102 protein-coding genes, 3 tRNA genes and 1 pseudogene (1 of these 106 cut by a window edge) are annotated in these 113,280 nt (G+C 72.2%); 69 read left to right on the plus strand and 37 right to left on the minus strand.

Features of this window, described 5'->3' with window-relative positions; genetic code table 11:
- Both ACFY1S_RS03560 and ACFY1S_RS03565 read left to right on the plus strand, forming a co-directional pair.
- A protein-coding gene (locus tag ACFY1S_RS03560) for a M14 family metallopeptidase (RefSeq protein WP_387112496.1) crosses the window boundary here: on the plus strand, positions 1–403 show its 3' end. Its footprint begins 2,081 nt before the window's first position; the window shows 403 of its 2,484 coding nt (coding positions 2,082–2,484); its start codon lies beyond the left edge, outside the window; it ends in the stop codon at positions 401–403.
- Between the two features lie 225 nt (positions 404–628).
- Positions 629–1,762: an aromatic acid exporter family protein gene (locus tag ACFY1S_RS03565; protein WP_387112499.1), complete on the plus strand. Its 1,134-nt coding sequence runs from the start codon at positions 629–631 to the stop codon at positions 1,760–1,762.
- Between the two features lie 48 nt (positions 1,763–1,810).
- Here the strand turns inward: ACFY1S_RS03565 and ACFY1S_RS03570 are convergent, their stop codons facing one another.
- Positions 1,811–3,490 (minus strand): Na+/H+ antiporter, encoded by a 1,680-nt coding sequence (locus ACFY1S_RS03570; RefSeq protein WP_387112503.1) that lies wholly within the window; start codon positions 3,488–3,490, stop codon positions 1,811–1,813.
- Between the two features lie 237 nt (positions 3,491–3,727).
- Positions 3,728–3,877 (minus strand): hypothetical protein, encoded by a 150-nt coding sequence (locus ACFY1S_RS03575; RefSeq protein WP_354818367.1) that lies wholly within the window; start codon positions 3,875–3,877, stop codon positions 3,728–3,730.
- On the opposite strand from ACFY1S_RS03575, the gene ACFY1S_RS03580 reads away from it, so the two are divergent.
- From ACFY1S_RS03580 to ACFY1S_RS03595, 4 genes are all read left to right on the plus strand, one after another.
- Complete coding sequence (locus ACFY1S_RS03580) at positions 3,876–6,860, plus strand: glycoside hydrolase family 3 C-terminal domain-containing protein (protein WP_387112507.1); 2,985 nt, start codon at positions 3,876–3,878, stop codon at positions 6,858–6,860. The genes ACFY1S_RS03575 and ACFY1S_RS03580 overlap by 2 nt on opposite strands.
- A 248-nt stretch (positions 6,861–7,108) precedes the next feature.
- Positions 7,109–9,808: a ricin-type beta-trefoil lectin domain protein gene (locus tag ACFY1S_RS03585; protein ID WP_387112510.1), complete on the plus strand. Its 2,700-nt coding sequence runs from the start codon at positions 7,109–7,111 to the stop codon at positions 9,806–9,808.
- A 22-nt stretch (positions 9,809–9,830) separates the two neighbouring features.
- Complete coding sequence (locus ACFY1S_RS03590; protein ID WP_387112512.1) at positions 9,831–10,244, plus strand: hypothetical protein; 414 nt, start codon at positions 9,831–9,833, stop codon at positions 10,242–10,244.
- Positions 10,244–12,898, plus strand: a complete 2,655-nt coding sequence (locus ACFY1S_RS03595) for a DUF4132 domain-containing protein (protein WP_387112515.1) — start codon at positions 10,244–10,246, stop codon at positions 12,896–12,898. Before ACFY1S_RS03590 ends, ACFY1S_RS03595 begins: the two co-directional genes overlap by 1 nt.
- A gap of 60 nt (positions 12,899–12,958) precedes the next feature.
- Here ACFY1S_RS03595 and ACFY1S_RS03600 read toward each other — a convergent pair whose 3' ends face one another.
- A complete protein-coding gene (locus ACFY1S_RS03600) occupies positions 12,959–13,714 on the minus strand; it encodes a hypothetical protein (RefSeq protein ID WP_387112518.1) in 756 nt (251 codons plus the stop codon).
- Positions 13,715–13,824: 110 nt separating this feature from the next.
- On the opposite strand from ACFY1S_RS03600, the gene ACFY1S_RS03605 reads away from it, so the two are divergent.
- Positions 13,825–14,211, plus strand: coding sequence for a hypothetical protein (locus ACFY1S_RS03605; RefSeq protein WP_387112520.1), 387 nt, complete (start codon positions 13,825–13,827; stop codon positions 14,209–14,211).
- A gap of 11 nt (positions 14,212–14,222) precedes the next feature.
- A complete protein-coding gene (locus tag ACFY1S_RS03610) occupies positions 14,223–14,378 on the plus strand; it encodes a hypothetical protein (protein ID WP_387112523.1) in 156 nt (51 codons plus the stop codon).
- Positions 14,379–14,391: 13 nt separating this feature from the next.
- Here the strand turns inward: ACFY1S_RS03610 and ACFY1S_RS03615 are convergent, their stop codons facing one another.
- A complete protein-coding gene (locus ACFY1S_RS03615; RefSeq protein WP_387112526.1) occupies positions 14,392–15,411 on the minus strand; it encodes an aldo/keto reductase in 1,020 nt (339 codons plus the stop codon).
- Between the two features lie 98 nt (positions 15,412–15,509).
- Between ACFY1S_RS03615 and ACFY1S_RS03620 the strand changes: the two genes are divergently transcribed.
- From ACFY1S_RS03620 to ACFY1S_RS03640, 5 genes and pseudogenes are all read left to right on the plus strand, one after another.
- Positions 15,510–15,977 carry a helix-turn-helix transcriptional regulator gene (locus ACFY1S_RS03620; protein ID WP_387112529.1) on the plus strand — a complete coding sequence of 156 codons (468 nt, stop codon included), beginning with the start codon at positions 15,510–15,512 and terminating at the stop codon, positions 15,975–15,977.
- 5 nt (positions 15,978–15,982) lie between these two features.
- A complete protein-coding gene (locus tag ACFY1S_RS03625; protein WP_387112531.1) occupies positions 15,983–16,393 on the plus strand; it encodes a VOC family protein in 411 nt (136 codons plus the stop codon).
- A 35-nt stretch (positions 16,394–16,428) separates the two neighbouring features.
- Complete coding sequence (locus ACFY1S_RS03630) at positions 16,429–18,801, plus strand: ATP-binding cassette domain-containing protein (RefSeq protein WP_387112534.1); 2,373 nt, start codon at positions 16,429–16,431, stop codon at positions 18,799–18,801.
- A pseudogene (locus tag ACFY1S_RS03635) lies at positions 18,802–19,381 on the plus strand (glycoside hydrolase family 15 protein); the annotation flags it as partial.
- Between the two features lie 8 nt (positions 19,382–19,389).
- A complete protein-coding gene (locus tag ACFY1S_RS03640; protein ID WP_387112537.1) occupies positions 19,390–19,545 on the plus strand; it encodes a glycoside hydrolase family 15 protein in 156 nt (51 codons plus the stop codon).
- Here ACFY1S_RS03640 and ACFY1S_RS03645 read toward each other — a convergent pair.
- Positions 19,542–20,369, minus strand: coding sequence for a DUF72 domain-containing protein (locus ACFY1S_RS03645; RefSeq protein WP_387114272.1), 828 nt, complete (start codon positions 20,367–20,369; stop codon positions 19,542–19,544). The genes ACFY1S_RS03640 and ACFY1S_RS03645 overlap by 4 nt on opposite strands.
- A gap of 121 nt (positions 20,370–20,490) precedes the next feature.
- Between ACFY1S_RS03645 and ACFY1S_RS03650 the strand changes: the two genes are divergently transcribed.
- Both ACFY1S_RS03650 and ACFY1S_RS03655 read left to right on the plus strand, forming a co-directional pair.
- Positions 20,491–21,507: a glycosyltransferase gene (locus ACFY1S_RS03650; RefSeq protein WP_387112540.1), complete on the plus strand. Its 1,017-nt coding sequence runs from the start codon at positions 20,491–20,493 to the stop codon at positions 21,505–21,507.
- 68 nt (positions 21,508–21,575) lie between these two features.
- Positions 21,576–22,304 (plus strand): Clp protease N-terminal domain-containing protein, encoded by a 729-nt coding sequence (locus ACFY1S_RS03655; RefSeq protein WP_387112543.1) that lies wholly within the window; start codon positions 21,576–21,578, stop codon positions 22,302–22,304.
- 10 nt (positions 22,305–22,314) lie between these two features.
- Here ACFY1S_RS03655 and ACFY1S_RS03660 read toward each other — a convergent pair whose 3' ends face one another.
- A complete protein-coding gene (locus ACFY1S_RS03660; protein WP_387112546.1) occupies positions 22,315–22,833 on the minus strand; it encodes a hypothetical protein in 519 nt (172 codons plus the stop codon).
- Positions 22,834–23,302: 469 nt separating this feature from the next.
- Between ACFY1S_RS03660 and ACFY1S_RS03665 the strand changes: the two genes are divergently transcribed.
- Together ACFY1S_RS03665 and ACFY1S_RS03670 are read left to right on the plus strand one after the other, a co-directional pair.
- The gene (locus ACFY1S_RS03665) at positions 23,303–23,782 is read left to right on the plus strand and encodes a DUF4396 domain-containing protein (protein ID WP_387112549.1); all 480 of its coding nucleotides are present in this window, start codon (positions 23,303–23,305) and stop codon (positions 23,780–23,782) included.
- 91 nt (positions 23,783–23,873) lie between these two features.
- The gene (locus ACFY1S_RS03670; protein WP_387112552.1) at positions 23,874–24,536 is read left to right on the plus strand and encodes a GNAT family N-acetyltransferase; all 663 of its coding nucleotides are present in this window, start codon (positions 23,874–23,876) and stop codon (positions 24,534–24,536) included.
- 221 nt (positions 24,537–24,757) lie between these two features.
- Here ACFY1S_RS03670 and ACFY1S_RS03675 read toward each other — a convergent pair whose 3' ends face one another.
- From ACFY1S_RS03675 to ACFY1S_RS03690, 4 genes are all read right to left on the minus strand, one after another.
- The gene (locus ACFY1S_RS03675; protein ID WP_387112555.1) at positions 24,758–25,456 is read right to left on the minus strand and encodes a TetR family transcriptional regulator; all 699 of its coding nucleotides are present in this window, start codon (positions 25,454–25,456) and stop codon (positions 24,758–24,760) included.
- On the minus strand, positions 25,419–25,913 hold the full coding sequence (locus ACFY1S_RS03680; RefSeq protein ID WP_387112558.1) for a thiol-disulfide oxidoreductase DCC family protein: 495 nt from the start codon (positions 25,911–25,913) through the stop codon (positions 25,419–25,421). The genes ACFY1S_RS03675 and ACFY1S_RS03680 overlap by 38 nt, the downstream gene beginning before the upstream one ends.
- Positions 25,910–26,407, minus strand: coding sequence for a hypothetical protein (locus tag ACFY1S_RS03685; protein ID WP_387112561.1), 498 nt, complete (start codon positions 26,405–26,407; stop codon positions 25,910–25,912). The genes ACFY1S_RS03680 and ACFY1S_RS03685 overlap by 4 nt, the downstream gene beginning before the upstream one ends.
- A 90-nt stretch (positions 26,408–26,497) precedes the next feature.
- Positions 26,498–27,952, minus strand: coding sequence for a glycoside hydrolase family 3 N-terminal domain-containing protein (locus ACFY1S_RS03690; RefSeq protein WP_387112563.1), 1,455 nt, complete (start codon positions 27,950–27,952; stop codon positions 26,498–26,500).
- Between the two features lie 167 nt (positions 27,953–28,119).
- Here ACFY1S_RS03690 and ACFY1S_RS03695 point away from each other — a divergent pair, with 167 nt between their 5' ends.
- A complete protein-coding gene (locus ACFY1S_RS03695) occupies positions 28,120–29,295 on the plus strand; it encodes an ROK family protein (RefSeq protein ID WP_387112565.1) in 1,176 nt (391 codons plus the stop codon).
- Between the two features lie 115 nt (positions 29,296–29,410).
- On the opposite strand, the gene ACFY1S_RS03700 is transcribed toward ACFY1S_RS03695, so the two are convergent.
- Positions 29,411–30,427 carry an ABC transporter permease subunit gene (locus tag ACFY1S_RS03700; RefSeq protein WP_387112567.1) on the minus strand — a complete coding sequence of 339 codons (1,017 nt, stop codon included), beginning with the start codon at positions 30,425–30,427 and terminating at the stop codon, positions 29,411–29,413.
- Positions 30,424–31,431, minus strand: a complete 1,008-nt coding sequence (locus ACFY1S_RS03705) for an ABC transporter ATP-binding protein (protein ID WP_387112569.1) — start codon at positions 31,429–31,431, stop codon at positions 30,424–30,426. The genes ACFY1S_RS03700 and ACFY1S_RS03705 overlap by 4 nt, the downstream gene beginning before the upstream one ends.
- A 131-nt stretch (positions 31,432–31,562) precedes the next feature.
- Here ACFY1S_RS03705 and ACFY1S_RS03710 point away from each other — a divergent pair, with 131 nt between their 5' ends.
- A complete protein-coding gene (locus ACFY1S_RS03710; protein WP_387112571.1) occupies positions 31,563–32,405 on the plus strand; it encodes an ABC transporter ATP-binding protein in 843 nt (280 codons plus the stop codon).
- An 18-nt stretch (positions 32,406–32,423) separates the two neighbouring features.
- Positions 32,424–33,320: a ribokinase gene (locus ACFY1S_RS03715; protein ID WP_387112573.1), complete on the plus strand. Its 897-nt coding sequence runs from the start codon at positions 32,424–32,426 to the stop codon at positions 33,318–33,320.
- Positions 33,321–33,332: 12 nt separating this feature from the next.
- Here ACFY1S_RS03715 and ACFY1S_RS03720 read toward each other — a convergent pair whose 3' ends face one another.
- Positions 33,333–34,061: a hypothetical protein gene (locus ACFY1S_RS03720; RefSeq protein ID WP_387112575.1), complete on the minus strand. Its 729-nt coding sequence runs from the start codon at positions 34,059–34,061 to the stop codon at positions 33,333–33,335.
- A gap of 81 nt (positions 34,062–34,142) precedes the next feature.
- On the opposite strand from ACFY1S_RS03720, the gene ACFY1S_RS03725 reads away from it, so the two are divergent.
- A complete protein-coding gene (locus tag ACFY1S_RS03725; RefSeq protein WP_387112577.1) occupies positions 34,143–35,702 on the plus strand; it encodes a dienelactone hydrolase family protein in 1,560 nt (519 codons plus the stop codon).
- 4 nt (positions 35,703–35,706) lie between these two features.
- On the opposite strand, the gene ACFY1S_RS03730 is transcribed toward ACFY1S_RS03725, so the two are convergent.
- Positions 35,707–36,189, minus strand: coding sequence for a DUF6232 family protein (locus tag ACFY1S_RS03730; protein WP_387112579.1), 483 nt, complete (start codon positions 36,187–36,189; stop codon positions 35,707–35,709).
- A gap of 87 nt (positions 36,190–36,276) precedes the next feature.
- Positions 36,277–36,756, minus strand: a complete 480-nt coding sequence (locus tag ACFY1S_RS03735) for a DUF6232 family protein (protein WP_387112581.1) — start codon at positions 36,754–36,756, stop codon at positions 36,277–36,279.
- A gap of 98 nt (positions 36,757–36,854) precedes the next feature.
- On the opposite strand from ACFY1S_RS03735, the gene ACFY1S_RS03740 reads away from it, so the two are divergent.
- Together ACFY1S_RS03740 and ACFY1S_RS03745 are read left to right on the plus strand one after the other, a co-directional pair.
- The gene (locus tag ACFY1S_RS03740; protein WP_387112583.1) at positions 36,855–37,628 is read left to right on the plus strand and encodes an enoyl-CoA hydratase-related protein; all 774 of its coding nucleotides are present in this window, start codon (positions 36,855–36,857) and stop codon (positions 37,626–37,628) included.
- A gap of 82 nt (positions 37,629–37,710) precedes the next feature.
- Positions 37,711–39,333, plus strand: a complete 1,623-nt coding sequence (locus ACFY1S_RS03745) for an acetolactate synthase (protein WP_387112585.1) — start codon at positions 37,711–37,713, stop codon at positions 39,331–39,333.
- 48 nt (positions 39,334–39,381) lie between these two features.
- Here ACFY1S_RS03745 and ACFY1S_RS03750 read toward each other — a convergent pair whose 3' ends face one another.
- The 3 genes from ACFY1S_RS03750 to ACFY1S_RS03760 are packed head-to-tail and all read right to left on the minus strand — an operon-like array spanning position 39,382 to position 40,520.
- Positions 39,382–39,798, minus strand: a complete 417-nt coding sequence (locus ACFY1S_RS03750) for a PLD nuclease N-terminal domain-containing protein (protein ID WP_387112587.1) — start codon at positions 39,796–39,798, stop codon at positions 39,382–39,384.
- Between the two features lie 27 nt (positions 39,799–39,825).
- Positions 39,826–40,131, minus strand: coding sequence for a DUF202 domain-containing protein (locus tag ACFY1S_RS03755; protein WP_387112589.1), 306 nt, complete (start codon positions 40,129–40,131; stop codon positions 39,826–39,828).
- Positions 40,128–40,520: a YidH family protein gene (locus ACFY1S_RS03760; protein WP_387112591.1), complete on the minus strand. Its 393-nt coding sequence runs from the start codon at positions 40,518–40,520 to the stop codon at positions 40,128–40,130. The genes ACFY1S_RS03755 and ACFY1S_RS03760 overlap by 4 nt, the downstream gene beginning before the upstream one ends.
- A gap of 41 nt (positions 40,521–40,561) precedes the next feature.
- Between ACFY1S_RS03760 and ACFY1S_RS03765 the strand changes: the two genes are divergently transcribed.
- The 4 genes from ACFY1S_RS03765 (at position 40,562) to ACFY1S_RS03780 (ending at position 43,711) form a co-directional block, all read left to right on the plus strand.
- Positions 40,562–41,359 (plus strand): GNAT family N-acetyltransferase, encoded by a 798-nt coding sequence (locus ACFY1S_RS03765; protein ID WP_387112593.1) that lies wholly within the window; start codon positions 40,562–40,564, stop codon positions 41,357–41,359.
- Positions 41,356–41,769, plus strand: a complete 414-nt coding sequence (locus tag ACFY1S_RS03770; protein WP_387112595.1) for a hypothetical protein — start codon at positions 41,356–41,358, stop codon at positions 41,767–41,769. Before ACFY1S_RS03765 ends, ACFY1S_RS03770 begins: the two co-directional genes overlap by 4 nt.
- 188 nt (positions 41,770–41,957) lie before the next feature.
- Positions 41,958–42,737 carry an electron transfer flavoprotein subunit beta/FixA family protein gene (locus tag ACFY1S_RS03775; protein ID WP_387112597.1) on the plus strand — a complete coding sequence of 260 codons (780 nt, stop codon included), beginning with the start codon at positions 41,958–41,960 and terminating at the stop codon, positions 42,735–42,737.
- A 14-nt stretch (positions 42,738–42,751) separates the two neighbouring features.
- Positions 42,752–43,711: an electron transfer flavoprotein subunit alpha/FixB family protein gene (locus tag ACFY1S_RS03780; RefSeq protein ID WP_387112599.1), complete on the plus strand. Its 960-nt coding sequence runs from the start codon at positions 42,752–42,754 to the stop codon at positions 43,709–43,711.
- 100 nt (positions 43,712–43,811) lie between these two features.
- Here ACFY1S_RS03780 and ACFY1S_RS03785 read toward each other — a convergent pair whose 3' ends face one another.
- Entirely contained in the window at positions 43,812–44,609 is a 798-nt protein-coding gene (locus ACFY1S_RS03785) for an anti-sigma factor (protein ID WP_387112601.1), read from the minus strand.
- Positions 44,563–45,165: an RNA polymerase sigma factor gene (locus ACFY1S_RS03790; protein WP_387112603.1), complete on the minus strand. Its 603-nt coding sequence runs from the start codon at positions 45,163–45,165 to the stop codon at positions 44,563–44,565. The genes ACFY1S_RS03785 and ACFY1S_RS03790 overlap by 47 nt, the downstream gene beginning before the upstream one ends.
- A 230-nt stretch (positions 45,166–45,395) precedes the next feature.
- Between ACFY1S_RS03790 and ACFY1S_RS03795 the strand changes: the two genes are divergently transcribed.
- The 7 genes from ACFY1S_RS03795 to ACFY1S_RS03825 all read left to right on the plus strand — a co-directional run bounded on the left by ACFY1S_RS03795 (position 45,396) and on the right by ACFY1S_RS03825 (position 51,863).
- Positions 45,396–46,226 carry a DUF4397 domain-containing protein gene (locus ACFY1S_RS03795; RefSeq protein ID WP_387112605.1) on the plus strand — a complete coding sequence of 277 codons (831 nt, stop codon included), beginning with the start codon at positions 45,396–45,398 and terminating at the stop codon, positions 46,224–46,226.
- Entirely contained in the window at positions 46,223–46,888 is a 666-nt protein-coding gene (locus ACFY1S_RS03800; protein WP_387112607.1) for a class F sortase, read from the plus strand. The genes ACFY1S_RS03795 and ACFY1S_RS03800 overlap by 4 nt, the downstream gene beginning before the upstream one ends.
- 107 nt (positions 46,889–46,995) lie before the next feature.
- On the plus strand, positions 46,996–48,171 hold the full coding sequence (locus ACFY1S_RS03805) for a cysteine desulfurase family protein (protein WP_364367106.1): 1,176 nt from the start codon (positions 46,996–46,998) through the stop codon (positions 48,169–48,171).
- A gap of 121 nt (positions 48,172–48,292) precedes the next feature.
- A complete protein-coding gene (gene mnmA, locus ACFY1S_RS03810; RefSeq protein ID WP_387112609.1) occupies positions 48,293–49,366 on the plus strand; it encodes a tRNA 2-thiouridine(34) synthase MnmA in 1,074 nt (357 codons plus the stop codon).
- 49 nt (positions 49,367–49,415) lie between these two features.
- Positions 49,416–50,420, plus strand: a complete 1,005-nt coding sequence (locus ACFY1S_RS03815; RefSeq protein WP_387112611.1) for a methionine synthase — start codon at positions 49,416–49,418, stop codon at positions 50,418–50,420.
- 37 nt (positions 50,421–50,457) lie between these two features.
- The gene (locus tag ACFY1S_RS03820; RefSeq protein WP_387112613.1) at positions 50,458–50,823 is read left to right on the plus strand and encodes a VOC family protein; all 366 of its coding nucleotides are present in this window, start codon (positions 50,458–50,460) and stop codon (positions 50,821–50,823) included.
- Positions 50,824–50,852: 29 nt separating this feature from the next.
- A complete protein-coding gene (locus ACFY1S_RS03825) occupies positions 50,853–51,863 on the plus strand; it encodes an ADP-ribosylglycohydrolase family protein (RefSeq protein WP_387112615.1) in 1,011 nt (336 codons plus the stop codon).
- Positions 51,864–51,873: 10 nt separating this feature from the next.
- On the opposite strand, the gene ACFY1S_RS03830 is transcribed toward ACFY1S_RS03825, so the two are convergent.
- Entirely contained in the window at positions 51,874–52,422 is a 549-nt protein-coding gene (locus ACFY1S_RS03830) for a type II toxin-antitoxin system PemK/MazF family toxin (protein WP_387112617.1), read from the minus strand.
- Between the two features lie 204 nt (positions 52,423–52,626).
- On the opposite strand from ACFY1S_RS03830, the gene ligA reads away from it, so the two are divergent.
- The 6 genes from ligA to ACFY1S_RS03860 all read left to right on the plus strand — a co-directional run bounded on the left by ligA (position 52,627) and on the right by ACFY1S_RS03860 (position 63,427).
- The gene (ligA, locus tag ACFY1S_RS03835) at positions 52,627–54,762 is read left to right on the plus strand and encodes an NAD-dependent DNA ligase LigA (RefSeq protein ID WP_387112619.1); all 2,136 of its coding nucleotides are present in this window, start codon (positions 52,627–52,629) and stop codon (positions 54,760–54,762) included.
- 156 nt (positions 54,763–54,918) lie between these two features.
- On the plus strand, positions 54,919–57,531 hold the full coding sequence (locus tag ACFY1S_RS03840; protein WP_387112621.1) for a putative bifunctional diguanylate cyclase/phosphodiesterase: 2,613 nt from the start codon (positions 54,919–54,921) through the stop codon (positions 57,529–57,531).
- A gap of 135 nt (positions 57,532–57,666) precedes the next feature.
- The gene (gene gatC / locus ACFY1S_RS03845; protein WP_139586470.1) at positions 57,667–57,972 is read left to right on the plus strand and encodes an Asp-tRNA(Asn)/Glu-tRNA(Gln) amidotransferase subunit GatC; all 306 of its coding nucleotides are present in this window, start codon (positions 57,667–57,669) and stop codon (positions 57,970–57,972) included.
- On the plus strand, positions 57,969–59,444 hold the full coding sequence (gene gatA, locus ACFY1S_RS03850; RefSeq protein ID WP_387112623.1) for an Asp-tRNA(Asn)/Glu-tRNA(Gln) amidotransferase subunit GatA: 1,476 nt from the start codon (positions 57,969–57,971) through the stop codon (positions 59,442–59,444). The genes gatC and gatA overlap by 4 nt, the downstream gene beginning before the upstream one ends.
- A gap of 13 nt (positions 59,445–59,457) precedes the next feature.
- Positions 59,458–60,957 (plus strand): Asp-tRNA(Asn)/Glu-tRNA(Gln) amidotransferase subunit GatB, encoded by a 1,500-nt coding sequence (gene gatB, locus ACFY1S_RS03855; protein WP_364367078.1) that lies wholly within the window; start codon positions 59,458–59,460, stop codon positions 60,955–60,957.
- Between the two features lie 112 nt (positions 60,958–61,069).
- Positions 61,070–63,427: a pyruvate dehydrogenase gene (locus tag ACFY1S_RS03860; protein WP_387112626.1), complete on the plus strand. Its 2,358-nt coding sequence runs from the start codon at positions 61,070–61,072 to the stop codon at positions 63,425–63,427.
- 26 nt (positions 63,428–63,453) lie between these two features.
- Here the strand turns inward: ACFY1S_RS03860 and ACFY1S_RS03865 are convergent, their stop codons facing one another.
- The 3 genes from ACFY1S_RS03865 to ACFY1S_RS03875 all read right to left on the minus strand — a co-directional run bounded on the left by ACFY1S_RS03865 (position 63,454) and on the right by ACFY1S_RS03875 (position 68,138).
- A complete protein-coding gene (locus ACFY1S_RS03865; protein WP_387112628.1) occupies positions 63,454–65,016 on the minus strand; it encodes a metallophosphoesterase in 1,563 nt (520 codons plus the stop codon).
- Between the two features lie 61 nt (positions 65,017–65,077).
- Entirely contained in the window at positions 65,078–66,250 is a 1,173-nt protein-coding gene (locus tag ACFY1S_RS03870) for a PQQ-dependent sugar dehydrogenase (protein ID WP_387112630.1), read from the minus strand.
- Between the two features lie 70 nt (positions 66,251–66,320).
- Positions 66,321–68,138, minus strand: coding sequence for a SpoIIE family protein phosphatase (locus tag ACFY1S_RS03875; protein WP_387112632.1), 1,818 nt, complete (start codon positions 68,136–68,138; stop codon positions 66,321–66,323).
- 186 nt (positions 68,139–68,324) lie between these two features.
- On the opposite strand from ACFY1S_RS03875, the gene ACFY1S_RS03880 reads away from it, so the two are divergent.
- Positions 68,325–69,251 carry a 2-hydroxyacid dehydrogenase gene (locus ACFY1S_RS03880; RefSeq protein ID WP_387112634.1) on the plus strand — a complete coding sequence of 309 codons (927 nt, stop codon included), beginning with the start codon at positions 68,325–68,327 and terminating at the stop codon, positions 69,249–69,251.
- Here ACFY1S_RS03880 and ACFY1S_RS03885 read toward each other — a convergent pair.
- Positions 69,245–69,637, minus strand: a complete 393-nt coding sequence (locus ACFY1S_RS03885; RefSeq protein ID WP_364367060.1) for a PH domain-containing protein — start codon at positions 69,635–69,637, stop codon at positions 69,245–69,247. The genes ACFY1S_RS03880 and ACFY1S_RS03885 overlap by 7 nt on opposite strands.
- 279 nt (positions 69,638–69,916) lie before the next feature.
- Between ACFY1S_RS03885 and ACFY1S_RS03890 the strand changes: the two genes are divergently transcribed.
- Entirely contained in the window at positions 69,917–72,247 is a 2,331-nt protein-coding gene (locus ACFY1S_RS03890; RefSeq protein ID WP_387112636.1) for an EAL domain-containing protein, read from the plus strand.
- Between the two features lie 21 nt (positions 72,248–72,268).
- Here ACFY1S_RS03890 and ACFY1S_RS03895 read toward each other — a convergent pair whose 3' ends face one another.
- Positions 72,269–73,288 (minus strand): LacI family DNA-binding transcriptional regulator, encoded by a 1,020-nt coding sequence (locus tag ACFY1S_RS03895; RefSeq protein WP_387112638.1) that lies wholly within the window; start codon positions 73,286–73,288, stop codon positions 72,269–72,271.
- Between the two features lie 115 nt (positions 73,289–73,403).
- Between ACFY1S_RS03895 and ACFY1S_RS03900 the strand changes: the two genes are divergently transcribed.
- The 3 genes from ACFY1S_RS03900 (at position 73,404) to ACFY1S_RS03910 (ending at position 77,971) form a co-directional block, all read left to right on the plus strand.
- Complete coding sequence (locus ACFY1S_RS03900) at positions 73,404–75,848, plus strand: glycoside hydrolase family 2 protein (protein ID WP_387112640.1); 2,445 nt, start codon at positions 73,404–73,406, stop codon at positions 75,846–75,848.
- Positions 75,849–75,944: 96 nt separating this feature from the next.
- The gene (locus ACFY1S_RS03905; RefSeq protein ID WP_387112642.1) at positions 75,945–76,283 is read left to right on the plus strand and encodes an ArsR/SmtB family transcription factor; all 339 of its coding nucleotides are present in this window, start codon (positions 75,945–75,947) and stop codon (positions 76,281–76,283) included.
- A complete protein-coding gene (locus ACFY1S_RS03910; protein ID WP_387112644.1) occupies positions 76,280–77,971 on the plus strand; it encodes a SulP family inorganic anion transporter in 1,692 nt (563 codons plus the stop codon). The genes ACFY1S_RS03905 and ACFY1S_RS03910 overlap by 4 nt, the downstream gene beginning before the upstream one ends.
- A gap of 19 nt (positions 77,972–77,990) precedes the next feature.
- Here the strand turns inward: ACFY1S_RS03910 and ACFY1S_RS03915 are convergent, their stop codons facing one another.
- Both ACFY1S_RS03915 and ilvD read right to left on the minus strand, forming a co-directional pair.
- Complete coding sequence (locus ACFY1S_RS03915) at positions 77,991–78,731, minus strand: hypothetical protein (protein WP_387112646.1); 741 nt, start codon at positions 78,729–78,731, stop codon at positions 77,991–77,993.
- A gap of 48 nt (positions 78,732–78,779) precedes the next feature.
- Entirely contained in the window at positions 78,780–80,627 is a 1,848-nt protein-coding gene (ilvD, locus tag ACFY1S_RS03920; protein WP_387112648.1) for a dihydroxy-acid dehydratase, read from the minus strand.
- 129 nt (positions 80,628–80,756) lie between these two features.
- Between ilvD and ACFY1S_RS03925 the strand changes: the two genes are divergently transcribed.
- The 5 genes from ACFY1S_RS03925 to serA all read left to right on the plus strand — a co-directional run bounded on the left by ACFY1S_RS03925 (position 80,757) and on the right by serA (position 88,877).
- Positions 80,757–83,111, plus strand: coding sequence for a putative bifunctional diguanylate cyclase/phosphodiesterase (locus ACFY1S_RS03925; RefSeq protein WP_387114275.1), 2,355 nt, complete (start codon positions 80,757–80,759; stop codon positions 83,109–83,111).
- Between the two features lie 185 nt (positions 83,112–83,296).
- The gene (locus tag ACFY1S_RS03930; protein ID WP_387112650.1) at positions 83,297–85,180 is read left to right on the plus strand and encodes an acetolactate synthase large subunit; all 1,884 of its coding nucleotides are present in this window, start codon (positions 83,297–83,299) and stop codon (positions 85,178–85,180) included.
- The gene (gene ilvN, locus ACFY1S_RS03935) at positions 85,180–85,695 is read left to right on the plus strand and encodes an acetolactate synthase small subunit (protein ID WP_364367036.1); all 516 of its coding nucleotides are present in this window, start codon (positions 85,180–85,182) and stop codon (positions 85,693–85,695) included. Before ACFY1S_RS03930 ends, ilvN begins: the two co-directional genes overlap by 1 nt.
- 89 nt (positions 85,696–85,784) lie before the next feature.
- On the plus strand, positions 85,785–86,798 hold the full coding sequence (gene ilvC, locus ACFY1S_RS03940; RefSeq protein WP_387112652.1) for a ketol-acid reductoisomerase: 1,014 nt from the start codon (positions 85,785–85,787) through the stop codon (positions 86,796–86,798).
- A gap of 480 nt (positions 86,799–87,278) precedes the next feature.
- A complete protein-coding gene (serA, locus tag ACFY1S_RS03945; RefSeq protein WP_387112654.1) occupies positions 87,279–88,877 on the plus strand; it encodes a phosphoglycerate dehydrogenase in 1,599 nt (532 codons plus the stop codon).
- An 82-nt stretch (positions 88,878–88,959) separates the two neighbouring features.
- On the opposite strand, the gene ACFY1S_RS03950 is transcribed toward serA, so the two are convergent.
- Together ACFY1S_RS03950 and ACFY1S_RS03955 are read right to left on the minus strand one after the other, a co-directional pair.
- Positions 88,960–89,316 carry a hypothetical protein gene (locus ACFY1S_RS03950; protein ID WP_139586497.1) on the minus strand — a complete coding sequence of 119 codons (357 nt, stop codon included), beginning with the start codon at positions 89,314–89,316 and terminating at the stop codon, positions 88,960–88,962.
- 379 nt (positions 89,317–89,695) lie between these two features.
- Positions 89,696–90,538 (minus strand): FAD:protein FMN transferase, encoded by an 843-nt coding sequence (locus tag ACFY1S_RS03955; protein ID WP_387112657.1) that lies wholly within the window; start codon positions 90,536–90,538, stop codon positions 89,696–89,698.
- Between the two features lie 222 nt (positions 90,539–90,760).
- Between ACFY1S_RS03955 and ACFY1S_RS03960 the strand changes: the two genes are divergently transcribed.
- Both ACFY1S_RS03960 and ACFY1S_RS03965 read left to right on the plus strand, forming a co-directional pair.
- Entirely contained in the window at positions 90,761–91,792 is a 1,032-nt protein-coding gene (locus ACFY1S_RS03960; RefSeq protein ID WP_387112659.1) for a 3-isopropylmalate dehydrogenase, read from the plus strand.
- Between the two features lie 162 nt (positions 91,793–91,954).
- A complete protein-coding gene (locus ACFY1S_RS03965) occupies positions 91,955–93,052 on the plus strand; it encodes a branched-chain amino acid aminotransferase (RefSeq protein ID WP_387112661.1) in 1,098 nt (365 codons plus the stop codon).
- A gap of 52 nt (positions 93,053–93,104) precedes the next feature.
- Here the strand turns inward: ACFY1S_RS03965 and ACFY1S_RS03970 are convergent, their stop codons facing one another.
- The 3 genes from ACFY1S_RS03970 to ACFY1S_RS03980 all read right to left on the minus strand — a co-directional run bounded on the left by ACFY1S_RS03970 (position 93,105) and on the right by ACFY1S_RS03980 (position 95,079).
- Positions 93,105–93,851 carry a tyrosine-protein phosphatase gene (locus tag ACFY1S_RS03970; protein WP_387112663.1) on the minus strand — a complete coding sequence of 249 codons (747 nt, stop codon included), beginning with the start codon at positions 93,849–93,851 and terminating at the stop codon, positions 93,105–93,107.
- 54 nt (positions 93,852–93,905) lie between these two features.
- Positions 93,906–94,364, minus strand: coding sequence for a PRC-barrel domain containing protein (locus tag ACFY1S_RS03975; RefSeq protein ID WP_364367016.1), 459 nt, complete (start codon positions 94,362–94,364; stop codon positions 93,906–93,908).
- Positions 94,365–94,491: 127 nt separating this feature from the next.
- Positions 94,492–95,079, minus strand: coding sequence for a carboxymuconolactone decarboxylase family protein (locus ACFY1S_RS03980; protein WP_387112665.1), 588 nt, complete (start codon positions 95,077–95,079; stop codon positions 94,492–94,494).
- Positions 95,080–95,344: 265 nt separating this feature from the next.
- Between ACFY1S_RS03980 and cimA the strand changes: the two genes are divergently transcribed.
- A complete protein-coding gene (cimA, locus tag ACFY1S_RS03985; RefSeq protein WP_387112667.1) occupies positions 95,345–96,928 on the plus strand; it encodes a citramalate synthase in 1,584 nt (527 codons plus the stop codon).
- A 37-nt stretch (positions 96,929–96,965) separates the two neighbouring features.
- Here the strand turns inward: cimA and ACFY1S_RS03990 are convergent, their stop codons facing one another.
- Entirely contained in the window at positions 96,966–97,958 is a 993-nt protein-coding gene (locus ACFY1S_RS03990) for an endonuclease/exonuclease/phosphatase family protein (RefSeq protein WP_387114278.1), read from the minus strand.
- Between the two features lie 307 nt (positions 97,959–98,265).
- On the opposite strand from ACFY1S_RS03990, the gene ACFY1S_RS03995 reads away from it, so the two are divergent.
- The 9 genes from ACFY1S_RS03995 (at position 98,266) to ACFY1S_RS04035 (ending at position 105,558) form a co-directional block, all read left to right on the plus strand.
- Positions 98,266–98,769: a hypothetical protein gene (locus tag ACFY1S_RS03995; protein ID WP_364367008.1), complete on the plus strand. Its 504-nt coding sequence runs from the start codon at positions 98,266–98,268 to the stop codon at positions 98,767–98,769.
- Positions 98,770–99,021: 252 nt separating this feature from the next.
- Positions 99,022–100,071, plus strand: coding sequence for a MoxR family ATPase (locus tag ACFY1S_RS04000; RefSeq protein WP_364367006.1), 1,050 nt, complete (start codon positions 99,022–99,024; stop codon positions 100,069–100,071).
- Positions 100,068–101,066 (plus strand): DUF58 domain-containing protein, encoded by a 999-nt coding sequence (locus ACFY1S_RS04005; protein WP_387112670.1) that lies wholly within the window; start codon positions 100,068–100,070, stop codon positions 101,064–101,066. Before ACFY1S_RS04000 ends, ACFY1S_RS04005 begins: the two co-directional genes overlap by 4 nt.
- Positions 101,063–102,022, plus strand: coding sequence for a VWA domain-containing protein (locus tag ACFY1S_RS04010; protein WP_387112672.1), 960 nt, complete (start codon positions 101,063–101,065; stop codon positions 102,020–102,022). Before ACFY1S_RS04005 ends, ACFY1S_RS04010 begins: the two co-directional genes overlap by 4 nt.
- A 38-nt stretch (positions 102,023–102,060) precedes the next feature.
- The gene (locus tag ACFY1S_RS04015) at positions 102,061–102,921 is read left to right on the plus strand and encodes a S1C family serine protease (RefSeq protein WP_387112674.1); all 861 of its coding nucleotides are present in this window, start codon (positions 102,061–102,063) and stop codon (positions 102,919–102,921) included.
- A 99-nt stretch (positions 102,922–103,020) separates the two neighbouring features.
- Complete coding sequence (locus ACFY1S_RS04020; RefSeq protein WP_387112676.1) at positions 103,021–103,317, plus strand: hypothetical protein; 297 nt, start codon at positions 103,021–103,023, stop codon at positions 103,315–103,317.
- Between the two features lie 34 nt (positions 103,318–103,351).
- Positions 103,352–103,777, plus strand: coding sequence for an alternative ribosome rescue aminoacyl-tRNA hydrolase ArfB (gene arfB, locus ACFY1S_RS04025; RefSeq protein ID WP_364366994.1), 426 nt, complete (start codon positions 103,352–103,354; stop codon positions 103,775–103,777).
- A 112-nt stretch (positions 103,778–103,889) separates the two neighbouring features.
- Positions 103,890–104,888: an aldo/keto reductase gene (locus ACFY1S_RS04030; RefSeq protein WP_387112678.1), complete on the plus strand. Its 999-nt coding sequence runs from the start codon at positions 103,890–103,892 to the stop codon at positions 104,886–104,888.
- Between the two features lie 73 nt (positions 104,889–104,961).
- Entirely contained in the window at positions 104,962–105,558 is a 597-nt protein-coding gene (locus tag ACFY1S_RS04035) for a TetR family transcriptional regulator (protein ID WP_387112680.1), read from the plus strand.
- Between the two features lie 15 nt (positions 105,559–105,573).
- Here the strand turns inward: ACFY1S_RS04035 and ACFY1S_RS04040 are convergent, their stop codons facing one another.
- On the minus strand, positions 105,574–106,440 hold the full coding sequence (locus ACFY1S_RS04040) for a 3-methyladenine DNA glycosylase (RefSeq protein ID WP_387112682.1): 867 nt from the start codon (positions 106,438–106,440) through the stop codon (positions 105,574–105,576).
- Positions 106,441–106,474: 34 nt separating this feature from the next.
- The gene (locus tag ACFY1S_RS04045; RefSeq protein WP_387112684.1) at positions 106,475–107,824 is read right to left on the minus strand and encodes a hypothetical protein; all 1,350 of its coding nucleotides are present in this window, start codon (positions 107,822–107,824) and stop codon (positions 106,475–106,477) included.
- A 174-nt stretch (positions 107,825–107,998) separates the two neighbouring features.
- On the opposite strand from ACFY1S_RS04045, the gene ACFY1S_RS04050 reads away from it, so the two are divergent.
- The 4 genes from ACFY1S_RS04050 (at position 107,999) to ACFY1S_RS04065 (ending at position 109,415) form a co-directional block, all read left to right on the plus strand.
- A complete protein-coding gene (locus tag ACFY1S_RS04050) occupies positions 107,999–108,802 on the plus strand; it encodes a fumarylacetoacetate hydrolase family protein (RefSeq protein WP_139585571.1) in 804 nt (267 codons plus the stop codon).
- A 108-nt stretch (positions 108,803–108,910) separates the two neighbouring features.
- Positions 108,911–108,982, plus strand: a tRNA-Gln gene (locus ACFY1S_RS04055).
- 135 nt (positions 108,983–109,117) lie between these two features.
- Positions 109,118–109,190: transfer RNA gene (locus ACFY1S_RS04060), tRNA-Glu, on the plus strand.
- Positions 109,191–109,342: 152 nt separating this feature from the next.
- A tRNA-Glu gene (locus ACFY1S_RS04065) sits at positions 109,343–109,415 on the plus strand.
- Positions 109,416–109,592: 177 nt separating this feature from the next.
- Here ACFY1S_RS04065 and ACFY1S_RS04070 read toward each other — a convergent pair.
- Positions 109,593–110,279: an IclR family transcriptional regulator gene (locus ACFY1S_RS04070; protein ID WP_110562481.1), complete on the minus strand. Its 687-nt coding sequence runs from the start codon at positions 110,277–110,279 to the stop codon at positions 109,593–109,595.
- A gap of 49 nt (positions 110,280–110,328) precedes the next feature.
- On the opposite strand from ACFY1S_RS04070, the gene leuC reads away from it, so the two are divergent.
- The 3 genes from leuC to ACFY1S_RS04085 all read left to right on the plus strand — a co-directional run bounded on the left by leuC (position 110,329) and on the right by ACFY1S_RS04085 (position 113,197).
- Positions 110,329–111,774: a 3-isopropylmalate dehydratase large subunit gene (gene leuC / locus ACFY1S_RS04075; RefSeq protein WP_387112687.1), complete on the plus strand. Its 1,446-nt coding sequence runs from the start codon at positions 110,329–110,331 to the stop codon at positions 111,772–111,774.
- 12 nt (positions 111,775–111,786) lie between these two features.
- A complete protein-coding gene (gene leuD, locus ACFY1S_RS04080; RefSeq protein ID WP_364366976.1) occupies positions 111,787–112,374 on the plus strand; it encodes a 3-isopropylmalate dehydratase small subunit in 588 nt (195 codons plus the stop codon).
- A 172-nt stretch (positions 112,375–112,546) separates the two neighbouring features.
- Positions 112,547–113,197 (plus strand): HU family DNA-binding protein, encoded by a 651-nt coding sequence (locus tag ACFY1S_RS04085; RefSeq protein WP_387112689.1) that lies wholly within the window; start codon positions 112,547–112,549, stop codon positions 113,195–113,197.
- Positions 113,198–113,280 lie beyond the last annotated feature (83 nt).

Raw genomic sequence — 113,280 nt, forward strand, 5'->3', positions numbered from 1 at the left:
CCCCGAGCTGGTAAGCGGTCATGCCGAGACGATGGAGTACGCCAACGGGATCATGGAGATGTTCCGGGTCGCGGCGGACTGGGGCCGGGACCGGAAGGACCCGACGTCCGAGCTCGTTCCCGGCGCGGGGAAGTACCGCGGGCCGGTAGACGTGCGCTTCGAGACGAGCGAGCCGGCCACCATCTACTACACGACCGACGGCAGCCGTCCCACGCTCCAGTCGCCCCGTTATGCGGCTACCGAGTTCCGGGAGCCGGGGCAGGTGTTCCACGTGACCGAGACGACGACGTTCAAGTGGTTCTCGGTGGACAGCGCCGGCAACATCGAGAAGAACTACGACCCGACGAAGAACGACAGGCGCAACAACTACCGTACGGCGACGATCAGGATCGCCAAGCTGTAGAGCCCGTCCCGTGATCGTTGCCTCGCCGGTGCAGGTCACCGCACCGGCGAGGCAACTGTCGTGCGGGCCCCCAACCGGGCCGGCCCGCTGGGGGCGCCCGCGCACCGCCGGGATAGGTCCGTGTCTGGCGGGTATGCGGCGCGCATGCCCGCGAGCGAGGAGCCGGCAGACGACGTGGGCCCGGCACCACGAGGGCGGTTTCGTGCTTTCTGGGCATCTCTGCACGTGCGGGAACGGTCGGAGCGCACGCTGCGCATCCGCGCCTGGCGGCTGCGCCTGTTCGGCCTGCTCGCCGTGCAGGCCGGCGTCGCGGCGGCGATCACCTGGTTCGTGTCGCGTCACTTCCTGCACAATCCCAGCCCGGTCCTGGCACCCACCACTGCGGTAGGCATCGTCGCGGCCTCGATGGGGTCACGCGTGCGGCGCACCGTCGAGCTGCTGGCCGGTATCACCCTCGGGCTCGCCGCCGGTGACCTGCTCATGCCGTTCTTCGGCGTTGGACCCTGGCAGACCGGCGTCGTCGTCGTGCTGGCGATCATCGTCGCCGTCCTGCTCAAGGGAGGTGGTTCCCTGCTCGTCCAGGCCGGCGGCACCGCGGTGCTCATCGCCACCCTGGAGCCGCCCGTGCGCGAACTGTCCATCCCCCGCTTCGTCGACGCCGCACTCGGTGGGCTGATCGGGATCGCTGTCGGTCTGTTGTTGGTGCCCATCCACCCGCAACGGACGCTGCAGCGTCTGGCGGGGCCGCTCGTCGAGCGGGCGGTGGCCGCCCTGACCGACCTCGCCAGGGCACTGCGTGCCCGCGATCTTGGCAAGGTCGAGGGGAGCCTGAACACCATGCGGGACCTCGGCCCTCAGCTCACCGCGCTGGACGAAGGGCTCAGCGCCGCCGAGGAGGTGGTGCGACTGGCGCCCCTCCGCTGGCGCGAACGGCCCTCCCTGGCCTTCCACGCGGCGTACATCAGGCATTTGGAACGCAGCCTGCACAGCTGCCGATCCATGGCACGACGACTCACGAAGGCCCTCAGGGACGACGAACCGATACCTGGGGAGTTTCCCACAGCCATCGACCTGCTCGCCAACAGCGCTTGGGCCCTGCGGTGCTCGATCTGCTCGCACAACGAGCCGCGAGATCCGCGCGAGCAGCTCCTGGCGGCGGTCGATCTGGTCGGACGGGCGCAGGGCAAAGCTGCGCGGGACCCGACCCGCCCGCACACCCACCGTCTGGGCTACTCGGGGATGATCGCCGCTGGTGAGCTGCGTCTGGCCGCCCAGGACCTGCTCAGCGCCAGCGGGATGGACGCCGACAAGGCGGCCGCGGCGGTCAGGCGGGCGGGGGAGCCCGACCGTCACGACTGAGCGGCGCCTGTGCCCGAGCAGCCGGAGTGGCGGCGCGGCGCCGCGCGGTCAGCTGGACGCGCGCCTGGGGAGCAGCAGCTCCTCATGATCGAGTTCGCGTTCCAGGACGCGGAATTCCTCGTCGGGCAGCCGGCCCGAGTCGCGCCAGCGCACGAGTTCCTCCCGCTGGGCGTCGATTGCCGTCCGGCGGACCCGCAGCGCCGTCTCGTACTGCGGTGAGGTCGGTATCTCGGACGAGCCGCTCTGTTCGAGCAGGTCGAGCCGCCCGCGGTAGCGCGCCAGGCGGGCCAGCAGCTGCGTACGTGTGGTGTTGACGGCCACCGCGCTGTCCGGTTCCCCGGCGGCGACCTCGTCCAGGCGGGCCAGGGCGGCCTCGACAGCCGCCGAGCGGGCCTCGTTGCGGACGCGGGCCTGGTCGGTCTCGTTGGCGCGTAGGCCGAGCCTGCGCACGAGCGGCGCGAACGTCAGGCCCTGCCCGACGAGTGTCACGAGGACGACCACGAAGGTGCAGAACAGAAGCAGGTCCCGGTCGGGGAAGGGCGCGCCGCTGTTGGTTGTCAACGGCAGGGTGAAGATCGCGGCCAGGCTGATGACCCCACGGGTGCCCGACCAGCTCAACGCGGTCACCTCGCGCAGGGACAGTCGCTGGGCGTTGCGGTCGGCGCGGGCGACCTGCCGGGCGCTGGCGGGCTCATCGGGCTCGTCGGGGTCGGAGATGCCGCCCAAGCGGCTGTGCAGCGACCGCGGGAGGGACTGGGTCAGCACCAGCCAGGCCGGGCGCAGCAGCAGCACCACGCCGACCGACACCGCGACGGCGATGACGATCGTCGACGTCTCGTACTGGCGCAGACCCTTCACGACCTCGGGGAGCTGCTGGCCGATCAGCAGGAAGACGAAGCCTTCGAGCAGGAAGTCGACGAGCCGCCACACCGCGCTGGTCTGCAACCGGGCGGCGCCGGACCCGAGCTGGGGCGTCTGGTGGCCGACGATCAGGCCGGCGATCACCACGGCGAGCACCCCGGAGACGTGCAGTTCCTCGCCCAGCAGGTAGGCCACGAACGGTGTGGCGAGCGAGATGGCGTTCGACAGCAACGGGTCGGTGGTGAGGGGTCGGGCCAGCCGTACCAGCCAGGCGACTGCCGCTCCCACCGCGACCCCGCCGACCGCCGCCAGCACGAACTGGGCGACGGCGGAGGGGAACGAGAATTCGCCGCCCACGGCGGCGGCCACCGCGACGCTGAGCATCGTGAGGGCGGTGGCGTCGTTCAGCAGCCCCTCGCCCTGGATGATCGTGACCATTTTCGGCGGCAGGTTGACCCGGCGACCCACCGCGAGGGCGGCCACCGGGTCGGGCGGGGCGATGGCGGCGCCGACCGCGATCCCGGCGGCAAGTGTCGCGCCGGCGACGAACAGGTGGAACCCGATGCCGACGAGGACGCCTGTGAGAAGCACGAGCAGCACGGACAGGCTGACCACGATGCGCAGGTTGCGGCGGATGTCCAGCAGCGAGGAGTCCAGTGCGGCGCTGTAGAGCAACGGCGGCAGCACGACCATGAGCACGAGGTCGGGATCCAGCCCGATGTTCGGGCCGGGGAGCAGCGCGTACGCGATGCCGATGAGCGGCAGCAGTGCCGCCGCCGGCAGTCCGGTGCGGGCAGCGACCCACCGCACGGCGACGACGACCGCGACGGCGGCGAGCACGAACAGCAACATCGAGTGGGTGCTCACCTGGTGACGTCCCCCTGGAGCGGCGCGAGCGGAATGGACTGCGGGGCCGCGACGCGGCGGCCGGCCGTACCCGTGACACCTGTCGGTGCCGCGAGGACAGCACGGTACGCAGCGGTAACAAGCCTACCCGGGTGATCAACCGGACCGCCCGGTCGACGGCCGGGCGGGATCGTCCCGGCCCGGATCCGTCGGCGGCCACTGGTGCGGTTCATCGGCCCGCATCTATAGTTGCCGAAATCACCAGATCATGGCCGTGGTCCCTGCGGCCGGATCGTCGAAGCGCTTCGACGATCCGTCGTCCAGGCCCGTCAGCCGGGTGTCGAGCCTGGCCACGCCGGTCTCGGCGTCCCCGTGACGTCGGTCGTACGACATGAGGAGAAACCGCATGCGCAACAGGCGACTTCGGCGCGGAATCACCGCGCTCGCGCTCGCACTGCTGGCCCTGCCTGCCGTTCCCGGCACGGCGCTCGCCGAACCCACCTACCCCTTTCGAGATCCCCACCTGCCGGTGAACGCCCGGGTCGACGACCTGATGGGGCGGCTCACGCTGGACGAGAAGATCTCCTGGCTGCACCAGTACCAGCCGGCCATCCCCCGGCTGGGCATCGGCCTGTTCAAGACCGGCACCGAGGCCCTGCACGGGGTTGCCTGGTCGACCGACATCGACGACAACGGGGCCGTCGTCAAGGCCCGCGGCACCTCGTTTCCCCAGCCGGTGGGCATGGCGAGCACCTGGGACACCGACCTGATCAACCGGGTCGGCTCGGCCGTCGGCGACGAGGCGCGCGGCTACCACGCGCAGAACCCGCGGGTCTGGGGCCTCAACCTCTGGGCGCCTGTGGTCAACCTGCTCCGCGATCCCCGCTGGGGTCGCAACGAGGAGGGCTACTCCGAGGACCCGCTGCTCACCGCGGCCATCTCCACTGCCTACGGCTCGGGGATGACAGGCGGTGACCCGGACCACCTCAAGAGCGCACCCACCCTGAAGCACTACCTGGCCTACAACAACGAGGTCCGGCGTGACGTGACCTCGTCCAACGTGCCCCCTCGGGTGCTCAACGAGTACGATCGCGCCGCCTTCAGACCGGCCCTCGCCGCCGACGCGGCGACCGGGGTGATGGCCGCCTACAACCTGGTCAACGGGCGGCCCGCAACTGTCGATCCGGACCTCGCCACGGTGGTCCGCGGCTGGACCGACAGGCCGCTGATGAACGTCACAGACGCCTGGGCCCCGAACAACCTCGTCGCCTCCCAGGGGTACTACGCCACCCAATCCGAGGCCAACGCGGCGATCATCAAGGCCGGGCTGAACAGTTTCATCACCGACGACACGAACGCCCAGCCGACAGTGACGGCCATCAAGCAGGCGCTGGCCGCCGGGCTGCTCACCGAGGGCGACATCGACGCCCGGATCCGGGAGATCCTCAGCGTCCGGTTCCGGCTGGGGGAGTTCGACCCGGGCGGCGGCCGGTACGGCGGCATCACCCCCGACGTCATCAACAGCCCGGAACACCAGCGGCTGGCCCGGCAGGCCGCCGGCGAGGCGATGGTGCTGTTGAAGAACTCCCGGCAGGCCCTGCCCCTGGACCCGACCCGCACCCGCAAGGTGGCCGTGCTCGGCCCGCTGGCCGACACCCTCTACTCCGACTGGTACGGCGGCGACCTGCCGTACGAGGTGACCGCGCTCGACGGCATCCGCGAACGCTTGGGTGACAAGGCCAGGGTGAGCGGGCTCGACGGGGCGGACCGGATAGCGCTGAAGGACACGGCGACCGGCAGGTACGTCTCGGCCACCGGCACCACCGACGCCGACCCCGTCCTCGGGACCGGCGCCACCCCGGCGCTCGTCGCCCAGTTCGACGTGGTGGACTGGGGCCAGGACGTGGTGACGCTGCGCAACGCGGCCAACGGCCGCTACCTCGGCTACAACTGGGGGCCGTTCGTCACCCGGGACGCGCAGCCCAACGGCTGGTACGTCCAGCAGCAGTTCAAGCTGGAGCCGCAGGCCGACGGAACAGTGGTGCTGCGCTACGCCGGCTACGAGACCAAGGAGAGCTGGTTCGGCCCCGACAGGTACGTGACTGTCGGTGCCGACGGCGCCCTGAAGCTCGGCGCGTCCACCCCGGCCGCGGCGACCCACTTCAGTCGCGAGGTGATCAGCAGCGGGATCGACAGGGCCGTGGCGGCGGCCAAGGCGGCCGACACCGCGGTCCTGGTCGTCGGCAGCAACCCGTTCATCAACGGCCGCGAGGCGCACGACCGCACCTCTACCGCGCTGAGCGCCGGCCAGGAGGCGCTGGTCAAGGCCGTGACCAGAGCCAACCCGCGTACGGTGCTGGTCCTCCAGACCAGCTACCCGGTCACCCTGACGTGGGAGCAGCAGCACGTTCCGGCAATCGTCTGGACCACCCACGCGGGCGCGGAGACCGGGCACGCCGTCGCCGACGTCCTGTTCGGTGACCGCAACCCGTCGGGCAGGCTCACCCAGACCTGGTACCGCTCGGACGGGCAACTGCCGCCGGACCTGCTGGAGTACGACATCATCTCGTCCGGGCAGACGTACCTGTACAGCACCGCGAAGCCGCTCTACCCGTTCGGCCACGGGCTGTCGTACACCCGGTTCCGCTACGGCCAGCCGCGCCCCGGCGCCACCTCGGTCGCGGCCGACGGCACGATCTCGGTCAGTGTGGACGTCACCAACACCGGGAGCCGAGCCGGATCCGAGGTGGTGCAGCTCTACACCCACCAGCGCACCTCACGGGTCAGGACTCCGATCCGTCAGCTCAAGGCGTTCCAGCGGGTGGACCTCGCGCCGGGGCAGACCCGTACGGTGGTCCTGCGGCTGCCCGCCGCGGACCTGGCGCACTGGGATGTCACCCGCAGCCGGTGGGTGGTCGAGTCGTCGGTGCACGACCTCATGGTGGGCGCGTCCGCCGGGGAGATCCGGGCGCGGACGCAGATCCGGGTACGCGGTGAGACGGTCCCGGACCGGGACCTGTCCCGGCTGACCCGTGCGGAGAACTTCGACAGGTATTCAGGCGTCCGGCTGCTCGACGAGACCAAGGCCAGCGGCACGGTCGTGGGCGCGACCGGAGCCGGACAGTGGATCGCCTTCGCCGACGCCGCGCTGCGTCCCGGCGCCCGCACCCTCACCGCGCGGGTCGCCCGCGCCGGAGCGGGTACCGGCACGATCCAGGTACGACTGGGGTCGCCGACCGGCCGGCAGCTCGGCACGGTCACGGTGCCCAGCACCGGGGACGACTACCGGTACGTGAGCGTCGAGGCCGACCTGGCACGGGCTGCCGGCACCCACGACGTGTACCTGGTGTTCGACTCCCCGCTGCGGCTGGCGACGTTCAGCATCAGGTGAGCAGGCCCGGGCCGGGGCGGTGGCACGCCCCGGCCCGGCCTGGTGCCGAATTCATCTGATGACCGGACGGTAGCGCTGAGACCGGTGGGCCGATCAGCGCCGGTCACGCATAGATGAATTGCGATCGACCGTTGCATTCATCACACGTGTGACCTACGCTTCGGAAAGATTTCGGGGCGATTACATCCGTACTCATCGCTCGATGCACACGGGGTTCCCTGTCGACGGCACGTGAGAGGAACGGGTCCGTGAGGTCAATCGTGTCAACCGCTCGAACATCACTGCTGGCGGTGGCTGCTCTCGTCGCCGCCACGCTGCCGGGCGTGCTCGCCGACCCGTCGCCGGCAGCGGCGGCGGTCCAGGCGACCTACTACGTCGCCCCCGACGGCAACGACGCCAACCCCGGCACGCTGGCATCTCCATTCCGGACGGTCCAACGCGCACGGGACGTCGTACGGACGGTTAACGCGAGCATGACCGGCGACATCACCGTCTACCTGCGCGGTGGCAGGTATCCGGTAGGCAGCACCATCGAGTTCGGCGCCGGTGACTCCGGCACCAACGGCTTCCGGATCAGCTACGCCGCCTACGCGGGGGAGACGCCGATCCTGGACGGCGGCGTCCAGGTGACCGGGTGGACCCAGCACAGCGGCGACATCTGGAAGGCCCCGCTGGACCGCTCCACCAAGCTGCGGGCGCTCTACGTCAACGACAAGCGCGCGTACATGGCGTCGAAGACGGTCGGCTCGGCGGGGTGTTACGGCACGTACACCGTCACGGCCGGTCAGGCCGACTGGGCCTGGGAGTCGGGCTCCCAGTGCGACGGCGCCAAGTACAACCTGGCCGACTTCCCCGCCATCGCCCGCAACCACGACGACATCGAGATCGAGACGGGGACGACCTGGACGACGGCGATCGTCGGCGTCCGCCAGGTGACCACGAGTTCCGACGGCGCGAACCGGGTGGCCCTGTTCCAGCAACCGGGTGCGGCGATCGCCCAGGGTGCGTTCAACGGCAACGCCCAGGTGGGCGGCACCCACAAGCTCATGAACGCGTACGAGTTCCTGGACGCCCCCGGCGAGTTCTACTTCGACAAGAGCAGCCGGACGGTCTACTACTACAAGTCCAGTAGCGAGAACATGGCGACGGCCGCGGTCTACGCGCCGAACAACGTGACCACCCTGCTGCGGGTCTCCGGCACCTCGACGAGCAGCCACGCGCGCAACATCACGTTCTCCGGCCTGACCGTGCAGCACTCCGACTGGAACCTGTTCTCAGTCGCCGGCTCGTCCTTCAAGCAGGCGCAGCAGGGCAACCTCGGCGCGCACGCGTACGCGAAGGGCAACTTCCACGTCTACTACTACCGCAACGTCGACGTGACCCCCGGCATGATCCAGGTGCAGAACGCCGACGGGATCCTGCTGCAACGGAACCGGGTCCAGCACTCCGGCGCCGACGGCATCAGCCTCGTCAACGACGTACAGAACACGCAGTTGATCGGAAACCACACAAACGACATCGCCGGCTCCGCCATCGACGTCGGCCACCCCCAGCACGTCTACATCGGAGACGGCACGTCGACCAACCGGGAGAAGTACTCCCCGCAGGTCGAGGGGCTGCCGAAAAACATCGACATCAAGAACAACTATGTGTACGACAGCGCGGTCCTCTTCAACGGGCACAGCCCGATCTCGGCGTACTTCGCCGACACCCTCACGATCCAGCACAACCGGATCGAGAAGAGCCCCTGGTCGGGCATCACCCTCGGCTGGGGCTGGTGGAACTTCGACGGATCATCGGGCTCGATCGTGCCCAACCGGCCGACCACGACGGCGCGGAACAACACCATCAGCTACAACCACATCATCGACACGGTGCAGCGCCTCAGCGACACGGCGCCCATCTACACGCTCGGCAGTCAGCCGGGGACCACGATCACCAACAACTATCTCCAGGGCGTTCCCTCAGGTCACAAGTACGGCCTGCACCCGGACGAGGGATCAGCGTTCATCACGTTCCGCGACAACGTCCTGAGCATCGACAAGAACGTCACCTGGATGATCAATTCCGACGACTTCGGGCGCAAGCACGACCTGAGCATCACGCAGATCTACGGCCCCATCAACAAGGTCTCGAACAAGAACCTGCCGAACAGCACGATCGGCGACATGATTGTCTCCTCCGACTACGTCTGGCCGGCGGCGGCGTACGCGATCGCCGCGAACTCCGGCCTCGAGGACGCGTACCGGGACATCCTCCCGGCGAGCACCTTCTCGGCACCGAACTACGTGCTGCCGGCCAGCACCTTCGTCGCCAGCGCCACGGCGTCGATCCCGATCCGGAGCACTGGTGACGCCACCAGGTCGCTCTGGCTGGCTCCCTCCGGCACCACCACCTTCACGGCCGGGCCGACGATGACCAGGGCGTCCGGCACCGCCACGACAATCGCCGTGCCGGCGTCGCAGGGGGAGTACCGGCTCTACGTCCTCGACGCGCAGGGTAACCGCTCGGCGGAGTCGACAGCGATCGTGCGGCAGCAGAGCGGCGGCGGCACCCCGCAGGGCGGGCAGCTCGTGGGCGGTCAGTCCGGCCGCTGCGCCGACGTGCCCAACTCCGCGACCACCAACGGCACCCAGGTGCAGCTCTGGGACTGCGGCGGCGGCACGAACCAGCGATGGACGTCCACCAGCGGCAAGCAACTGACGGTGTACGGCACCAAGTGCCTGGACGCGTCCGGGGCGGGCACGGCCAACGGCACCCAGGTCATCATCTGGGACTGCCACGGCGGCCTCAACCAGCAGTGGAACGTCAACGCCAACGGCACCATCACGAACGGCCAGTCCGGGCTCTGCCTCGATGCCAACGGCGCCGCCACCGCCAACGGCACGAAGCTCATCCTCTGGTCGTGCAACGGTGGCACCAACCAGCAGTGGAGCCTGCGCAACTAGGCAGGGCCGGAACGATCCGGCGGTGAGGGCTCCGGCCTGGTGGTTCGTCCACCCGACCGGAGCCTTCGCCACCTCGCCGTCGACCGCGCTCGACGCGGTGTCGGTGGTCTGCGCTAGCTTCTGCGCCATGCCGATGATCACGATCGCCGATGAAGTGACCGGAGCGCCAGCGGGTCCCGAGTGGACGGTGGAGGTTTTCGAGGAATCCGTACGCCTCGACGAGTTGATTCGCCGACGCACACTTCTGGAGATCGCCGAGTCCGGCGCCGACGTCGACCCGGAGGAGCGGACCCGGGCGGCGCTCGAAGGGTTCGTCCGCAACCGTTTCGTGGTGCTGGTCGACGACCGGCAGGTGACGGCCCTGGACGAGAAGGTGAACCTGCACGCGGGGTCCCGGATCACGTTCCTCAAGCTCGTCCCGCTGGTGGGTGGCTGATGAGCGACTTCGACGCGGAGCTGGCGCTGCGCGCGGTGGTCGCCACCGCCAACGGATGGTGCGAGCACGGCGACGGCACCATCGGGCGGTACCGCAAGGAGGAGTACGCCAGGCAGGTGGGAATGGTCTGCGTGTGGGCGCCGGCCGGCAGGGGCGAGGCGCTGCTCGCCGCGCTCGACGACCCGCACGGCCCGTACGACCTGGCTCCCGCGCAGCGGGAGTTGCTGCCGGAGGCCACCCAGCAGGCCCAGGTGCTCGGCGCCGCCGTGGCGGACCTGGCGGCCGCCGACCCGGATCCCGACCGGTGCGCCACAGCGGCGCTGACGTTGCTCCAGTACCGGCCACGACTGCCCTACGACGGCGATCCTTGGGATGATGTCCGTCGCGAGATGTGGGCCCGGGCGGAGCGGTTCCTGGACGGCCGACCGGTGCGGGTGCGGCAGGCGGTGTTCGACGCGTTGACCGTGCCCGGGGACGCGGACAGCGACGGGCGGATCACGCTGATCCGTGCCATGCTCGCGGGCGGCGGGCTGGACGGTACCGAATGGCTGAATCGGCTGGGCGGTCAAGCCTGGCTGAGCTTCGGGAGGTGGAGTTCCTGGCTCAAGCAGTTCACCTGGGAGTCCCTCCAGGCGGGGGCACTTGCCGGACGGACGCACCCCGCGGCGCTGGCGACCTGGCGCCGGACGCGGATCGAGTACGGCACGTCCGGCATGAGTGGCGAGGCCGACCTGATGTGGCCGATCCCAAACGTCGGTGAACAGTGGGCCGACCGCGCCGTCGCGGACATCGAGGCCATGCCGCAGGAGCGCCGGGCCGCGTGGCACACGCTGCTGGTCCACTGCCCTCTCGGCGCGGACAAGGCGAAGCCCACGACCGCCTGGCGCAAGCAGGCCCGGTCCCTGCTCGACGCCGTCGGCGGCGACGAGTACGCCGCCCGGCTCGACGAGTGGCTACCCCTGGTCGGCCTGCCGCGCAGCCTGCCGCTGCGCATGACCACTTGCTGCCCAGGCCACATGGCGGACGCCCCGACGCGGATGATCGACCGCCACAACGTCGGGCTGCTGTGGGGTCTGATCTGGATGCGGGCGATGCTCCCGCCGTCGGAGGAGACACTGCGCAGCCTCGGCCAGATCGCGGAACGGGCCGCTCGCAAGATTCCCGGGCACGGGCCGGCGAACCCGAAACTGGCGAACCTCGCAGTCGCGGCGCTCGTCGACGCCGATCATCCGGCCGCACTCGCGCAACTGGCGCGGCTGTCGTCCCGGCTGACCTACAAGAGCACACTGCGGCTCGTCGAAAAAGGGCTGGCGGCGCACGCCGAGGCGCTCGGCGTCAGCCGCGAGGACGTCGAGGAGATGGCCCTGCCCGGCTTCGGGCTGCCACTCGCAGACAAGCTGGGCGACTGCTCGTACGAGTTGGAGGTGCGCGGTGTCGACGCCGTCCTGGTGTGGCGCAACCCGGACGGCAAGGTGGTCAAGGCTCCTCCGGCTCAGGTGCGCAAGGAGCACGGCGACGAGCTGAAGGAGCTGAAGGCGACGGTCACTGACGTCGCGGCGACGCTTATCGCCACCCGCGACCGCCTGGAGGGGCTGCTGCGGCGTGACCGGTCGTGGACCGCCGAGCAGTGGCGGGAGCGTTTCCTGGACCACCCGCTGGCCCGGACCCTGGCCCGGCGTCTTATCTGGACGGTCGACGGCGTGGCCTGCTGCTGGGGTGACGGTGCCCTGCGCACGGTGGACGACGCGGTGGTCGAGCCCGCCGACAGCGTCACGGTCCGGCTGTGGCACCCGGTCGACGACCCGGCAGCCGTCCGTCCCTGGCGGGACTTCCTGACCCGGCACGCGGTCACCCAGCCGTTCAAGCAGGCGCACCGGGAGCAGTACCTGCTCACCGACGCGGAGCGAACCACCGGCACGTACTCCAACCGGTTCGCCGCGCACATCGTGCGACAGCACCGCCTCAACGCGCTGCTGTCCCGGCGTGGCTGGTCGTACGTCCAGCACCGCAACGACGGTGCCAGCTACGACCTGCCCTGGTTGGCCCTGCCCGACTGGGGTCTGCGCGCCCAGCTGAACGTCGCGGGCATCGAGGATCGGGGCGACGACCTGGTGTTCGACACGATGGCCACCGACCAGTTGTGGTTCGTCAGGGGTGAGCGCACCCCGGTGCCGCTGGAGGAGGTTCCGGCGGTCGTGCTGAGCGAGGTGATGCGCGACGTCGACCTGTTCGTGGCCGCGGCCGGGGTGGGCGCCGACCCGAACTGGTACGACGGTGGCCCCGACGGCCGGTACCGCGACTACTGGTCGCAGAGCAGCTTCGGTGACCTCACCCCGACCGCCCGGACACGCCGGGAGGTGCTGGCGGAGCTGATCCCCAGGCTGGCGATCGCCGGCCGCTGCGCCGTCACCGACAAATTCGTCGAGGTACGCGGGGATCTGCACACGTACCGCATCCACTGCGGCTCGGGCAACATCCTGATCGCCCCTGACGACAGGTACCTGTGCATCATCCCGGACTCGGCGAAGGCGAAGGAGCCGGAGATGTTCCTGCCCTTCGAGGGCGACAGCCGACTCACCGAGATCATCAGCAAGGCCCTGCTCCTGGCCGCCGACAAGAAGATCAAGGACCCGGTGATCCTGCGTCAGCTCTGAGATGTGGGCAGAGCACACGGCGGCCGGCCGGAGCGCCACACCTCCGTCCGGCCGCCGGCACTAACGCGGGGGCGAAATGTAGAGCCGGATCCCGCACCCCGTCTCGCCCGGCTCCAGCCAGGCGGGGTCGTACCCGGGCGATTCGATGGCCCCGCCGGCGGTACGGACCAGCAGGAGGCATTCCCGTTCGGCGGGTACGCCCACCGCGGCGACGAGGGCACCCTCGTGGGTGGCCGTGTCGACGGTGACGTGCCGCTCGGGGAACGCCGCGCGCACCGCACCGGCGAGCGTGCTCGCTGTGGCGGCGCGCAGGGCCGCCGTGAGTCGGGCGCGCGCGTCGTCGGGCAGTGCCGGGACCGGCGCGGCGCTGGGCACCGGCGGTGTGGCCACGGCCGGGCAGTCGATCTCCTGGCGGGACGTGGCACTGTGGAGTTCGAGCCGGTAGCGGTAGCACCGCGTGGCCTGCCCGGCGGAGTGGCCGAGGTCGCCGAAGGAGGCCCCGTGGTCCTCCGTCACCGTCACGGCGATCCGCACGTCGATGACGGCCTGCTCGTGGGGCGCGGTCCGGCCCGACCAGGCCAACGCCTCGACCCGGACGGGGGAGCTGTCGCCGGCCGCCACCGGGGGGACACCTGTCGCGGCGATGTACTCGGCGTCCCGGATCCGGTCGCCGTACCCGAGGTCGGCGACGAGGCGTTCGGCTTCGGCGGCCGCCATGTCCCGGGCCATCTCGTCGCCGTCGCCGTAGTCCGCGCATCCGCTCAGCAGCAGGCAGGCCACCACCGCCAGCGCGCCGGTTCGGGAACGAGGTGCCATGGCGTCGAGCATGCCTGCCGGCGTCGGCAGCGGGATGAGTGTTCGTACTCATCCCGCCGCTTCTGTGGCAGCATCGACGGGCGGGGGCGGACCGTTCTACGGGAGTGGGCATGGCACTGGGACCTGTGCTGGTGGTCGGTCTCGATCCTCTGAAGATCCCGGGTTGGGACCCGGAGCCGGTCGTGGCGGCGACAGCCCGCGGTCAGGCCCGCTTCGCTGAGCACGGCATCGAGGCCGACCTGTGCCTGGTGGTGCCGGACGAGAGTGCCGAGGCGGCGATCGTCGCGGCGCTGACCCACAGGGACTACGTCTGCGTGGTGGTCGGCGGCGGTATCCGTAAACACGAGCCGCTGCTTCCGCTCTTCGAGAAGGTGGTCAACCTGGTCCGGCAGCATGCCCCAGGCGCGGCGATCGCCTTCAACAGCAGCCCCGACGACACCGCCGACGCCGCGCTCCGGTGGCTGCCCGGCGATGCCCGGGAGCGCGGTGGCCACTGACGCCCGAGTACATGAGCGGGATCTACGACGCCCACGACGTCCTGGGCTGGCCCGGCGAACTCGTCCTGCCGGAGAGCACCACGCTGGAGGGGGCCGTCGAGGCCATCGCCGCGGCCGCCGGGCTGTCCCAGTCCGGGCGTGGGGACGACCTTCCGGTCGTCCCCTGAGCCCGGTGACGCGTCAGCGCCGTCGAAGGGCCGGGTCGAGCAGGGCGGGCGGGGTGTCGAACTTCTCCTGCGGGGCGAGGTCGACGCCCGGAGCGACGATCGCGTCGATCGCGTCGAGCACGTCTGCGGAGAGGACGGTGTCCGCGGCGTCGAGCTGGGAACGCAGATGCTCCATGGTGCGGGGGCCGATGATCGCGCTGGTCACGGCCGGGTGGGCGGTGACGAATCCGAGCGCGAGCTGGATCATGGTGAGGCCGGCCTCGTCGGCGACCGCGGCCAGCTTCTCGACGGCGTCGAGTCGGGCCTGGTTGGCGGGGATGGTGGTGTCGAAGCGTTGCGGCAGCACCGTCGAGCGGTTGGTGGTGATCTCCCGACCCGCGCGGATCGCGCCGGACAGCCAGCCCGAGGCCAGCGGGCTCCACGCCAGAACGCCGAGCCCGTACTGTTCGGTGACGGGCAGGACGTGCGTCTCCACCCCGCGTTGCAGGATCGAGTAGCTGGGCTGCTCGGTGACGTAACGGCTCAGGTGGCGGTCCCGAGCGGTCCACTCGGCCTGCACGATGCGGTAGGCGGGGAACGTCGACGAGCCGAAGTAGCGGATCTTCCCGGCGCGCTGGAGGTCGGTCAGGGCGGACAGCGTCTCCTCGTCGCTGGTGCGCGGGTCCCAGCGGTGGATCTGGTAGAGGTCGACGTGGTCGACACCGAGGCGGCGCAGGCTGTTGTCCAACTCGGTCACCAACCAGCGCCGCGAGCTGCCCTGGTGGTTGCGTTCGTCGCCCATCGGCATGCCGGCCTTGGTGGCCAGCACGATGTCGTCGCGGCGGCCCACGATTGCCTTGCCGACGATCTCCTCCGACTCGCCCTGGGTGTACATGTCGGCGGTGTCGACGAGGTTGACGCCGGCGTCGAGGGCGGCGCCGACCAGGGCGGTGGCCTCGTCCTGGGTGACGCGTCCCAGGCTGCCGAAGTTCATCGCGCCGAGCGCGAGGGTGCTGACCTGTACGCCGGTGCGGCCCAGGGTGCGGTACTGCATGGCTGTCCTCCACGATAGGTTGGCTGGCGGCTAAGTGGATCGCCGTTCCGTTAACCACTGTACGGAACATTGTTCCGGTTGCCAACCCGACCCCTCTGATGTGGCACGATTTGGCCGTGACCAGCACACCTGCCGAGGAGCAGCGGCTGCGCGATCTCGCGCGGCTGCGCCGCGTCCGGGACCGGATCGACCGGGAGTACGCCCAACCACTTGACGTCGAGGCGCTCGCCCGGGGCGAGCACATGTCGTCGGGGCACCTCAGCCGGGAGTTCCGGCAGGCGTACGGGGAGTCCCCGTACAGCTATCTCATGACGCGGCGCATCGAGCGGGCGATGGCCCTGCTGCGTCGGGGTGACCTGAGCGTCACCGATGTCTGCTTCGCTGTCGGTTGTTCCTCGCTGGGCACCTTCAGCACCCGCTTCACCGAGCTCGTGGGTGTGCCGCCGAGCGTCTACCGGCGCGAGGCGGTACGCGCGACGGACGGAATGCCGTCCTGCGTGGCGAAGCAGGTGACCAGACCGATCAGGAATCGAGAAGCCGCGCACCTCCGGCCGCGCCTAGCCTGACTGCCATGGACATCAGCATTCACTCGAGCTTCCTTCCGCACACCGACCCGGACGTCTCCCTGGCCTTCTACCGCGACATCCTCGGCTTCGAGGTGCGCAACGACGTCGGATACCAGGGCATGCGCTGGATCACCGTCGGCCCCGTCGGGCAGCCCGACACGTCGATCGTCCTGCACCCGCCGGCCGCCACGCCCGGCCTCACCGACGACGAGCGCCGCACCATCGCCGAGATGATGGCCAAGGGCAGCTACTTCGGTGTGAACCTCGCCGCCACCAACCTGGACGAGACGTTCGGGACGTTGGCGGACAGCGGCGCCGAGGTGGTCCAGGAGCCGACCGACCAGCCGTACGGCGTGCGGGACTGCGCCTTCCGTGACCCCGCTGGCAACATGGTCCGCATCCAGGAGAAGCGCTGAGCGGTCGGCGGGGCCGGACGGCAGATGGAGACACGATGAAGAAGGCGTCGGGGCCGCACGCGGCCGACAGTCACGACCTGATCCGCGTGCAGGGCGCGCGTGTCAACAACCTCCGGGACGTCAGTGTCGAGATCCCGAAGCGCCGTCTCACGGTGTTCACAGGGGTCTCCGGGTCGGGCAAGAGTTCCCTGGTGTTCGGCACCATCGCCGCCGAGTCGCAGCGGATGATCAACGAGACGTACAGCTCGTTCGTGCAGGGTTTCATGCCGACCCTGGCCCGCCCGGACGTCGACCTGCTCGACGGTCTGACGACGGCGATCATCGTGGACCAGGAGCGGATGGGTGCGAACTCCCGCTCGACTGTCGGCACCGCCACCGACGCGAACGCGATGCTGCGCATCCTCTTCAGCCGGCTCGGAAAGCCGCACATCGGCTCACCGAACGCGTACTCCTTCAATGTCCCCTCGGTGAAGGCCAGCGGCGCGATCACCGTCGAGCGCGGCGCGGGCCGGACGAAGACCGAGAAGGCGACCTTCACCCGCCTTGGCGGGATGTGTCCACGCTGTGAGGGCATGGGCTCGGTCACCGACATCGACAGGTCAGCGCTGTACGACGACACCCTGTCGCTCAACGAGGGCGCGATCACGATCCCCGGTTACAGCATGGAGGGCTGGTACGGCCGCATCTTCCGCGGCTGCGGCTACTTCGACCCGGACAAGCCGATCGCGAAGTACACCAAGCGGGAGCTGGACGACCTGCTGCACAGGGAACCGACCAAAATCAAGATCGACGGCATCAACCTGACGTACGCCGGTTTGATCCCGTCGATCCAGAAGTCCTTCCTGTCCAAGGACGTCGACGCGTTGCAGCCGCACATCCGCGCCTTCGTGGAGCGGGCGGTGACGTTCACGACGTGCCCCGACTGCGGCGGGACGCGGCTCAGTCAGGCCGCCCTGTCCTCGAAGATCAAGGGGAAGAACATCGCCGACGTCTGCGCGATGCAGATCAGCGACCTGGCCGCCTGGGTGCGGGGTCTCGACGAGCCGTCGGTGGCGCCGCTCATCAAGGGGCTGCAACACCTCCTCGACTCGTTCGAGGAGATCGGGTTGGGCTACCTCTCGCTCGACCGCCCGTCCGGCACGCTCTCCGGTGGTGAGGCGCAGCGCACCAAGATGATCCGCCACCTCGGGTCGTCGCTCACCGACGTCACCTACGTCTTCGACGAGCCGACGATCGGGCTGCACCCGCACGACATCGCGCGGATGAACGAGCTGCTGCTGCAGTTGCGCGACAAGGGCAACACCGTGCTCGTCGTGGAGCACAAGCCGGAGGCGATCGCGATCGCCGACCACATCGTCGACCTCGGTCCCGGCGCCGGCACCGGGGGTGGCACCGTCTGCTACGAGGGCAGCGTCGAAGGGCTGCGGAGCAGCGGCACCATCACCGGCCGCCACCTCGACGACCGGGCGCAGCTCAAGCCGACTGTGCGTAAGCCCACCGGGGCGTTGGAGATCCGCGGCGCCAATGCCCACAACCTCCGCGACGTCGACGTCGACGTTCCACTGGGGGTGCTCTGCGTCGTCACCGGCGTCGCCGGGTCCGGCAAGAGTTCGCTGATCCACGGCTCGATCCCTGCCGGCGCGGGAGTGGTCTCGATCGACCAGGGCGCGATCCGCGGCTCGCGGCGGAGCAACCCGGCCACGTACACAGGTCTGCTCGACCCGATCCGCAAGGCGTTCGCGAAGGCCAACGGCGTGAAGCCGGCGCTGTTCAGCGCCAACTCCGAGGGCGCCTGCCCGACCTGCAACGGCGCCGGAGTCATCTACACCGACCTGGCGATGATGGCCGGCGTGGCCACCACCTGCGAGGACTGCGAGGGCAGGCGGTTCCAGGCCTCGGTGCTGGAATACCACCTGGGCGGTCGTGACATCAGCGAGGTCCTCGCGATGTCGGTGTCGGAGGCCGAGAAGTTCTTCGGCGCTGGCGACGCGCGGACGCCCGCCGCGCACGCCATCCTCGACCGGCTCGCGGACGTCGGGCTCGGCTACCTCAGCCTCGGCCAGCCGCTCACGACGCTCTCCGGTGGCGAGCGCCAGCGGCTCAAGCTGGCCACCCACATGGCCGACAAGGGCGGCGTCTACGTCCTCGACGAGCCGACCACCGGCCTGCACCTGGCCGACGTCGAGCAGCTGCTCGGCCTGCTGGACCGGCTCGTCGACTCGGGCAAGTCGGTGATCGTCGTCGAGCACCACCAGGCGGTCATGGCGCACGCGGACTGGCTCATCGACCTCGGTCCGGGCGCCGGGCACGACGGCGGCCGGATCGTCTTCGAGGGCACCCCCGCCGACCTCGTGGCCGCCCGCTCCACCCTCACCGGAGAGCACCTGGCGGCGTACGTCGGCTCCTGAGCCTGCCCGCACGCGCCCCGGGCGCTCAGCACCGAGGAGGCGTGCGAGCTGCTCGCCCAGACCCGTGACTACTGGCGGCGGTGGCTGGACCATTCCCGGTACACCGGCCGGTGGAGGGAGATGGTCGAGCAGTCGGCGATGACGCTCAAGCTGATGACGTACGCCCCGACCGGCGCCCTGGTGGCCGCGCCCACCACAGGGCTGCCGGAGCAGGCCGGTGGGCAGCGGAACTGGGACTACCGCTACACGTGGATCCGGGATGCGTCCTTCTCGGTGCACGCACTGCTCCGGCTGGGCTTCACCGACGAGGCCGCGAAATATCTGTACTGGCTCGACGCCCGCATCCGGGACGCCCGGGACGGCGACCTTCCCCTACAGATCATGTACCGGATCGACGGCTCACCCGACCTCCCCGAGGAGGTGCTGGGCCACCTGGAGGGCCACCGCGGCTCGGCCCCGTACGCATCGGCAACGGCGCCGCCGACCAGTTGCAGCTCGACATCTACGGTGAGGCGCTGAACTCCCTGGAATCGCCGACCGGAGTGGACTTATCGCCCCGCACGAGGGATGGCGTAAGACGGCCGGAAGATGCTCACCTACAGCAGCCCGCTGGGCCTTTACTCGGAGGAGATCGCCGCCACCGGCGAGCAGATCGGCAACTTCCCGCAGGCGTTCAGCCATCTGTCGCTGATCAGCACCGCGTCCCACCTCGACGAACTGCTCGACAAGCGCCGCTGTCCCTAGAAGAGGGTGAGCGGCCCGACAGGTATCGGATCGGGCAGCGGGTCGAGGCCCGGCAACCGCGCCCGTACCTCGTCGTGGAAGCGGCGGGCGAGCACCGGCGCGTCGGCGTTGTCCGGGGTGTGGACGAACACCGTCGGCGAACGCCCCTCGCGCAGCCAGTCGACTGTGACGTCGACCCAGCGCCGCCACCCCTCGACGGTCCGCGTGGTGTCGTCACGACCGAGGTAGCGGACGATCGGCTGGTCGGTCAGCGCCGTCGTCCGCAGCGGCACGCGCGGCTTCTTCATCCAGGCGTCCCGTTCCGCGTCGCTTGTCGGCGGGGTGGTGGAGAACGCGGTGGTGTCGAACGGGATCCACTCGGCGTCCGTGTCGGCGAGGGTCTGTTCGAGGAGCCGGATCGCGCCGGCGTCGGTGAAGAACGCCGGGTGTCGGACCTCCACGGCGTACCTGTGGGATCGGGGAAGCTGGTCCAGGAACCGGCCCAGGGTCGGCACGTCGGCGGGGGAGAACGAGCCGGGCAACTGGACCCAGAGGGCGTGGGTACGCGGGCCGAGCGGTTCGATCGCGTCCAGGAAGGCATGCAGCGGCCCGCAGGTGTCGGTGAGCCTGTTCTCGTGCGTGACGGCCTTGGGGAGTTTGAGGACGAAGCGGAAGCCGGGATCGGTCTGCGCGGCCCACGACGCCACCGTCTCCCGGGCCGGAGTGGCGTAGAACGTCGTGTTTCCCTCGACGGCGTCGCACCAGCCCGCGTAGTGCCGCAGCCGCTCCTGCGGCGGAAGCGGATGTTCCAGCAGCCGGCCCTGCCATGCCCGGTGGGTCCACATCGCGCACCCCACGGCAAGCCGCACGACCGCCTCCTTCCGCCGCACCGCACCCGACCGAGCCCACGGTATACGCGCGCCGACGCGACGGGGCCGACAGGTGTGGCGGGTAGGGTCCGACGCCATGCGTCTGCTGTTCGCCAGCCTCGCCTCCGTCGGCCACACCTACCCGCTGATCCCACTGGCGGTCGCCGCCCGGGACGCCGGCCACGAGGTGCACTTCGCCACAGGTACGGCGGTGCACGAGCCGCTTGCCGCGAACGGCCTGCGACCGTTCCGTCCCGGCGACGCCTTCTACGAGGTGTACGCCGAGGATCTCGAACCGGAGCTGGCCCGGCTGCGCCCGGATCTGGTGGTGCACGAGTGGGGGCTGCCCGGGGCTGCCGTCGCGGCCCGGCGGGCCGGTATCCCCGGCATCTGGCACGGGTTCGGCCGGATGTTCCCCGACGGCATCGGGCTCGAACGGCCGACCGGGAACGCGGAGGTCGTCGGCCGCCCGCACGTCGACATCTGCCCGCCCTCGCTCCAGGACAGGGACTTCATCGCCACGCAACGGCGGATCGAGCTGCGGCCGGTCCCGTTCTCGCCACCGGGCCCGCTGCCCGACGTCGCCAATCGCCAGGGCTCCCGACCGTTGGTCTACCTGACGCTCGGTACGGCGTTCGGCACGCCGGAGCTGTTGACCACTGCCATCGCGGGACTGGCGACGCTCGGCGTCGAGGTGGTGGTCGCCGCCGGTCGGGTGATGCCGGAGGAGCTTGGCGACGTTCCCGACCACGTCACGGTGCGTCGATGGCTACCGCAGGCGGAGCTGCTGTCGCACGTGGACCTCGTGGTGCACCACGGCGGCAGCGGCACGACCCTCGGCGCGCTCGCGGTGGGCGTACCGCAGCTCATGCTGCCGCAGGGCGCCGACCAGTTCGCCAACGCGGACGCGGTGAGCGCCGCTGGTGCCGCCCTGCGCCTGCTTCCGCACGAGGTGGACGTGGCCGCCGTCGCCGAGCAGGCCGGCAGGCTGCTGCCGCGGCACGGCGGGGGCGAGCACCACGACGCGGCCCGCGCGCTCGCCGGGGAGATCGCCGCCATGCCCTCGCCGGCGACCGTCGCGCGACACCTGCCGGAGTACGCCGCGATCGCCTGAAAGCCTCAGGGACCGTCGATCGTCAACTTTTGGTTGACGGAAGGATGCCGTCAACCTATGGTTGACGCATGACGGATCCCATCCAGATGAGCAACACGGTCAAGCTCGACGACCTCATCCAGGCCATCAAGAAGGCGCATACCGACGCGCTCGACCAACTCACCGACGCGGTCATCGCGGCCGACCACCTCGGCGAGGTCGCCGACCACCTGATCGGGCACTTCGTCGACCAGGCGCGACGCTCGGGCGCCTCGTGGACCGACATCGGCCGCAGCATGGGGGTCACCAAGCAGGCGGCGCAGAAGCGGTTCGTGCCGAAGGCCACCGACGCGGCGGCGCTCGACCCGAACGCCGGCTTCGGCCGGTTCACCACACGGGCCCGCAACGTGGTGGTGGCCTCGCAGGAGGAGGCCCGGGCCAGCGGTCATGCCGAGATCGGGCCGGAGCACCTGGTGCTGGGCCTGCTGGCCGAGCCGGAGGGGCTGGCCGCGAGGGTCATGGCCGGTCGCGGGGCCACCCCCGAGGGGGTACGCCAGGCGGTCGGCGCCGCCCTCCCGCCACCGGCCGACCAGGTCCCGGACCTCATCCCGTACGACGCGCGCGGCAAGAAGGCGCTGGAACTGACCTTCCGGGAGGCGCTGCGCCTCGGGCACAACTACATCGGCACCGAGCACATCCTGCTCGCTCTGTTGGAGCAGGAGGACGGCTCCGGCGTGCTCAGCGACCTCGGCCTGGAGAAGCCGGCGGTCGAGGCCGACCTCTCCGCCGCGCTCGCCGCCGCCGTCGCGCAGAAGTGACAGGCCCCGGTCAGGAGACGTCGGGGAAGCCGTAGCGCAGGGCGTGCTCCGGATCGGCAGGGTCGATCTGGCGTACGCCCGCGTCGGCGAGGCGCTTGTTGACCTCGTCGAGCCGCTCGCGCACCAGGCGGGCCTCCTCCTCGGTGACCCGTCCCCGGTGCGGCTTGCCGGCGTGCTCCAGAGTGCCGTAGTCGATCTTCTCGGCGCTCTTGCGGGCCTTGGGTGGGCGGACGCGCTCGGCGGTCTTCAGCAACTGCGCCATCGGCACGTCGGTCGCCATCGCGTCGAACTCGCTGGCGGTCAGCACCACCCGGCGGGGTTCGCCGCCACCGTGCCGGTCGTGGATCTCGACCACGGCGACGTCCAGGGCGGCGTCGTCGATGTTCTCCACCTCGGAGGGGGTGGCGTCCAACTGCACGGGCCCGGCGACCAGGTCCGGGTGCTCCAGGACGACGACGCGCACCGCCTCGTCGTCCTGCTGCAGAACGGTGCCGGTGAAGTCGGAGACGTGGATCGTCTTCTTGCCCATGCGCGGAGCTTCTCCTGTCGTAGGCCGGATGCCGGACCACAAGAAATTACCCGACAGGTGTGCGAAAGCCGCCGCTGGACCTCCACCGGTGTGTCGTTCGGCGCCCGCTGGTCGACACCACTTCACGCACGAGCGTGGTGTCAGTGCGTGTTCAGGCCGTGCCTGCTGGAGCTGCCGACGCGCAGTCTGTTCAGTTCACCCCACGACATGCCGCCCGTCGCATGCCACCCGTGGTGACGGGGTTGGACCGGAAGGTGTTCCAGCGCCTCCGCTGGCCACCAGAGTCGCTCCGGGTCCTGGTGGTGGCTGTCGTTCGGCTGATTCGGCATGGCCATACCGTCCCAAACAAAGGTGTCCATGTATGGAAATACCTATGACGGTCAATAGTTGCGGTTGGTTCCCGGATCTCCGGCCCGGGGGTGGTCCCGGTCACTGGCAACATACCCCCCAGGGGTATAACGTGCCGGGCATGGAGAACACGAATCCGACCCGACTGGCCATCGCCGCGACCCTGCACTGCCTGACCGGCTGCGCCATCGGCGAGGTGCTCGGCATGGTCATCGGCACCGCTCTCGGCTGGTCCGACCTGGCCACCATCGCCCTCGCCGTCGTGCTGGCCTTCGTCTTCGGCTACGCGTTGACGATCCGTCCGGTGCTCCGCTCGGGCCTGCCGCTCGCCCGGGCGATCCGGGTGGCCCTCGTCGCCGACACTGTGAGCATCGCGGTCATGGAGCTGGTGGACAACGGCGTCATGCTCGCCGTGCCGGGCGCCATGCGAGCCGGCCTCGCCGACCCGCTGTTCTGGGGCAGCCTGGCCGGCGCGCTGGCGGTGGCCTTCGCAGTGACCGTGCCGGTGAACCGCGCCCTGATCGTGCGGGGACGGGGGCACGCGGTGGTGCACCAGCACCACCACGGCGGCCACCACCCCACCGCACCGACGGCGTCGTGACCCCCGTCCGGCGGCCCGGGGGATCGCCCGCCGGGCGGCCCCGCCCGGCGTACGGTGATCCACGACGGGCCGGGTGACGGGGAGGTGCTTCATGCTCGACCGGCGGCTCCACCTGCACCTGGCCACCTGGCTCGGACAGTGGCCGGCTGGGCCGGGCCTGCACGTGGTCGGTTCGTACCGGCGGGCACTGCCGGCCTGGGACGGTCGACTGCGTCCGGCGCTCGCCGTCGACACCGGGCGCAGCGCCGTGCTCTCCGTGGCGCCCGACCGGGTGGACGCGGTCCGCACGCTGGCCCACGGCACGCCGGGCCGGCTCCTGGGCGCCCTGCCGCAGGCGGTCGGGCTACCGCAGTGGTGCGTGCACGACGGCCCGTTCCGGTGGAGCATCGCTCCCGCGCCGCTTCCCGACGTGGGGGAGTGGACCGCACCCACCGCCCCCGGGCTGCCGCAGTGGCTGCGGCTGTTCGACAGGCAGGTGCTTGTGGTCCGCGACGCGGACGGCACCTACCTGGCCGGGTTGGGGATCAAGCGGCACGACGCGTACGGGCGGGAGTTGGCAGTCGGCACCGTGCCCGCGGCCCGTGGTCGCGGCCTCGCCCGTCGGCTGGTCGCGCAGGCGGCGCGGCGGGTGCTCGACGAGGGTGCGGTGCCCACCTACCTGCATGAGCGGGACAATGTCGCCTCCGCCCGGGTCGCCGACGCCGCGGGCTTCCCGGACCGGGGCTGGCGCGCGTACGGGGTCTACCCGCGCTGACCCCGCGTCGGGCGCGGACCGTGGATCCCGGGCCGGATCCACGGTCCGCGACCTCCCCCCAGGTCCCGGTTCGGGCGACCGCCCTCGCGCGCGGGGCGGGGCCGGTCCGTGCCGATCACGCTACGTATCGAGGGCACTCGGTGCAAGGCGTGAGCTGTCGGTTCGGAGTGTCGAATAGTGGACTTGACCTGCGGCTCGACCGTGCCGGGGTGCGCGCCGGGTCAGTGACGTAGCGTGCGGATCAGGTCGAGCACCTGCCGGGTCACGGGACGCAGGACTCGGAGCCGGGACAGCGCCGTGAGCCGGTCGATCAGCGGGACGACGCCGTCGATCAACTGCCTGGTCTTGGTCTGCCCGGGTGACCGGTCGTGCACCCAGTAGAGGACCACGCCCATGTACGCCAGCCAGAGCAGCTCGGGCAACTGCGGACGCAGGTCGGCGTCGACCTTGGCTGTGGAGCCGTCCAGCACCTCGGCGAAGAGGGCGATCGCCGCCTCCCGGGGGCCGGAGGACTCCGCGGAGAAGGGGCTGAGCGGGGAGGTCGGCTCCGCCGCCGTCTTGAAGAAGGTCGCCGCGAACTCGTGCGATGGCGTCAGCACGTCGATCCCCGCGTGCAGCACCCCGGCCAGCCGGGCGCCGAACGACTCCTCCCGGTCGAGCACTGCCTGCGCGGCGGCCCGGTGCTCGACCTGGGACTGGGCGTAGAACTCCTGGATCAGGTGGTCCTTGGAGCCGAAGTAGTAGTAGGCGTTCCCGACCGCCACGCCTGCCTCCTGCGCGATGGCCCGCATGGTGGTCTGGGCGTAACCGCGCTCGCGGAACAGCCGCATCGCGGTGTCCCGGATCAGCTGCCGGGTCTGCTCGCCACGGGCGGTGGCAGGATCACCCGCAGTGGTCGTCGGCGCAGGCTGCTCGGTCATCGGGGCCACCGTATCCCGCCAGCTCGTCGGTCGGCTCGACCCGTGGATCGCGGACCCGCTCCCGGATCGCCGAGGCGGCGGCCACCACCTGCCGGGCGAGCGGCATCAGGTGGGGGCGGGCCAACCGTTCGGCGGTGGACCGGTGGTCGGCCAGTGCCCAGAGGCAGGCGAACCAGGCGCCGTCGCCCGCGTACACCTCGCCGGTGTCGGCGACAACTGTGAGGTCGCGCAGGGTGGCGTCGTGGTCCAGGCCGGGGAAGCGCCGCCGGGCCTCGACCGACCCGGCCGCGACGAACTCCAGGGGTACGAGTTGGGCGCGCGACGCGAGCCACCGGCGGGCGGCGCGGCAGAGCGGGCAGGACGCGTCGAACAGGACCGTGAACCCCCGGATTCCACCGCCCCCGTGTGCGGCGGAGTCCGGGGGCCGGCCGGTGCCGTCGGTCGATGGCCCGGTCATCGGGTCGGCGGTGGACCGGCCGGCCCGCCGCCCGGCTGCGGAGTGGTCGGGTGCGGACCGGCCGGGTGGGGGGCGACGGGGTAGGGGCCGTGCGGTCCGGTCTGCACGGGAAGCCTGCCGATCGGTGCGACGGGCGGGTGGGTGGCGAGCTGGCGGAGCCGGTTACGGCGGTAGCGGCCAAGCGCGAACACGTTGAAGAAGTGCAGTGCCCCGAGCACCAGTAGCACCAGCCCGATCTTGAGGGACAGCTCCTCCATGGCCTGGCTGGTCGAGAGCACCGGGTCGTCGTGCTTCATAGCCACCGTGACGTAGCCGAGGTTGAGCAGGTAGAAGCCGACCACCAGGAGGCTGTTGACCGCCCGGGCCAGTCGTTCGTCGGAGAACACCTCCTCCAGGAAGACCTGCCCGTTGCGCGACAGGGAGCGGGCCACCCAGATCGTCAGGCCGACGCTGACCGCGAGGTAGACCAGGTACATCCAGACCTTGGTGTCCATGGGGACGCTCCTCTTGAACGCGTTCAACTACCGACGCCATCAGCGTAGGTGAGTTCTTGAACATGTTCAAGCGTTCGGACGGTGGACGGTTCAGCCGGCGAGCCCCAACGCCTCGGCCGCCGCCCGCCCGTTGGCGTGGCTCGCGCCGTACGTGGTGACGAACGCGCGGACGCCGTCCGGACGCCACTGTGCCGGCCAGCCCATCTCCACAACGGTCACCGGATGCCCGGCGGCCAGGCCGGAGATCAGCTCCGGCCCCCCGGGCAGGCGGTGCAGGTGACGGCCGACAAGCACAATCGGCCGGTCACCGGCCAGCCCCCGCAGCGTCGCCGGATCGGTCTCGGCCGCCACCACCCGGATCTCCTCGATACCGTCCAGGTGTGGGCCGAGGCCCCACGGCACCCGCCCCTCGGCGATTGTGGACTCGGTGTGCAGTTGCACCACGAGAGGGCGGCCCAGGCCGGTGAGGACTCCGTCCACCTGCACCGCACGGCGTGCAGCCGCGTACCCCAGATCGGTGTCGACGGTGAGAGGCGCGGCGCCCACGGTCCGGGTCCAGGCGGCGAGCGCGGCGGCACGACCGGCCGCCTCCTCGACCCGGGCGGTCGCCAACCGGCCGTCGCCGAGCGCGTCGACGATCTCGGCGACCACCCGCTCGACGAGGTCCGCGTCGACAGTCGCGCCGATGCAGAGCAGGTCGGCGCCGGCGGCCAGGGCCCGCACCGCGGCCGGCCCGACCCCACCGGCCGCCACCGCCGCGCCCTTCATCTCCAGCGCGTCGGTGATGATGGTGCCGGTGAAGCCGTACTCGGTGCGCAGCAGGTCGACAAGCACGGCCCGGCTGAAGGTGGCCGGCCCGTCGCCGGTCAGCGCCGGCACCCGGATGTGCGCGGTCATCACGGCGCGCGCCCCGGCGGCGATCACCGCGGCGAACGGCGGCAGGTCCCGCTGCCGCAGCAGAGCCGGCGGGACGTCCACGGTGGGCAGCTCGTGGTGCGAGTCGGTGACTGTCGCGCCGTGACCGGGAAAGTGCTTGGCGCAGGCGGCCACTCCGGCGGCCTGGAGGCCGGCCACGGCGGCGGCCGAGTGGGCGGCCACCCGCACCGGGTCGGCGCCGAACGAGCGGGTGCCGATCACCGGGTTGTCGTCGGCGGTGTTCACGTCCACAGTGGGGGCGAGGTTGACGGTGATGCCGAGCGCGGCCAGTTCCGCGCCGATGGCGTGGTAGACGCGGCGGGTGAGCGCCACGTCGCCGATCGCGCCGAGGGCGGCGTTGCCGGGGTACGGGCTGCCGGTGGCGTGCGCCAGCCGGGTCACGTCGCCGCCCTCCTCGTCGATGGCGATCAGCGTGTCCGGGCGGCCGGAGCGCAGCGCCGCGGTACTGGCCGCCACCTGGGCCGGGTCGTGCACGTTCGTGCCGAACAGGGTGTGCCCGGCCAGCCCGTCGGCCAGCAGGTCGACCGCCCAGTCCGGCGGGACCGGCCCCGGGTACGCGGCGAGCAGGGTGCCCAGCGCGAGCCGACGTAGTCCTGGATCCAGCCCCACGTGATCGTCCTCCTTCGGTGCCGGCGGGTCGCAACCTCGTACCGGCGGTGGTCTACGCCCTGCCGGGTCGGCCGAGCGCTCCGCCCGCGGGTGGCCGTTACGCTACGGCTACCCGTTCGCAGGTCGGTTTACAGTTAGCAAAGTTTACTAAAACTAGAGGACGTGGCATGAGTGCGACCCGGCTGCCCGGTACCCCCCGTCTGTTGCGGGCGCTCAACGACCGAGCGGCACTGGAACTGCTCCTGGAGCGGGGCCCGCTGACCCGCGCCCGGCTCGGGGAGCTGACCGGGCTGTCCAAGGTCACCGCCTCCCAGCTGGTCGAGCGGCTGGAGGAGCGCGGTCTGGTCAGCCGGGTCGGCGAGCAGGCCGGCGGGCGAGGGCCGAACGCGCAGCTCTACGCCGTGCGCCCGTCCAGCGCCCACGTGGTCGGGGTGGACGTCGGCCCGGACCGGGTGGTGGCCGCCTGCGCCGACATCACCGGCGCCGTGATCGGCCGGGTGGAGCAGTCCACCCGGGACACCGACGACCCGGTGGGCGTGGTGCACAACGCCGTGGTGCAGGCCGCGAGCAGCGCCCAGGCGCAGCTGAGCAGCGTACGGCGGATCGTCCTCGGCACGCCGGGTCTGGTAGACCCCGGCACCGGCGACATCACCTTCGCCTTCAACCTGCCGCGCTGGCACAGCGGTCTGCTCGCCGCGCTGCGCGACGACCTGCACACCCCTGTGGTGTTCGAGAACGACGTCAACCTGGCCGCGGTCGCCGAGGCGCAGTCCGGCGCCGCGCAGGGGCTCGCGGACTTCGTGTTGGTCTGGGTGGGCGCCGGCGTCGGTCTGGCGATCATGCTGGGTGGGCGGCTGCACCACGGCAGCAGCGGCGCGGCCGGAGAGATCGGCTACCTGCCGGTGCCCGGCGCGCCCATTCCCCGCGACGTCTCCCGCCGCGCCAAGCCGGCCTTCCAGCAGCTGGTCGGCGGAGACTCGGTGCGGGCGGTGGCCCGCGAACACGGGTACCCGGACGCGGACGCCGCCGATGCCGTCCGTGCCGCCGTCGCCGACGGCGCCAGCGGTGGCGCGATGCTCGACGAGTTGGCCCGCCGGCTCGCGCTCGGTGTGGCAAGCACCTGCGTGGTGCTCGATCCGCCGCTCGTGGTGCTCGCGGGTGAGGTCGGCCAGGCAGGTGGCGCGGCGCTCGCCGAGCGGGTGCAGCAGGAGGTCGCCGCGATCACGCTGGTCCGGCCACGGGTGGTGCCCACCGGGCTGACCGAGGAACCGATCCTGCACGGCGCGCTGCGCACCGCGCTCGACGCCGTCCGCGACGAGGTGTTCGGCTCCACCGTCGGCTGAGCCCGCTGGGGCGGTCATGTGAAGAAATATTTCACCGCTCGACGGCGGGTTGCAACCTCTTGCCGAGCCCTGTGCGGGCCCGTCGGGCAGCCCGGGGCCGCCCGACGGGCCGGCATCAGATCAGATCGCGACGACGGAACACGGCGAACGCCGCCACCGTCAACCCACCGGTGATCAGGAGCAGGACCAGCAGCGCGGGCCCCCAGGTCAGGCTGTAGAAGCCCTCGCAGGTGACCCCCGGCCGGCTGCCGGCGCAGAGCTGGGAGTCCCAGAACCGGGCCTCACCGGTGAGCCACGCCCCGATGTGACTGGAGAGCATCAGCAGATCCGGCCGCCGGGCGTCGACGATCTCCAACACCAGACGGCCGCCCAGCTCCCACACCACCGCGTACGCGGCGACCGTGCCGAGCGCCGCCGAGGTGTGCCGACCCAGCGCCGCGATGGCGAAACCCAATGCGGTGGCCAGCAGCACAAGCACCAGGCCCCGCCCGTGCACCGCGCCCAGGGAGCGCCAGAAGTCGCCGCTCAACCGGCCCGCCAAACCGGCGGTCTGCCCGATCACCCAGAACGTCGCGAGATAGAACAACGACGCCACCACCGACACCACAAGCACCCCGCCGAGCAGGGTGCCCAGCTTCGCGCCGAGCACCGTCAACCGACGCGGACGCCACAGCAGCAGGTTCACCACACCGCCGGAGTTCAGATCCGCGCCGATGTAGGAGGCGCCGACCAGGAACCCGAACAACACGAGGAACGCGATCAGGAAGTACAGCAGCGACTGGGCCTCCTTGGCGAAGCTGAAGACGCCCGGCAGGAAGTCGGCCGCGACCGGCAGCCGTTCGGACCGCAGCGGGTCCAACTCCGAGCAGTCCGCGGGGTACCAGGCACCTGTCTCGTCCACCGGCGTCAGGCCGCTCTGCCGGTCCAGGCACGCCTGGTGGGCGCGCTCCAGGTCCCGGCGAGCCTCGACCGCCTTCGCCCGCGCCGAGGCCACCTCGTCGGCGCTGGGCTTGTGCGAGCCGGCAAGCGTGGTCGCCGCGGTGACACCGAACGCCAGCACCAGCAGGACGACCATCAACTGCACGAAACGGCGCGCGGACAGCCGCTCCACCTCGGCAGCGATGAGGTTCACGCGTCCACTCCCCGTACGTCGAGATCGATCAGGTCGCCGTCGGCGTCCGGCAGGGGCGTCGCACGGTCGACCTGGCGGGGCGCCGACGGATGCTCGCCGGCCCCGGTCAGCTCCAGGAAGACGCTCTCCAGATCCGGCCGCAACGGTGTCAACTCACCCACCCACAGCCCCTGCTCGCCGAGCACCCGGCTGATGACTGTCGAGTCGGTGACCCCGCCCACCACAAGCGCCCCCGCGTCGACGGCCACCACCAGTCCGGCCGCCCGCAGCAGCTCGACGGCGCGCTCCGGCTCGGCCACCCGGACCAGGAACTCGTGCCGGTCATGGCCGGCCAGCACCTCGTCCACCCGGCCGGTCGCCACCCGCCGCCCCCGCGAGATGATCGTGACGTGGTCGCAGATCAGCTGGATCTCGCCCAGGATGTGGCTGGACACCAGCACTGTCACCCCGGACGCCGCCAGCGACCGCATCAGGTCCCGCATCTCCCGGATGCCTGCCGGGTCCAGACCGTTCGCCGGCTCGTCGAGGATGAGCAGCCGAGGATCCTTCAACAGCGCCGACGCCACAGCCAGGCGTTGCTTCATGCCCAGCGAGTAACCCTTCACCCGCTCGTCACCCCGGTCGCGCAGACCCACCAGATCCAGCGCCTCGTCCACCCGCGACACCGGTACCCCACCGGCGCGGGCCAGCAGCCGCAACGTGCGGTACCCGGTGAAGTTGCCGAAGAACTGCGGGCTCTCCACGATGGCGCCGACCTGGGCCGCCACCCGGGGCAGCAGTTCCGGCGACGGCTCGCCGAGCACGCTCATCCGCCCGCCGTCGGCCCGGACCAGCCCGAGCAGGGCGCGCAGGGTGGTGGTCTTGCCTGAGCCGTTCGGCCCCAGGAAGCCGTGGATCTGACCCTCCTCGACCAGCAGGTCGAACCCGTCGACCGCCACCCGTTTGCCGCCGCGCAGGCTGCGGAAGGTCTTCCGTAGGCCCTCGATCTCGATGACCGCGCTCATCCGCGCGGCTCCGTACCCCGACCGAGCATGGGTCGTCCTCCGGGTGTGGTGATCAACGACACGGTGCCCCACCCTACGGCCGGGGCGCCGCCCGTGGGGGGCGCCGCGACGTTGCGTGGTTGGATGGAGTGGTGACTGGTGACCTGATCCCCGGCGCTGCCGACACCACCTCCGGCGCCGCTACCGTGGACCCGGATCTGGTGGTCAGCCTCGACGGCGTCGGCGTACGCAGGTCCGGCACCGCGCTGTTGCAGGACCTGACCTGGCGGGTGGAGTTGGACGAACGCTGGGTCGTGCTCGGGCCCAACGGGGCCGGCAAGACGACACTGCTCAACCTCGCCGCCGGCCGGTTGCACCCCACCACAGGTGTCGCGCACGTGCTCGGCGAGCGGATCGGCCGCACCGACATCAACGAGCTGCGTACCCGGATCGGGCTCTCCACCGCCGCCCTCGCCGAGCGGCTGCCCGCCGACGAGCAGGTCAGCGACGTGGTCGTGACGGCCGCCTGGTCGGTGGTCGGCCGCTGGCGGGAGAGCTACGAGCGCGGTGACGAGGCGCGGGCGCGGGCCCTGCTCAGTCAGCTCGGCATCGGCGGCCTCGCCGAGCGCCGCTACGGCACCCTCTCCGAGGGCGAACGCAAGCGGGTGCAGATCGCCCGTGCCCTGATGACCGACCCGGAGCTGCTGCTGCTCGACGAGCCGGCCGCCGGGCTCGACCTGGGTGGTCGCGAGGACCTGGTCGCCCGTCTCGCCGAACTGGCGTACGACCCGGACGCGCCGGCCCTGGTGCTGGTCACCCACCACGTGGAGGAGATCCCGCCCGGGTTCACCCACGCGTTGCTGCTGCGCGAGGGCGCGGTCGTCGCCCAGGGCCTGCTGGCCGAGACGCTCACCGGCGACAACCTCTCCAAGACCTTCGGCCTGCCGCTGGTGGTCGAGCGGTCGGGCGGCCGCTACACCGCACGGGCCAGCTGACCGGGCGGAGGGCCTGACGTGTCCCAGACCCGGGTGGTCGTGGTGGGCAGCGCCAACATGGACCTGGTCGCGATGGCACCCTCGCTGCCCCGGCTGGGCGAGACGATGCTCGGCACCGACTTCGTGATGGTGCCCGGCGGAAAGGGCGCCAACCAGGCGGTCGCGGCGGCGCGGGCCGGCGCCTCCTGCGCCTTCCTCGGCGCGATCGGATCCGACGCGTTCGGCGTCACGCTCAGGGCGCGGATCACCGCGGCCGGCGTGGACACCGCCCAGCTGCGGGTCGCCTACGGCACCTCCGGGGTCGCCCTCGTGATGGTCAACGCCCAGGGGGAGAACGCCATAGTGGTCACCCCCGGCGCGAACGACGCGCTGGTCGGCCTCACCGACGAGGAGTTGGCGACGGTACGCGGGGCCGACGTCCTGGTCGCCCAGCTGGAGATCCCGGTGCAGACGGTGACCACCGCCGCGACTGCCGCCCGGGCCGCCGGCACGCGCGTCATCCTGAACGCCGCGCCGGCCCGGGACCTCCCACCGGAGCTGCTCGCGGCGGTGGACCTGCTTGTCGTCAACGAGGGCGAGGCGCAGGCCCTCACCGGCCGGGGCCGGGAGGAGCCGCGGGCGCTGCTCGACCTGGTGCCCCGGGCCGTGCTCACCCACGGCGGGGCGGGCGCCTGGTACGTCGACCGGGACGGCGCCGACCTGCACGTACCCGCGTTCCAGGTCGACGTGGTCGACTCCACGGCGGCGGGCGACGCGTTCACCGCCGCGCTCGCCGTCGGCTGGGGCGAGGGGCGTGACCTGGCCGACGCGGTGCGCTGGGCGTCGGCCGCCGGCGCCGCCTGCGTCCGCCGACTCGGCGCGTCGGTGGCGCTGCCTTCCCGCGCCGAGATCGACGAGCTGTACGCGAGGGGCTGACCCTCGCCCGGCTCAGCCGACGGGTTCCTCGCCGAGCCGCTCACCTCGGCGACGCAGCATGCCCAGGCCGGGGATGCCTGCGACGGCGAGCTTGAGGTCACGGGTGACGTCGAGCAGGTCGTGCAGGTCCGGTCCGACCCGGTCCAGGGTGGCAAGGATCGGCAGGATGTCGGCCGTCAGGTGTTCCTTGAGCTTCGGCAGTTCGTCGATGAGGTGGATCGCCGCGGTGATCTCCTCGTGGCTCAGTTCCTCGACGAACCTCCCGGCCATCGGGGCGGCACGGCGCAGCGCCGGCTCGTACGCCGACAACAGTTCCGCGGCGGTGGCCGCCGCCTGCGTCGCGGTGCCCACGGTCGTCGCGGCGCTGCCCGCCACCGCGTCGGCCTCGGTGACGACCGTGGCGGCCAGCCGGGCGACCTGGTCGGCTTCCCGGACCACGACGGCGGCGGCGGTCGCCACCTCGGTCGCGGTGTCGATGGCGGTGGTCGCGGCGGCGCTGATGACCGCCACCTCACGCACCGCCGCTTCGGCGTCGGTGAGCACCCGGTCGGTCCGGTCCAGGGTCTCCTCGATCCGGTCCACCACGCCGTTGATCCGGGTGAGCAGGGCTTCCACGCCGTCCAGCACCGCGAACGCGCGGGCCGGCACGGTGGCGAGCGAGGCCGCCGAGCCGAGCGCCTGGTCGACGGCGGAACGGGTCAGGCCGACCATCGCGGCCGGTGTGGGGAGGGGGATCGCCATGGAATCCAGTGTGCGTCGCCCGCGCCCTAACCGCTCGTCCGGCGTCACCTGCGGGGCCGCCCGCGGCGGTAGGGTGCCGGGATGCCGGCACCCTCGCCGCACCGTCGTCCGAGCAACCCGGCCGCCGTCCTGCTGGCCGTGGTCGCGGCGGTCGCCGCCGCACTGGGCACGCTGGTTCTGGTACGCGCCGACGCCGGCCTCACCGTCCGCCACCTCACCGTCGACGGTGTGCCGTTGACCGAGGTGCGCGCCGAGCTGCCGACGCCCGACGTCCGGCGTCCCGGTGTGGTCGTCGCGCACGGCTTCGCCGGCTCGGCCCGCCTGATGCGCCCGATCGCCGACAGCGTCGCCCGTCGGGGGGCGGTCACGCTGCTCGTCGACTTCGCGGGGCACGGCTCCAACCCGGCGCGGCTCGACAGCGCCACCTCCGACACGACGCTCGCCGCCGACCTGGACGTCGCGGTCGGGTACCTGCGGTCCCGGCCGGACGTGGACCCGGACCACATCGCGCTTGTCGGGCACTCGATGGGCGCCGGGGCGGTCACCCGCTACGCGGCCGGGCACCCGGAGATCGCCCAAACGGTGGCGATCTCGCTGCCCGACGCCGGCGAACTGCCCCCGGGCCGACCGACGCGGTTGCTGCTGATCGTCGGCGGCTTGGAGTTCCCCGGTTTCCGGCGTGCCGCCGAGGACGCGGTTCAACGGGGTGCGGCGGTGGGCCGGCGACCGGCGGTGGTGGTACCGGGCGTGGAGCACATCTCGGTGCTGTTCGCCCCGCGCACCCACGAGGAGATCGTCAACTGGCTGCCCAGCCTCGACGGAACCGCCGCGCCACGGCCGCTCGTCCGGCTCGCCGGAGCGGCGCTGCTGCTTGTCGCGTTCGGGGTCGGTGTGGTTCCGCTCGCCGCCCTGCTGCTGCCTCGAAGGCCCACCGGCGGCCCGCCGGCCGATCCGGTGCCCGCGACAGCGGGCCGCCTGCCGGGCCTCGTCGAGGCCGGTCCGGCGCTGCTCGGGTTGGCTGCCGTCGCCGCTGGTGTCGGCGCGGTCGCCGCCGCGGTGCTGCCCACTGCCCGTATGCCACTCGCAGTGGGCGGCTACGTCACCGTATTCCTGCTGGTCACCGGCCTGCTGGTGCTTGCCGGGCGCAGGTGGTTGCCGGGCGGGCGACAGGCGACCCCCACGTCGGGATCCGGCCAGGCCGTGGCCGCCCGGCCCCTGGTCGCGGCCCGGGCCGTGGTCGCCGCCCTTGCCCTGACCGGGTACGCGGTCCTCTCCGTCGCGCTGCCGATCCACCTCGGGCTGACGTCGGCGCTGCCGGTGGGCGCCCGCTGGTGGCTGCTCCCGCTGGTGGTCGCCTCCTGCCTGTTGTTCCTGCTCGGCGTCGAGGTGGTCGCCGTCGGCCGGGCCGGTCGGCACCTGCTGGTCGTAGCGGTCACCGTGCTGGTGCTGACCGGGTCGGCGCTTGTCGGTCTGGCGCCCGGGTTCGTGCTCCTGGTGGTCCCGCTGTTCGTGTTCCTGCTCGGCTGGCACGCCGCATGGGCGGCGGTACTACGGCGGTACGCGGTCCCGCGCTGGCTGCTGGCCACCCTCGGCGCCGTCCTGGTGGGCTGGCCGATCGCCACCACCCTGCCGTTGAGCTGACCGGTCATCGATGGTCGCCCTGCTGTTCGACGGCGCGCTGCACGGCCCTGTAGATCTGGCCGAACCGCAGCGCGTCAGGCGTGCGTAGCAGCAGATCCTCCCGGCCGTGGTGCTGCACCCACAGTTCGTGCACGTGGCTGCCGCGTTCGTAGGAGCGGTCCAGCCACCCGAGGGGAATCTCCAGGAACGGGATCGACGCCAACGCGCCCACCGCGAAGGCGGCGAGGACGACAAGCGTCACCTTCCAGTTGCCGCGTTCCTGCGCCGACCAGACCAGCGAGACGACGCAGATCAGCGCGACAAGCGGCGGCAGCGAGAGCAGCAGCACCAGGACACCGCGACCGAGCACCCGGCCGCGCACCGCGAGCGTCTTCGGACCGCGCGCGTGCCAGACGTACGTCACGTCGGAGAGGGCGACCACGTAACCACCCGAACGAATCGACTCGGAGGTCACCTGCACCGCGTCGTCCCGGTAATAGAGGGTCATCACTAAGCCTAACCACCGGCGGGCAACCCGCCCCGCGCGTTCCTCCGCCGCCGCGACGGCGGCGCAGAACGCCCGCAGGCTGGTCGGCTAGCGTCGGCTGGCCGGGCGGGCCGGGTTGGTGTGCTCGACCGCGCGCTGCACCGCCCGGTAGATCTGACCGAAGCGCAGCGAGTCGCCGGTGCGCAGCAGCCGTACCGGCTGGCCACGCCAGCGGGCCCACATCTCCAGTTGGCGGCTGCCCCGGGCGTACGAGCGGTCCAGGTGTTCGAAGAGGAAGTCGGCGACCGGCCCGACGGCCAGCCCGACGAGCACCGACGCGCCGACGATCGCGATCGTCACGGTGGGGGAGCGGTGCAGCCAGACGGCCACGGCGATGCCGAGTACCGCGGCGATCAGCGGGCCGGCCAGTGCGGCGCCGATCGCGCCCCGGCCGACGAGCACCCGCCATGAGCGGGTGCCCCGACGGTGCCAGACCATGGTGATCTCGGCCAGTGGGTAGCTACGGCCGTCCACCCGGACGGCGGTGGAGGTGACCTGCACCGACCTGTCGTCGTAATACGTGATCATGGCTGGACTCCCGCCCGCGGGGCTGACACCACACTACTTACCCAAACGAGCCGGGTCGTAAGGTTGGCACGCGACTTCGACGAGGAAGTGAGGGCAGCGTGGGCGACTTCGTTCGGCTGGAGACCACTGACGGCATCGGCACCATCCGGCTGGAGCGGCCGCCGATGAACGCGCTCAACACCCAGGTGCAGGAGGAGTTGCGCGCCGCCGCCACGGCGGCCACCGACGACCCCGGGGTCCGCGCCGTCATGGTGTACGGCGGGGAGAAGGTCTTCGCCGCCGGAGCGGACATCAAGCAGATGGCCGAGATGTCCTACGTGGACATGGCCGACCGGGCCGCGAACCTGTCAAGCGCGCTCGGCGCGATCGCCCGGATCCCCAAGCCGGTGGTCGCCGCGATCACCGGGTACGCCCTCGGTGGCGGGTGCGAGCTGGCGCTTGCCTGCGACTGGCGGATCGTGGCCGAGGACGCCAAGCTCGGCCAGCCGGAGATCAAGCTCGGCATCATCCCCGGCGCGGGCGGCACCCAGCGGCTGGCTCGCCTGGTCGGCCCGGCCCGCGCCAAGGATCTGATCATGACGGGTCGGATGGTCGACGCCGAGGAGGCGTTGCGGATCGGCCTGGCCGACCGGGTGGTACCTGCCGCCGAGGTCTACGAGGCAGCTGTCGCGTACGTGAAGCCGTACCTGACCGGTCCGGTGCAGGCGCTGCGCGCGGCGAAGCTGGCTGTGGACGGCGGCCTGGACATGGACCTGAACTCGGGCCTGGCCTGGGAGAGTCAGCTCTTCGCGGCGTTGTTCGCCACCGACGACAGGCGTGAGGGCATGACGGCCTTCGTGGAGAAGCGCAAGCCGGACTTCACCGGCCGCTGACGATTAGTCGAGAACGGTTCACATTGTTCCTACCGGCCAGTAGCGTGGGGCCTCGGTCACGAGGGACGAAGGGGAGCGGCGAATGACGGAGCGGATCGAGGGTCACGGCGGAGAGTTGGCGCTGGCGGCGCTACGCGCGCACGGCGTACGGGAGATGTTCACGCTGTCCGGCGGGCACGTCTTCCCCCTCTACGACGCCGCGCACAAGACCGACTTCCCGATCTACGACGTCCGGCACGAGCAGTCCGCGGTCTTCGCCGCCGAGGCGGTGGCCAAGCTCCAGCGCCGCCCCGGCCTCGCCGTGCTCACCGCCGGCCCCGGCGTCACCAACGGCATCTCCGGCATGACCAGCGCCTTCTTCAACGCCTCCCCGGTGCTGGTGCTGGGGGGCAGGGCGCCCGCGTTCCGCTGGGGCTCGGGCAGCCTCCAGGAGATGGACCACCTGCCGCTTGTCGCCCCGGTCACCAAGCACGCCGAAACGGTGTTCAGCACCGACGACATCCCGCGCGCGGTGGGCGCCGCGCTCACCGCCGCGCTCACCCCGCACCGCGGCCCGGCGTTCCTCGACTTCCCCCTGGAGACTGTCTTCTCCGTCGCCGAGGTCGAGCTGCCCGCCGTGGCGGGCGTCGACCCGGTCGTGCCCGACCCGGACGAGGTCGGCCGCGCCGCTCTGCTGATCGCCGCGGCGCAACGACCTGTCGTCATCGCCGGCTCGGACGTGTACGCGGGTGACGCGGTCGCCGCCCTGCGCGAGGCGGCCGAGGCGTTGCAGGTGCCGGTCTTCACGAACGGCATGGGTCGCGGCTCGCTCCCGCCGGAGCACCCGCTCTCCTTCGCCAAGGCCCGTCGGGCAGCGCTCTCCGGCGCCGACGTGGTCGTGGTGGTCGGCACCCCGCTGGACTTCCGGCTCAGCTTCGGTGACTTCGGCGACGCCAAGGTGGTGCACATCGTCGACGCGCCCAGTCAGCGCGCCGCGCACGTGCAGCCGGCCGCCGCACCCGCCGGCGACCTGCGCCTGATCCTGTCCGCGCTTGCCGACCACTCCGGTGACCGGGCCGACCACAGCGACTGGATCGCGGACCTGCGCACCGCCGAGGACGCCGCCAGGGCCCGCGACGCGCAGGAGATGGCCGCCGAGACCGACCCGATCCGCCCGGCGCGCATCTACGGCGAACTGCGCCGGGTGCTGGCCCGCGACGCGATCACCATCGGCGACGGCGGTGACTTCGTCTCGTACGCCGGTCGCTACCTGGAGCCCGCGCAGCCCGGCACCTGGCTGGACCCGGGCCCGTACGGGTGCCTGGGCACCGGCATGGGCTACGCGATGGGCGCCCGGGTCAGCCACCCGGACCGGCAGATCTGCGTGCTGATGGGCGACGGCGCGGCCGGCTTCTCGCTGATGGACGTCGAGTCGCTGGTCCGCCAGAAACTGCCCGTGGTGATCGTGGTCGGCAACAACGGCATCTGGGGGCTGGAGAAGCACCCGATGCGGGCCATGTACGGCTACGACGTGGCCGCCGACCTCCAGCCGGAGCTGCGCTACGACACGGTGGTCAGCGCGCTGGGCGGGGCGGGGGAGACGGTCGCGAAGGCCGCCGACCTGGGGCCGGCGTTGCAGCGGGCGTTCGACTCCGGTGTGCCGTACCTGGTGAACGTGCTCACCGACCCGACCGACGCGTACCCCCGCTCGTCGAACCTGGCCTGAGTCGCACCCGCCGCCGCCGTCGCCCCGGGCGGGGTGGCGGCGGCGCGCTCACACCTCGGGCCGGTCGCCCTCACGCGGTGGCTCACCGTCGCGGCGGCGCAGGTCGTCCTCACGCCGGCGCAGATCCTCTTCCCAGCGGCGGAACAGTTCCTGGTCCTGCTGCTGGGCGCGTTCCTGCACGGAGCGGAGGAACTCGGGGTCGTCGTCCGGCGCGACCGGCCGGGGGCGCTGCCGTTCGGGCGACGAGACGCCGCCGGGCCAGCCCTTGCGGGCGCCGGGGCCGGGCTCGCGGCCGACGATGAACCAGGCGATCGAGCCGATCAGCGGGAAGAACAAGATGATCAGCACCCAGGCGATCCGGGGCAGGGCACGGATCTGCCCCTCCTCGGCGGAGAGACAGCTGATCAGCGCGCAGACCGCGAGGACGATCTGCACCAGGAAGAGGAGTACGCCAAGCCGGGCCATGCACCCATCATGGCGCACCGTTTCCCGTCACCCCAGTCCGTGAAGCACCAGCAGCACCCCCAGTAGTGCGAATCCCACGGTGCCGAGCGCGACCAGGGACAGGGTCCGACCGCCGGTGCGCGCGGGGCCGGTGCCGGTGCCGCGCGGCCAGCAGAGCACCAGCAGGGCGCCCCACAGCAGGACGGCGACCCCGGCGACCAGCGCCCCGGTCGGGCCTCCGGTCGACGCCAGCCGGACGGCGAGCACTGTCACCACCGTGACCGTGAGCAGGGTTCGCCGCCAGGCCAGCCGGGTCCGCTCCGGTTGCAGCCCTGGGTCGCGTCCGGTGCTCAACGCCCGCCGATCGCCCGCAGCAGGACGGCGGCAACCAGCAGCAACGCGCCGACGCCGACGGTGAGGGCCAGGATGGCGGGGAACCGGGACGCGGGCAGTTCCTCACCGAGCCGGATGGCCCGCTCGGTACGTGCCCAGTGATCCACCGCACGGATCGCGACCGCCGCGCCGAGCAGCAGCAACGCCACAGCGATCACCTCCCGCAGGTGGCCCATCGGCAGGGGTGGCAGGAACTGCGCGGCGGCCAGCCCGCCGCCGACCAGCGCCAGCCCGGTGCGCAACCAGGCGAGGAAGGTCCGTTCGTTGGCCAGGGAGAACCGGTAGTCCGGCGTCTCACCGACCGAACCCAGCTCCGCCGGGTCGAACCACCGCCTGATCGTCTTCCACACGGTGCCGATTATTCGCTTCCCCTCCGACTTAGCCTGGGCCGGTGACTGATCTCGACGTACAGACCTTGCGGGCCGCCTACGACAACCAACTCCGTCCGGAGATCCCCGACCCGGTCCCGGCCGGTGTGACTGTGGAGCGGGACGGGCCGCTGGTCCGGATCGTGGGGCTGGACGCGGGTGGATTCCTCACCTACCGCGACCTGGGCGGGCTGTCCGGCACCGAGCTCGACGAACTGATCGCCCGGCAGGTGCGGCTGTTCCGCGAGCGTGGCCAGTCCGTCGAGTGGAAGCTCAACGAGCACGACGAGCCGGCGGATCTGCCCGACCGCCTGCGCGCCGCCGGCTTCGTGCCGGAGGAGCGGGAGACCGTCGTGATCGGGCCGGTCGCGCCGCTGGCCGCCGCGCTGCCTGTCCCACCCGAGGGGGTACGCCTGCGTGAGGTGACCTCCCGGGAGGACCTGGAGCGGATCGCCGCCATGGAGGAGGAGGTCTGGCAGGAGGACCGCTCGCACCTCGTGTGGGGGCTGGCCAAGGAGATCGACGCCGACAGGCATTCGATCACCGTCGTGGTGGCCGAGGCGGACGGGACGGTGGTGAGCGCGGGTTGGGTGCGTTTCCCGGCGAACACAGGCTTCGCCACCCTCTGGGGCGGCTCGACCCTGCCGCAGTGGCGTCGCAGGGGCATCTACCGGGCGCTTGTCACCTACCGGGCCCGGCTGGCCGACCAGCGGGGTCGGACGCTGTTGCAGGTCGACGCGTCCGAGGACAGCCGGCCCATCCTGCAACGTCTCGGTCTCGTCCCGGTCACCACCACCACCCCGTACGTCTACACTCCGTGATCATGGAGCAGCGGTTGACGGACGAGGAGCGGTTGACCCTCAAGACCGGCGCCTTCGGTGCCGTCCTGCTGGTCTCGAACGCCGATCCGGGGATGGTGGCGGTGTTCCGGGAGAGCTTCGCCGCCTCCGGCGTGTTGGTCGGTGCCAGCGGTGTGGTCAAGGAGGCGTTGACGACGGGCCCGCTGCCCCGGCTGCCCCGCGACTCCGAGTTGGGGATCGAGTCGGTGGTTTTTCCGGCGCTCACCGGGGCGGTCCGGATCCTGCGGGAGAAGGCGCCGGCGGACGTCGAGACGTACCGCTCGGTGGTGTTGACGGCGGCGGACCGTGCGGCCCGGGCGCACAACGGGATGGCGCCGGCGGAGGCGGCGGTCATCGACCGGATCCGGGGCGCGTTGGCCGAGTCGGCCTGACCGCGCGGGTGTCGGTGAGCTGTGTCACTCTGAGTGCCCGGGAGCCGCAACCTACTGGCAGGTAACATTGTGTCGTGGGCCACCGCACAACAGCCCGCGGTTGACCAGACGTCGACCGACGCGCGACGCTGCGGCCCAGACCGGGCGAGCGAAATCGCATCACCACACAGGAGGGTCGTCGAAGCGCGATGAATATCGTCGTACTCGTCAAGCAGGTGCCTGATTCGGGCGCGGACCGCAACCTGCGCAATGACGACAACACCGTCGACCGCGGTTCGGCGAACAACGTGATCAATGAGATGGACGAGTACGCCATCGAGGAGGCGCTGAAGATCAAGGAGGCGCACGGTGGCGAGGTCACCGTCCTGACCATGGGTCCGGACCGGGCGACCGAGTCGATCCGCAAGGCGCTCTCCATGGGCCCCGACAAGGCCGTGCACGTGGTGGACGACGCCCTGCACGGGTCCTGCGCGGTGGCCACCTCGAAGGTGCTCGCCGCCGCGCTCGGTCAGCTCAACGCCGACCTGGTGATCTGCGGCGCGGAGTCCACCGACGGCCGGGTTCAGGTCATGCCGCACATGATCGCCGAGCGGCTCGGTGTCGCGGCGCTCACCGGCGCCCGCAAGCTCACCGTCGACGGCGGCACGCTCACCGTCGAGCGGCAGACCGAGGAGGGCTACGAGGTCGTCACCGCCTCCACGCCGGCCGTGGTCTCCGTCTGGGACACCATCAACGAGCCGCGGTACCCGTCGTTCAAGGGGATCATGGCCGCCAAGAAGAAGCCGGTGCAGACCTTCTCCCTGGCGGACCTCGGCGTCGCGCCGACCGAGGTGGGCTTCGACGGCGCCACCAGCGCCGTGGTCGAACACTCCAAGCGTCCGCCGCGCTCCGGCGGCGCCAAGATCACCGACGAGGGCGAGGGCGGCGTCAAGCTGGTCGAGTTCCTCGCCACCGAGAAGTTCGTGTGAGAGCGGGTCTGGACATGTCTGAGGTTCTCGTCGTCGTCGAAGCCACAAAGGAATTCGGCGTCAAGAAGGTCACCCTGGAGATGCTCACCCTCGCCCGTGAGCTGGGCACGCCCAGCGCGGTCGTGCTCGGCGGCGCCGGCGCGGCCGAGGCGCTGAGCGGCAAGCTGGGCGAGTACGGCGCGGAGAAGATCTACGCCGCCGAGGGTGACGAGATCGACGGCTACCTGGTGGCCCCCAAGGCCAGCGTGTTGGCCGAGCTGGTCCAGCGGGTGCAGCCGGCGGCCGTGCTGCTGGCGTCGGCCCAGGAGGGCAAGGAGATCGCCGCCCGCCTCGCCGTCAAGCTGGACAACGGCATCCTGACCGACGTCGTCGGCCTGGACGCCGACGGCACCGCCACCCAGGTGGCCTTCGCCGGTTCCACGATCGTCAAGTCCAAGGTCACCAAGGGCCTGCCGCTGGTCACCGTGCGACCCAACTCGCTCACCCCGAGCCCGGCCGCCGCCACCCCGGCGATCGAGCAGCTCACCGTGTCGGTCACCGACACCGACAAGCTGGCCAGGGTCGTCGAGCGGGTCGCCGAGCAGAAGGGCTCCCGCCCCGAGCTGACCGAGGCCGGCGTGGTCGTCTCCGGCGGCCGCGGTGTCGGCAACGCCGACAACTTCAAGCTGGTCGAGGAGCTGGCCGACCTGCTCGGCGGCGCCGTGGGCGCGTCCCGCGCGGCCGTCGACTCCGGCTTCTACCCGCACCAGTTCCAGGTGGGTCAGACCGGCAAGACGGTCTCCCCGCAGCTCTACGTGGCACTGGGCATCTCCGGTGCCATCCAGCACCGGGCCGGCATGCAGACCTCGAAGACCATCGTCGCGGTCAACAAGGACGGCGAGGCGCCGATTTTCGAGCTGGCCGACTTCGGCGTGGTGGGCGACCTGTTCAAGATCGTCCCGCAGGCCGCCGAGGAGATCCGCAAGCGTAAGTGACCCCCTGCGCGACAGTGGCCGCCCCGACGTGTCGGGGCGGCCACTGCCTTTTCAAAAAGGGAGCTGATCGGCGGGCCGGGGAGCTGAGCCGGCCCACCGATCAGCCCGTCAGGGTGCCCCTCAGCAGGCTGTCGCCGGAGTGGCGGGTGTTGTTGTCGAACTGCTCGGCGGAGACGTCGACCACCGAGTAGGTCTTGAGGTCGACGTTCGGGGGCAGCGGCAGCAGAGCGTCGGAGCCGCCCCCCAGGGTGCCGACCGAGAACATCTCCATCGTCGTCGGGTTGATGAGCCAGACCTCGTAGTACCCCGGGACGCTCGGGAGATTCGCCACATGCAGATGCAGTTGGCCGTCCTGCAGAACCCGGGCGTCACCCGTGGCCGCCGGCGGTGTCGATCCGTACGCCGCGAGTGGCGCGCGGGCCACCACCGCCTGCGGCGGAGCGGGAGTCGGGTCGTCCGAGCGCAGTACGGAGGCTGTCCCCACCACACCGACCGCCGCGGCGGCCGCCGCGGTCACCGCGACCGACGCCCAGCGGGACCAGCCCCGGCCCCGGCGGGACCGGCCCGCCGAATCCAGGCGGGTGACCGTCGTGCGGGTGGCTGGCTCGGCCGTCGTGCTGTTCGCCTGCTCAGGCACCTGTTGCCGACGGGAGTCGGAGAGCGACGGCAGGGCCTCCGCTGCTCTGATCTCCGCCGCGATGCCCTGCCAGACGTGCTCCGGCGGGTCGGGCAGGTCGGCGAGGCCCTGCGTCTCGGCGCCGAGGCCGGCGACCTGCTGGAGCGTCGCCATCTCCGCCCGGCAGTGCGCACAGGTGTCGAGGTGGGTGCTCTCGCCGTTGTCCGCCTCGCTCTCACCGAGCGCCAGAAAGACCAGCCGGTCGTGGTCCAGGTGCTGCACCGTCCACCTCCCATCTGCGTTTCAAGCTCGCCATGCCGCGCCGGATATGACTCTTCACAGTGCCCAGCGGTACGCCTGTCACCGCCGATATCTGCTGGTGTGTCAGGTCGTCGTAGAACGCCAACTCCAGCATGCGCCGTTGGTCGTCCGGGAGTCGGGCCAGCTCGTCGGCGATGACCAGCCGGTCCACCACCCGGTCGGGGTCCGGGCCCGTCTGTGCCGGCTCGGGCAGCTGGCGGACCGTCTCGGCCACCCGGGTCTCCCGGGCCGAGGCCCGCATCCGGTCGATCACCTTGCGCCTACCGATGCCGAGCAGCCAGCCGATCAGCGACCCCTTGGCTGGATCGAAGGTGTCCCTTCCCAGCCAGGCGGCGACGAATGTCGCCTGGGTCACGTCCTCGGCGTCGGCGCGGTTGGCCAGCATGGTGGTGGCCAGGTGCAGCACGGCACGGCCGTAACGGTCGTAGGCCTCGCGCAGCGCCGCCTCGTCGCCAGCGCGGAACCGGAGGGCCGTGTCGTCCACCGTAGGGTCTGGATTCTGGGGTGGCGCCGTCATCAGGCGGCTCGCCTTCGATGGGGCATACCCGACTGTAGCTGCCACAGCCTCCGCCCCACTTTCCCGGTCGATGTCATCTCACCTGCTCTTCGTCTTTCGACATCGGTACGGATGCGGACGACGCCGAAAAAGAAAAGTTCGTCAGGTGCGCATCCATCCGCCTCGGAGCCGGCGTAACCCGTTCTGCAAGCCAGGCCTGACGAATCAGCAGTAATCACCAGGAGGCAGACATGCAGCTCTCGTACTTCCGTCGGGTCGCCGCGGGCGGCGCCGTCGCCGCGCTGGCCTTCGCCGGCGTCGGCGCGTTCACCGCCACCCCCGCGTACGCCGCCACGTCGAAGGTCTCCGTCGTGCACGGCATCCCGGACACCCCTGTCGACGTGTACGTCAACGGCAAGAAGACGCTCGACAACTTCAAGCCCGGTGACGTGGCCGGCCCGCTGAACCTGGAGGAGGGTGACTACGACATCGCCTTGACCAAGCCGGGCGAGCCGGTCGGCAGCGCGATCCTCAAGGTCGACAACGCCGCGGTGCCGGGTGGGGCGAACATCAGCATCGCCGCGCACCTCGACGCCGCCGGCCAGCCGAAGATCACCCCGTTCGTGAACGACGTCTCCAAGGTCGACGCCGGTAAGGGCCGGCTGATCGTCCGGCACACCGCCGCCGCCCCCGAGGTGGACGTGCGCGCCGGCGGCACCCCGGTCTTCAAGAACCTCACCAACCCGAACGAGGCCAAGGGTGACGTCGACGCGGGCAACGTGAAGGCGGACGTGGTGCTGGCCGGCACCGACACCGTGGCCATCGGCCCGGCCGACCTCAACCTCAAGGAGGGCACCGCGACGATCGTCTACGCGATCGGCTCCGCCGAGGGCAAGACGCTCGACGTGGTCGCCCAGACCATCACCGGTCTGCACTCCGCCCCGGGTGGCGTGCCCAGCGGTGACGGCGGCCAGGCCGGCACGGGCGTGAACACCTGGTGGTACGTGCTCACCGGCGCCGGCGTGCTCCTGCTGCTCGGCGGTGGGGTGCGGATGGCCACCGCGCGGACCGGCCGCAAGTGACGGTGCGCAACCGCGGCGCGCTGGCGGCCCTGGCCGCCGGCGTTGCCGCGCTCACCGTCGCCACGCTCGTGGCGTGCGGATCCCAGCCGGCCGAGGACGTGGGCGCCGACGAGGCGGCCAACCTCGCAACCGCCACCCCGGCCCCGTCGGCCAGCGCGGCCGAGGGCCAGTCGGTGCCGGTGACCGCCGGGGAGCTGCCGGCCGGGGCGGAGATCGTCCCGCCGGTCCGTCTGGTGATCCCGGGGATCGACGTCACCGCCACCGTCAACGCGGTGGGCATCAACAAGCGGACCAACGAGTTCGAGGTGCCGCCGAGCGTCGACAGGATCGGCTGGTACCGGTACGGCCCCGGCCTGGAGGCCGACGCCGGCTCGGTGGTCATCGCCGGTCACGTGGACAGCGCCCAGCAGGGCAAGGGCGCGTTCTTCCGGCTGCGGGAACTCGACCAGGGCGACACCCTGACGGCGACCGGCAGCGACGGCAAGGCGCGCAAGTACCGGGTCGTGGCCCGGGAGGAGTACGACAAGACCAAGATCCCGTTGGACCGTTACTTCGCCCGGGACGGTAAGCCGCGGCTGACCCTGATCACCTGCGGTGGGCCGTTCGACGCCAAGGCCCGTAAGTACCGCGACAACATCGTCGTCACCGCGGTGCCCGCCTGAGCGGGTGCGTGGTCGCGAGCGGTCGGGGTGGAGACCCACCCCGGCCGCTCGCGCACAGGGCCCTCCGCCCTCCGCATCCCGACCGCTCGGCCGTAGGCTGAACGGTGATGGCTTACCTGGATCACGCGGCGACGACTCCGATGCTCGATGAGGCACTGGAGGCGTACGTCGCCACCGCCCGCGAGGTCGGCAACGCGTCCTCCCTGCACGCGGCGGGTCGCCGTGCCCGCCGCCGGGTCGAGGAGTCACGCGAGCGGGTGGCAGCCGTTCTCGGTGCCCGGCCATCCGAGGTGATCTTCACAGGTGGCGGCACGGAGAGCGACAACCTGGCGGTCAAGGGCATCTTCTGGGCCCGCCGGGACGCCGGCTCGGACCGTCGGCGGGTGGTGTCCAGCGCCGTCGAGCACCACGCCGTGCTGGACGCGGTCGACTGGCTCGCCGAGCACGAGGGCGCCGAACTCGGCCTGCTGCCTGTGGACGACGCCGGTCGGCTCCACCCGGAGACACTGCGCGCGGAGTTGGCCGCGCACGCCGACCGGGTGGCCGTGGTCACCGCCATGTGGGCGAACAACGAGGTGGGCACCGTCCAGCCGGTGACCGAGTTGGCCGCCGTCGCCGCCGAACACGGCGTGCCGTTCCACACCGACGCCATCCAGGCGGTCGGTCAGGTGCCTGTCGACTTCGCCGCCAGCGGGGCCGCCGCGCTGACCGTCACCGGGCACAAGCTGGGCGGCCCGACCGGCGTGGGCGCTCTCCTGCTCGCCCGGGACGTGGCCGCCACACCGCTGCTGCACGGCGGCGGTCAGGAACGCGACGTCCGCTCCGGCACGCTCGACACCGCGGGCATCGTCGCCTTCGCCGTCGCCGTGGAAGCGGCGGTGAAGGGCCAGCAGGAGTACGCGGCCCGGGTGGCCGCGCTCCGCGACGACCTGATCGAACGGGTCCGCCGGGCGGTGCCCGAGGTGATCTACAACGGCGACCCGGTCGACAGGCTGCCCGGCAACGCGCACTTCTCCTTCCCCGGCTGCGAGGGCGACGCCCTGCTGCTGCTGCTCGACGCCCACGGCATCGCCTGCTCGACGGGCTCGGCCTGCTCCGCCGGCGTGGCGCAGCCCTCACACGTGCTGCTGGCGATGGGCGCCGACGACGACCGCGCCCGCTCCTCGCTGCGTTTCACACTCGGCCACACCAGCACCCAGGCCGACGTCGACGCCGTCATCGCGGCCCTCCCGGCGGCGGTCGAACGAGCCCGCCGGGCCGCCGCACCCCGTACCCCTCGCTGACCAGCGCGGGAGCCCGCTCGCGCCGGTGCGAGCGGGCGGGCGGGAGACCGGGGCGGTTCGGGGTGGCGGATAGGCTTGTGCGGGGTACGGCGAAAACGCGCGGGGGGATGGGAGTGGGCTGGTGAGGGTTCTGGCGGCGATGTCGGGCGGGGTCGACTCGGCGGTGGCGGCGGCGCGGGCGGTGGCGGCCGGGCACGACGTGACAGGTGTGCACCTGGCGCTGGCCCGCAACCCGCAGACCTACCGCACCGGGGCGCGCGGCTGCTGCACCCTGGAGGACTCCCGCGACGCCCGTCGGGCCGCCGACGTCATCGGCATCCCGTTCTACGTCTGGGACATGGCCGACAGGTTCCACGAGGACGTGGTGGACGACTTCGTGGCCGAGTACGCCGCCGGCCGTACGCCGAATCCCTGCCTGCGCTGCAACGAGAAGATCAAGTTCGCGGCGGTGCTGGACCGGGCGGTGGCCCTGGGCTTCGACGCCGTGGTCACCGGCCACCACGCCCGGCTCGGCCCGGACGGGCTGCTGCGCCGCAGCGTCGACGTGGCGAAGGACCAGTCGTACGTGCTGGCCGTGCTCACCCGCGAGCAGCTGGACCGGTCGATGTTCCCGCTCGGTGACTCGACGAAGGCGCAGGTCCGCGCGGAGGCCGCCGAGCGGGGCCTGGCGGTGGCGGACAAGCCCGACTCGCACGACATCTGCTTCATCGCCGACGGCGACACCAGGGGCTTCCTCGCCGGCCGGCTCGGCGAGGCGCCCGGCGACGTGGTGGACGCGAGCACCGGCGCGGTGGTGGGCAGCCACACCGGCGCGTACGCGTACACGGTGGGTCAGCGTCGTGGGCTGCACCTGGACCGGCCGGCGCCGGACGGGCGGCCCCGCTACGTGCTGTCCATCACGCCGACCACCAACACGGTGACCGTCGGCCCGGCCGAGGCGCTGGAGGTGTCCGAGGTCCGGGCCGTCCGTCCGGTCTGGACCGGCGGCTCGCGCCCGGACGCCCCGGTGGAGTGCGAGGTGCAGTTGCGGGCGCACGGCGACGTGACGCCGGCCACCGTCGCCCTCGACGGCGACCTCCTGCACGCCGAGCTGCGCCGCCCGGTACGCGGTGTCGCCGCCGGTCAGGCCATCGTGGCGTACCGGCCGGACCCGGCCGGCGACGTGGTCCTGGGCTCCGCCACCATCGCCGGCTGACCGTCCGGTCGCCGCCCGGCCCGCACCCGGACCGGGATAGCCTTCGGCCGTGACAGATCAGGCGTGGCCCTGGCCGGCCGGCGCGGCGACCGGAATCGGTTCACTGCCCGGCACCGACATCGCCGAGGCGCAGAGAGTGGTCCTCGGTGAGCTTCCCGCGCTGCCCCATCTGCCTGAGTTGCCGGCCCGTGGTCCGGGGGCCGACCTGATCGGCCGTACGGCCGGGCTGCTGGTCGAGCTGCCCGTGGAGCTGTACGCCGGTCGGTGGCGGGTCGCTCCCCGCCCGGGGCGGGACCTGCGGCGGTCCCGCGACCTGATGGAACGGGACCTGGACCAGCTCGCCGAGCAGGCCGAGGAGTACGCCGGACCGATCAAGGTGCAGGCCGGTGGCCCGCTCACCCTTGCCGCCTCGCTGGAGCTGCCGATCGGCGGCCGGCTGTTGCGCGACCCGGGCGCGGTCCGGGACCTGACCGGCTCCCTGGCCGAGGGTCTGCGCGCACACGTGGCGGCGGTGGCCCGGCGCCTGCCCCGGGCCTCGGTGCTGCTCCAACTGGACGAACCGTCACTGCCGACCGTGCTGGCCGGGCGGGTGCCGACCGAGAGTGGGCTGGGCGCGTACCGGGCGGTGGAGTCGGCGGACGCGGCGGCACTGCTGCGGACTGTCGTCGAGGCGGTCGGTGTGCCGACGGTGGTGCACTGCTGCGCTCCGGAGGTGCCGCTGGAGCTGATCCGTTCCACGGGCGCCGTGGCGGTGGCCCTCGACCTCGACCTGGTCACCGACCTGGACCCGCTGGGCGAGGCCATCGACGCCGGCCTCGGTCTGCTGGCCGGGGCCGCGCCGACCCGGCCACCGTCGGCCGGTGTCGCGCCGACCTCCGCGCAGGTCGCCGACCGGGTACGTCAGCTCTGGGACCGCCTCGGCTTTCCTCGCCGGCAGCTCGCCGAGCAGGTCGTCGTGACGCCCGCCTGTGGCCTGGCCGGTGCCACACCGCAGTACGCCAGGGCGGTGCTCGCGGCGTGCCGGGACGCCGGGCGGCGGTTCACCGAGGACTGACGTTTTTCCGTCGTACCCGGCGGGCAGGATGACGGCCATGGTTGGACAGCTGCGTTCAGTGGTGATCGACTGCCCCGACCCGAGGGCGTTGGCGGCGTTCTACGCCGAGTTGCTCGGTATCCCTCTGGTCGAGGGTGACTCCGACGACGAGTGGGTGGTGCTGGGCGGGCCATCCGGGCACCAGCCCCGGCTGGCGTTCCAGCGGGCGCTCAACCTGCGTCCGCCGGCCTGGCCCGATCCGGAGCGCCCCCAGCAGTTCCACATCGACGTGACTGTCGAGGACATCGAGGCCGCCGAGAAGGCGGCGCTCGCCCTGGGCGCCCGGCGGCTGCCCGGTGAGGGTGAGGGCTGGCGGGTCTACGCGGATCCGGCCGGCCATCCGTTCTGTCTCTGCTGGGACTGACCCCGGCGGGGTTGCGGCGGCCGGGCATCATGGCCGCCGTGACTCCTCCCTCCGCCCTGCGCGCCTCCGGCTCCTTCTTCGGCCTCGCCTACGGTGACGCGCTGGGCAAGCCGACCGAGTTCCTGTCCGTGGCCGAGATCGAGCGCCGGTACGGCCCGACGGGGCTCCGGGAGTTGTCGGGCGAGCCAGCCCTGGTCACCGACGACACCCAGATGGCGTTGGCGGTGGGGTGGGCGCTGCACGAGGCGCCGTCGCTCACCCCGGAGGCGGTGGAGCCGTTGCTGCGGCGACGCTTCGTGGCCTGGTCGGTCAGTCCGGACAACAACCGCGCCCCCGGGATGACCTGCCTGCGGGCCTGCGCCGAGCTTGGTCGCGGGCTGCCCTGGCAGGCGGCGACAGTCGTCGGGTCGAAGGGGTGCGGGGCCAACATGCGGGTCACCCCGGTCGGGCTGCTCGACGTCGACGCGGACACGCTCGCCGGTCTGGCCCAGTTGCAGGCCGGGCTGACCCACGGGCACCCGACCGGGCTGGCCGCCAGTGAGCTGACCGCGTACGCGGTTCTCGCCCTGCGCGGCGGCGCCACCCTGCCGGAGCTTCCCGGGATCCTCGTCGAGCGGGCGCGGTCCCAGCGTGGGGTGTATCAGGAGCGTTGGCTGGGCGACCTGTGGCAGCACGCGGGCGCCAGCTCCCCGGAGGCGTTCAGCGTCGAGGGCTGGGACGAGTGCCTGGCGGTGCTGGGTCGGCTGACGGCGGCGCTGGAGCAGCCGGACGACGGGGGCGACCCGTGCCGGGTCACAGGTGAGGGCTGGGTTGCCGAGGAGGCGCTGGCCACCGCGCTGCTCTGCGCCGTACGACACGCCGACGAGCCGGTATCGGCGCTGGCCCGGGGTGCGACCACCGCCGGCGACTCCGACTCGATCGCCGCCCTGGCCGGCGCGTTCGTGGGCGCCGCGGCCGGGATGGCCGCCTGGCCGGCCGGGTGGGCCGACCGCATCGAGTACGCCGACCAGCTCGCCACCCTCGGCGCCGCCTGGGACTGACCGGGGACGGTCAGCTGGTGGGCAGGTGGCGCAGCGCGCGGACCTGCTGCCACAGGTCGGCGTCGCAGCGGCCGGCACGGTCGGCGAAGTCGGCCGAGCTGATCCGGATCGGCTCGGTCAGGCTCAGGTAGCTGTCGTGCTCGGCCCCGGGGTCCCAGTCCCGGGTGGGGATCCGGACGTGGTCGTCCCTGTCGCTCTTGTCCTGGCTGGTGATCTTCAGGACGTCGGCGCCCCGCGAGTCGGCGCGCAGCACGAGACAGGGGCGCACCTTCGATCCGCTGCCGTCGGCGTACGGCACGTCCGCCCACCAGATCTCGCCGGCTGCCGGACTGCCGCCGGCCCGGTCGCCGTCGCTCGACCGCGGCCGGGGCCGGCCGGCGTCGCGTGGACGCGGTGGGGTGGGGCGACTGCCGCGGGTGTCCCGACCCGGTCGGGTGCTCGGAGGCCGGTTCGCCACCCGGTGCCGCCAACTGTTCCACGCCCAGCCGGCGGCCACCGCCAGCAGGATCACCGCCGCCCAGAGCAGACCGTCGCGCATCCGTACCTCCTCGTGCGACACCTGCCGCTTCGTCCGGCGATCCTCGCACGCGGGCGCCTGCCGCGCCCGGCAGCGCCCCGGCGGCCGCGGCGCCGCTCGGCGTCCGGTGGGCACGGGACGGCCGGCTCCGACAGGCGCGGGCGGCCGGCGGATTGTCACCCCGGCCCGATACCGTGCCGGAGTAGCGTGATCAGGGAGGTCGCAGGCGTGTCCGAAGGTGGCGGGGTGTCCGAGGAGCAGATCGGCCAGCAGGTCAGCCCGGCTCAGGAGGCGGCGGCCGGCGTGGAGCCGCCGCCGCAGGCGCGCGAACGGCACGCCACCCTGAGCCGCGAGTTGACCGAACATCAGTACCGCTACTACGTGCTTGACGCGCCGACCATCGCCGACGCCGAGTTCGACAGGCAGTTGCGCGAGCTGGAGGCGCTGGAGGAGGAGTTCCCGGCGCTGCGTACGCCCGACTCCCCGACCCAACGGGTGGGCGGCACGTTCTCCACCGACTTCACCCCGGTCACCCACGCCGAGCGGATGCTGTCACTCGACAACGCCTTCGCCGACGAGGAGTTGGCGGCGTGGGCCGAGCGGGTCGAGCGGGACGCCGGCGGCCCGGTGCCCTACCTGTGCGAGTTGAAGGTCGACGGGCTGGCGATCAACCTCACCTACGAGGGGGGCCGACTGGTCCGCGCGGCCACCCGGGGTGACGGGCGCACCGGCGAGGACGTCACCGCGAACGTGCGCAGCATCAGGGACGTGCCCGGGCAGCTCACCCCCAGCGCCGAATATCCCGACGTCCCCGAGTTGCTCGAGGTCCGGGGCGAGATCTACTTCCCGGTCGCCGGGTTCGCCGACCTCAACGCGGGGCTTGTCGAGCAGGGCCGGGCACCCTTCGCCAACCCGCGCAACGCAGCGGCGGGCAGCCTGCGGCAGAAGGACCCACGGGTCACCGCCTCCCGGCCGCTGCGCCTCGTGGTGCACGGCATCGGCGCCCGTCGGGGGTTCCAGCCCACGGCGCAGTCCGAGTCGTACGCGGCGCTCAAGGCGTGGGGGCTGCCGACCAGCGACCGCTGGCGGGTGGTGCCGGATCTGGCCGGTGTGGCGGAGTACATCGCCTACTACGCGGAGCACCGGCACGACGTCGAGCACGAGATCGACGGCGTGGTGGTCAAGGTCGACCCGGTCTCGATCCAGGGCCGGCTCGGGTCGACAAGCCGCGCGCCGAGGTGGGCCATCGCCTTCAAGTACCCGCCGGAGGAGGTGACCACCAAGCTGCTGGACATCGACGTCAACGTGGGGCGTACCGGCCGGGTCACCCCGTTCGCCGTCCTGGAGCCGGTGCGGGTGGCCGGCTCCACTGTCGCGCTCGCCACCCTGCACAACGCGCGCGAGGTGGAGCGCAAGGGTGTGCTGATCGGTGACACGGTGGTGCTGCGCAAGGCCGGCGACGTGATCCCCGAGGTGCTCGGCCCGGTGGTCGACCTGCGGCCGGCCGACGCCCGGCCGTTCGTCATGCCGACCAACTGCCCGGCCTGCGGCACGCCTCTCGCGCCGTCCAAGGAGGGCGACGTCGACATCAGGTGCCCCAACACCCGCAGCTGCCCGGCGCAGCTGCGCGAGCGGGTGTTCCACCTCGCCGGCCGGGGCGCATTCGACATCGAGGTGCTCGGCTACAAGGGCGCCGCCGCCCTGCTCGACGCGGAGATCATCACCGACGAGGGTGACCTCTTCCAGCTCGATGCCGAGCAGCTGGCCCGGTCCCCGTTCTTCGTCAACAAGGACGGCAGCCTGGGCAGCAACGCGGTGAAGTTGCTTGACAATCTCGCGGTGGCCCGGGAGCGGGACCTGTGGCGGGTGCTGGTGGCGCTCTCCATCCGGCACGTCGGCCCGACGGCGGCCCAGGCGCTCGCCCGGCACTTCCGCTCGATGGACGCCATCGACGCGGCAAGTGAGGAGGAGCTGTCCTCTGTCGACGGGGTCGGCCCGACCATCGCGGCGAGCATCCGGGAGTGGTTCGCGGTGGACTGGCACCGCGAGGTGGTCCGCAAGTGGGCCGAGTCGGGCGTACGGATGGCCGAGGAGGCCGTGGACGAGGGGCCGCGCCCGTTGGAGGGGCTGACAGTGGTGGTGACCGGCACCCTCGCCGGTTTCTCCCGTGATCAGGCGGCCGAGGCGGTGCAGAGCCGGGGCGGCAAGGTAAGCGGGTCGGTCTCCAAGAAGACGAGCTTCGTGGTGGTGGGGGACAACCCAGGGTCCAAGGCCGACAAGGCGGCAAGTCTCAAGGTGCCTGTGCTCGACGAGGACGGGTTCCGGCTGTTGCTGGACGCCGGTCCGGACGCGGCCCGGGAGGTCGCCCGGGTCGAGGGCTGACCTCGTGGCGGGTCGGATGCGGCCGCTGGCGCGTATACCAACTTAATTACGACTACGACCGATTCGTGACTGTCATACCGGGAAAGCTGGGGCCGAGGGCGTTTCATTGGGTCACGGCGTGCGCACGGGCACGTCGACAGTCGGTCGGGAGGTGTGGTGGAGGTCGCCGACCCGCGCAACTCGCTCCCGCCTGGTCGGGTGGCGCCGTTCGCCACCTTCGTCGGTGGGATCCTGACGATGGCCGCGCTGACCGCCGCCGGTCCACTCGCGACGCTTCCGGACGAGCTGCCCCGGCTGCCTGTGGCGTTCTGGACGATGGCAGCCCTCGCCGTGGTGTGCGACGCCCGCCCGTTCGTTCCTCCCGGGCGCCGGCAGACGTCGGCGGTCTTCCCGTCCACCTGTTTCACCTTCGCGATCCTGCTCGGCTGGGGCCTCGGCCCGGCGGTGGCGGTGCAGGCGGTGGGGGTCGTCGTGTCCGGTTGGCGGATGCGGCACGCCCCGTGGCGGACGGCGTTCAACGTCGGCCAGTACGCCTGCGCCCTCGCCGCCGCGTCAGGCGTCCTCGCGCTCGGGCCGGGCATGGTCTTCTCCGGCGGTCGGCTGCACTGGACCGACGTCGCCGCGGTCGGTGGCGCCACGGTGGCCTGGTTCGCTGTCAACTACGGGCTGGTCAGCTGGGCGGTACGACTGCGCTTCGGCGACCGGTGGTGGCCCACCCTGCGGCAGGGCCTCGGCTTCGAGTTGCTGTCCACCGGCTCGTTGCTGCTGCTCGCGCCGGTGCTTGTCGCTGCCGCGCGGGTCAGCGCGGCGCTGATCCCGCTGGTGCTGGTGCCGCTCTTCGCCGTGTACCGGATGGCCCGGCTGACCGTCGAGCAGCAGCACCTGGCGGCCGCCGACCCGCTCACCGGGCTGCCCAACCGCAAGGCGCTGCTGACCGAGGTGGCGGAGCAGGTGCACCTGCACGCCGAGCGGACCGCCCGTGGTGAGCCCGACGGTCACCTGGCGCTGCTCCTGATCGACCTGGACCGCTTCAAGAACGTCAACGACGCGCTCGGGCACGCGGTGGGCGACCGGCTGCTGGTCGAGGTCAGTGCCCGACTCACCGACGTTCAGCCGCGACCGCAGATGGTCGCCCGCCTCGGCGGGGACGAGTTCGCCGTCGTGATGACCGGTCTGACCGATGTGGGTCAGGCGCGTGAGCTGGCCGACCGGGTGGTGGAGGCGCTCGCCGAGCCGGTGCCGCTGGACGGGCTGCCGCTGGACGTCGGCGGGTCGATCGGGATCGCCCTGTTCCCCGAGCACGGTGAGGACTTCGCCACCCTGATGCGTCACGCCGACGTGGCGATGTACGACGCGAAGCACCGCAACGACACGGTCGCCGTGTACGCCCCGGAGTCCGACCACAACTCCGCCGAGCGGCTCGGTCTCCTGGCCGACCTGCGTCGGGTGCTGGAGGCGGGGCCGTCGACGGACGACCTGTTCGACGCCCGGTCGGGTGGAGGCGACCAGCCGGCGGAGTCGACGCGATCCGAGGCGAGCGAGGCCGTGCCGGTCGAGGCGTCCGACGTACCCCTGGACACGGCGACGGAGGTGCGCGGCGGGGACGGCGCGGCCCTGCCCACCGGGGCGCCGACCGGGGCCGTGTCGCCTGGGGACCAGGCGCCGGTGGTCGCCACGGCGTCGAGGCTCGGCGGCCGCTGGTGGGGTCGCCGCCGGCGCTCCGACGCCGACCTCGTGCACGCCGACGAGCTGATCAACCGGATCGCGACGAGCGCCGACCCGATCCGGGGGCGGAACGCCCGTGCGCTGGTCCCCGGCAGCCGCTCCGGTCCGGTGCGGGACAGGCACTCCGGGGGCGGCCGGCGGCCCCGGAACGGTGGCGCGGTGCCCGCGCCGGAGCGCGGCGGCCCGGCGTCGCGGGGTGACGGCGGGACGCAGCCGTCCGAGCCGTCCGGGTGGGCGCACCCGACCGGCGAGGCGGCCGACGACGCCGGTGAGATCACCATGTACTACCAGCCGCAGATCGCCATCGCGACAGGTGAGGTGGTGGGCGTCGAGGCGTTGCTGCGGTGGCGGCACCCGCGCCGGGGCATGGTCGACCCCGAGGAGCTGATCCGGGTCGCCGAGCAGAGCGCGGTGATGCGGCTGCTGACCCGCCGGGTCGTCGACGACGTGGTGGAGCAGCTCGCCAAGTGGTCGGCGGCCGGCATCGGGTTGCGCGCGGCGCTCAACGTGAGTGTCCGTGACCTGCACACCGGTGAGATCGCCGACCAGATCGCCGACCGGCTGGCCCGCTACGGGGTGCCGGCCGAGCGACTGCAACTGGAGATCACCGAGGGTGCGCTGATGGCCGATCCGCGCAGGGTGCTGGCCACCATCTCCCGGCTGCACCGGATCGGCGTGGCCATCGCCCTGGACGACTTCGGCACCGGCTACTCGTCGTTGCAGCACCTGCGCCGGCTGCCGCTGTCCGAGGTGAAGGTTGACCGTTCGTTCGTGCTCGGCATGGCCGACGACGCCGACGACGCGGCGATCGTCAGGTCGATGATCGAGCTGGCGGGCGCGCTCGGGCTGCGGGTGGTCGCCGAGGGCGTGGAGGACGAGCGGACGTGGCGGATGCTGCACGCCGCCGGCTGCGACGCTGCCCAGGGGTGGTTCTACGCCCGGCCGATGCCCGCCGAGGAGCTGGTCACCTGGCTGGCCCGGTACCGTCCGGTCCGCCCCAGCGGCGGCCCGGAGCCGGACGCGGGTCGTCGACTGACCCGCTGACCCGCCCGCCGACCCACCCGAGCAGCCGGCGGAGGGGGCGGAACAATAGACTCGCTCCGGTCACCGCGCGTCACGCCGTACGCGCCGCGCGGCAGGCACACCGCCCGATCAGCAGGACATCAGAAGGGGGCACGGATGGCCGCCATCTCCCGCGAGGAGGTCGCGCACCTGGCGCGCCTGTCGCGGCTCGCCGTCACCGAGGAGGAGCTGGACACCTTCGCCGGCCAGCTCGACGTGATCCTCCAGGCGGTCGCCCAGGTCGGTGAGGTCGCCGCCGCGGACATCCCGCCGACCTCGCACTCGGTGCCGCTGACCAACATCTTCCGCGAGGACGTCGTCACGCCGTGCCTCACTCCGCAGGAGGTGCTGTCGGGTGCGCCGGACGCCGAGGACCAGCGTTTCCGCGTGCCGCGGATCCTGAGCGAGGATGTGGCCTCATGAGTGACCTGACCAGATTGACCGCGACGGAGATCGCCGCGCTGGTCGCCGGCGGCGAGACCTCCGCCGTCGAGGTGACCCTGGCGCATCTGGACCGGATCGCCGCCGTCGACGACCGGGTGCGCGCCTTCCTGCACGTGGACACCGACGGCGCGTTGGCCGCCGCCCGCGCCGTGGACGAGCGCCGGGCCGCCGGCGAGGAGCTGGGCCCGCTCGCGGGTGTGCCGGTGGCCGTGAAGGACGTGCTCGCCACCCGTGGCGTGCCCACCACCGTGGGGTCGAAGATCCTGGAGGGCTGGCGCCCGCCGTACGACGCGACGATCGTGCAGCGGCTGCGCGAGGCCGGCACGGTGATGCTCGGCAAGACGAACATGGACGAGTTCGCGATGGGTTCCTCCACTGAGTACTCGGCGTACGGGCCGACGCACAACCCGTGGGACCTGAGCCGGATCCCGGGCGGTTCGGGTGGTGGCAGCGCCGCCGCGCTTGCCGCGTACGAGGCGCCGCTGGCGATCGGCTCGGACACCGGTGGCTCGATCCGCCAGCCCGGCGCGGTCACCGGCACGGTCGGCGCGAAGCCCACCTACGGCGGCACCTCCCGCTACGGCCTGGTGGCGTTCTCCTCGTCGCTGGACACGCCCGGTCCGTGCGCCCGGAACGTGCTCGACGCGGCCCTGCTGCACCAGGTGATCGGCGGGCACGACCCGCGCGACTCCACGTCGATCCCGCAGCCGGTGCCGGACGTGGTGGCGGCGGCGAAGCTGGGCGCGATGGGCGACCTGACAGGCGTACGGCTCGGCATCGTCAGCGAGTTCGTCGGCGAGGGCGCCGAGCCGGGCGTGATGACGGCGTTCCGCGAGTCGGTGGACGCCCTGGCGAAGATGGGCGCGGAGATCGTGGAGATCTCCTGCCCGACGTTCGCGTACGCCCTGCCGGCGTACTACCTGATCGCGCCGAGCGAGTGCTCCTCCAACCTGGCCCGGTTCGACGGCGTCCGGTTCGGCCTGCGGGTCGGCGACGACGGTAACCGGTCGCTGGAGGAGGTCATGTCGCTGACCCGGGAGACCGGCTTCGGCCCCGAGGTCAAGCGCCGCATCATGATCGGCACGTACGCGCTGTCGTCGGGGTACTACGACGCGTACTACGGGCAGGCGCAGAAGGTCCGGACGCTCATCACCCGGGACTTCACTGCCGCGTTCGAGCAGGTCGACGCGCTGATCTCGCCGACCACGCCGTCGGTGGCGTTCCCGATGGGCGCGCGGACCGCCGACCCGTACCAGATGTACCTGGCCGACCTGTACACCATTCCGACGAACCTGTACGGCGGGCCCGGCATCTCGGTGCCCTGCGGCCTCTCCGAGGGGCTGCCCGTCGGCCTTCAGGTGATGGCCCCGACGATGGCCGACGACCGGATGTACCGGGTCGCGGCCGCGCTGGAGTCCGCGGTCGGCACGTTCACCCCACCGGCACTGTGAGGCAGGAGCCCAGATGACGACGACGCTTCCCGCGTACGACGAGGTCGTCGCGCGCTACGAACCGGTGATCGGCCTGGAGACCCACGTCGAGCTGGGTACGAACACCAAGATGTTCTGTGGCTGCCCGACGGACTTCGGTGGCGAGCCGAACACCCGGGTGTGCCCGGTGTGCCTGGGGCTGCCCGGGTCGCTGCCGGTGGCCAACAAGGCGGCCATCGAGGCGATCATCCGGATCGGTCTGGCACTGAACTGCTCGATCGCCGAGTGGTGCCGCTTCGCCCGGAAGAACTACTTCTACCCGGACATGCCGAAGAACTTCCAGATCAGCCAGTACGACGAGCCGATCTGCGTCGACGGTTACCTGGACGTCGAGGTGGGCGGCGAGACGGTACGGATCGAGATCGAGCGGGTGCACCTGGAGGAGGACACCGGCAAGACGCTGCACGTCGGTGGCGCGACCGGCCGGATCCACGGCGCGACGGAGTCGCTCGTCGACTACAACCGGGCCGGCATCCCGCTCGTGGAGATCGTCACCAAGCCGATCGCGGGCACCGGGGCGCTCGCGCCCGACGTGGCTAAGGCGTACGTCGCCGAGCTGCGCGACGTGATCCGCACCCTCGGGGTCTCCGACGTGCGGATGGAGGAGGGTTCGCTGCGCTGCGACGTGAACACCTCGCTCAACCTGCCGGGGCAGGAGTGGGGCACCCGCACCGAGACGAAGAACGTCAACTCGTTGCGGTCGGTGGAGCGGGCGGTCCGCTCGGAGATGCTGCGGCAGGCGTCGGTGCTGGACGCGGGCGGCCGGATCACCCAGGAGACGCGGCACTTCCACGAGGACACCGGTGACACCACTCCGGGGCGCTCGAAGGAGACGGCCACCGACTACAGGTACTTCCCGGAGCCGGACCTGGTGCCTATCGCTCCGGACCCGGCCTGGGTCGCCGAGTTGAAGGCCGCCCTGCCGGAGCTGCCCCGGGTGCACAGGCGTCGGCTTCAGGAGCAGTGGGGCCTGTCGGACCTGGACATGCAGTCGGTGCTCAACGCCGGCGCGGTCGAGCTGATCGAGGCCACCGTGGCGGCCGGCACCACCCCGGCGGCGGCCCGCAAGTGGTGGCTTGGTGAGCTGTCCCGCCGGGCGAACGAGACGGGTGTGGAGCTGGCCGACATCGGGGCCACCCCGGCCCAGGTCGCCGAGTTGCAGGGCCTGGTCGACGCCGGCAAGCTGAACGACAAGATGGCCCGTACGGTGCTGGAGGGCGTGGTCGACGGTGAGGGTTCGCCCACCGAGATCATGACCAGTCGGGGCCTGGAGGTCGTGTCGGACACGGGCGCGCTGACGGCCGCCGTGGACGAGGCGATCGCCGCCAACCCCGGCATCGCCGACAAGATCCGCAGCGGCAAGGTGGCTGCGGCCGGAGCCCTGGTCGGCGCGGTCATGAAGACGACCCGTGGCCAGGCCGACGCGAAGACCGTCCGCGAGCTCATCCTGGAACGCCTCGGCGTCCAGGGCTGATCGGTTAGGAAGGGCCCCTTCTTATGCATTAGGCGTTAAGAAGGGGCCCTTCCTTGCACCCCCTGCACCCCCGTTGCTTGGGCGTCAACGGCGACGCCCGGATGGAGTCACCGTGAACCAGCACGACCTCGATGTCCTCGACGAGATCCAGCGGCGGGTGCTCTGGCTCGCCACCCGGATCGTGGACGCCGCCAACCACGACCGGGTCACCGGCGACGGAGTGAAGGTCGGCGGCCACCAGGCGTCGAGCGCTTCCCTCGTCACCGCCATGACCGCGCTGTGGTTCGCGCACCTGGACGCCGAGGACCGGGTGGCCGTGAAGCCGCACGCCTCCCCGGTGTTCCACGCCATCCAGTACCTGCTCGGCAACCTGGACCGCTCCTACCTGCCCCGGCTGCGGGCCCGGGGCGGCCTCCAGTCGTACCCGTCGCGCACCAAGGACCCCGACGAGGTGGACTTCTCCACCGGCTCGGTGGGTCTCGGCGCGGCCGCGCCGCTGTTCGCCGCCGCCACCCGCCGCTACGTCGACGCGCACTTCGGGGCCCGACCGCACTCCCGCTTCGTGGCGCTGATCGGCGACGCCGAGTTGGACGAGGGCAACATCTGGGAGGCCGTCGCCGACCCGGCCACCACGGGCCTGGGCAACGTGATGTGGCTCGTCGACTTCAACCGTCAGTCGCTGGACCGGGTGGTGCCCGGTATCCGGATCAACCAGTGGCGGGGCCAGTTCGAGGCCGCCGGCTGGCACGTCGTGGAGGTCAAGTACGGCCGCCGGCTCGCCGAGGCGTACGCCCGGCCGGGCGGCGGGGCGCTGCGTGACTGGATCGACGCGATGCCCAACGAGCAGTACCAGTCGCTGTTCGGGCTGGACGGCGAGGTGTTGCGCAAGCAGTTCCTGGACGGCGCTCCGGCGGGCATCGCGGAGTTCATCGCCGACATTTCCGACGACGAGCTGGGCCCGCTCGTCACCGACCTGGGCGGGCACGACCTGTCCGCGATGCTCGACGCGTACGCCCAGTGTGACGCGGTCACCGACCGGCCCAGCGTCGTCTTCGCGTACACAGTGAAGGGGTGGGGTCTGCCCATCGCCGGCAACCCGCGCAACCACTCGGCGCTGCTCAGCACCGAGCAGGTGGACACGCTGCGGGCCGCGCAGGGCCTGACCCGGGACACCGAGTGGGACCGCCTCGACCCGGCGTCACCGGCCGGCATCCGGGCCGGCGCCCGCCGGGAGGCGCTGTCCCGCGCGCCGCGCGAGCGCGCCCTGGGGGTCACCGTCCCGGAGAGCACGGGAGTACGCGCCAACAAGCCGATCTCCACGCAGGAGGTCTTCGGGCGGGTGCTCGTGGACCTGGCCCGGGACCGGGAGGTCGGCCGCTACCTGGTCACCACCGCCCCGGACGTGGCCACCTCCACCAACCTGGCCGGGTTCATCAACAAGACCGGGGTGTTCGCCCCCACCGAGCAGCGTTCCTGGGCCGAGGACCGGATGCTGCGCTGGACCGAGAGCCCCGCCGGGCAGCACATCGAGCTGGGCATCTCGGAGATGAACCTGTTCCTCCTGCTCGGCCAGCTCGGCCTGTCCTGGGACCTGTCCGGGCAGCCGCTGCTGCCGGTGGGGACCGTCTACGACCCGTTCGTGCTGCGCGGCCTGGACGCCTTCCTGTACGGCACGTACTCCGGTTCCCGGTTCGTGGTGGCGGGCACCCCGTCGGGCATCACCCTGGCCCCGGAGGGCGGCGCCCACCAGTCCACGATCACCGCCTCGGTAGGCCTGGAGCTGCCCGGCGTGACATTCCTCGAACCGGCGTACGCGGCAAGCCTCGACTGGCTGCTCTGCGACGCGCTCGGGCAGATCGCCGGCGGGTCGACCCCGGCGGCGACCGCCGCGCCCGCCGAGGACGGGGCGTACTACTTCCGGTTGAGCACCCGTCCACTGGACCAGGCGCCGTTCGAGGCCGCCCGGGCCCGGCTCGGCGACGCGGTGCTGCGCCGGCAGGTGGTCGCCGGGGCGTACCGGCTCGTCGACGCGCACCAGGCGTACCCGCACCTGGCCGACGCCCCTGTGGTGCAGCTCGCCGCGTCCGGCGCGGTGCTTCCCGAGGTGCTGGCCGCGGCCGCCGAGCTGGCCGACGAGGGCATCGCCGCGCACGTGGTCGACGTGACGTCGCTGGACCGGCTCTACCGGGCGTGGCAGCGCACCCTGCGTCAGGGCGTACGCACGGCCACCGTGCCCAGCGTGCCGGGCGCGCTGCGGTCCGCGTTCGCCGACCGGGTGCCGGTGGTGACCGTGCACGACGCCGCGTCGCACGCCATGGCCTGGCTCGGGTCGGCGCTCGGTGCTCCCGCGGTGCCGCTGGGCGTGGACGAGTTCGGTCAGTCAGGCACCGTCGCCGAGCTGTACGAGGTGCACGACCTGCTGCCCGGCAGCATCGTCAACGCCGCGCTGGCCGCCATCGCCCTGCGCTGACCGTCGGCCCCCGGCCCGGCCCGCGCTCAGCGGGTCGGGGTCGGGGTGACCGAGGCGGGCGCGCCGGCTGTCGGGGTCTGCACCACATGTCGTTCCAGGTTGACCTGGGCCTGCCCGGTGCCGCCGACGGTGATGTCGTCGTACGCCTGGAGCATCTTGTCCTGGTCGAAGTAGAGCACGCTCATCGACAGCGGGGTCGGCTTCTCGCCCTCCAGGCCGCGCAGCCCGGCGCCGCCTGTGGAGCCCTCCACCATCAGGGTGGTGGGCTGCTGCCCGGGGGCCTCGGGGAGCTTGGAGATCTGTCGCGCGTGGGTGTGCCCGGCCAGCACCAGCGGGCAGGTGCCGGCGAGCGGCCCGGCCGACGCCGGGTCGTGTACGAGCGCGAGGTTCACCGGCCGGGGTGCGCGGCGCACAGTGGTGGCGAGCTGCTCACCGGCGCCGATCACCTGGTCGGCGACCTGCTGGGTCAGGCCGCTGCCGGCCGGGGAGGTGTTCTTGTCCGGGGTGAAGCGGGGGTCGCCGATGCCGGCGATGGTCAGCCCGGCCACCGTCGTCGTCGAGTTGTTCAGGACTATCGCGTTCGGTTGGCGGGCGACGGCGGCGGCCGTCTTGCCTGAGTCGTGGTTGCCCCTGATGAAGATGTACGGCTTCTTGAGCAGGCCGATCGAGCCGACGAAGGACGCCTCCGGTTCGCTGCCCCAGTCGGTGATGTCGCCGGTGTCGATCACCACGTCGATGCCGAACTGCTCCACCACCGTCCGGATCAGCTGCCAGCCGGTCGGGTTGAGGTGCATGTCGGAGACGTGCAGGACCCGGGTGGTGCCGGGCGCGGGCTCGTACACCGGCAGCGCCGACACGGTCGTGTAGAGCTGGCTGACGTTGCCGACCAGGCGTTGCAGCTGCTCGGCGTACTTGGTGTAGTCGTTGGCGATGCGGCGGGCGTCACCGACGATTGCCGGCGCGTTGACCAGCAGCCCCTCGTAGCGGGGCTCCTCGATGGCCTGGGGCCGCAGGGTCGCCGCCGCCGCGCCGAGGCTGCCGGCCGTGACGAGCAGCGCCAACCCACCCGCCCAGGCGGTCCGCCGTACGTTGCGGAAGATCAGCCCGGCCAGGATCAGGGTGACGAGCACCGTCGAGGCGAGGGTCCGCAGGCCGAGCCGCATCACCCCGGTACGGACGTCCTCCACGGCGCTCTGGCTGGCCCGGCTGATGCTGGCCGGGTCGTCGAGCAGCGCCTCGGTGCGGCTCTGGTCCAGCGCGCCCAGCCGTACGGTGAGGTGGACCGGCCCGTCGTGGCTGTCCAGCAGCAGCGCGCCGAGCGGCGGCACGTCGACGGTGGTGCCGCCGGCGCTTGCCGGCGTGAGGGCGAGGTTGGCCCGGAAGGGCCCGATGTCGGTGTCCACGTGCCCGCCGGCAAGCACCCCGAGCACCGCCCCGGCCAGGCCCACGGCGAGGACGGCGAGGATCACCCCGGTACGCCGCAGCGGGCCGGGCCGCCCGTCCACCGGCGGCGACGGGTCGGCACCGATCACCGGGTCGTCGGCCCGGCCTCCGGTGTCGTCATGCTGCTCGTCGCGCTGCCCGTCCATGCTGAGATTCTGACCTGCCCGTCGGAAGATCTTGGCAAACCTGAACGGATGGTGACAAGGATCAGCTGCGACCGCCGTCGCCGCCGGCGAACACCACCCGCAGCAACCGGTCGTCGTCGGCCGCCGGATCGCCCCGCCCGTCGTGGTTCGAGGTGCTCACCCACAGCGAGCCGTCCGGCGCGGCGGCCACCGCGCGCAGTCGGCCGTACCTGTTGGTGAGCAGTTCGCTGGGCTGCCCGAGCAGTGTGCCCGTGTCGGTCACCTCCAGCACCCACAGCCGCTTGCCCCGCAGGCAGCCGGTGACCAGCAGCCGGTCCGTGGCGGCCAGCCCGGAGCAGGAGGCGTCCGACGTCCCCCACTGGGTGATCGGGTCGACGTACTTACTGTCACCGGCGCGTCCCTCGACCTGCGGCCAGCCGTAGTTGCCACCCTTGGTGATCTGGTTGATCTCGTCCCAGGTGTTCTGACCGAACTCGACCGCGTACATCCGCTTGCCCGCGTCCCAGGTGAAGCCCTGCACGTTGCGGTGGCCGAGAGACCAGACCGGGGAGCCGGGGTACGGGTTGCCGGGGGCGGGTTTGCCGTCCCGAGTGACCCGCAGGATCTTGCCGCCGAGGCTCTTCGTGTCCTGGGCGAGGGGGCGCTCGCCGGCGTCGCCGGTGCTCACGTAGAGCTGCCCGTCCGGGCCGAAGCCCAACCCGCCGCCGTTGTGCACGTTGGCCTTCGGGATGCCGGTGAGGATCGGCGTCGGCTGCCCACCGAGTTGCAGCCGTACGACCCGATTGTCCTTCTCCGTCGTGTAGTAGACGAAGAGCGTCCGGTCCTGGGCGTAGCCGGGGGAGACGGCGATGCCGAGCAGGCCGCCCTCGCCCGCCGCCGCCACGTCGGTGATGGTCTGCGCCACCCGGACCCGCAGGCCGTCCGGCCCGGATTCGGGGCCGACCTGGAGAATCCGGCCGCTGTCGCGTTCGGTGACCAGTGCGCCGCCGTCCGGCAGGAAGGCGATGCCCCACGGCACCCGCAGCCCCTTGGCGAGAACCGTCGTCACGGCCTGCCGGTCGGCGCCGCCGGGGCTCGCCGACGTCGACGGCGTCGGCAGGTTGGGCGGCTCACCCGCCGGGTCCGGCTCCGGCTCACCGAAGCTGCAACCGGTGGTGAACAGCAGCGCCGCGCAGGACGCCGCGAGGACCGCCCGGAGGCGGCGGACGCGAGGGTACGGGGGACGGGCGCTCACCCGGCCCAGGGTATCCCTCCCGGCGGCCCGGCCGGGGCCGACAGATGGGCACGGCGTCCGGCGGGACCGCTCAGCGGGCCCGTACGGCGAGCAGCGCGGTGTCGTCCTCCCGGTGCTGGATCGAGGCGAGTAGCAGGTCACACAGCTCGTCCAGGGGCACGCCGCCGGTGCCGGTGATTCGGTTGGCCAGCTCGGCAAGCCCGTCGTCGATCGACCGGTCCCGGCGCTCGATCAGCCCGTCGGTATAGAGCAGCAGCGTGTCGCCTGTCGCCAGGCTGGCCGAGTGGCTGGACCGCCGTGACGGCCGGGCCAGGCCGAGCAGCGGTTCCGGTGTCGCCTCGAGAGCTTCGACGGTGCCGTCGGCGCGCACCAGCAGGGCCGGCGGGTGCCCGGCGTTTGACCAGGTCAGCTCGTGCACACCGGCGCGTTGGGGGCAGATCCGGACCAGCGTGGCGGTGGCCGCGATAGGCAGCCGCAGGCCCCGGATGGCGCCGTCCAGGTGGGTCATCAGCTCCCCGACCGCGTCCGGCCGGCCGAAGGCGTTGCCGCGTACCAGGTTGCGCAGCTGGCCCATCGTCGCCGCCGCCTCGATGTCGTGCCCGGCCACGTCCCCGATCGCCGCGATCAGATCCCCGTCGGGCTGGACGAAGGCGTCGTACCAGTCGCCGCCCACCTCCACCCGGTCGGCCGCCGGCTGGTAGCGGGCCGCCAGCTCCAGCTCGGTCACGGCGGGCAGCCGCGGCAGCATGCTGTGTTGCAGGACCTCGGCGACGTGCCGCTGCTCGCCGTACATCGAGCTGTTGCCGATGGCCTGCCCGGCGCGGCGGCCGATGTCGATGGCCGTGAGCAGGTCGCGGTCGTCGAACTGCTGACCGTCGGCCGCGTTGACGAGGGTGATGGCGCCCAGCACGGTGCCGCCCGCCGCGCGCACCGGGACGCTCAGGAACGAGGTGATGCCCAGCCGCTGGGCGATGGCACCCATCTCCGGATCGGTGGTGCCGCGCCACACGTCGGCCAGGGACGCCACGCTGCCGAGCCGGGGCTGACCGGTCCGCAGCACCGCCCTGATGACCGACTCCTGGCTCAGGCCGCTACGCAGCAGTTGGGCGAAGCGGTCGACGTCGGCCGTCCGTTCCGGGTCGCGGTGCACGGCGACGACCTCGCGCGGCTGACCGGTCGGCCCGACCAGGGTGAGCAGGCACCAGTCGGCCAGCAGCGGCACCATGGTGTCGGCGAGCCGCCGCAGTGCGACACCGACGTCCAGGGTGTCGGCAAGCGTCTCGCTCACACCGGCGAGCAGCTCCAGCCGTTCGTGCGCCTGCACGACCCGCCGGCGGGCCTCCTGTGCGCCGTCGAGCGCGATCCGCAGCCGCAGCTCCGACGAGCAGGCGGCCGCCAGGTCGGCAAGTGTCCGCAGCTGCGCCGCCGACCAGGCGCGGGGCTTGTTGTCGATGGCGCACAGTGAGCCGAGCACCCGGCCGGCGAGGTCGGTCAGGGGCATCCCGGCGTACGCGACCACCCCGAGGTCCTCGATGGCGAGGTTGGTGCGTACCCGGGGGTAGAGCCGGGCGTCCGGCAGCACCATCGGCACCTCGATGTCCACCACGTGTTGGCAGAACGAGTGGCTCAGCGGGGTCTGCCGGCGTTGCGACCAGGGCTCGGGCAGGCCGACCGCGCCCGGGAAGAACTGCCGGTCGGCGGAGACCAGGGACACCAGCGCGACCGGGACGTCCAGCAGGTCGCTGACCAGCCGGGCGAAGCGGTCGAACGCCTCGTCCGGGAAGGCGTCCAGCCCGGTGTCGGCGAGCGCGCGCAGCCGTGCCGGATCGCCGAGCGCCGGGGGCGGTCCGGGCGTTCGGTGGGGGCTGGCGGGGGAGCCGTCGGTCATCGAGCACCTGTCTGCCGGGGTGGAGGCCGACCGCCCTCCGGGCCCTTCGTTATACCTCGTTCGGGGCGTTGGCGAACGTCGGTGTGCTGAGTCTCGCCCGCCACGGCGGCGGGCGCCACCGGCCGTGAGGTCGGATCGCGGCAGTGCCCGCGCGGCCCGTCGCGTCGGCGGCTATCGTCGGCGGACGTGAAGGTATGGATTCCGCACGAGGCCGGCCTGGATCTCATCGGCGAGTTGCCGTCGGACGTGACGGTGGAGGTCGTGGAGCACGCCGACCGGCCGCCCTCGTCGGGGGCCGGGGTGCGCTTCTGGGTGCCGCCGTTCCTGGGCGGTACGGACTCGACGGCGCTGGTGCGGGAGCTGCCCGACCTCGCGGTGGTGCAGCTGCTCTCGGCCGGCGCGGACGCGTGGGTGGGGAGGACGCCTGACGGTGTGACGCTCTGCGACGCCCGAGGGGTGCACGACCCGTCGACGGCGGAGTGGGTCGTCACCGCGATCCTGGCTCAGCTGCGGGCGTTCCCGGCGTTCGTCCGGGCGCAGGCCGACCGCCGGTGGGCGTACGACGGGGTCACCCCTACCGACGAGCTGACCGGTAAGCGGGTGCTGATCGTCGGGGCCGGTTCGATAGGTACGGCGGTGCGGGACCGGCTCGCGCCGTTCGAGGTGAGTTTCACGCTTGTCGCCCGTACCGCCCGCCCCGAGCAGGGGGTGCACGGCGTCGACGAGCTGCCCCGGCTGCTGCCCGAGGCGGACGTGGTGGTGGTGCTGGTGCCGCTCACCGAGCAGACCCGTGGGCTTGTCGACAAGGAGTTCCTGACGGCGATGGCGGACGGGGCGCTGCTTGTCAACGCGGCCCGAGGGCCGGTGGCGCGTACCGAGGCGCTGGTCGCCGGGCTGGCCACGGGTCGGATCTCGGCCGCGCTGGACGTCACCGACCCGGAGCCGCTACCTGCCGACTCGCCGCTGTGGACGATGCCCAACGTGCTGCTCACCCCGCACGTGGCCGGGTCGGTACGCGGGCTGCTGCCGCGCGCCTACCGGCTGGTGGGTGACCAGGTGCGGAGGTTCGCCGCCGGCCAACCGTTGATCAACACGGTGGTCGACGGTTACTGACCGGGTGCCCCTGCCGTCCCGTCGGGAAGCGTCTGCCCGGTGGCCGAGACCAGGTGGGGCAGGTCCACACCGCGTACCGCCGGCAGGGTGACCTGCTGGCCGTCGTCCAGCCGGGCGACGGCCCGCCCGCGTGGGTCGGTGGCCAGCTCGACGACCTGGTCCCAGTCGATGCGACGCTGCCCGACAAGCGCGCGCAGGCGCAGCCCCCGGGCGTCGGCGTCGGTGCCGGCCCGCCAGGCCCACACTGCGACGCCGAGCGGGACGAGCAGCACCGGCAGCAGGTAGCCCCGCGCGTTCGCCAGGGGCAGCGCGCCGATGAAGGCGATCACCGCGGCGACCAGGATGGCTTGGTTGTGCCGGAAGCGGACCATGTCGGACTTACTCACCAGGCGATGATCCCACCCCCGGCGGATCCGGGTCGCGGCGGGCGGTGCCGGGGCAGCCCGGTCCGCCGTACAGTGACACAGGTCATTGCTTCCGTCCGATGACCAACGCGTAACTCTTTCAGCCTTTGGTCGTTCTCGACTGGTGGGCAGCGGACCCGCAACGTCCGATGCCGCCGCACCGCCGCACCGCCCCCGTGCCCCCTCACGAAGGCGACCGCCGTGCTCCTCGCGTACCCGTTCCGTGTCCACGTCCCCCGCCGTGCGCTCCCGGAGGCCGCCGTGTCCACGGCGGTGACGCTGCTCGTCCTCGCCGGCGCCGCAGATCTGGTGCCGACCTCGGTGGTGATCGCCCTGGCCGGTGGGGCGGGCGCCACGCTCGCCGGTGTCCGGCTCTCCCGCCTGGCCATCAGGCATCCCGCCGGTCCCGGATCGTCGTCCGGGCGCGCGGCGGGGGTGCGGCTCGACGCGGCGGTGGTGGCGGCCGGTCTCGCCGCCGCCGTGCTGCCGCTGGTCGCCGACGGGCACCGTGCCGCAGCGCTGGTCGGGTCGCTGGTCGTGGCGGTGCTGTCGGTGACCGGGCTGCGCAGGCTCCCCGGGTGGCGGCGACCACCGTCCGGGGTCCGGCTGCGGTCGCTGGTCGAGGCGGCCGGCCCGGCGCTCGGGTTGGCCCTCGCCGGCTGGCTGCTGCTGCCCGGCGGCTACCTGCCGGTTCCGGGCCGGCTGGCCGCCGCGCTGGTGCTGGGCGCGCTGGGGATGGCCGCGGTCAGCGCGTTCACCGGACCTGATCGGCACTCACCCACGGCGGTGTGCCGGGGCGGGGTGCTGCTCACGCTGCTCGGCCTGGCCCTGCTGGCCGCGCTGCCGCCCGGGGTGAGCGGTCGGACGGCCCTGCTGGCCGTACCGCCGCTGGTGCTCGGGATGCTGCTCACCGCCCTCGGCGCCGCCGCCGCGGTGGACGCCGCAGGTGCGGAGCCGCCGGAGGACCGGGCCGCCCCGGCGTGGCCCCGGGCGGTGCTCCCGGCGACTGTCGTGCTGCTGGCGGCGGGCCTGCACGTGGGGGCCGGCCAGGCACCGGACCGTACGAGCGTGCTGCTGGCTCTGGCCGCGGTGCCACCGCTCGTGCTGCGGGAGCTGCTGCGGGCCGGCGACACGGCCACCCCGGAACGGCGCGCCGCGCACCGTAGGCGTACCGGCCGCCGGGTCCGGCACCGCCGCGCGGCGGGGTCTCCCCGGCCGGGGGCGCAGCCGTCACCAGGCGACCAGGCGTCCGGCGCGACAGGGCGTTCCGGCGCCTCGGCAGGTCTCGACGCGGCCTGGCCGTCGGACGACGGCGTGGACTGGGCGAGGCAGGGCCGGCCGCCCGTCCCGCCCGGCGACGGCCCCGGGGACCGGGCGGCCCTGCTGGACGCCCTCGCCACGATCGGCGACGTGCCCGCGCCGGCCGGCGCGCTGCTGCTTGTGGACCTGCACGGCGGTGACGTGCTCGGCCCGTCGGCCCGCGAGGACCTGCTGGTCGAGGCGGTCGCGCGCGCCCGCGCGGCCGTGGCACCCGGCGATCTGGTCACCTGCTGCACGGGCACCGGGTTCGCGGTGGTCACCGCCGCAGGACCGGTGCTGGCGTACGCGCTGGGCACCCGACTGCTGACCGCGCTCGGCCCGCCCTATCTGCTGGGTGGGTCTGCCGTGCGGGTACGCGCGAGCATCGGGCTGGCCGAGGTGGGTGGCGCCGGGCCGGCGGACGTGCTCCGCCAGGCCGAGCTGGCCCGCCGGCGGGCCGTGCAGCTGGGTCGGGACCGGGTCGAGTGGTACGACGCGTTTCTGGAGGAACAGCTGGTCCGCCGGCTCGACCTGGAACGCGAGCTGCCCGGAGCGGTGGCGCGCGGCGAACTGGACCTCGTCTACCAGCCGGTGCTCGACCTGGCCGACCGTCAGCCGGTGGGCGCGGAGGCGCTGCTGCGCTGGCGTAGTCCGGTGCTCGGCACGGTGCTCCCCGCTGAGCTGCTGCCGGTGGCGGAGGACCTGGATCTGATCGGTGAGCTGGAGTGGTGGGTGCTGGACCGGGCCTGCCGGCAGCTGTCCCACTGGTCGGCAGGCGTCCGCGAGTTGTGGATGGCGGTGAACGTCACCCCACGGGAGCTCACCACACCCGACTTCGTGCAGCGCACCGCTGCCGTGCTTGCCGCGTACGGGGTGTCGCCGGAGCGGCTGGTGGTCGAGGTGTCCGAGCCGAGGATCGCCGCCGACCTGTTGACTGTGGTGGCCCGGTTGGCGGGGCTGCGGTCGTTGGGCGTGCGTACCGCGCTCGACGATTTCCGGGCCGAACACGCCTCGCTGGCCCAGCTGCGCCGGCTGCCGATCGATTTGCTCAAGGTGGGCCCGGAGCTGGTGGGCTCGCGGCCGGACGGGCAGCCGCCGTTGATCGACGTGGTGGTGAACGTCGGCGAGCGGTTGGGGGTGGAGATCGTCGCCGAGGAGTTGGAGTCGCCCACCCAGGTCGAGGGCGCGCAGCGGGCCGGCTGCCGGTACGGGCAGGGCTTCGCGCTGGCCCGTCCGGCGACCGCCGAGCGGGTCGAGGCGTACTTCGAGGAGTTTCCGTCGGCGTCCCGCTGACGCTCCGGGTGGTGAACCGGTTCACCTCTCTCGGGGCGGTGCGGTGCTGCCGCGCGGGGTGAGGTGCGGTGTCTCGTCCTGCACCCGGCCGGCGGGCTGCCCGGCGATGACGGCGAGGAGCTGGCGGGCGGCGTGCGCCCCGTACGCCGGGATGTCCCGGCCCAGTGCGGTCAACGGCGGGTGCACGAGCCGGCAGAGCTGCGAGTCGTCCCAGGCCACGATGGACAGGTCACCGGGGACGGTGAGCCCCATCTCCTGGGCGACGGACAGCCCGGCGATGGCCATGACGTCGTTGTCGTAGATGACAGCGGTGGGCCGCTGGGCGGAGCTGAGCAGCCGGCGTGTCGCCCGCCCACCCTCCTCGCCCGTGTAGTCGGACCAGACGGTCACCGCGTCGACCAGGCCGAGCTGCCCGCACACCGCAGTGAAGGCGTCGGTGCGGATCTGCGTGTGCCGCAGGTCGGGCAGGCCGCCGACCCGGGCGATCCGGCGGTGCCCGAGCGCGACCAGGTACTCCACGGCCTCGGTGAGCGCGGCGGCGTCGTCGGACCAGACGCTGGCCAGGTCGCCGGTGCCGCCGGGGTCGCCGATGACCACGGCTGGAAGTTGGAGCTGTTCGAGGGCCTGGATGCGGCGGTCATCGGTGCGCAGGTCGCAGACGAGAACACCGTCGACCCGGCGTTCGCCCCACCAGCGTCGGTAGACGGCGATCTCGGCGTCCTGGTCGGCCACGACCTGGAGGGTCAGCGCGTACGAGCGGGCGGAGAGTTCCGCCTCGACGCCGCTGATCAGCTCCATGAAGAAGGGCTCGATGCCGAGTATGCGGGCGGGGCGGCACAGGGCCAGCCCGACCGCCTCGGCGGTGGCCCCGGAGAGGGCGCGCGCTGCGCTGCTCGGGCTGAACCCGATCTCGGTGGCGATGGCCAGGATGCGTTGCCGGGTGGCCTCGGAGACGCCGGGCTGCCCGTTCAGCGCGTACGACACGGCGCCCTTCGACACTCCGGCGCGTCGGGCGACGTCGGCGATGGTCGGCCGCTTCACCGGCGTCTCCTCTGTTGTTGCGGGGCGTCGATCGGCCGTTGACAGTTGGGGTATCGAATCATACGGTGAGCGAACTTATCCGGTTCAGTCAAGTCTGTGAGGGAGTGGTGGGGCCGTGGGTCGACAGGCACTCCACGACGGGTGGACCCTGCGCGCGGCACCCGGAGCGCAGGTGCCCGCCGAGATCGCCGGGCGGGCCGTGCCGGCGACCGTGCCCGGTTGCGTGCATACCGACCTGCTCGACGCCGGGTTGATCCTCGACCCGTACCTCGACGACAACGAGCTGGCACTTGCCTGGATCGGGCGCGCCGACTGGACCTACCGCACCACCTTCACGCACACGCCCGGCGACGACGACCGCATAGACCTGGTCTGCGCCGGCCTGGACACCGTCGCCACGATCACCCTCAACGGGGTGCCCGTCGGCCGGACCGAGAACATGCACCGCGGCTACCGGTTCGACGTCCGGTCGTTGCTGCGCGACGGCGACAACGATCTGACAGTCTCGTTCGACTCCGCGTACCGCTACGCCGAGGCGCAGCGCGACCGGCTCGGCGACCGGCCCAACGCCTACCCGGAGCCCTTCCAGTTCATCCGCAAGATGGCCTGCAACTTCGGCTGGGACTGGGGGCCCACGCTCGTCACCGCCGGCATCTGGCAGGACATCGGCCTGCACGCCTGGTCGACCGCCCGGCTGGCCACCGTCCGCCCGCTCGTCACCGTCGACGGCCGCGACGGCCGCGTCGAGCTGCACGTCGAGGTCGAGCGGGCCGCCGACTTCCCGCTTACCGTCCGCGCCACCGTCGCCGGCGTCAGCGCCGACGTGGTCGTCCCGGCCCGGCAGCGCACGGCCGTGCTGACCCTCGCCGTCCGCGAGCCCGCGCTGTGGTGGCCCCGGGGGTACGGCGAGCAGGCCCGCCACCTGCTGGAGGTGACCCTGCACACGCCGGACGGCGACACCCTGGACGGCTGGTCCCGGCCTGTCGGCTTCCGCTCGGTCCGGCTGGACACCACACCGGACGAGCACGGCACCCCGTTCGTGCTGTCGGTCAACGACGTGCCCGTCTTCGTCCGTGGCGTCAACTGGATCCCCGACGACGTGTTCCCCACCCGGATCACCCGCGAGCGGCTGGCTGGGCGGTTCGAGCAGGCCGCCGACGCCAACGTCAACCTGCTGCGCGTCTGGGGCGGCGGCCGGTACGAGTCGGAGGACTTCTACGACCTCGCCGACGAACGAGGCCTGCTCGTCCAGCAGGACTTCCTCTTCGCCTGCGCCGCGTACCCGGAGGAGGAGCCGTTCGGCAGCGAGGTGGCCGCTGAGGCCACCGAGCAGGTGATCCGGCTGGCGCCGTACCCGTCGCTCGTGCTGTGGACCGGCAACAACGAGAACATCTGGGGCTGGCACGACTGGGACTGGCAGGAGCCCCTGGCCGGGCGCACCTGGGGGCGCGGCTACTACCTCGACGTTCTGCCGCGCATCGTCGGAGAGCTGGACCCGACCCGCCCCTACTGGCCCGGCAGCCCCTGGTCCGGCACCGACGACATCCACCCCAACGACCCGGCGCACGGCACCACCCACATCTGGGACGTGTGGAACACCGACGACTACACCAGATACCGCGAGTACGTGCCGCGCTTCGTCGCCGAGTTCGGCTACCAGGGCCCACCCGCGTACGCGACGCTGCGCCGGGCGATTTCGGACGAGCCGCTGGCGCATGATTCACCCGGGATGGCCCACCACCAGAAGGCGACAGGCGGCGACGCCAAACTCCAGCGAGGGCTGGACGCGCACCTGCCCGCCCCGGCGGGCTTCGACGACTGGCACTACCTCACGCAACTCAACCAGGCCCGGGCCATCCAGCTCGGGGTGGAGCACTTCCGCTCCCACCGGGGCGTCTGCGCGGGCACCATCGTCTGGCAGCTCAACGACTGCTGGCCGGTGACCTCCTGGTCGGCGGTCGACGGCGACGGCCGCCGCAAACCCCTGTGGTACGCGTTGCGTCACGCGTACGCCGATCGGCTCCTGACCGTGCAGCCCCGCGACGGCGGGCTGGCCCTGGTCGCGGTCAACGACGGCGGTACGTCGTGGCGGGCGTCGGCTTCGGTGACCCGGGTGACCCTCGCCGGCGAACCGCGAGCCAAGACGACGATGGAGCTGGACGTCCCCGCGTACTCGGCGGTGACGCTGGCACTGCCGGCGGACGTGGCCCGACCGGACGAGGCCCGGCGCGAGCTGCTGGTGGCCGAGGCGGGGGACACCGCCGAGCGGGCGCTCTGGTTCTTCGCCGAGGACCGGGACGTGGACTGGCCGACGGCGGCCTGGGACGCGACTGTCGAGCCGTTCGACGGCGGCCAGCGTGTGCGGGTCACCGCCCGCTCGGTGTTGCGCGACCTGACGCTCTTCCCGGACCGGCTGGACGCTTCCGCCTCTGTGGACCAGGCCCTGGTCACCCTGCTGCCGGGCGAGTCGGCCACGTTCACGGTGCGAGCCGACGGTCTGGTGGACGAGGCGGCTCTCGTCGCTCGCCCGGTGCTGCGCTGCGTCAACGACCTGGGCTGACGCCCGATCATCACGGGAACGGCGCTCCAACCTGTCGACTGTGAGTTGAAGATTTCTTCAAGTGCTAAAGTCTTCGCATCGAGGGGGAGGGGTTCCATGTCGGTGCCGCTGTACCAGGCCAAGGCGGAGCTGTTCCGCACCCTCGGGCACCCGGTGCGCATCCGGGTTCTCGAACTGCTCCAGGACGGCCCGAAGCCGGTCCGGGACCTGCTCGCCGCGATCGAGGTCGAGGCGTCGAACCTCTCCCAGCAGCTCGCCGTGCTGCGCCGCGCCGGAATGGTCACCTCACACCGCGACGGCCCCCTGGTCATGTACGCGCTCAGCACCCCCGACGTGGCCGACCTGCTGGCCGCCGGTCGGCGGATCCTCGGTGCGGTCCTCACCGACCGGGACGGCCTCCTCGACGAGCTCCGCGCCACAGGCGGAGACAGGTGAGCGGCGTCATTCCTGTCGTCCGCGAGCGGCTCACCGGTCTGCTGCCCGGCCGGGCCGACTGGGCGGCCATCCACCGATCACCGCGCCGGGACCTGCTGGCCGGGCTCACCGTGGCGGTGGTGGCGCTGCCACTGGCCCTGGCGTTCGGCGTCACCTCCGGGCTGGGCGCCCAGGCCGGGCTGATCACCGCGGTGATCGCCGGCGCGGTGGCCGCTGTCTTCGGAGGCTCCAACCTCCAGGTCTCCGGGCCGACCGGGGCGATGACAGTGGTGCTGGTGCCTGTGGTGCAGCAGTTCGGAGCCACGGGCGTGCTCATGGTCGGGGCGATGGCCGGCCTGCTGCTGATCACGCTCGCCGTGGCCCGCCTGGGCCGGTACGTCCGCTACCTGCCCACACCGGTGCTGGAGGGCTTCACCGCCGGCATCGCCGTGGTCATCGCCCTGCAACAGGTGCCCGCCGCGCTCGGCGTCGTCGACGCGCACGGGGAGAAGGTCTGGTCCGTCGCCGCCGACGCGGTCGCCCGCTTCGTCGTACACCCGAAACCGGCCGCACTCGCGGTGGCCCTCGCCGTCGCGGCGCTGATGCTGCTGGGCGCCAGGTGGCGGCCCGGCCTGCCGTTCTCGCTACTCGGTGTGGGCGCCGCCACCGCCCTCGCCGAGCTTGCCCCGGTCGATCTGGTGCGGATCGGCGCGTTACCGCAGGGTCTGCCCGCGCCCTCGCTCGGATTCCTCGACCTCGGCGCGCTGGGCGTGCTGCTGCCCAGCGCGCTCGCCGTCGCCGCGCTCGCCGCCCTGGAGAGCCTGCTCTCCGCGACTGTCGCCGACGGCATGACCGTCGGCGAGCGACACGACCCGGACCGGGAACTCTTCGGTCAAGGGCTTGCCAACCTCGCCGCCCCGCTCTTCGGTGGCATCCCGGCGACCGCCGCCATCGCCCGTACGGCGGTGAACGTCCGCGCCGGGGCGGCCTCCAAGCTGGCCGCTCTCACCCACGCCGTCGCCCTCGCGGCGATCGTGCTGGCCGCCGCGCCGCTTGTCGGCCGGATCCCCCTCGCCGCCCTGGCCGGCGTGCTGCTGGCCACCACGATCCGCATGGTGGAGGCCGGCTCGCTGTGGGCGTTGGCGCGGGCCACCCGGGGCGACGCGGTGGTGCTGGTGCTCACCTTCGCCGTCACCGTGATCTGGGACCTCGTCACCGCCGTCGCGGTCGGCGTCGGCGTCGCCGTGGTGCTCGCCCTGCGCGCGGTCGCCCGCAGCGCCCGGCTGGAACAGGTGCCCCTCGACCTCGGGGAACACAGCGCCGAGGAGTACGCGCTGCTCACCGAACACATCGTGGCGTACCGGCTGGACGGGCCGCTCTTCTTCGCCGCGGCCCACACCTTCCTGCTCGAACTGTCCGAGGTCGCCGACGTCCGTGTCGTCATCCTGCGGATGTCCCGGGTGACCACTATGGACGCCACAGGCGCGCACGTCCTCGGCGACGCGATACGGCGGCTGCGCGGACGCGGGATCACCGTCCTGCTCTCCGGCATCACCCCCGCCCACGACCAGGTCCTGGCCACCCTCGGCGTGGCCGACGACCTGCGTCACCAAGGGCTCGTCTTCACCGACACCCCGGCCGCGATCCGGTACGCCCGCGCCGCCGCGCTCTCCGCGGCGGGCCAGCCGACGGTCGTAACCGCCGACTGAGCGCATGGTCGGTCCGGGCTCAGCGTGGGGGGTGGCCGAACTGGCCGCTCAGCGCCGTGCCGGCCGAGCAGGGCAGTTCTCCGGGGGCGAGTTGGGTGTGCGACGGGCGCCAGGTCTGCGCGCCTGTCGCGTCGACACGGGCCAGGAGGCAGTCGTACTGCGATGCGCGCAGGGCCACACCGACTGTGCCGCCCTCGGTCGCGACGTCCCGTCGCACGGCAGGGTCCAGGTCGAGCGCGTTGACGGCGGCGCGGACCCGGGCCTCGTCCGGGCCGGTTTCGCCGAGGGTCTGCTTGAGGCCTGCGTCCACTGCGTCCAGTGACGGTTCCGGGCGGATCGGCAGTGGGGTACCGGCGGGGCAGTCGATGCCGTCGTCGCGGCTGTCCCGTTCAGGGCCGAGTCGAAACCGGAAGCAGACCTTCTCGTCCCCCTTGACGACGACGCCGCTGCTGACGCCCTCCCCGTGCCCGGTGACCCGGAGAACCAGGGTCACCCCGGTCTGCCAGTGCGTCTCGCCGGTGACCGCCAGCACGGCCACGTCGGGCTCCCGCGCCGCCGTGCGCGCGTAGTCGGCCGCCTTGTACAGATGGTCGTACTCGAACCGCGCCTCGATCCGGTCGACGGTGCTGATCGCGTCCGCCACCGCGCTGTCGTGCCAGACCGGCTCGGGCGGGCGCAGCGCCCACCACACCACGCCGGCCAACAGGAACGGGGCGAGCGCGACCGGAGCTGCGATGGCGAGCAGCGTGCGGGTGCGCATCTCGGGAAGTATGCCGGGCGGCGGCAGGTGCCGCCGCCCCGTGGACCGCTACTCCGGGACGCGGCGGTAGGCGCCGTCGCTGGCCGAGGTGGCCATCGAGGCGTACGCGCGCAACGCCGCCGAGACCGGGCGCTGCCGGTCGACCGGGGTGTACGGCCTGTCGCGCTTCTCCTCGGCGACCCTTCGCGCCTCCAGCTCGTCCTCCGGGACGTTGAGAGAGATCGACCGGGCCGGGATGTCGATGACGATCTCGTCGCCCTCGCGGACCAGGGCGATCAGCCCACCGGAGGCGGCCTCGGGGGAGGCATGGCCGATGGAGAGCCCGGAGGTGCCGCCGGAGAAGCGGCCGTCGGTGAGCAGCGCACAGGAACGGCCCAGCCCGCGTCCCTTGAGGAACGAGGTGGGGTAGAGCATCTCCTGCATGCCGGGGCCACCCTTCGGGCCCTCGTACCGGATCACCACGACGTCGCCGGCGACGATCTCCTTGGCGAGGATCGCGGTCACGGCGTCGTCCTGCGACTCGTAGACCTTCGCCGGGCCGCGGAAGGTGAGGCACTCCTCTGGCACGCCTGCGGTCTTCACGACGCAGCCGTCCGGTGCCAGGTTGCCGTGCAGGATGGCGAGGCCGCCGTCGGCGGAGTACGCGTGGTCGCGGTCGCGGATGCAGCCGCCGGCCGCGTCGGTGTCCAGGGACGACCAGCGGTTGGTGGTGGAGAACGGTTCGGTGGTGCGCACGCCCCCGGGTGCGGCGTGGAACAGCTCGACCGCCGTCGGCGTGGGTGAGCCGCCGCGCACGTCCCAGTCGGTCAGCCACTGCGCCAGCGAGGGGGAGTGCACGGCGTGCACGTCCCGGTTGAGCTGACCGGCCCGGTCCAGTTCGCCGAGGATGGCCGGGATGCCGCCGGCCCGGTGCACGTCCTCCATGTGGTAGTTCGGCGAGTTCGGGGCGACCTTCGCCAGGCAGGGCACCCGCCGGGAGATGGCGTCGATGTCGGCGACGCCGAAGTCCAGTTCCGCCTCGCGGGCGGCGGCGAGCAGGTGCAGCACCGTGTTGGTGGAGCCGCCCATCGCCACGTCCAGGGCCACGGCGTTCTCGAAGGCGGCCTTGGAGGCGACAGCGCGGGGCAGCACCGAGTCGTCGTCGCCGTCGTACCACCGCTTGGCGATGTCCACGACGGTGCGGCCGGCCTCGACGAAGAGCGACCGGCGCGCGGCGTGGGTGGCAAGCGTCGAACCGTTGCCGGGCAGCGCCAGGCCGATGGCCTCGGTGAGGCAGTTCATCGAGTTGGCGGTGAACATGCCGGAGCAGGAGCCGCAGGTGGGGCAGGCGGAGCGTTCGATCTCGCCGAGCTGTTCGTCGGTGACGGACTCGTTCGAGGAGGCGATCATCGCGTCGATCAGGTCGATCTTGCTGTGCACGACGCCCTCGATCGCCATCGTCTTGCCGGCCTCCATCGGGCCGCCGGAGACGAAGACGGTCGGGATGTTGAGCCGCAGCGCGGCCAGCAGCATCCCCGGGGTGATCTTGTCGCAGTTCGAGATGCAGACCAGGGCGTCCGCGCAGTGCGCGTTCACCATGTACTCGACGGCGTCGGCGATCAGCTCGCGGCTGGGCAGCGAGTAGAGCATCCCGCCGTGGCCCATGGCGATGCCGTCGTCCACGGCGATGGTGTTGAACTCCCGACCCACGCCGCCGGCCTCGGCGACCGCGTCGGCGACCAGGCCACCCATGTCCTTGAGGTGTACGTGACCAGGGACGAACTGGGTGAAACTGTTGGCGATGGCGACGATCGGCTTGCCGAAATCGTCGTCGGTCATCCCGGTGGCCCGCCAGAGGGCCCGGGCGCCGGCCATCGTCCGACCGTGCGTGGAGGTCTTCGACCGCAGCTCAGGCATGTCTATCAGCATGACACCGCCCCGGCGCCCGCCACCTGCCGTGTGCGCCGTGTCCCAACAGATGCACATCTGGTCCCCCACGGCGAGCGCTCATCCGGCACTCTGGAGGACGTGCATCTCCCCCCGGGCATGGTCGCGGTCGCGGCGCTGAGCGGCCTCGTCGCCGCGGTGGCCGTGGCCCTGCTGACCATGGTGGCCACGCGCCGCACCGGGCGGCGCCGGCCTGCGCACGTGCTCCTCGCGGTGGCCGCCGGGATCTCCCTGTCCAGCCTCGTGGTCGGTGTGGGGGCGGCCCTCGCCGCCAACGACCACTGGGCCCACGAGCAGGGGCAGCGCACCGGCTGGGCCACCATCGCGGCGATCGGCACGGCGGTGAGCGGGTTGGCGTTCGCGGCCGGCCTGCTCCGGCTGCCCGGGGTGGCCGCCACCGCCGCGGGGACCGCCCGGCTCGCCCTGGACGGCCTGACCATGGCGGCCGCGTTGTGGTTCGTCGGCTGGGTGCTCTTCTCCGAGCCCACCCGACTGCTCGGCGACGCCACCCCGATGGCCTGCCCGGCGATCCTGCTCGCCACGGTGAGCGCCGCGATCGGCGCCGGGCTCGCCGTGATCATCGTCTTCCGGGCCGCCGCACCGCGTCGACGGCTGGCCGTGCTCGGCGCCGGCATCAGCGCGGTGAGCTGCGGTGGTCTGGGTCTGAGCGCGGGGCTCTGCCAGGCCGGTCCGGCGCTGGCGCTGACCGGAGGGGCGGTGCTCGCCGCCGGTCTGCTGAGCGTCGCCCTCGCTGTGCACCGGGCCGACCGGCCGGGACAGGTCGACCTGGACCTGATCGGTCGCGACGGGGAGTACGCGCTCGCCCCGATGCTGGCGATGGCCGCCTCGGCGATGTACCACCTGCTCCAGGACGGCCGGTTCACGGCGCCGGGCATCGTGGCCGGCAGCGTGGAGGGTTTCGCCCTGGTGGCCCGCCAGTACCTGACGCTCAAGGACGTCCGGGACTACGCGGGCCGGCTGGCCGAGCGCGAGGCGCACTTCCGCGAGCTGGCGCACACCGATCCGCTCACCGCGTTGGCCAACCGGCGCGGGCTGCTGCGCGCGTTGCACGACAGCGCGGCCGCGGGCACCCCGTGCGTCCTGCTCGGCCTCGACCTGGACGGTTTCAAGCACGTCAACGACATGCGCGGCCACGACGTGGGCGACGCCGTGCTGGCCGAGGTGGGTCGGCGGCTGCGCGGCAACCTGCGCCCCGGCGACGTGGCGGCCCGGCTCGGCGGTGACGAGTTCGCCGTCCTCATGCAGGGCCGGCCGGCCGACGCGGACCGGGTCGCCGAGCGGCTGCTCGGGGTGGTCAACCGCCCGTACGACCAGCCGGAGGGGCCGGTCTTCCTGTCGGTGAGCATCGGGGTGGCCGGTTGGGCCGACGAGCCGGACGTGGAGCTGCTGCTGCGCCACGCCGACCTGGCGCTGCGGTACGCCAAGCAGCGCGGCAAGAACCGGATCGAGCGGTACGACGCCGCCTACGACCAGCTGCTGCGCCGGCGGACCACGCTGGAGCACGAGCTGCGCGGCGCGATCGACCGCGACGAGCTGCGGCTGGCCTTCCAGCCGGTGGCGTCGCTGCCGTCGGTGCGTCCGGTCGGTGCCGAGGCGCTGCTGCGGTGGCACCATCCGGAGCTGGGCAACGTGCGCCCGGACGAGTTCATCCCCCTGGCCGAGGAATGCGGGATGATCTCCACGCTCGGCGCGTGGGTGCTACACCAGGCCTGCTACCAGCTGTCCCGTTGGCTGGCCGACGGGCACGACGTCTGGGTCTCGGTGAACGTGTCCCCGCGCGAGCTGCACGCTCCGGAGTACGTGGTGCAGGTCGCCGAGGCGCTGCGCGCCCACCACGTGCCGCCGCAGCGGCTGGTCCTGGAGGTCACCGAGCACGCCGTCGCCACCGACCTGGACGAGCTGATCCGACGGCTGACCGCGTTGCGGCTGACCGGTGTGCGGATCGCGTTGGACGACTTCGGTGCCGGCTACTCCTCGCTGGGGCAGCTGCGTCGCCTGCCGATCGACATCCTGAAGATCGACCACAGCCTGGTGGCCGAGCACGAGCCGGTCCGCCCGGTGGGCAAGGAGGGTCCGGCGTTCGCGCCGATGGTCGACATCGTGATGCGGCTGGGTCACCAGTTGGGGCTCGAGGTGATCGCCGAGGGGGTGACCACGCCCACCGAGTTGGCCGCGGTGGTGGCCGCCGGTTGCCGGTTCGGTCAGGGCGCGCTCTTCGGCTGGGGAGTGCCGGCGGAGCACCTGGAGGCGATGCTGGAGGCGGCGACGTCACCGGGTGCGCGTCCCGCTCCGCTGCCCACTCCACGCCGGGTCTCCGGCGGGTCCGGGCAGTTCAAACCGGCTGGTGATGGCGCGTCGCGGGCTGACGCGCCGTCCTCCGTTAACCAACATGTGGGATCAGTTGACTCATCGCGTGAGATGCGTCAGGCTTAGCCGCATGTCGTCCCGGTCGCTGCGAGTACTTACCTGAGCGCACTCTCCTCCACCGAGAGTGCGCTGGCCCCGTGCATCTGCACGAGGGCCGTTTTTATTGCCGTCGGAACCTGTCGCGACGGGCCCACCGCCCGGTCGCATCGCTGAACAAGCCCCAGCCGCTCCAGCCGAAGGCCAGACCCACAATGACGAGACCCACGCCCGAGACCCTCGCCCACACCGCCCGGCGGGCACGCGCGTCCGCCGAGCCGGCCGCCGACGTCGACCAGACCGCCGCGCGCACCCCGGCCAGCCCGGCCACCCCGGCGGTACGCCCCACAGTTCCGGCCCAGGTGTCCGGCGCCGGCTCGCTGGTGCGGTCCCTCGAGGCGCTCGGTGTCGACGTCGTCTTCGGCATCCCGGGTGGCGCGATCCTGCCGGCGTACGACCCGCTCTACGACTCCACCGTCCGGCACATCCTGGTCCGGCACGAGCAGGGTGCGGGGCACGCGGCGACCGGGTACGCGCAGGCCACCGGCAAGGTCGGCGTGTGCATCGCGACCTCCGGCCCGGGCGCGACGAACCTGGTCACGCCGATCGCCGACGCGTACATGGACTCGGTGGCGATGGTGGCGATCACCGGCCAGGTGGCCCGTGCGTCGATCGGCACGGACGCCTTCCAGGAGGCGGACATCCAGGGCATCACGCTGCCGATCACGAAGCACAACTTCCTCGTGCAGACCGCCGAGGAGATCCCGCAGGTGCTGGCCGAGGCGTTCCACCTGGCGAGCACCGGGCGGCCCGGGCCGGTGCTCGTCGACATCCCCAAGGACGTTCTCCAGGCGCCGACGACCTTCACCTGGCCGCCCACCCTCGACCTGCCCGGTTACCGGCCCACCCTGCACCCGCACGGCAAGCAGATCCGGGAGGCGGCCCGGCTGATGGCCGCCGCCCGCCGGCCGGTGCTCTACGTCGGCGGCGGGGTGCTCAAGGCCGGTGCCACCGACGGGCTGCGCCGGCTGGCCGAACTGACCGGAATTCCGGTAGTCACCACGCTGATGGCCCTCGGCGCGTTCCCCGACTCGCATCGCCAGCACCTGGGGATGCCCGGCATGCACGGCACGGTCGCCGCGAACTACGGCATGCAGAAGGCGGATCTGATCGTCGCGCTGGGCGCCCGCTTCGACGACCGGGTCACCGGCAAACTGGACTCGTTCGCCCCGGACGCGACGGTGGTGCACGCCGACATCGACCCGGCGGAGATCGGCAAGAACCGGCACGCCCACGTCCCGATCGTGGGCGACGCCAGGCACGTCATCGACGAGCTGATCGCCGCGGTCACCGTCGAACGGTCGACGGGGCGCGGCACCGACCTCGGCGACTGGTGGACGCAGCTGGACGACCTGCGCAACCGCTACCCGCTGGGCTACGAGGAGCCGGCCGACGGCACGCTCTCCCCGCAGTACGTCATCAAGCGGCTGGGCGAGATCGTCGGCTCGGACGCGATCTTCGTGGCCGGGGTCGGCCAGCACCAGATGTGGGCGTCGCAGTTCATCTCCTACGAGAAGCCGTACACGTGGTTGAATTCCGGTGGCCTCGGCACGATGGGTTACGCGGTGCCGGCGGCCATGGGTGCCAAGGTCGGCATGCCGGACACGGTGGTGTGGGCGGTCGACGGGGACGGGTGCTTCCAGATGACCAACCAGGAGTTGGCCACCTGCGCGTTGGAGGGCATCCCGGTCAAGATCGCCGTGATCAACAACGGCAACCTCGGCATGGTCCGGCAGTGGCAGACGCTGTTCTACGACGAGCGGTACTCCAACACCGAACTGGGCACCCACAAGCACCGCATCCCCGACTTCGTCAAGCTCGCCGAGGCGTTGGGGTGCGTGGGGCTGCGCTGCGAGAACGCCGACGACGTGGACAAGACCATCGCCGCGGCCATGGAGATCAACGACGCCCCCGTGGTGATCGACTTCGTGGTCGGCAAGGACGCCATGGTCTGGCCGATGGTCGCCGCCGGCACCAGCAACGACGAGATCATGTTCGCCCGCGGCGTCCGCCCGGTCTTCGACGAGGATGACATCTGATGACGATGCACACCCTGTCCGTGCTCGTGGAGAACAAGCCAGGCGTTCTCGCCCGGGTCTCCGGCCTCTTCTCCCGGCGCGGGTTCAACATCGACAGCCTCGCCGTCGGCGAGACCGAGAACCCGGACGTCTCCCGGATCACCATCGTGGTCAACGCCGAGTCGTCCCCCCTGGAACAGGTCACCAAGCAGCTCAACAAGCTGGTCAACGTACTCAAGATCGTTGAGTTGGACCCGCAGGTCTCGGTGGCCCGCGAGTTGCTGCTGGTGAAGGTCCGCGCCGACCGGTCCGCGCGGACCCAGGTGCTGGAGACGGTCAACCTGTTCCGCGCCCGGGTGGTCGACGTCGCACCGGAGACGCTGACCATCGAGGCCACCGGCACCCCGGACAAGCTCGACGCGCTGCTGCGCGACCTCGAGCCCTTCGGCATCAAGGAAATGGTCCAGTCCGGGCTCGTGGCGATCGGGCGCGGCTCGCGTTCGATCACCGCCGGTCCCGCGCTACGGGCCGCCTGACCTGCCGCTGGCCGGCTCCGGCGGGCCACGAACCCCATCCGCACAGACCACGACGGGCCACCGAGGCCGTCGTACGAAAGGGAAGTCTCATGAGCGTTGAGGTGTACTACGACGACGATGCCGACCTCGGCCTGATCCAGGCCAAGAAGGTCGCGGTGATCGGCTACGGCAGCCAGGGCCACGCCCACGCGCTGTCGCTGCGGGACTCCGGCGTCGACGTGGTGATCGGTCTGCCGGAGGGCTCCAAGAGCCGTCCCAAGGCCGAGGAGCAGGGCCTGCGGGTGGCCACGCCGGCGCAGGCCGCCGCCGAGGCCGATGTGATCATGGTGCTCGCACCGGACACCGCCCAGCGCAAGCTCTACGCCGAGTCCATCGAGCCGCACCTGGCTCCCGGCAAGGCGCTCTTCTTCGGCCACGGCTTCAACATCCGCTACGGCCTCATCAAGCCGCCGGCCGAGGTGGACGTGGCGATGGTCGCCCCGAAGGGCCCCGGCCACCTGGTCCGCCGCCAGTACTCCGACGGCAAGGGCGTGCCCTGCCTCGTCGCCGTCGAGCAGGACGCCAGCGGTAACGGGCTCGCGCTCGCCCTCGCGTACGCCAAGGGGATCGGCGGCACCCGGGCCGGCGCGATCAAGACCACCTTCACCGAGGAGACCGAGACCGACCTGTTCGGCGAGCAGGCGGTGCTCTGTGGCGGCGCCTCGGCGCTTGTGCAGACCGGTTTCGAGGTGCTCACCGAGGCGGGCTACGCCCCGGAGGTCGCGTACTTCGAGTGCCTGCACGAGCTGAAGCTGATCGTCGACCTCATGTACGAGGGCGGTATCGCGAAGATGCGCTACAGCATCTCCGACACCGCCGAGTACGGCGACCTGTCCCGTGGTTCGCGCATCATCGACTCCCGCGTGAAGGACGAGATGCGCAAGATTCTGGGTGAGATCCAGTCCGGCGAGTTCGCCCGCGAGTGGGTCGCCGAGGACGAGGCCGGTCGGCCGAACTTCACCAAGTGGCAGGCCGAGGGTGCGGCGCACCCGATCGAGGAAACCGGCAAGAAGCTGCGCGGCATGATGAGCTGGGTCGACCGCCCGATCACCGAGACCGCCTGACCTCGCCCTGACGAACACGGTTCCACGGCCCCGGGCCGCGCTCTCCCCAGCGCGCCCGGGGCCCCCGCGCGCCTTCCCTCCCCGGTCCCGCCCCGCCCCGCCCGGCCCGGTCCCGCCCCGCCCGGCCCCGCCCCGCCCCGCCCCGCCCCGCCGATCTTGCACTTCTGGACGTCGATTTGTGGGGCTGCGCCCTTTGCGTCGGGGCAGAAAGCGCAAGATCGGCGCCGGGTGAGGTGGGAGTGCGGGCCGGGTCGGGCGTGGGTGGGGCGTTTCGGGGTGGTGAACGGGGGATGTCCGATGCCTCGCCGGGCGTGTGAGGCCACTCACCCCGGAGAGCGGAACACGCCAGGCAGCGCGGCCCCTACGATCGCGGGTAGGTGCGCAGAGCCGGCACCTGACGGCCACGGCACGGACCAGCGCGGGGCGCAGTGCGGCGCCCCGCCGCCGAGCCGATCGCAAACACGACGTCTACGAGGACCGATGAATCCTGTCGTACTGATCGCCGAAGAACTCGCCCCCGCCGCCATCGAGGTGCTCGCCCACGACTTCGACGTCCGTCACGTCGACGGTACCGACCGTCCGGCCCTGCTCTCCGCGCTCTCCGAGGCCGACGCCGTCATCGTGCGCAGCGCGACCCAGATCGACGCCGAGGCGGTCGCCGCCGCGCCGCGACTCAAGGTGGTCGCCCGCGCGGGCGTCGGGCTGGACAACGTCGAGGTGCCGGCCGCCACCGCCCGGGGTGTCATGGTCGTCAACGCGCCCACCTCGAACATCGTCTCCGCCGCCGAGCAGGCCGTCGCGCTGCTGCTCGCGGTGGCCCGCAACACCGCGAGCGCCAGCGCCGCGCTGAAGGCGGGGGAGTGGAAGCGGTCCAAGTACACAGGTGTCGAGGTGCAGGGCAAGACCGTGGGCGTGGTCGGGCTCGGCCGCATCGGCGTGCTCTTCGCCCAGCGCATCGCCGCGTTCGGCACCCGGCTGATCGCGTACGACCCGTACATCCAGCCGGCGCGGGCCGCGCAGCTCGGCGTCCGCCTGGTCGGCCTGGACGAGCTGCTGCGCGAGAGCGACTTCATCTCGATCCACCTGCCGAAGACCCCCGAGACGGTGGGCCTGATCGGTGAGAAGGAACTGGCGATCGTCAAGCCGGGCGTCCGCATCGTCAACGCCGCCCGCGGCGGCCTGGTGGACGAGCAGGCCCTGGCCGACGCCATCGCCGAGGGCCGGGTCGCCGGCGCGGGCGTGGACGTGTACAGCAAGGAGCCCTGCACGTCCTCTCCGCTGTTCGCCTTCGACAACGTGGTGGCCACCCCGCACCTGGGTGCCTCCACCCACGAGGCGCAGGACAAGGCCGGCCTGGCGGTGGCCAGGAGCGTGAAGCTGGCGTTGCAGGGCGAATTCGTTCCGGACGCCGTCAACGTGCAGGTCGGCGGCGTGGTCGCCGAGGACGTGCGGCCACTGCTGCCGCTTGCCGAGAAGCTCGGCCGGGCGTTCACCGCTGTCGCCGGCGGCGTCGCCGCGAGCGTCACAGTCGAGGTTCGCGGCGAGATCGTCGCGCACGACGTGTCGGTGCTCAAGCTCGCCGCGACGAAGGGCCTGTTCAGCTCGGTGGTCGAGGAGCAGGTCACCTACGTCAACGCGCCGCACCTGGCCGCCGAGCGTGGCGTCGAGGTCACCCTGGACAGCCTCGCCGAGACGGCGGAACAGCCCACCCTGGTCACCGTGCGCGGCGCGCTGCCGGACGGCCGGACGGTGAGCGTCTCCGGCACTGTCACCCACTCCGGCGCGCGGGACGTCCTCAAGCTGACCGAGGTGGACGGCTTCGACGTGGAGATCGGCGCGGAGGGCATCCTGCTCTTCCTCCGCTACGCCGACCGGCCGGGCGTCGTCGGCGTCGTCGGCACCCTGCTCGGCGAGTCGGGCATCAACATCGCCGCCATGCAGGTGGCCCGGCGCGAGGCGGGCGGCGAGACGCTCATGACGCTCACCGTCGACCAGGCGCTCGGCGCCGACCTGCTCACCTCTGCGGCCGAGTCGATCGGCGCGACGGCGGCCAGCGCCGCGGACCTGCGCGACGAGTAGTCACCGCAGCACCACGGGGGGCCCGGCGATCCGCCGGGCCCCTTCGTCGTACCCGGGCTGGGTGTGCCGCCGCCCGGTCGGGTCAGCCGGGCATCCGTGCCGGGGGCGGATAGACCGAGCCGTCCTGCGGGTCGAAGAGCATCAGCCCGTGTTCGCCGGCCAGCCGTTCGATGTCCAACAGCACCTGGTCCGGGCAGGTCGGATGCAGGTTCAGCTCGACGTGGTCGTGGGCGGCGTGCAGTGGCGCCCGTGCCCACGGGCTGTCCGGGCCGGGGTGCCGGTCCGGGTAGGAGGCGGTGATCGCCCGGTAGAAGGCGACCACTCGCGCGTCCGGGTAACGGTCCACGTGCCGCCCCTGCCGGCAACCGTCGACAGCTGCCCGCACGTCCTCGGGCGTCGCCCCGTCGTCCAGGGCCCACACACTCAGATCGAAACTCACGGCGGACAGCGTGCCATCCGGCGTTCACCATGTCGAAACTGCCTCGCCGCCTGCCAATCGCTGAACCGCGACAGTCCGCCCGGGACGGTCCGCTGTGGAGACTCTTGCGTCGAGTTGCGTCGATTCGCTAGCGTACGACTGCGGTCACTGGCCGAGTTCGCGGCGCCGGCCCGTCTTCGGGTGGCGCGGTCGACGTCCGGCCCGACCGGTCCGCACCCCTCGATTGTGCGAGCCACGCGCACTCGTCGCTGACCGGCCCCCACGGCCGTTGCCGAGGCTGTGGGGGCCGATCGCAGGCCCGACCGGCCGTCCGAGGGCGGCCGAGGTGCGAATCGGGCCGGAGCGCCGCGGGGAGACGACGCGGTGGGCGACGTTCCGCTCAGCGCCGGTGGGCGAAGAGCGCCCGGTAGTCGGAGTTTCCCCGGAACCAGCCCAGACCGGTGGGGCCGGCGGCGTACAGCGCGGTGGCGTAGGCGTCGGCGACCGTCAGGTCGGGGCCGACGACCGTCGCGGCGACCAGGTGGTCGGCCGGCTCGCCGGTGTGCGGGTCCACCACGTGCCCCTGCCGTCCGGTCACCCCGGAGGTGCCGACCGCGCCGGCGGTCATCTCCAGCACCATCGGCGCGCGTTCGGGCGCGGTCGGGTGGTGCACGGCGACCCGCCACGGTCCGCCGTGCGGGGCGTGGCCACGGACCACCAGGTCCGCGCCGGTGAGCACCGCGTAGTCGTGGACGCCCGCGGCACGCAGTCGCTCGGCGGCGCGTTCGACGGCCCAGCCGCCGAGCAGGCCACCCGGATCGAACCCGCCCGGCACCGCCCAGGCGTCGAACCATCCGTCGGTGGCGGCGCGCATCGCCGCGCAGCGGTCCACCAGGTCCGCGAGCGGGGGGTACGAGTCGGGGCTGATCTCACCTCGGCGCAGCCGGGAGACCAGACTCTCCGGCCGGTTGGGGCCGTAGGTGAGGTCGATGGCGCGCAGCTCGGCGATGCTGTCCCGTAGGGCCTCGCCGACACCCCGACGGCCGAGCCACTCGGGGGCGTTGAGGATCAGGGTGTACTCGGCCGTGCCGGTGCGGACGGTGTGCCGTACGGCGATCCGGCCGTGGGTGGCGCCGGCCGGGTCGACCCGGTGCCGCCGGCCGCCGAGCCGGAAATCCGGACGACGGTTGCGGAACGCTGACGGGTCCGGCCAGCGGGTACGCGGCTGCTCGTCGATGCGCATCGCATCTGCCCCCTCGCAGTTGGCGCCGCGTCGTCGCGACGCCCGTCGCGGGCCCCCTGACCCGCAGACCCTCACCCTAGGCAGCGGAGATGATCGCTCGATGAGTCTTCGCTGAGAGGGTGCTGTGGATCCGGGCTTCCCAAATGGTGGAACCTTCGTACCGGGAGGCGGGACGGCGACGTACCGTGGCCGGACGGGCAGTCGAAACGTGGGGAGTTGGGCGTGGCGCGCATCGCGGTGGTGGCCGGGGACGGTATCGGGCCTGAGGTTGTCGCGCAGGCCCGCAAGGTCCTCGACGCGGTGCTGCCCGGCGTGCAGGCCACCGAGTACGACCTCGGCGCCGCCCGCTGGCACCGTACCGGAGAGGTGCTGCCCGACTCGGTCCTGGCCGAGCTGGCCGGGCACGACGCGATCCTGCTCGGCGCGGTCGGTGACCCGACGGTTCCGCCGGGTGTCCTGGAGCGCGGGCTGCTGCTCAAGCTCCGCTTCGCCTTCGACCAGTACGTCAACCTGCGTCCCTCCCGGCTCTGGCCCGGCGTCGCCGGCCCGCTCGGCAACGTCAAGCCCGGTGAGGTCGACCTGGTAGTGGTCCGCGAGGGCACCGAGGGGCTCTACGCGGGCGCGGGTGGCTCGCTGCACCGCGACACCCCGGCCGAGGTCGCCACCGAGGAGAGCCTCAACACCCGGCACGGTGTGGAGCGGGTGATCCGCGACGCGTTCGCCCGCGCCGGTCGCCGGGAGCGCCGCAAGGTCACGCTGGTGCACAAGACGAACGTGCTCACCCACGCCGGGTCTCTGTGGGCGCGCGCCTTCGACGCGGTCGCCGCCGAGCACCCGGACGTCGCCACCGAGTACCAGCACGTCGACGCGGCCGCGATGTTCCTGGTCACCCAGCCGCAGCGCTACGACGTGGTGGTCACCGACAACCTCTTCGGCGACATCCTCACCGACATCGCCGCCGCCGTCACCGGCGGCATCGGGCTGGCCGCGAGCGGCTGCATCAACCCCGAGGGGGCGTACCCCTCGATGTTCGAGCCGGTGCACGGCTCCGCACCGGACATCGCCGGTCAGGGCGTCGCCGACCCGGTTGCCGCGGTGCTCTCTGTCGCGTTGCTGCTGGAGCAGCTCGGGCACGCCGAGGCCGCCGCCCGGGTCAACGCGGCGGTCGCCGCCGAACTGGCCGGCCGGACGCCTGGTGTGGCACTGCGGACGGCCGAGGTCGGCGACCGGCTCGCGGCCCACGCCGTAGCCTGACCGCCCCGGCCCACCAACGCCGGGGCGGTTTCCGCCTGTCCCGGGCACTCCGCCCCGCCCCGAGCGGCGCTACCCGCTGAACGACCGTTCGGGGTAAGTTTCTGGCACAGCCATGTCGGTGTGCGATCCCGCATGCCGTTGTCCCGCAGGGAGGTCAGCGCGATGAGCGGTGGTGACATGCTCGACTTCGAGATCCGTCCGAATCCCGCGCCGGTATCCGCCGCCGACCGGGCCGCCCTGCTGGTGAACCCCGGGTTCGGCCGGGTGTTCACCGATCACATGGTCATCGTCCGGTACGCGGACGGCAAGGGCTGGTACGACGCCCGGGTGGAGGCGCGGGGGCCGATCCCGATGGACCCGGCGAGCGCGGTCCTGCACTACGCGCAGGAGATCTTCGAAGGGCTGAAGGCGTACCGGACGGCAGACGGTGGCGTGACCATGTTCCGGCCGGACGCCAACGCCGCGCGGTTCGCCACGTCGGCGCAGCGGATGGCGATGCCGGTGCTGCCGCCCGAGGTCTTCGTCGACTCGTTGCACAGGCTCATCGAGATCGACAAGGACTGGATCCCGACCGGCGAGGACGGCAGCCTCTACCTGCGGCCGTTCATGTTCGCCAGTGAGGTCTTCCTCGGCGTCCGCCCGGCGAACGAATACCTGTACGTGGTGATCGCGTCGCCGGTCGGGGCGTACTTCACAGGTGGGGTCAAGCCGGTCACCGTCTGGGTCTCCCCGGACTACACCCGGGCCGCGCCCGGCGGCACCGGCGCCGCCAAGTGCGGCGGCAACTACGCCGCCTCCCTGGCCGCGCAGGCCGAGGCCATCGAGGCCGGGTGCGACCAGGTCGTCTTCCTGGACGCGGTGGAGCGTCGCTTCGTCGACGAGCTGGGCGGGATGAACGTCTTCTTCGTCTACGACGACGGCTCGGTGGTCACCCCGCCGCTTACCGGCACGATCCTGCCGGGCATCACCCGCGACGCGATCATGACGCTGGCCGGCGAGGCCGGGCACCGGGTCGAGGAGCGGCCTGTCTCCTTCGCCGACTGGCAGGCCGACGCGGCCAGCGGCCGGCTCCGCGAGGTCTTCGCCTGCGGCACCGCCGCGGTGATCACGCCGATCGGCGGGGTGCGCTTCCCGGACGGCGAGTTCCTCGTCGGCGGCGGCGAGCCGGGCCAAGTCACCATGTCGTTGCGCCAGCAGCTGGTCGACATCCAGCGGGGCAAGGCCGCCGACCCGCACGGTTGGGTGCGTCAGGTCCTCTGACCTCCACCGCTGACCGGCCCGTCCGTGTGGGTGGGCCGGTCAGCGTGGCAGGTCAGGCCTCGTCGAGCAGGTGCTCGCGCAGGGCTGCCAGCTGCTCGTCGGTCACCCCGGCGTGGCGCAGGTACGCCTCGACCGAGCCGTGGCCCGCGCGCAGCTCGTCCAGGAAGATCTGCATTGCCTCGGCGGGCGAGGCAAGGAACGGTTTCGGCACCTCGCCCGCGTCCGGGAAGGTCGCGGCCAGCCAGGCACTGAACCGGGCCGACGCCTCGGTGCTGAGCGCGTAGTCCGCGACGACGTCCGCGTCGTCGACGCCCAGCACGGAGAGCGTCAACGCGCAGACGATGCCTGTGCGGTCCTTGCCCGCGACGCAGTGCACCACCACCGGGGCGTTCGCGGAGTCCGCGATCAGTCCGATCGCCTCGGCCAGGCCGGCGGTGCCGGTCTGGGCCAGGTCGGCGTAGCGGTCCGCGAGGTAGCGCGCCAGATCGGTGTCCTCCTCGTGGGGTGTGCCCGCCCAGTCCTCGTGCTCCGGGTGGATGTGCCGGTAGGTGAGCCCCGGGTACGCGGGCACCCGACCGTCGCGCTCCACCTCACTGGGCCGGCGCAGGTCGATGACGGTGCGGACGCCGATCGCGGCGAACGCGTCGCGGTCCTGCTCGTCGAGGCGGTGCAGGGAGTCGGAGCGGTAGAGCCGCCCCCGGCGTACGGTGCGGCCGTCGTGGCCGACGTAGCCGCCGACGTCGCGGAAGTTGAAGGTCGCGGGCAACGGGATGTGTCGGTTGTCGTCGATGGCGTCCACGCTGACACGGTAACGGCCGGCGGGGTCCGCCCCCACCGGCCGCCGGTCCGATCGTCAGCGCGCGGTTCCGGGCGGGAGCGCGCCGTACGTCTCGTCGTAGTAGCCGCCCAGCCGGTCCCGGTAGGTCGGGTCGCTGTGGCTGGTCTCGTCGTACTCCGGGGCGGCCTTGATCTGGTCTCGGGTCCGGTCCACGGAGACGGTGCGCTGGTCGTGGTCGACCTGGTTGACAGTGCCCGCCGGCAGCATCACCTTCTTGCCGAAGATCCACGGGCCGGTGTCCACCACCAGGTAGCTGCCGTCCACCTCGTGGCTGGCGCTGTCGATCTTGCCGATTCCGCCGTCGCTGGCCTCGACCTTGTAGCCGACCAGGTCGGCGTCGGCCACCTCGGTCTGGTCCCGGTAGCGCCAGGGGTCGAAGGTGCCGGCCGGCGCGCCGCCGGCCACGGCGCCCTGGTCGCCGCCGCGCAGCGGGTCCGGCCCGGCGTGGGCGGCGTGCCTGTCGATCCTGTCCATTCCCGTTCTCCTGACTGTCGCCGATCGGCTCGGCGGCGGTGGGTGCGGTGCCTCCCCGCAGGAGCTACCCGGCGGTCGGGGGCCGGAAACGGCGCCGTGCCCACCGCGGCGTCGGGGCCGTGCCGGCTCAGGCCAGTGCGGCCTCGGCGTCGAGGGTGACCGCGGCGGCGTGCACCACGGCGGAGATCCGCAGTGCCTCGTTCACGTGCTCAGGGGTGAAGCCGCTGTCGCGCAGCGTCTTCTCGTGCGACTCCAGGCAGATCCCGCAGCCGTTGATCGCCGACACGGCGAGGCACCACAGCTTGAAGTCGCCCTTGTCCACCCCGGGCCGGGCGACGATCCGCATCCGCAGCCGGGCGGGGATCGAGGCGTACCGCTCGTCGCCGATGAGGTGCTTGGCCCGGTAGTAGGTGTTGGTCATCGCCATGACGGCGGCGGCGCCCTTGGCCGCCTCGACACCGTCCGGCCCGAGGTGACCGAGCGCCTCGGCGGCGATCTCGCGCAGCACCACCGGGTTGCGGGCGGCGACCGCGCAGGCAAGCGCCGTGCCCCAGGCCTGCATCGGAGTCAGGGTGGAGGTGCCGACGGTGGAGTCCAGGTTGAGCGCGATGTCCCTGGCGTACGGCGGCAGGGCTTCCCTTATCGCGTCCAGGCCCATGGTCAGGCCCCGGTGCGGTTGCGGAGAGTGGGCACGGGTCCTCCTCGATAGCGGCACGCGTACGCATGGTGCCACCGTGGGTGCCCAGGTGAGCGGTGAGACAGGTCACCGGCGGGCGAGCCGCCCCCCGGAAGCCACGCTCTGTGGTCATCCCGCGATATGGATAGGCCCTCCCAAAATCGGGGGAGGAGTGGCAGAGTAGCTGTCGTGACCAGCACCGCCCTGATTATTGCGACCTAGCGCGCCGGCTCTCCCCTCCGCCGAGCGCGCAGACCTCCCGCACCCGCGGGAGGTCTTTTTGTTGCTCCGAGAAAGGATCCTGATGACGTTCCAGGTCTACGACACGACGTTGCGCGACGGCGCCCAGCGTGAGGGGCTCACCTACTCGGTGGTCGACAAGCTGGCGGTGGCCCGCCTGCTCGACGAGTTCGGCGTCGGCTTCATCGAGGGCGGCTGGCCGGGAGCGGTGCCCAAGGACACCGAGTTCTTCCGCCGGGCGCGCACCGAACTGAGCCTGCGGCACGCCGTCCTCGTGGCCTTCGGCGCCACCCGCAAGGCCGGCGTCGCCGTCGCCGACGACCCCCAGGTGCGCGGCCTGCTGGACGCGCAGACCCCGGCGATCGCCCTGGTCGCCAAGGCCGACATCCGGCACGTCGAGCGCGCTCTACGTACCACCGGCGCGGAGAACCTGGCGATGATCCACGACACCGTCAGCCACCTCGTGGCCGAGGGACGTCGGGTCTTCGTCGACGGTGAGCACTTCTTCGACGGCTACCGGCACGACCCGGCGTACGGCGCCGCGGTGGTGCAGACCGCGCTCGCCGCCGGCGCGGAACGCATGGTGCTCTGCGACACCAACGGCGGCATGCTGCCCTCCCAGGTGACCGCCGCGATCGTCGACCTCACCGACAAGCTCGGTATCGACGCCGGTCTGCTCGGTATGCACGCGCAGAACGACACCTCCTGCGCGGTGGCCAACACCATCGCCGCCGTCGAGGCAGGCGTGCGCCACGTCCAGGGCACCGCCAACGGGTACGGCGAACGCCCCGGCAACGCGGACATCTTCGCCGTCGTCGCCAACCTCCAACTCAAGCTGGGCATGCCCGTCCTACCCGACGGCTGCCTGGCGCAGATGGTGCGGGTCTCGCACGCCATCGCCGAGATCGCCAACATCGCCCCCGACACCCACCAGGCGTACGCCGGGGCCGCCGCCTTCGCCCACAAGGCGGGGCTGCACGCCAGCGCGATCAAGGTCGACCCGTTGCTCTACAACCACGTTGACCCGTCGGTGGTGGGCAACGACATGCGGATCCTGGTGACCGAGATGGCCGGCCGGGCCAGCGTCGAGCTCAAGAGTCGGGAACTCGGCCTTGACCTGGCCGGCCGTCCGGAGGCACTGACCGCGGTCACCAGGCGGGTCAAGGAGCTGGAGGCCGGCGGTTGGTCGTTCGAGGCGGCCGACGCGTCGTTCGAGCTGCTCGTCCGCTCCGAGCTTCCCGAGGGCGGGCCGGCCCGACCGTTCGCCCTGGAGTCGTACCGGGTGCTCGTCGAGCACCGGGAGGACGGCGCGGTGGTCTCCGAGGCCACCGTGAAGATCCGGGTACGCGGGGAGCGGGTGATCGCCACCGCCGAGGGCAACGGCCCGGTCAACGCCCTCGACGAGGCGCTGCGGGTGGGGCTGGCCCGGCACTACCCGCAGTTGCGCGACTTCGAGCTGGCCGACTACAAGGTGCGCATCCTCGAGGGCAGCCACGGCACCGGCGCGGTCACCCGGGTCCTTCTGGAGACCGCCGACAGCGACGGCCGGGACTGGACCACGGTGGGGGTCCACCCCAACGTGGTGGAGGCGAGCTGGCACGCCCTGGTGGACGCCCTTACCTACGGACTGTCCCCGAGCCGCGTCTGACCCCTCTCCCCGCCCGCCCACCGGGCGGGCGGGGCGGTCAGCGGGCGGGGAGCGTGAGGGTGGCCAGGACGGGACGGTGGTCGCTGCCGGGGAGGTTGTGCACCCGCACCGAGCCCACGGCGATGCGGCTGTCGACCAGGACGTGGTCGATGGTGACCGGGGGGATGAGGTCACCGTCGTACGGGCCCCAGGTGCCGGTGAGCCCCGCGCCTGTGGCGTCGGCGGCGTCCACGTAGCCGGTGCGTAGCAGGGCACGCAGTGGGCTGTGGTCGAGGGTGGCGTTGAAGTCCCCGGCGAGGATCCGCAACTCACCGTCCCCGGTGGCCGGTGGCTGGGCGGTCAGGTCGGCTCGCCAGGCACCCACCTGGTCCAGCGCGTACGGCGCGGAGGGGTGGGCCGACTCGACGCGTACCGGGGGTGCGCCGGGGACGGTCAGGGTGCCGTACGCCTGGGTGAAGCCCCAGCCGCGCCGGTTGGTGCGGATGCCGGCGTCGCTGATCGGCCAGCGGGCGTAGAGCCCCGAGCCGGGGGTGCCCGCCTGGGCGTTGAGGTTCCGGTAGGGCAGCAGGCGGTCGAGGCCGAGCCGGTCCAGGGCGGCCTGCGCGTCCGGGGTGAACTCCTGCACGGTGAGCACGTCGACCTGCCGGGTGCGGACCAGGTCGACGAGGGTCCGGGCGTCGGCGGCGCCGGCGAGCAGGTTCGCGGTGAGCAGCCGCAGGGTCGGCCCGGCCGCCGCCGGCTGCGGGGCGGGCAGCGCCCGGGGCACAACCAGGCCGAGCAGCGTCACGGCTGCCACTGCCGCGACCGCCGCCGGCCACCAGCGCCGCAGGGCGAAGGCGGCGGCGAGGGCCAGCACGCTCCATCCCGCGGCGTACGGGGTGAAGGCGAGAACCTGCACCAGCGGCCCCCGGTCGAGGCCGGCGAGCCGGACAGTGGCCCAGGCGGCCACCGGGCCGACCGCCAACCAGCTGAGAACGGTGCAGCCCCGCCGGGAGCGGCGTCGCATCGGCGCCGCCGGGGTGTCCACGATCATGGCGGTCAGCGTAGCGGGACCCCCGGGTGCATTTTGTGAATGTTTCTGCGCTCACATTTCACAATTGACTGACGGCTGACCGACAGTGCGTCAAAGTGAGATCAACTATTGACGGTCAGCTTTTTACGGTGCTACGTTCCATCTGGCCTAAACGACGCAACTCTGAGTAGTAACTCCAGCTCAGGCGGGATGCAAATCGCAGAAGAATCCAATCCGGTAATGGTCGTTACTCTATTTTCAGGCAATCATCCGTCCCGCCCCGCGGGTCGGCCGAATTCGCACGTTCACACAAGGGGGACCTGTCATGAGCACATTCTTTCGACGTAAGGCGGCGGCGGTCACGTTCGCCGTTCTGGCGCTGACCCTGGCCGGGGGTGGGATCGCCGCCGCGCAGGCGTCGGCCAAGGCACCGCAGGAGGCCGTCCAGCCGGCGGCGCGCGGCACGAACGCCCAGCCGCCGGTGACGGCGGAGTCGGCACGCATGGCGAAGGCCGCGCTGAAGGCCAACACGACACTCGTCGCCACCACCACCACGATCGTCGTCAACTCCAACGGCACGAGGGCGCGGGGCACCGGCACCGTGATCAAGTACGGCGTCGGCCAGTACGAGGTCCAGTTCGGTTTCACCGTCTCGAACAGCGTCTACGTGGCCACCGTCGGCCGCGCTGACGCGTGCTGCATCCCGCCGGCTGGCGAGATCTCGGTCGCGCCCCGGCTCAGCACGCCGAACGCGGTCTTCGTGCAGACCCGCAACTCGGCCGGAACACCTACCGACCTCGGGTTCCACCTGGTCGTCCACACCGCCTGACCGAACTGATCCGGCCCCCGCGTCCCGCACGCGGGGGCCGGCTCGCTTCTGATGATCGCGGAAACCGGGTCCCTGGGCATATCGCCGGTTGCTCGTGCCGGCCGAGCCCACTTGCGACCCGTGTGCCCCCGCTGACCGACTCGTGCCCCTCGTACCCCGTCCGGGCGGCTCATCCCCGTCCGGGCCGCAACGGGCCCGTCCGGCGCTCACAATCCGACGTTTGCCGGCCCCCCGCCACGGGAAGCAAGCACCGTGACGGACATCTCGGACACCCTGGCCAGCATGCCCAGCCCGGTCGATCCAGAGCCGACCGGCGTCGAGCTGGAACAGACCCTCTTCGAGGTCAAACGCGTGATCGTCGGGCAGGATCGGCTCGTCGAACGACTGCTCACCGCACTTGTCGCCAACGGGCACTGCCTCCTGGAGGGGGTTCCCGGCGTGGCCAAGACGCTTGCCGCGCAGACTCTCGCCACAGTGGTCGGCGGCACCTTCTCGCGGATCCAGTTCACGCCGGACCTGGTCCCCTCCGACATCGTCGGTACCCGGATCTACCGGGCCTCCAAGGAGACCTTCGACATCGAGCTGGGCCCGATCATGGCGAACCTGGTGCTCGCCGACGAGATCAACCGCGCCCCGGCAAAGGTCCAGTCGGCGCTGCTGGAGGCCATGGCCGAGCGGCAGGTCTCCATCGGCGGGCGCAGCTGGCCGGTCCCGGCCCCGTTCCTGGTGCTGGCCACCCAGAACCCGATCGAGTCCGAGGGGGTCTACCAGCTCCCCGAGGCGCAGCGCGACAGGTTCCTGATGAAGGTGGTCGTCGACTATCCCAGCGACGCCGACGAGCTGGCGATCCTCTACCGAATGAGCACCGATCGGCCGACCCCGCGCCGGGTGCTCGACGCGCAGCGGCTGCGTGACCTCCAGGCCCAGGCGGAACGGGTGTTCGTCCACCACGCCCTGGCCGAGTACGTGGTCCGGCTCATCCTCGCCACCCGTGACCCGGGGCGCTTCGGCCTGGCGGAGATCGCGCCGATGCTTGCGTACGGCGCCAGCCCCCGGGCCACCCTCGGCCTGGTCGCGGCCGCCCGGGCGCAGGCGCTGCTGCGGGGACGGGAGTACGTCCTGCCCGAGGACATCCGTGAGCTGGCCGTGGACGTGCTCGCCCACCGGCTGGTGCTCTCCTTCGACGCGGTGGCCGACGGGGTGTCGGCCGAGAGTGTGGTCCGGCGACTCGTCGAAGCCGTCCCACCGCCCCGGCTCGCCCACGGCCACCCGCAGCAGGCCCCCGACCTGGCGGCGGCATGAGACGCGCGGCTGTCGCGTCGGCCGACCCGGGGTTGGTGGAGCTGGCACCTGACCAGCGGCTGCGCCGCCTGGAAATGACTGTCACCCGCCGGCTGAACGGTCTCCTGCACGGCCAGTACCGTGGCCTGCTGCCCGGCCCGGGCAGCGAACCCGCCGGCAGCCGGGAGTACCGGCCGGGCGAGGACGAGGTCCGCCGGATGGACTGGGCGGTGACCGCCCGGACCACGGTGCCGCACGTACGGCAGGTCGACGCCGATCGGGAGCTGACCACCTGGCTGCTTGTCGACGCCAGCGCCAGCATGGAGTTCGGCACCGCCGAGCTGGACAAGCGCGAGCTGGCCGTGGCGGCGGTCGCCGCGATCGGTTTCCTGACCGCAGGTGTCGGCAACCGCCTCGGCGCGCAGGTGCTGGGCGCCGACGGGGTACGCCGGTTCCCGGCCCGCAGCGGGCGTACCCATCTGCTCGGTCTGCTGCGCTCGCTGCTCGCCGCCCCGCGTGCCACCGCGCCCACCGACCGGTCGGCGTCGGCGCCGCCGGAGCTGGTGGACGGGCTCGACGCGCTGCACCGGGTCGCCAACCGGCGGGGCCTGGTCGTGGTGGTCTCGGACTTTCTCGACGGTCTGCCCGACGATCCCGCCGAGCAGCCGCCCTGGGAACGGACCCTGCGCCGGCTCACCGCCCGGCACCAGGTGCTGGCGATCGAGGTGACCGACCCGCGCGAGCTGGAGCTGCCCGACGTCGGCATCATCACGCTCGTCGACCCGGAGACCGGCCGCCACCGCGAGGTGTGCACATCGGACCGTGGGCTGCGCGAGCGGTACGCGGCAGCGGCCGAGGCCCAGCGTGACCAGGTACGCCAGGCGCTGCGCCGCAGCGGGGCCAGCCACCTGGCGCTGCGGACCGACAGGGACTGGAGCGCGGACATCGTCCGGCACGTGCACGCCCAACGTCGGCTGGCCGCGGCGCCCGCCGGGAACCGGGGAGGCGCCGCGTGATCTGGCAGTCGCCGCTGCGGCTCTGGCTGCTGCTCGGCGTTCTCGCCCTGGTCGTCGCGTACCTGGTCATGCAGCGGCGGCGCAGCCGGTACGCGGTCCGCTTCACCAACCTGCGGCTGCTGGACCGGGTGGCGCCGCAACGACCGGCCTGGCGCCGGCACGTACCGGCGGGCCTGTTCCTTGCCATGCTGGCGCTGCTCGTCGTCGGTTTCGCGCGACCCACAGCCGAGGTCCGGGTGCCCCGGGAACGGGCCACGGTGATGGTGGCCGTCGACGTGTCCACGTCCATGCTCGCCACCGACGTGGATCCGGACCGGCTGGCGGCGGCCAAGCAGGCTGCCCGCCGCTTCGTCGAGGGGCTGCCCGACGAGTTCAACGTTGGCCTCGTCGCGTTCGCCGGCAGCGCCGCCGTCCTGGTGCCTCCGGGCACCGACCGGGGAGCCCTGGACGAGGGGATCGACCGGCTGGCCGAGGGGGTCACCGGAGTGCAGGGCACCGCGATCGGCGAGGCCATCAACACCTCGCTCGGCGCGGTCAAGGGGCTGGACAGCCAGGCGGCGAAGGAACCGCCCCCGGCCCGGATCATCCTGCTCTCGGACGGGGCCAACACGTCAGGGATGGACCCGATGGAGGCGGCCGCGGACGCGGTGGCGGCGAAGGTGCCGGTGCACGCGATCTCCTTCGGCACCCCGTCCGGGTTCGTGGACCGGGGCGGCCGGCCCATCCAGGTGCCCGTCGACGGGCAGACCCTGCGGGCCGTCGCCGACGAGACCGGCGGGATGTTCCACGAGGCCAGCACCTCCGACGAGCTGCGGGCCGTCTACGAGGACATCGGCAGCTCGGTCGGCTACCGCACCGAGCGGCAGGACGTCTCGGCGCGGTTCATCGGCCTCGGACTGGTCTTCGCGATGGGAGCCGCCGCCGGCTCGATGCGCTGGTTCTCCCGCCTGCCCTGACCGCCGCGCACAACCGACGTCGACCGTGAGGAGTACGCATGGCAGTGCCTACCGGACTGGGCGAACCGCGCGGTCCCTGGTTCATCTCGCCGGAACTCGACAGGGACGGGCGCGGGTGGTGGGACGCGCCGGGGAACGGTCGGGACCCGGGCGGGCGGCGACCGCGCCGCCTCCTCGCCGTCCTGGCGGTGGTGGCGCTGTCCACCGTCTCGGGTGCGGTGGCCGGCGGCGTGGTCGCCGGCCGGGACGGCGGTGCGGGTTCGGCCGCCGCGTCCGCGGCCCCGGTGCCGGCGGAGCTGGTGACCGCCGCTGAGCGGACGGTGCCCGGGGTGGTGTCGGTGCTCGCCGGTGGTGGGAACGGCGCCTCCGCGACGGGTTCCGGATTCGCCGTGGACGACCAGCAGCACCTGATCACCAACGACCACATCCTGGCCAAGGGGGGTGGCGGGCCGGTGACGGTGGAGCTGCCCGACGGTCGCCGGTTCGCCGCCGAGGTCGTCGGCCGGGAGCCGCGTAGTGACCTGGCGGTGCTGAAGGTGCCGCCGTCGGCCGGGCTCACACCGTTGCCGCTGGCCAAGCCGGGCGCGACCCGCGTCGGTGAGCCGGTGCTGGCGGTGGGTTCGCCGCTCGGCCTGTCCGGAACGGTCACCGCCGGCATCGTCAGCGCGTTGGACCGCGAGGTGCGGCTGGGCAACAACCGGCACAGCGCCGTGCAGACCGACGCGTCAATCAACCCCGGCAACTCCGGCGGCCCGTTGGTGAACGCCCGGGGGGAGGTGGTCGGGGTGAACACCGCGATCGCCACCATCGACGGCAACGGCTCGATCGGCATCGGTTTCGCCATTCCGATCGAGCAGGTGCAGCAGACCGCCGACACGATCATCGGGAAGGGCGGCTGAGCTGCTCGGACGCCCGGTGGGGCGGGCGCGACTGTCGGATATCCGGCCCGAAGGGATCGGGCCATGGAAATATCACGCTCGGTATGGATACTGGCGGAGGTGGAGAGTCCCCTTCTTGCGGTCCTCCTGCTGGTGGGCCTGGCAATCGGATGTGCGGTGGGGTCGGCGTACGCCCGGGCGCGACGCGGGTGGGCCGATTACCAGACGGTCAAGAAGACGGTGCCCACGGCTCGCCGTGGCGCCTGGTTGCTGATCCGTGGCGTCGCCGTGAAGGCGGCGGTGATCGGGCTGCTGCTCTTCGGTGCCGTGGCGTACGCCGCCGTCGGCTCCGACGACGAGACAGCCGGCCCGGCGCCCAGCCCGTCGTCGACGGAGAGTGAACCCGCGCACCGCTGACCTTTGGCGGCGCGTCGGGGGTTAGCCTCGGGACGTGGACGATGGGCTGCGGGTGACCGATCGGTGGGTCGTCCCCGCCGGGGAGCTGCGGGAGCGCTTCTCCCGTTCGTCCGGGCCGGGTGGGCAGGGTGTGAACACCGCCGACTCCCGGGTGGAGCTCAGCTACGACGTGGCCAACTCCCCGTCCGTGCCCGACTGGATCCGGTCCCGCGTGCTGGACCGCCTCGCCAACCGGCTGGTCGACGGCGTGCTGACGATCGCGGCAAGCGAGCACCGGGCGCAGCTCGCCAACCGGGAGGCGGCCCGCGACCGGATGGTGGCGCTGCTGCGGGAGGCCGCCGCGCCCCCGCCGCCGCCCCGCCGGGCGACCCGCCCGTCCCGGGGCGCCAAGGAGCGCCGGCTGGCCGAGAAGAAGCGGCAGTCCCAGCGCAAACGCGACCGCCGCGTCGACGGCGAGTAGGTCGAATCGTCTTCTGCGACGGGGTGACAGGCGTCCCATGAGTGACAGAATCTGGAATCTGTCATCAGGAGGTTGTACGCTGAGTACGTCACCCAGGCGAGAGGAACGACCCATGGACACCCGCACCCTCGGCACGACAGGCCCCACCGTCTCCGCCCTCGGGCTCGGCCTGATGGGCATGTCCGACCTCTACGGCGCCGCCGACGAGGCCGAGAGCATCGCCACCATCCACGCCGCCCTGGACGCCGGCATCACCCTGCTGGACACCGGCGACTTCTACGGCATGGGCCACAACGAGATGCTGCTGCGCGACGCGCTTCGTGGCCGCAACCGGGACAACGCCGTGATCAGCGTGAAGTTCGGCGCTCTGCGCGACGTCGACGGCGGCTGGAACGGCAGCGACCTCCGACCCGTCGCGATCAAGAACTTCCTGGCGTACACCCTGCGCCGGCTCGGCACCGACCACGTCGACATCTACCGTCCCGCCCGGCTCTCCCCGGACGTCCCCGTCGAGGAGGTGGTGGGCACCCTGGCCGAGCTGGTCAAGGCCGGCCACGTCCGGCACATCGGCCTGTCCGAGGTGAGCGCGCAGACGCTGCGCCGGGCCCACGCCGTGCACCCGATCAGCGACCTCCAGATCGAGTACTCGCTGATCTCCCGCGACCCGGAGGCCGAGATCCTGCCGACCGCCCGCGAGCTGGGCGTCGGGGTCACCGCGTACGGAGTGCTGTCCCGCGGGCTGATCAGCGGTCACTGGACGGCCGGCCGGCAGACCACAGGCACCGACTTCCGCAGCCACCTGCCCAGGTTCGCCGGCGCGAACCTGGACCGCAACCTCGCCCTGGTCGACGCGCTGCGCGTCATCGCCGAGGCGCGCGGCGTCTCAGTGGCGCAGATCGCCATCGCCTGGGTGCTCACCCGGGGCGAGAACATCGTGCCGCTGATCGGCGCCCGCCGCCGGGAGCGGCTCACCGAGGCGCTTGGCGCCGCGACGGTCACCCTCACCGACGCGGACCTGGCCGCCATCGAAGCCGCCGTCCCCGCCGGCGCGGCGGCCGGCAGCAGGTACGACGAGGCGCAGATGGCGTTCCTGGACAGCGAGCGCGCATGACCGCCCGGCCGTGGCGCGACCGCCGGTTGGGGGCCGCGCCACGGCCGGCCACGCCGTCAGGGAGGCTGGACCGATGAGCGACGCCACCGCCCTGACCGCCGACCGCATCCTCGACACCGCCGAGGAGGTGCTGCGCCGGTACGGGCCGGCCAAGGCCACCGTCCTGGACGTGGCCCGTGCGCTGAGCGTCAGCCACGGCAGTGTCTACCGGCACTTCGCCAGTAAGGCGGCGCTGCGTGAGGCGGTCGCCGAACGCTGGCTGGCCCGTGTCTCCACCCCGCTGATCGAGGTGGCCACCAGCCCGGAACCGGCCCCGCAGCGGCTGCGCCGGTGGCTGGCCGAGCTGAGCGGCACCAAACGCCGCATGGCCCGGGAGGATCCGGAGCTGTTCGACAACTTCCACCAGCTCGCCACGCTCTCCGAGGGCGCCGTCGCGAACCACCTGGAGGTGCTCGCCGGTCAGCTCGCCGTCATCGTCGCGGACGGGGTGGCGGCCGGCGACTTCAGCGTGCCCGACGCGGCAGTGGCCGGGCGGGCGCTGCTCCAGGCCACAGCCCGTTTCCACCACCCGTCCCACCGGGCCGAGTGGAGCGAACCGGGCCTCGACGACGACCTGGAGGCCGTTGTCGCGCTGCTCCTCAACGGGCTGCGTGCCCGCCCGACCGGCTGAGCGACGCCCTCCCGGTCAGGCCGGTACGGCGGCGAGCAGCCGGTCGCGCAGCACCGCCGCCCGCTCGGCGAACCCGCGCTGCGCCACCGCGTACTCCGCGCGACCCTCAGGGGTCTCCACAGGCACCGGTGGACAACCGAGCGCCGCCAGGTCGTACGGGCTGGCCCGCATGTCCAGCGTACGGATGTCGCGGGCCAGCTCGAAGCAGTCCGCGACCAGCTCGGACGGCACCAGCGGCGACATCTTGTACGCCCACTTGTACAGATCCATGTTGGCGTGCAGACAGCCCGGCTGCTCGTGCGCGTGCTGCGTCTCCCGGGTCGGGGTGAGGACGTTCAACGGCCGGGCCGGCGGGGTGAAGAAGCGGTACGCGTCGAAGTGGCTGCACCGCACACCCCGCTCCTCGACAACGGCGGCCGTCCGCTCCGGGGTCAGCCGCAACGGCCACGCGTTGTGCCGCAGCTCCTCGTGGGTCTGCCGGTAGACCATCGCCCACTCGTGCATTCCGAAGCAGCCGAAGTGCGGCGCCCGCCCGGCGGTGGCGGTCAGGAGCGAGCGGATCCAGGCGATCGACTCGCCGCGCCGCGCGCGTACCCAGTCGGTGTCGAGGGTGACCCCGGCGGCGGTGGCGCGGTAGCCCTTGCCGAACCCGGCCGGGTCGGCGCCCCGCAGCTCGACCCCCGCGCCGGGGTGCCAGCGACGCAGCTGGGCCGGGCGGTGCGAGTAGTAGGTGAACAGGAAGTCGGCCACCGGATGCCGCTCACCCCGCCGGCGCCGGGCCAGGTGCGGGGTGAGCCACACGTCGACCCGCTCCTCGTGGGCCTGGCGGCGGGCCTGCCAGGCCGCCACGTCGAGCACGGCGGGGGCGAGGGCGGCGGTCACGGACCCCAGGGTACGACCGCCGCCCGCCCGCCGGTCAGGGCATGTCCACCCGGACGCCAGCGGAGAACACTCCGCTGCGCAGCTCCAGCTGCCGGGGCGGCTCCCGCCCGTCAACGGTGAAGACCAGCGGCAGCACCACCCTGCTGCCGGCGGCCACCGGAGCGGCGAAGACGTCCCGACCCAGATTCGCCGACCGGGTGGCCGACTCGTCGGTGCTGACCCAGCGCCCGCCCGGCAGGTACGCCCGTTGCAGCTGGCCGTGCCAGGGCTGCTGGTCGCCGGTGAGGTTGCGCACCCCCACCGTGGCCTGGCAGCGCCGCCCGGAGGCCGGAGCCGCGCCGCCGCCGTCGGTCGACCCGGCGGTGCCGGGCGATCCGCAGGTCATCCGGTACACGGTGAACTCGAACGCCGACTCCCGCAGCGGCACGCCCATCGGCCCGGAGACGCCCGTGCCCCGCCACGCGCCGCTTGTCGGCTGCTTCTGGGTGTCGATCGCCGCCACCCGTCGGGTCGCCGTCCAGCCCGCCGTGCCGACCACACCTGCCAGCACGGCCACCGCCGCACCGACAATCAACCACACCGGAGGGGTACGCCGCCGCCTCGGCGCGCTCGGGGCGGCCGGGCGCGGGTAGATCGTTCCGCGTCCGCCGTCGGGTCCGGCGCCGCTGGCCAGCGCGGCGGCGGTCACCCTGCGCCGCCCGCGCCGCCGACGCCACAGCCAGACCCCGCCGGCGACGAGCAGCAGCAGGACGGCCAGCCCGGCGAGCAGCACCGGGTACCGCCGCCAGGCCGGGGCCTCGGTGACCTCGGCCGGCGTCGCCGCGCCCTGCCAGGTGGCGGTGGCGCAGTCGTACGGGCGGCTGCCGTCGCTGGTGAACGCGCACGCCGGTGCGGTGAGCGCCTGACCGGGCGCGGTGGCGGTAAGCGCGGTGCCCAGGGTCGTGGTGCTGTGCGCGGGCAGCCGCAAACGCCAGGTCACCTCGGTCGTGGAACCCCCCACACCTGTGGATCGACCGCCCGCGGTGATCGCGGTGGCCGACGCGCCGGGCGGCAGCCCCTGACGGACCGTGGTCTCGATGGGCGCGTTGCCCACGTTGCGGACCTGGATCCGGTAGCGCGGCGCCGGACTGCTCTCCGGGGCCACCGCCACGGTGACCGGCTGCGGAAGCCTCGCCGCCGGTGTCGGCGACGGTGGGGCCACCGCCGGCGGCGCCGAGGGCGGGGTGGGCTCCGCGCTCGCCCGTGCGGCCACCGTCGTCGGTGGCCGGGGCGCGGCTGCCGCCTCCTCCGGTGCCGCCGCCGGCAGGGCCGGAACGGCGGCGAGGATGCCGAGGCAGTGCACGAACACTGCGAGGGCTCTGTGGTGTCGTGTCGATGCAGGCATACGAACGAACCTCCGGAGCCGACGCTAGGGGCCTGTCGCCTCCGTGCGGGTACGAAGTGCGGAAGTCCGCCCCCGCCACCAGCGCCTCGGGTAGGGTGCCGCGCGCTGACAGCTTGCGCACACCGACCGGCCCGTACTGGCCGGTGGACGGGTCCGCGGGGCTAGATTGGCCGGGTGCGTATCGCTCGTTTCGCTCATGCCAAGGGAATGTCGTTCGGGGCCGTCGAAGGCGAGCCGGAGGCCGGGCCGCAGGGCCTGACCATCGCCGAGATCGAGGGCCACCCGTTCGGCAAACTCTCCTTCAGCGGGGCCCGGTGGGCCCTCTCCGACGTCCGACTGCTCTCGCCGATCCTGCCCAGCAAGGTGGTCTGCGTGGGTCGCAACTACGCCGACCACGCCGCCGAACTCGGCAACGACGTGCCCAAGGAGCCGTTGCTCTTCCTCAAGCCGTCCACCTCGGTGATCGGCCCCCGGGACGCCATCAGGCTGCCGATCTTCTCCAAGCAGGTCGAGCACGAGGCCGAGTTGGCTGTGGTGATCGGTGCTCCTGGCGCTCGCCGGGCCGACCGGGCCGCTGCCGAACGCGCCATCTTCGGCTACACCTGCGCCAACGACGTGACCGCCCGGGACCTCCAGCGCTCGGACGGGCAGTGGACCCGGGCCAAGGGCTTCGACTCGTTCTGCCCGATCGGCCCGTGGATCACCACCGGCCTGGACGTCTCCGACCTGGAGATCCGGTGTGAGGTGGGCCGCAATCCGGACGAGATGGAGGTACGCCAGCTCGGCCGGACGAAGGACATGGTCTTCGACGTACCGGGGCTGGTGTCGTACATCTCGCACGTGATGACGCTGCTGCCCGGCGACGTGGTGCTCACCGGCACGCCGGCGGGGGTTAGCCCTCTCGTTGAGGGGGATACCGTCACCGTGCGGATCGAGGGCATCGGCGAGCTCAGCAACCCGGTGGTCCCTGTCGCCTGATCCGCTAGTTGCCCCTGTTTCCGCAGCTCACGGGCGGTTCGGGGGGATCGGATTTGGCCTGCCGGCACTGGGGGGGTAAAGTTCACTCCCGGCGCCGCAAGGGGCCAATGGGGTATGGGGTAATTGGCAGCCCGACTGATTCTGGTTCAGTTAGTCTAGGTTCGAGTCCTGGTACCCCAGCGCAGTCGGAATTCGCGAGAATTCCGGACGCTGGATTCTGACGGAGTTCCGCTCCGCCCCCGAGGGGGCGGAGCGTGGCCTCTGGTAGAGTGCAGCTCCTCCGCCCGCGAGGGTGGGGGAGCGAGAAGTGGTTCTGGCCCCGTCGTCTAGCGGCCCAGGACGCCGCCCTCTCAAGGCGGTAGCGCCGGTTCGAATCCGGTCGGGGCTACATCGTGCACAGCCCGTCTCACCTGGTGAGGCGGGCTGTTTCGTGTCCGCCGCAGGTCAGCCGGGCGGCCCCCACCCCGTGCTCGCCCCCGGCGGTGGTCCCGCTAGACTACTGCCGCACCGCCCGCGAGGGCGGTGAACGGAAGAAGTTCTGGCCCCGTCGTCTAGCGGCCCAGGACGCCGCCCTCTCAAGGCGGTAGCGCCGGTTCGAATCCGGTCGGGGCTACAGCAAAAGGGCTCGTCTCGCGAAGCGAGACGAGCCCTTTTCCCGTTCCTGCCCCACCACCACCCACCTCTAGGCGGCGATCATGAGGTTAGCGATGTGACACGCCGGGGCGGGTCCACGGCAACCTCATGATCACCGGCGCCCGGGCGCCGGGCGGAGGCTGGCGTCGGCGTGCCGTCAGAGGCCGGAGAGGCGTTGGCCGGCTCGGACCACCGCCATGGCGTGGCGTTCGCCGGGGCGACGGCCGAGGCGCTCGATGGGGCCGGAGATGCTCACCGAAGCGATCACCCTCCCGGTGCGGTCGCGGATCGGGGCGGAGACGCTCGCCACACCGGCCTCCCGTTCCGCGACGCTCTGGGCCCAGCCGCGGCGGCGCACCTCGGCCAGGGTGCGGCCGGTGAACTTGCTGCGCGGCAGCAGAGGCATGACCGCCTCCGGGGGCTCCCAGGCGAGCAGGATCTGGGCCGCCGAGCCGGCGGTCATCGGCAGCACCGAGCCGACCGGGACGGTGTCCCGCAGGCCACTGGCCCGCTCCGCGGCGGCCACGCAGATCCGCTCGTCCGCGCGGCGCAGATACAGCTGGGCGCTCTCCCCGGTGGCGTCGCGCAGCGCGGCCAGCAGCGGCTCGGCGGCGGTCAGCAGGACGTCCGGGGCGGCGTTGGCCAACTCGCCGAGCCGGGGGCCGGGGCGCCAGCGGCCCTGGGTGTCCCGGACCAGCATCCGGTGGATCTCCAGTGCCTGCGCCAGCCGGTGCGCGGTGGCCCGGGGCAGCTTCGTACGGTCAACGAGTTCGGCAAGGCTGGCGCCGTCGACGCAGGCGGCCAGGATGACCACCGCCTTGTCGAGAACGCCGACACCGCTCATACTGTGTCCCACAAGCCGAAACTTACCTCCCAGAATTTAGGATGTCCAGATGGTGGGAGTCACTCCTGAGCCGAGGACCCTGGCCGAGAAGGTCTGGGACGCGCACGTCGTACGGTCCGCCGCTGGTGAGCCGGACCTGCTCTTCATCGACCTGCACCTGCTGCACGAGGTGACCAGCCCGCAGGCGTTCGACGGGCTCCGGCTCGCCGGGCGCCGGGTGCGCCGTACCGACCTGACGCTCGCGACCGAGGACCACAACACCCCGACCGGGTACGCCGATCCGGCGTTCCGGTCCCGCCGTGGTGACCTGCTCACCATCGCGGACCCCACGTCGCGGACGCAGATCGAGACGCTGCGCCGCAACTGCGCCGAGTTCGGCGTGCGACTGCACCCCCTCGGCGACGACAACCAGGGCATCGTGCACGTCATCGGCCCGCAGCTCGGGCTCACCCAGCCGGGCATGACGATCGTCTGCGGCGACTCGCACACCGCCACCCACGGCGCGTTCGGCGCGCTCGCCTTTGGCATCGGCACCAGCGAGGTGGAGCACGTGCTGGCCACCCAGACGCTGCCGCAGAGCCGGCCGAAGACGATGGCCGTCAACGTCACAGGCCACCTCGCTCCCGGCGTCACCGCCAAGGATCTGGTGCTCGCGCTGATCGCGCAGGTCGGCACCGGTGGCGGTCGTGGGCACATCGTCGAGTACCGCGGCGAGGCGATCCGGGCCCTCTCCATGGAGGGGCGGATGACGATCGCCAACATGTCCATCGAGTGGGGCGCCAAGGCCGGCATGATCGCGCCGGACGAGACCACCTTCGCGTACCTCAAGGGTCGGCCGAACGCGCCGCAGGGCGCGGACTGGGACGCGGCGCTGGCCTGGTGGCGGACGCTGCCCACCGACGAGGGCGCGCGCTTCGACGCCGAGGTGACCCTGGACGCGAGCCGGGTCACGCCGTTCGTCACCTGGGGCACCAACCCCGGGCAGGGCTCGCCGCTGAGCGCGCCGGTGCCCGACCCGGAGGAGTTCACCACCGACTCGGAGCGCACCGCGGCCCGCCGGGCCCTGGAGTACATGGACCTGCGCCCCGGCACCCCGCTGCGGGAGTTGCCGATCGACGTGGTCTTCGTGGGCTCCTGCACCAACGGCCGCCTGGAGGACCTGCGGGCCGCCGCCGACGTGCTGCGCGGCCACCGGGTCGCCGACGGGGTCCGGATGCTCGTGGTGCCCGGCTCGGCCGCAGTCCGTGAGGCCGCCGAGGCCGAGGGGCTGGACAAGGTCTTCGCCGACGCCGGGGCCGAGTGGCGGTTCGCCGGCTGCTCGATGTGCCTGGGCATGAACCCCGACACGCTCAAGCCCGGCGAGCGCTCCGCGTCCACCTCCAACCGCAACTTCGAGGGCCGGCAGGGCCGGGGCGGGCGTACGCACCTGGTCTCCCCGCCGGTCGCCGCCGCCACCGCAGTGGTCGGTCGGCTGGCCGCCCCCGCCGACCTGTAGAAGGGACTTGAGATGGACAAGTTCACCACCCACACCGGTACGGCAGTGCCGCTGCGGCGATCCAACGTGGACACCGACCAGATCATCCCGGCCGTGTACCTCAAGCGGGTGACGCGGACCGGTTTCGCTGACGGGCTGTTCAGCGCGTGGCGGGAAGATCCCGCATTCGTGCTCAACGATGAATCCTATTCCGGGGCGTCGATCCTCATCGCCGGGCCGGAGTTCGGCACCGGATCTTCTCGGGAGCACGCCGTCTGGGCGCTGCGGGACTGGGGCTTCCGCGCGGTCGTGGCCCCCCGCTTCGGCGACATCTTCCGGGGCAACGCCCTCAAGGAGGGGCTGTTGCCGGTCGAGTTGGAATTGAAAGCCGTCGAAGAATTGTGGGACCTTGTCGAGGCCGACCCGACCACCCAGGTGACCGTCGACCTGACCGCCCGCCAGCTCCGCGCGGCTGACGCGAACTGGTCGTTCCCGCTTGACGACTTCAGCCGCTGGCGCCTGCTGGAGGGTCTGGACGACATTGGACTCACCCTCCGCAACGCGGCCGACATCGACTCGTACGAGGCGCGTCGACTGCCGTTCCTGCCCTCTGTGGCATAGCCGTACGTCCTCCCGCACAGCCGATTTCGCCCCCACCGGTCCAACCGGTGGGGGTGAATCCGTTACGACACAAGGGCTTTTTTCCACCGAATGTTTGTGTCCCGGCAGCACAGGGCATACCGTGCGCGCAGAATGGCTCGCGTCGAGTCAGTTGCACAATCGGGAGGAAGTCGTGAACAAGGCCGAGCTCATCGAGGCGCTCGCCGTTCGCCTGGGGGACCGGAAGATGGCGACGGCCGCGCTCGACGCGGTCCTCACCGAGGTCCAGGCGGCGGTCACCAAGGGCGAGAAGGTGGCGATCACCGGATTCGGAGCATTCGAAAAGCGTGTGCGTGGCGCGCGAACAGCGCGCAACCCGCGTACCGGCGAGGCGGTGAAGGTCAAGAAGACCTCCGTGCCGACCTTCCGCCCCGGCGCCGGGTTCAAGGAGATGGTGGCCAGCGGCAAGGTGCCGAAGGCCACGGCAGCGGTGAAGAAGACCGCCGCCGCGACGACGGCGAAGACCGCCGGCGCCAAGGCGACGGGCACCAAGGCCACCGCCGCCAAGGCGGCCAGCAAGAAGACCGCCCCGGCCAAGGCGAGCAAGACCGCGACGGCGACCAAGACGGCCGCCAGCAAGAAGACCGCCCCGGCGAAGGCGAGCAAGACCACCACGGCGACCAAGACGGCCGCCAGCAAGAAGACCACGGCGGCGAAGAAGACCACCGCGGCCACCAAGTCCGGCGCGGCGAAGAAGACCACCGCGTCGGCCAGCAAGAGCACGGCGGCCAAGAAGGCGCCCGCGAAGAAGGCTCCGGCCAAGAAGGCGGCCAGCAAGCGCTGACCGACCCTGCCGCGAGGGCGTCCACCCGTGTGGTGGGCGCCCTTTCGGCGTACGGTCCGCCGTTGACCGGACCGGCGGGTGCG

It is taken from the genome of Micromonospora sp. NPDC000663 (genome assembly GCF_042898105.1).
GTDB lineage: Bacteria > Actinomycetota > Actinomycetes > Mycobacteriales > Micromonosporaceae > Micromonospora.

Bases quoted from the DNA above. Each gene is read 5' to 3' on its own strand.
- ACFY1S_RS03745 (WP_387112585.1), top strand. From the start codon at position 37,711: ATGACGGAGCGGATCGAGGGTCACGGCGGAGAGTTGGCGCTGGCGGCG.
- ACFY1S_RS03600 (WP_387112518.1), bottom strand. From the start codon at position 13,714: ATGGCACCTCGTTCCCGAACCGGCGCGCTGGCGGTGGTGGCCTGCCTG.
- ACFY1S_RS03645 (WP_387114272.1), bottom strand. From the start codon at position 20,369: ATGTGGACCCACCGGGCATGGCAGGGCCGGCTGCTGGAACATCCGCTT.
- ACFY1S_RS03805 (WP_364367106.1), top strand. From the start codon at position 46,996: ATGGCTTACCTGGATCACGCGGCGACGACTCCGATGCTCGATGAGGCA.
- ACFY1S_RS03575 (WP_354818367.1), bottom strand. From the start codon at position 3,877: ATGCGGTTTCTCCTCATGTCGTACGACCGACGTCACGGGGACGCCGAG.
- ACFY1S_RS03670 (WP_387112552.1), top strand. From the start codon at position 23,874: ATGCTCGACCGGCGGCTCCACCTGCACCTGGCCACCTGGCTCGGACAG.
- ACFY1S_RS03665 (WP_387112549.1), top strand. From the start codon at position 23,303: ATGGAGAACACGAATCCGACCCGACTGGCCATCGCCGCGACCCTGCAC.
- ACFY1S_RS04045 (WP_387112684.1), bottom strand. From the start codon at position 107,824: ATGCCTGCATCGACACGACACCACAGAGCCCTCGCAGTGTTCGTGCAC.
- ACFY1S_RS04035 (WP_387112680.1), top strand. From the start codon at position 104,962: ATGAGCGACGCCACCGCCCTGACCGCCGACCGCATCCTCGACACCGCC.
- gatB (WP_364367078.1), top strand. From the start codon at position 59,458: ATGACGACGACGCTTCCCGCGTACGACGAGGTCGTCGCGCGCTACGAA.
- ACFY1S_RS04070 (WP_110562481.1), bottom strand. From the start codon at position 110,279: ATGAGCGGTGTCGGCGTTCTCGACAAGGCGGTGGTCATCCTGGCCGCC.
- ACFY1S_RS03865 (WP_387112628.1), bottom strand. From the start codon at position 65,016: ATGGACGGGCAGCGCGACGAGCAGCATGACGACACCGGAGGCCGGGCC.
- ACFY1S_RS03615 (WP_387112526.1), bottom strand. From the start codon at position 15,411: ATGCAGTACCGCACCCTGGGCCGCACCGGCGTACAGGTCAGCACCCTC.
- ACFY1S_RS03640 (WP_387112537.1), top strand. From the start codon at position 19,390: ATGCTCACCTACAGCAGCCCGCTGGGCCTTTACTCGGAGGAGATCGCC.
- ACFY1S_RS03650 (WP_387112540.1), top strand. From the start codon at position 20,491: ATGCGTCTGCTGTTCGCCAGCCTCGCCTCCGTCGGCCACACCTACCCG.
- ACFY1S_RS03610 (WP_387112523.1), top strand. From the start codon at position 14,223: ATGAGCGGGATCTACGACGCCCACGACGTCCTGGGCTGGCCCGGCGAA.
- ACFY1S_RS03595 (WP_387112515.1), top strand. From the start codon at position 10,244: ATGAGCGACTTCGACGCGGAGCTGGCGCTGCGCGCGGTGGTCGCCACC.
- ACFY1S_RS04030 (WP_387112678.1), top strand. From the start codon at position 103,890: ATGGACACCCGCACCCTCGGCACGACAGGCCCCACCGTCTCCGCCCTC.
- gatC (WP_139586470.1), top strand. From the start codon at position 57,667: ATGGCCGCCATCTCCCGCGAGGAGGTCGCGCACCTGGCGCGCCTGTCG.
- ACFY1S_RS03915 (WP_387112646.1), bottom strand. From the start codon at position 78,731: ATGCGCACCCGCACGCTGCTCGCCATCGCAGCTCCGGTCGCGCTCGCC.
- ACFY1S_RS03790 (WP_387112603.1), bottom strand. From the start codon at position 45,165: ATGACGGCGCCACCCCAGAATCCAGACCCTACGGTGGACGACACGGCC.
- ACFY1S_RS03795 (WP_387112605.1), top strand. From the start codon at position 45,396: ATGCAGCTCTCGTACTTCCGTCGGGTCGCCGCGGGCGGCGCCGTCGCC.
- serA (WP_387112654.1), top strand. From the start codon at position 87,279: ATGAATCCTGTCGTACTGATCGCCGAAGAACTCGCCCCCGCCGCCATC.
- ACFY1S_RS03965 (WP_387112661.1), top strand. From the start codon at position 91,955: ATGAGCGGTGGTGACATGCTCGACTTCGAGATCCGTCCGAATCCCGCG.
- ACFY1S_RS03750 (WP_387112587.1), bottom strand. From the start codon at position 39,798: ATGGCCCGGCTTGGCGTACTCCTCTTCCTGGTGCAGATCGTCCTCGCG.
- ACFY1S_RS03630 (WP_387112534.1), top strand. From the start codon at position 16,429: ATGAAGAAGGCGTCGGGGCCGCACGCGGCCGACAGTCACGACCTGATC.
- ACFY1S_RS03725 (WP_387112577.1), top strand. From the start codon at position 34,143: ATGCCGGCACCCTCGCCGCACCGTCGTCCGAGCAACCCGGCCGCCGTC.
- ACFY1S_RS03925 (WP_387114275.1), top strand. From the start codon at position 80,757: ATGGTCGCGGTCGCGGCGCTGAGCGGCCTCGTCGCCGCGGTGGCCGTG.
- ACFY1S_RS03930 (WP_387112650.1), top strand. From the start codon at position 83,297: ATGACGAGACCCACGCCCGAGACCCTCGCCCACACCGCCCGGCGGGCA.
- ACFY1S_RS03695 (WP_387112565.1), top strand. From the start codon at position 28,120: ATGAGTGCGACCCGGCTGCCCGGTACCCCCCGTCTGTTGCGGGCGCTC.
- ilvD (WP_387112648.1), bottom strand. From the start codon at position 80,627: ATGCCTGAGCTGCGGTCGAAGACCTCCACGCACGGTCGGACGATGGCC.
- ACFY1S_RS03905 (WP_387112642.1), top strand. From the start codon at position 75,945: ATGTCGGTGCCGCTGTACCAGGCCAAGGCGGAGCTGTTCCGCACCCTC.
- ACFY1S_RS03820 (WP_387112613.1), top strand. From the start codon at position 50,458: ATGGTTGGACAGCTGCGTTCAGTGGTGATCGACTGCCCCGACCCGAGG.
- ACFY1S_RS03675 (WP_387112555.1), bottom strand. From the start codon at position 25,456: ATGACCGAGCAGCCTGCGCCGACGACCACTGCGGGTGATCCTGCCACC.
- ilvN (WP_364367036.1), top strand. From the start codon at position 85,180: ATGACGATGCACACCCTGTCCGTGCTCGTGGAGAACAAGCCAGGCGTT.
- leuC (WP_387112687.1), top strand. From the start codon at position 110,329: ATGGTGGGAGTCACTCCTGAGCCGAGGACCCTGGCCGAGAAGGTCTGG.
- ACFY1S_RS03735 (WP_387112581.1), bottom strand. From the start codon at position 36,756: ATGATCACGTATTACGACGACAGGTCGGTGCAGGTCACCTCCACCGCC.
- ACFY1S_RS03620 (WP_387112529.1), top strand. From the start codon at position 15,510: ATGTGGCACGATTTGGCCGTGACCAGCACACCTGCCGAGGAGCAGCGG.
- ACFY1S_RS03775 (WP_387112597.1), top strand. From the start codon at position 41,958: ATGAATATCGTCGTACTCGTCAAGCAGGTGCCTGATTCGGGCGCGGAC.
- ACFY1S_RS03875 (WP_387112632.1), bottom strand. From the start codon at position 68,138: ATGACCGACGGCTCCCCCGCCAGCCCCCACCGAACGCCCGGACCGCCC.
- ACFY1S_RS03580 (WP_387112507.1), top strand. From the start codon at position 3,876: ATGCGCAACAGGCGACTTCGGCGCGGAATCACCGCGCTCGCGCTCGCA.
- ACFY1S_RS03605 (WP_387112520.1), top strand. From the start codon at position 13,825: ATGGCACTGGGACCTGTGCTGGTGGTCGGTCTCGATCCTCTGAAGATC.
- ACFY1S_RS03975 (WP_364367016.1), bottom strand. From the start codon at position 94,364: ATGGACAGGATCGACAGGCACGCCGCCCACGCCGGGCCGGACCCGCTG.
- ACFY1S_RS04005 (WP_387112670.1), top strand. From the start codon at position 100,068: ATGAGACGCGCGGCTGTCGCGTCGGCCGACCCGGGGTTGGTGGAGCTG.
- ACFY1S_RS03730 (WP_387112579.1), bottom strand. From the start codon at position 36,189: ATGACCCTCTATTACCGGGACGACGCGGTGCAGGTGACCTCCGAGTCG.
- ACFY1S_RS03680 (WP_387112558.1), bottom strand. From the start codon at position 25,913: ATGACCGGGCCATCGACCGACGGCACCGGCCGGCCCCCGGACTCCGCC.
- ilvC (WP_387112652.1), top strand. From the start codon at position 85,785: ATGAGCGTTGAGGTGTACTACGACGACGATGCCGACCTCGGCCTGATC.
- ACFY1S_RS04015 (WP_387112674.1), top strand. From the start codon at position 102,061: ATGGCAGTGCCTACCGGACTGGGCGAACCGCGCGGTCCCTGGTTCATC.
- ACFY1S_RS03720 (WP_387112575.1), bottom strand. From the start codon at position 34,061: ATGGCGATCCCCCTCCCCACACCGGCCGCGATGGTCGGCCTGACCCGT.
- cimA (WP_387112667.1), top strand. From the start codon at position 95,345: ATGACGTTCCAGGTCTACGACACGACGTTGCGCGACGGCGCCCAGCGT.
- ACFY1S_RS03705 (WP_387112569.1), bottom strand. From the start codon at position 31,431: ATGAGCGCGGTCATCGAGATCGAGGGCCTACGGAAGACCTTCCGCAGC.
- ACFY1S_RS03660 (WP_387112546.1), bottom strand. From the start codon at position 22,833: ATGGGCAAGAAGACGATCCACGTCTCCGACTTCACCGGCACCGTTCTG.
- leuD (WP_364366976.1), top strand. From the start codon at position 111,787: ATGGACAAGTTCACCACCCACACCGGTACGGCAGTGCCGCTGCGGCGA.
- ACFY1S_RS03955 (WP_387112657.1), bottom strand. From the start codon at position 90,538: ATGCGCATCGACGAGCAGCCGCGTACCCGCTGGCCGGACCCGTCAGCG.
- ACFY1S_RS03625 (WP_387112531.1), top strand. From the start codon at position 15,983: ATGGACATCAGCATTCACTCGAGCTTCCTTCCGCACACCGACCCGGAC.
- ACFY1S_RS03825 (WP_387112615.1), top strand. From the start codon at position 50,853: ATGGCCGCCGTGACTCCTCCCTCCGCCCTGCGCGCCTCCGGCTCCTTC.
- ACFY1S_RS03995 (WP_364367008.1), top strand. From the start codon at position 98,266: ATGAGCACATTCTTTCGACGTAAGGCGGCGGCGGTCACGTTCGCCGTT.
- ACFY1S_RS03655 (WP_387112543.1), top strand. From the start codon at position 21,576: ATGACGGATCCCATCCAGATGAGCAACACGGTCAAGCTCGACGACCTC.
- ACFY1S_RS03780 (WP_387112599.1), top strand. From the start codon at position 42,752: ATGTCTGAGGTTCTCGTCGTCGTCGAAGCCACAAAGGAATTCGGCGTC.
- gatA (WP_387112623.1), top strand. From the start codon at position 57,969: ATGAGTGACCTGACCAGATTGACCGCGACGGAGATCGCCGCGCTGGTC.
- ACFY1S_RS03685 (WP_387112561.1), bottom strand. From the start codon at position 26,407: ATGGACACCAAGGTCTGGATGTACCTGGTCTACCTCGCGGTCAGCGTC.